This is a genomic window from Nocardioides sp. zg-DK7169 (assembly GCF_013155365.1).
Classification (GTDB): Bacteria; Actinomycetota; Actinomycetes; order Propionibacteriales; family Nocardioidaceae; genus Nocardioides.
This window is the reverse complement of the sequence record NZ_JABJRA010000006.1, coordinates 168141-280528: the sequence shown is the minus strand read 5'-3', so window position 1 is coordinate 280528 and position 112388 is coordinate 168141. Positions and strand designations below refer to the sequence as shown.

At 73.0% G+C, this 112388-nt stretch carries 110 protein-coding genes (2 of these 110 cut by a window edge); 47 read left to right on the top strand and 63 right to left on the bottom strand.

Annotated features, from left to right (window positions below; all coding sequences use genetic code 11):
• On the bottom strand, positions 1 to 463 hold the 5' portion of the coding sequence (locus HOQ23_RS12090) for a GNAT family N-acetyltransferase (RefSeq protein WP_172214833.1). The gene continues 455 nt to the left of window position 1, outside the view; 463 of the gene's 918 nt are visible here — the first part of the coding sequence; its start codon is at positions 461 to 463; its stop codon lies beyond the left edge, outside the window.
• Positions 464 to 576: 113 nt separating this feature from the next.
• Between HOQ23_RS12090 and HOQ23_RS12085 the strand changes: the two genes are divergently transcribed.
• Entirely contained in the window at positions 577 to 2187 is a 1611-nt protein-coding gene (locus HOQ23_RS12085) for a glycosyltransferase family 39 protein (RefSeq protein ID WP_172214832.1), read from the top strand.
• A gap of 76 nt (positions 2188 to 2263) precedes the next feature.
• Here the strand turns inward: HOQ23_RS12085 and groL are convergent, their stop codons facing one another.
• Together groL and groES are read right to left on the bottom strand one after the other, a co-directional pair.
• Positions 2264 to 3898, bottom strand: a complete 1635-nt coding sequence (gene groL, locus HOQ23_RS12080) for a chaperonin GroEL (protein WP_172214831.1) — start codon at positions 3896 to 3898, stop codon at positions 2264 to 2266.
• A gap of 91 nt (positions 3899 to 3989) precedes the next feature.
• On the bottom strand, positions 3990 to 4286 hold the full coding sequence (groES, locus tag HOQ23_RS12075; RefSeq protein ID WP_172214902.1) for a co-chaperone GroES: 297 nt from the start codon (positions 4284 to 4286) through the stop codon (positions 3990 to 3992).
• Positions 4287 to 4509: 223 nt separating this feature from the next.
• On the opposite strand from groES, the gene HOQ23_RS12070 reads away from it, so the two are divergent.
• Positions 4510 to 5679: a methyltransferase domain-containing protein gene (locus HOQ23_RS12070; RefSeq protein WP_172214830.1), complete on the top strand. Its 1170-nt coding sequence runs from the start codon at positions 4510 to 4512 to the stop codon at positions 5677 to 5679.
• A gap of 19 nt (positions 5680 to 5698) precedes the next feature.
• On the opposite strand, the gene HOQ23_RS12065 is transcribed toward HOQ23_RS12070, so the two are convergent.
• The 15 genes from HOQ23_RS12065 to glmS all read right to left on the bottom strand — a co-directional run bounded on the left by HOQ23_RS12065 (position 5699) and on the right by glmS (position 22929).
• On the bottom strand, positions 5699 to 6280 hold the full coding sequence (locus tag HOQ23_RS12065) for a hypothetical protein (protein WP_172214829.1): 582 nt from the start codon (positions 6278 to 6280) through the stop codon (positions 5699 to 5701).
• A gap of 148 nt (positions 6281 to 6428) precedes the next feature.
• Positions 6429 to 7058 carry an MBL fold metallo-hydrolase gene (locus tag HOQ23_RS12060; protein ID WP_172214828.1) on the bottom strand — a complete coding sequence of 210 codons (630 nt, stop codon included), beginning with the start codon at positions 7056 to 7058 and terminating at the stop codon, positions 6429 to 6431.
• On the bottom strand, positions 7055 to 8158 hold the full coding sequence (locus HOQ23_RS12055) for an S-(hydroxymethyl)mycothiol dehydrogenase (RefSeq protein ID WP_172214827.1): 1104 nt from the start codon (positions 8156 to 8158) through the stop codon (positions 7055 to 7057). The genes HOQ23_RS12060 and HOQ23_RS12055 overlap by 4 nt, the downstream gene beginning before the upstream one ends.
• 113 nt (positions 8159 to 8271) lie before the next feature.
• Positions 8272 to 9327, bottom strand: a complete 1056-nt coding sequence (gene tsaD, locus HOQ23_RS12050) for a tRNA (adenosine(37)-N6)-threonylcarbamoyltransferase complex transferase subunit TsaD (protein WP_172214826.1) — start codon at positions 9325 to 9327, stop codon at positions 8272 to 8274.
• On the bottom strand, positions 9324 to 9782 hold the full coding sequence (locus HOQ23_RS20920) for an N-acetyltransferase (RefSeq protein ID WP_172214825.1): 459 nt from the start codon (positions 9780 to 9782) through the stop codon (positions 9324 to 9326). Before HOQ23_RS20920 ends, tsaD begins: the two co-directional genes overlap by 4 nt.
• Positions 9779 to 10411: a tRNA (adenosine(37)-N6)-threonylcarbamoyltransferase complex dimerization subunit type 1 TsaB gene (gene tsaB / locus HOQ23_RS12040; protein WP_172214824.1), complete on the bottom strand. Its 633-nt coding sequence runs from the start codon at positions 10409 to 10411 to the stop codon at positions 9779 to 9781. Before tsaB ends, HOQ23_RS20920 begins: the two co-directional genes overlap by 4 nt.
• A 105-nt stretch (positions 10412 to 10516) precedes the next feature.
• A complete protein-coding gene (tsaE, locus tag HOQ23_RS12035) occupies positions 10517 to 11437 on the bottom strand; it encodes a tRNA (adenosine(37)-N6)-threonylcarbamoyltransferase complex ATPase subunit type 1 TsaE (RefSeq protein WP_172214823.1) in 921 nt (306 codons plus the stop codon).
• Positions 11434 to 12480 (bottom strand): alpha/beta fold hydrolase, encoded by a 1047-nt coding sequence (locus tag HOQ23_RS12030; protein WP_172214822.1) that lies wholly within the window; start codon positions 12478 to 12480, stop codon positions 11434 to 11436. The genes tsaE and HOQ23_RS12030 overlap by 4 nt, the downstream gene beginning before the upstream one ends.
• The gene (gene alr / locus HOQ23_RS12025; protein ID WP_172214821.1) at positions 12471 to 13616 is read right to left on the bottom strand and encodes an alanine racemase; all 1146 of its coding nucleotides are present in this window, start codon (positions 13614 to 13616) and stop codon (positions 12471 to 12473) included. Before alr ends, HOQ23_RS12030 begins: the two co-directional genes overlap by 10 nt.
• Before the next feature lie 62 nt (positions 13617 to 13678).
• Positions 13679 to 15094, bottom strand: a complete 1416-nt coding sequence (locus HOQ23_RS12020) for an NAD(P)H-hydrate dehydratase (protein WP_172214820.1) — start codon at positions 15092 to 15094, stop codon at positions 13679 to 13681.
• A 175-nt stretch (positions 15095 to 15269) separates the two neighbouring features.
• Positions 15270 to 16565, bottom strand: a complete 1296-nt coding sequence (locus tag HOQ23_RS12015) for an HNH endonuclease signature motif containing protein (RefSeq protein ID WP_172214819.1) — start codon at positions 16563 to 16565, stop codon at positions 15270 to 15272.
• 162 nt (positions 16566 to 16727) lie between these two features.
• Positions 16728 to 19550 carry an amidase family protein gene (locus tag HOQ23_RS20915; RefSeq protein ID WP_172214818.1) on the bottom strand — a complete coding sequence of 941 codons (2823 nt, stop codon included), beginning with the start codon at positions 19548 to 19550 and terminating at the stop codon, positions 16728 to 16730.
• Between the two features lie 154 nt (positions 19551 to 19704).
• A complete protein-coding gene (locus HOQ23_RS12005) occupies positions 19705 to 20526 on the bottom strand; it encodes a glycerophosphodiester phosphodiesterase family protein (protein ID WP_172214817.1) in 822 nt (273 codons plus the stop codon).
• Positions 20527 to 20723: 197 nt separating this feature from the next.
• On the bottom strand, positions 20724 to 21077 hold the full coding sequence (locus HOQ23_RS12000; RefSeq protein WP_172214816.1) for a holo-ACP synthase: 354 nt from the start codon (positions 21075 to 21077) through the stop codon (positions 20724 to 20726).
• 7 nt (positions 21078 to 21084) lie between these two features.
• On the bottom strand, positions 21085 to 22929 hold the full coding sequence (glmS, locus tag HOQ23_RS11995) for a glutamine--fructose-6-phosphate transaminase (isomerizing) (RefSeq protein WP_172214815.1): 1845 nt from the start codon (positions 22927 to 22929) through the stop codon (positions 21085 to 21087).
• 105 nt (positions 22930 to 23034) lie between these two features.
• Here glmS and coaA point away from each other — a divergent pair, with 105 nt between their 5' ends.
• Positions 23035 to 24027, top strand: coding sequence for a type I pantothenate kinase (coaA, locus tag HOQ23_RS11990; protein WP_172214814.1), 993 nt, complete (start codon positions 23035 to 23037; stop codon positions 24025 to 24027).
• A gap of 18 nt (positions 24028 to 24045) precedes the next feature.
• On the opposite strand, the gene HOQ23_RS11985 is transcribed toward coaA, so the two are convergent.
• The 5 genes from HOQ23_RS11985 to rplM are packed head-to-tail and all read right to left on the bottom strand — an operon-like array spanning position 24046 to position 28135.
• Positions 24046 to 24846: an ABC transporter permease gene (locus HOQ23_RS11985; protein ID WP_172214813.1), complete on the bottom strand. Its 801-nt coding sequence runs from the start codon at positions 24844 to 24846 to the stop codon at positions 24046 to 24048.
• The gene (locus HOQ23_RS11980; RefSeq protein ID WP_172214812.1) at positions 24843 to 25772 is read right to left on the bottom strand and encodes an ATP-binding cassette domain-containing protein; all 930 of its coding nucleotides are present in this window, start codon (positions 25770 to 25772) and stop codon (positions 24843 to 24845) included. The genes HOQ23_RS11985 and HOQ23_RS11980 overlap by 4 nt, the downstream gene beginning before the upstream one ends.
• Positions 25773 to 25794: 22 nt before the next feature.
• Positions 25795 to 27141: a phosphoglucosamine mutase gene (glmM, locus tag HOQ23_RS11975; protein ID WP_172214811.1), complete on the bottom strand. Its 1347-nt coding sequence runs from the start codon at positions 27139 to 27141 to the stop codon at positions 25795 to 25797.
• Positions 27142 to 27158: 17 nt separating this feature from the next.
• Entirely contained in the window at positions 27159 to 27656 is a 498-nt protein-coding gene (gene rpsI, locus HOQ23_RS11970; protein WP_153324946.1) for a 30S ribosomal protein S9, read from the bottom strand.
• Positions 27657 to 27691: 35 nt separating this feature from the next.
• Entirely contained in the window at positions 27692 to 28135 is a 444-nt protein-coding gene (gene rplM, locus HOQ23_RS11965; RefSeq protein WP_172214810.1) for a 50S ribosomal protein L13, read from the bottom strand.
• A 316-nt stretch (positions 28136 to 28451) separates the two neighbouring features.
• On the opposite strand from rplM, the gene HOQ23_RS11960 reads away from it, so the two are divergent.
• Positions 28452 to 29741, top strand: a complete 1290-nt coding sequence (locus HOQ23_RS11960) for a citrate synthase (protein WP_367650473.1) — start codon at positions 28452 to 28454, stop codon at positions 29739 to 29741.
• Between the two features lie 148 nt (positions 29742 to 29889).
• On the opposite strand, the gene HOQ23_RS20545 is transcribed toward HOQ23_RS11960, so the two are convergent.
• The gene (locus tag HOQ23_RS20545; protein WP_216654126.1) at positions 29890 to 32445 is read right to left on the bottom strand and encodes a collagen-binding domain-containing protein; all 2556 of its coding nucleotides are present in this window, start codon (positions 32443 to 32445) and stop codon (positions 29890 to 29892) included.
• 317 nt (positions 32446 to 32762) lie between these two features.
• Here HOQ23_RS20545 and HOQ23_RS11950 point away from each other — a divergent pair, with 317 nt between their 5' ends.
• Positions 32763 to 33992, top strand: coding sequence for a S1C family serine protease (locus HOQ23_RS11950; RefSeq protein WP_367650472.1), 1230 nt, complete (start codon positions 32763 to 32765; stop codon positions 33990 to 33992).
• Positions 33993 to 34100: 108 nt separating this feature from the next.
• Here HOQ23_RS11950 and HOQ23_RS11945 read toward each other — a convergent pair whose 3' ends face one another.
• Positions 34101 to 35138 (bottom strand): GNAT family N-acetyltransferase, encoded by a 1038-nt coding sequence (locus tag HOQ23_RS11945; protein ID WP_172214808.1) that lies wholly within the window; start codon positions 35136 to 35138, stop codon positions 34101 to 34103.
• Positions 35135 to 36832, bottom strand: coding sequence for an ATP-binding cassette domain-containing protein (locus HOQ23_RS11940; protein ID WP_172214807.1), 1698 nt, complete (start codon positions 36830 to 36832; stop codon positions 35135 to 35137). Before HOQ23_RS11940 ends, HOQ23_RS11945 begins: the two co-directional genes overlap by 4 nt.
• A gap of 146 nt (positions 36833 to 36978) precedes the next feature.
• On the opposite strand from HOQ23_RS11940, the gene HOQ23_RS11935 reads away from it, so the two are divergent.
• Positions 36979 to 38493: an FAD-dependent oxidoreductase gene (locus HOQ23_RS11935; protein ID WP_172214806.1), complete on the top strand. Its 1515-nt coding sequence runs from the start codon at positions 36979 to 36981 to the stop codon at positions 38491 to 38493.
• 78 nt (positions 38494 to 38571) lie between these two features.
• Here HOQ23_RS11935 and HOQ23_RS11930 read toward each other — a convergent pair whose 3' ends face one another.
• A complete protein-coding gene (locus HOQ23_RS11930) occupies positions 38572 to 39069 on the bottom strand; it encodes a hypothetical protein (RefSeq protein WP_172214805.1) in 498 nt (165 codons plus the stop codon).
• Positions 39070 to 39218: 149 nt separating this feature from the next.
• On the opposite strand from HOQ23_RS11930, the gene HOQ23_RS11925 reads away from it, so the two are divergent.
• The 5 genes from HOQ23_RS11925 to HOQ23_RS21580 all read left to right on the top strand — a co-directional run bounded on the left by HOQ23_RS11925 (position 39219) and on the right by HOQ23_RS21580 (position 44248).
• Positions 39219 to 39938, top strand: coding sequence for a response regulator transcription factor (locus tag HOQ23_RS11925; RefSeq protein WP_172214804.1), 720 nt, complete (start codon positions 39219 to 39221; stop codon positions 39936 to 39938).
• On the top strand, positions 39935 to 41326 hold the full coding sequence (locus tag HOQ23_RS11920) for a cell wall metabolism sensor histidine kinase WalK (protein WP_172214803.1): 1392 nt from the start codon (positions 39935 to 39937) through the stop codon (positions 41324 to 41326). Before HOQ23_RS11925 ends, HOQ23_RS11920 begins: the two co-directional genes overlap by 4 nt.
• A gap of 179 nt (positions 41327 to 41505) precedes the next feature.
• On the top strand, positions 41506 to 42765 hold the full coding sequence (gene rocD / locus HOQ23_RS11915; RefSeq protein WP_172214802.1) for an ornithine--oxo-acid transaminase: 1260 nt from the start codon (positions 41506 to 41508) through the stop codon (positions 42763 to 42765).
• An 86-nt stretch (positions 42766 to 42851) separates the two neighbouring features.
• Positions 42852 to 43694: an SDR family oxidoreductase gene (locus HOQ23_RS11910; protein ID WP_172214801.1), complete on the top strand. Its 843-nt coding sequence runs from the start codon at positions 42852 to 42854 to the stop codon at positions 43692 to 43694.
• 8 nt (positions 43695 to 43702) lie between these two features.
• Positions 43703 to 44248, top strand: a complete 546-nt coding sequence (locus HOQ23_RS21580; RefSeq protein ID WP_172214800.1) for a DUF402 domain-containing protein — start codon at positions 43703 to 43705, stop codon at positions 44246 to 44248.
• On the opposite strand, the gene HOQ23_RS11900 is transcribed toward HOQ23_RS21580, so the two are convergent.
• The gene (locus HOQ23_RS11900) at positions 44235 to 45614 is read right to left on the bottom strand and encodes a threonine/serine exporter ThrE family protein (protein ID WP_367650471.1); all 1380 of its coding nucleotides are present in this window, start codon (positions 45612 to 45614) and stop codon (positions 44235 to 44237) included. The two genes, HOQ23_RS21580 and HOQ23_RS11900, sit on opposite strands and share 14 nt — an antisense overlap.
• A 10-nt stretch (positions 45615 to 45624) precedes the next feature.
• On the opposite strand from HOQ23_RS11900, the gene HOQ23_RS11895 reads away from it, so the two are divergent.
• Positions 45625 to 46854 (top strand): glutamate--cysteine ligase, encoded by a 1230-nt coding sequence (locus HOQ23_RS11895; protein ID WP_367650470.1) that lies wholly within the window; start codon positions 45625 to 45627, stop codon positions 46852 to 46854.
• A gap of 59 nt (positions 46855 to 46913) precedes the next feature.
• Here HOQ23_RS11895 and HOQ23_RS11890 read toward each other — a convergent pair whose 3' ends face one another.
• Positions 46914 to 48068 carry a hypothetical protein gene (locus HOQ23_RS11890; protein WP_172214798.1) on the bottom strand — a complete coding sequence of 385 codons (1155 nt, stop codon included), beginning with the start codon at positions 48066 to 48068 and terminating at the stop codon, positions 46914 to 46916.
• Between the two features lie 181 nt (positions 48069 to 48249).
• Here HOQ23_RS11890 and HOQ23_RS11885 point away from each other — a divergent pair, with 181 nt between their 5' ends.
• On the top strand, positions 48250 to 48681 hold the full coding sequence (locus tag HOQ23_RS11885) for a hypothetical protein (RefSeq protein ID WP_172214797.1): 432 nt from the start codon (positions 48250 to 48252) through the stop codon (positions 48679 to 48681).
• Here HOQ23_RS11885 and HOQ23_RS11880 read toward each other — a convergent pair.
• Genes HOQ23_RS11880 through HOQ23_RS11870 form a run of 3 tightly spaced genes read right to left on the bottom strand, consistent with a single transcriptional unit; the run spans position 48669 to position 51232 of the window.
• Positions 48669 to 49742, bottom strand: coding sequence for a DNA polymerase IV (locus HOQ23_RS11880; RefSeq protein WP_216654124.1), 1074 nt, complete (start codon positions 49740 to 49742; stop codon positions 48669 to 48671). The two genes, HOQ23_RS11885 and HOQ23_RS11880, sit on opposite strands and share 13 nt — an antisense overlap.
• 9 nt (positions 49743 to 49751) lie before the next feature.
• Complete coding sequence (locus HOQ23_RS11875) at positions 49752 to 50852, bottom strand: aromatic acid exporter family protein (protein ID WP_172214795.1); 1101 nt, start codon at positions 50850 to 50852, stop codon at positions 49752 to 49754.
• 50 nt (positions 50853 to 50902) lie between these two features.
• The gene (locus HOQ23_RS11870) at positions 50903 to 51232 is read right to left on the bottom strand and encodes a hypothetical protein (protein WP_216654123.1); all 330 of its coding nucleotides are present in this window, start codon (positions 51230 to 51232) and stop codon (positions 50903 to 50905) included.
• 238 nt (positions 51233 to 51470) lie between these two features.
• Here HOQ23_RS11870 and HOQ23_RS11865 point away from each other — a divergent pair, with 238 nt between their 5' ends.
• Positions 51471 to 52913, top strand: a complete 1443-nt coding sequence (locus tag HOQ23_RS11865) for a wax ester/triacylglycerol synthase family O-acyltransferase (protein WP_367650469.1) — start codon at positions 51471 to 51473, stop codon at positions 52911 to 52913.
• 3 nt (positions 52914 to 52916) lie between these two features.
• Here the strand turns inward: HOQ23_RS11865 and HOQ23_RS11860 are convergent, their stop codons facing one another.
• The 3 genes from HOQ23_RS11860 to HOQ23_RS11850 form a co-directional block, all read right to left on the bottom strand.
• The gene (locus tag HOQ23_RS11860) at positions 52917 to 54089 is read right to left on the bottom strand and encodes a DNA methyltransferase (RefSeq protein WP_172214794.1); all 1173 of its coding nucleotides are present in this window, start codon (positions 54087 to 54089) and stop codon (positions 52917 to 52919) included.
• Positions 54090 to 54119: 30 nt separating this feature from the next.
• Entirely contained in the window at positions 54120 to 54662 is a 543-nt protein-coding gene (locus HOQ23_RS11855; RefSeq protein WP_172214793.1) for a hypothetical protein, read from the bottom strand.
• Between the two features lie 281 nt (positions 54663 to 54943).
• Positions 54944 to 55492, bottom strand: a complete 549-nt coding sequence (locus HOQ23_RS11850; protein ID WP_172214792.1) for a DUF6318 family protein — start codon at positions 55490 to 55492, stop codon at positions 54944 to 54946.
• Positions 55493 to 55634: 142 nt separating this feature from the next.
• Here HOQ23_RS11850 and HOQ23_RS11845 point away from each other — a divergent pair, with 142 nt between their 5' ends.
• The 4 genes from HOQ23_RS11845 (at position 55635) to HOQ23_RS11830 (ending at position 58940) form a co-directional block, all read left to right on the top strand.
• The gene (locus HOQ23_RS11845) at positions 55635 to 56564 is read left to right on the top strand and encodes a matrixin family metalloprotease (protein WP_172214791.1); all 930 of its coding nucleotides are present in this window, start codon (positions 55635 to 55637) and stop codon (positions 56562 to 56564) included.
• A complete protein-coding gene (locus HOQ23_RS11840; RefSeq protein ID WP_172214790.1) occupies positions 56561 to 57844 on the top strand; it encodes a phosphodiester glycosidase family protein in 1284 nt (427 codons plus the stop codon). Before HOQ23_RS11845 ends, HOQ23_RS11840 begins: the two co-directional genes overlap by 4 nt.
• 51 nt (positions 57845 to 57895) lie before the next feature.
• A complete protein-coding gene (locus tag HOQ23_RS11835) occupies positions 57896 to 58501 on the top strand; it encodes a mismatch-specific DNA-glycosylase (RefSeq protein ID WP_367650468.1) in 606 nt (201 codons plus the stop codon).
• 91 nt (positions 58502 to 58592) lie between these two features.
• Positions 58593 to 58940, top strand: a complete 348-nt coding sequence (locus HOQ23_RS11830; RefSeq protein WP_216654122.1) for a TfoX/Sxy family protein — start codon at positions 58593 to 58595, stop codon at positions 58938 to 58940.
• Between the two features lie 31 nt (positions 58941 to 58971).
• On the opposite strand, the gene HOQ23_RS11825 is transcribed toward HOQ23_RS11830, so the two are convergent.
• The gene (locus HOQ23_RS11825; protein WP_172214789.1) at positions 58972 to 59499 is read right to left on the bottom strand and encodes a hypothetical protein; all 528 of its coding nucleotides are present in this window, start codon (positions 59497 to 59499) and stop codon (positions 58972 to 58974) included.
• 133 nt (positions 59500 to 59632) lie between these two features.
• Here HOQ23_RS11825 and HOQ23_RS11820 point away from each other — a divergent pair, with 133 nt between their 5' ends.
• The 4 genes from HOQ23_RS11820 (at position 59633) to HOQ23_RS11805 (ending at position 64006) form a co-directional block, all read left to right on the top strand.
• Positions 59633 to 60319 (top strand): hypothetical protein, encoded by a 687-nt coding sequence (locus tag HOQ23_RS11820; protein WP_172214788.1) that lies wholly within the window; start codon positions 59633 to 59635, stop codon positions 60317 to 60319.
• Positions 60320 to 60384: 65 nt separating this feature from the next.
• A complete protein-coding gene (locus HOQ23_RS11815) occupies positions 60385 to 60933 on the top strand; it encodes a Fur family transcriptional regulator (RefSeq protein ID WP_172214787.1) in 549 nt (182 codons plus the stop codon).
• On the top strand, positions 60930 to 62555 hold the full coding sequence (locus tag HOQ23_RS11810) for a catalase (RefSeq protein ID WP_172214786.1): 1626 nt from the start codon (positions 60930 to 60932) through the stop codon (positions 62553 to 62555). The genes HOQ23_RS11815 and HOQ23_RS11810 overlap by 4 nt, the downstream gene beginning before the upstream one ends.
• 179 nt (positions 62556 to 62734) lie before the next feature.
• Positions 62735 to 64006 (top strand): ScyD/ScyE family protein, encoded by a 1272-nt coding sequence (locus tag HOQ23_RS11805; RefSeq protein ID WP_172214785.1) that lies wholly within the window; start codon positions 62735 to 62737, stop codon positions 64004 to 64006.
• 63 nt (positions 64007 to 64069) lie between these two features.
• Here HOQ23_RS11805 and HOQ23_RS11800 read toward each other — a convergent pair whose 3' ends face one another.
• Positions 64070 to 64492, bottom strand: a complete 423-nt coding sequence (locus tag HOQ23_RS11800; protein ID WP_172214784.1) for a hypothetical protein — start codon at positions 64490 to 64492, stop codon at positions 64070 to 64072.
• A gap of 88 nt (positions 64493 to 64580) precedes the next feature.
• Between HOQ23_RS11800 and HOQ23_RS11795 the strand changes: the two genes are divergently transcribed.
• Together HOQ23_RS11795 and HOQ23_RS11790 are read left to right on the top strand one after the other, a co-directional pair.
• A complete protein-coding gene (locus tag HOQ23_RS11795) occupies positions 64581 to 65048 on the top strand; it encodes a hypothetical protein (protein ID WP_172214783.1) in 468 nt (155 codons plus the stop codon).
• A complete protein-coding gene (locus tag HOQ23_RS11790) occupies positions 65045 to 65341 on the top strand; it encodes a transcriptional regulator (protein ID WP_172214782.1) in 297 nt (98 codons plus the stop codon). The genes HOQ23_RS11795 and HOQ23_RS11790 overlap by 4 nt, the downstream gene beginning before the upstream one ends.
• Before the next feature lie 35 nt (positions 65342 to 65376).
• Here HOQ23_RS11790 and HOQ23_RS11785 read toward each other — a convergent pair whose 3' ends face one another.
• The 4 genes from HOQ23_RS11785 to HOQ23_RS11770 form a co-directional block, all read right to left on the bottom strand.
• Positions 65377 to 65526, bottom strand: a complete 150-nt coding sequence (locus tag HOQ23_RS11785) for a hypothetical protein (protein WP_172214781.1) — start codon at positions 65524 to 65526, stop codon at positions 65377 to 65379.
• Positions 65527 to 65635: 109 nt separating this feature from the next.
• Positions 65636 to 66763, bottom strand: coding sequence for a 23S rRNA (uracil(747)-C(5))-methyltransferase RlmC (gene rlmC, locus HOQ23_RS11780; RefSeq protein ID WP_172214780.1), 1128 nt, complete (start codon positions 66761 to 66763; stop codon positions 65636 to 65638).
• A gap of 138 nt (positions 66764 to 66901) precedes the next feature.
• Positions 66902 to 68128, bottom strand: a complete 1227-nt coding sequence (locus HOQ23_RS11775) for a TerC family protein (protein ID WP_172214779.1) — start codon at positions 68126 to 68128, stop codon at positions 66902 to 66904.
• Positions 68129 to 68348: 220 nt separating this feature from the next.
• Entirely contained in the window at positions 68349 to 69635 is a 1287-nt protein-coding gene (locus HOQ23_RS11770) for a hypothetical protein (RefSeq protein ID WP_172214778.1), read from the bottom strand.
• 314 nt (positions 69636 to 69949) lie between these two features.
• Here HOQ23_RS11770 and HOQ23_RS11765 point away from each other — a divergent pair, with 314 nt between their 5' ends.
• Positions 69950 to 71527: an FAD-dependent oxidoreductase gene (locus HOQ23_RS11765; RefSeq protein ID WP_172214896.1), complete on the top strand. Its 1578-nt coding sequence runs from the start codon at positions 69950 to 69952 to the stop codon at positions 71525 to 71527.
• Here the strand turns inward: HOQ23_RS11765 and HOQ23_RS11760 are convergent.
• The 3 genes from HOQ23_RS11760 to HOQ23_RS11750 all read right to left on the bottom strand — a co-directional run bounded on the left by HOQ23_RS11760 (position 71470) and on the right by HOQ23_RS11750 (position 73672).
• Positions 71470 to 71973, bottom strand: coding sequence for a hypothetical protein (locus HOQ23_RS11760; RefSeq protein ID WP_172214777.1), 504 nt, complete (start codon positions 71971 to 71973; stop codon positions 71470 to 71472). The genes HOQ23_RS11765 and HOQ23_RS11760 overlap by 58 nt on opposite strands.
• A gap of 116 nt (positions 71974 to 72089) precedes the next feature.
• On the bottom strand, positions 72090 to 72578 hold the full coding sequence (locus HOQ23_RS11755) for an aminoacyl-tRNA deacylase (protein ID WP_172214776.1): 489 nt from the start codon (positions 72576 to 72578) through the stop codon (positions 72090 to 72092).
• Positions 72579 to 72598: 20 nt separating this feature from the next.
• Positions 72599 to 73672: an alkene reductase gene (locus HOQ23_RS11750; protein ID WP_172214775.1), complete on the bottom strand. Its 1074-nt coding sequence runs from the start codon at positions 73670 to 73672 to the stop codon at positions 72599 to 72601.
• Between HOQ23_RS11750 and HOQ23_RS11745 the strand changes: the two genes are divergently transcribed.
• The 4 genes from HOQ23_RS11745 to HOQ23_RS11730 all read left to right on the top strand — a co-directional run bounded on the left by HOQ23_RS11745 (position 73671) and on the right by HOQ23_RS11730 (position 77207).
• On the top strand, positions 73671 to 73820 hold the full coding sequence (locus HOQ23_RS11745) for a hypothetical protein (RefSeq protein ID WP_172214774.1): 150 nt from the start codon (positions 73671 to 73673) through the stop codon (positions 73818 to 73820). The two genes, HOQ23_RS11750 and HOQ23_RS11745, sit on opposite strands and share 2 nt — an antisense overlap.
• Positions 73821 to 73841: 21 nt before the next feature.
• A complete protein-coding gene (locus tag HOQ23_RS11740; protein WP_172214773.1) occupies positions 73842 to 75410 on the top strand; it encodes an MDR family MFS transporter in 1569 nt (522 codons plus the stop codon).
• Between the two features lie 94 nt (positions 75411 to 75504).
• Positions 75505 to 76173 (top strand): Type 1 glutamine amidotransferase-like domain-containing protein, encoded by a 669-nt coding sequence (locus tag HOQ23_RS11735; RefSeq protein WP_172214772.1) that lies wholly within the window; start codon positions 75505 to 75507, stop codon positions 76171 to 76173.
• 113 nt (positions 76174 to 76286) lie between these two features.
• A complete protein-coding gene (locus HOQ23_RS11730; RefSeq protein WP_172214771.1) occupies positions 76287 to 77207 on the top strand; it encodes an SDR family NAD(P)-dependent oxidoreductase in 921 nt (306 codons plus the stop codon).
• A 17-nt stretch (positions 77208 to 77224) separates the two neighbouring features.
• On the opposite strand, the gene HOQ23_RS11725 is transcribed toward HOQ23_RS11730, so the two are convergent.
• The 4 genes from HOQ23_RS11725 to nrdR form a co-directional block, all read right to left on the bottom strand.
• On the bottom strand, positions 77225 to 78481 hold the full coding sequence (locus HOQ23_RS11725; protein WP_172214770.1) for an HNH endonuclease signature motif containing protein: 1257 nt from the start codon (positions 78479 to 78481) through the stop codon (positions 77225 to 77227).
• Between the two features lie 147 nt (positions 78482 to 78628).
• Positions 78629 to 79150, bottom strand: a complete 522-nt coding sequence (locus HOQ23_RS11720) for a hypothetical protein (protein ID WP_172214769.1) — start codon at positions 79148 to 79150, stop codon at positions 78629 to 78631.
• Between the two features lie 91 nt (positions 79151 to 79241).
• Positions 79242 to 82082, bottom strand: coding sequence for a vitamin B12-dependent ribonucleotide reductase (locus HOQ23_RS11715; RefSeq protein ID WP_172214895.1), 2841 nt, complete (start codon positions 82080 to 82082; stop codon positions 79242 to 79244).
• Positions 82083 to 82259: 177 nt separating this feature from the next.
• Complete coding sequence (gene nrdR, locus HOQ23_RS11710; protein ID WP_172214768.1) at positions 82260 to 82736, bottom strand: transcriptional regulator NrdR; 477 nt, start codon at positions 82734 to 82736, stop codon at positions 82260 to 82262.
• A 415-nt stretch (positions 82737 to 83151) separates the two neighbouring features.
• On the opposite strand from nrdR, the gene HOQ23_RS11705 reads away from it, so the two are divergent.
• Complete coding sequence (locus HOQ23_RS11705) at positions 83152 to 83454, top strand: hypothetical protein (RefSeq protein WP_172214767.1); 303 nt, start codon at positions 83152 to 83154, stop codon at positions 83452 to 83454.
• 118 nt (positions 83455 to 83572) lie between these two features.
• Here the strand turns inward: HOQ23_RS11705 and HOQ23_RS11700 are convergent, their stop codons facing one another.
• Complete coding sequence (locus HOQ23_RS11700; protein WP_172214766.1) at positions 83573 to 83929, bottom strand: LysM peptidoglycan-binding domain-containing protein; 357 nt, start codon at positions 83927 to 83929, stop codon at positions 83573 to 83575.
• Between the two features lie 358 nt (positions 83930 to 84287).
• Between HOQ23_RS11700 and lexA the strand changes: the two genes are divergently transcribed.
• On the top strand, positions 84288 to 85010 hold the full coding sequence (lexA, locus tag HOQ23_RS11695) for a transcriptional repressor LexA (protein WP_172214765.1): 723 nt from the start codon (positions 84288 to 84290) through the stop codon (positions 85008 to 85010).
• Positions 85011 to 85084: 74 nt separating this feature from the next.
• Here lexA and HOQ23_RS11690 read toward each other — a convergent pair whose 3' ends face one another.
• From HOQ23_RS11690 to miaA, 11 genes are all read right to left on the bottom strand, one after another.
• Entirely contained in the window at positions 85085 to 87079 is a 1995-nt protein-coding gene (locus HOQ23_RS11690) for an ATP-dependent DNA helicase (RefSeq protein WP_172214764.1), read from the bottom strand.
• A gap of 43 nt (positions 87080 to 87122) precedes the next feature.
• Positions 87123 to 87869 carry an SGNH/GDSL hydrolase family protein gene (locus tag HOQ23_RS20905; RefSeq protein WP_172214763.1) on the bottom strand — a complete coding sequence of 249 codons (747 nt, stop codon included), beginning with the start codon at positions 87867 to 87869 and terminating at the stop codon, positions 87123 to 87125.
• 133 nt (positions 87870 to 88002) lie between these two features.
• Complete coding sequence (gene hflX, locus HOQ23_RS11680) at positions 88003 to 89574, bottom strand: GTPase HflX (RefSeq protein WP_216654121.1); 1572 nt, start codon at positions 89572 to 89574, stop codon at positions 88003 to 88005.
• Positions 89575 to 89747: 173 nt separating this feature from the next.
• Entirely contained in the window at positions 89748 to 90524 is a 777-nt protein-coding gene (locus HOQ23_RS11675; RefSeq protein ID WP_172214762.1) for an SDR family oxidoreductase, read from the bottom strand.
• 198 nt (positions 90525 to 90722) lie between these two features.
• Positions 90723 to 91583, bottom strand: coding sequence for a diaminopimelate epimerase (dapF, locus tag HOQ23_RS11670; protein WP_172214761.1), 861 nt, complete (start codon positions 91581 to 91583; stop codon positions 90723 to 90725).
• Positions 91583 to 92236 carry a pyridoxamine 5'-phosphate oxidase family protein gene (locus HOQ23_RS11665; protein WP_367650467.1) on the bottom strand — a complete coding sequence of 218 codons (654 nt, stop codon included), beginning with the start codon at positions 92234 to 92236 and terminating at the stop codon, positions 91583 to 91585. Before HOQ23_RS11665 ends, dapF begins: the two co-directional genes overlap by 1 nt.
• A gap of 25 nt (positions 92237 to 92261) precedes the next feature.
• Entirely contained in the window at positions 92262 to 94124 is a 1863-nt protein-coding gene (ggt, locus tag HOQ23_RS11660) for a gamma-glutamyltransferase (protein WP_172214760.1), read from the bottom strand.
• Between the two features lie 79 nt (positions 94125 to 94203).
• Positions 94204 to 94743, bottom strand: a complete 540-nt coding sequence (locus tag HOQ23_RS11655; protein ID WP_172214759.1) for a dihydrofolate reductase family protein — start codon at positions 94741 to 94743, stop codon at positions 94204 to 94206.
• Entirely contained in the window at positions 94740 to 95666 is a 927-nt protein-coding gene (locus tag HOQ23_RS11650) for a helix-turn-helix domain-containing protein (RefSeq protein WP_172214758.1), read from the bottom strand. The genes HOQ23_RS11655 and HOQ23_RS11650 overlap by 4 nt, the downstream gene beginning before the upstream one ends.
• Positions 95667 to 95714: 48 nt before the next feature.
• On the bottom strand, positions 95715 to 96779 hold the full coding sequence (locus HOQ23_RS11645; protein WP_172214757.1) for a serine hydrolase domain-containing protein: 1065 nt from the start codon (positions 96777 to 96779) through the stop codon (positions 95715 to 95717).
• Positions 96760 to 97701 (bottom strand): tRNA (adenosine(37)-N6)-dimethylallyltransferase MiaA, encoded by a 942-nt coding sequence (gene miaA, locus HOQ23_RS11640; protein ID WP_172214756.1) that lies wholly within the window; start codon positions 97699 to 97701, stop codon positions 96760 to 96762. Before miaA ends, HOQ23_RS11645 begins: the two co-directional genes overlap by 20 nt.
• Before the next feature lie 72 nt (positions 97702 to 97773).
• Here miaA and HOQ23_RS11635 point away from each other — a divergent pair, with 72 nt between their 5' ends.
• The 9 genes from HOQ23_RS11635 (at position 97774) to HOQ23_RS11595 (ending at position 104219) form a co-directional block, all read left to right on the top strand.
• A complete protein-coding gene (locus tag HOQ23_RS11635; RefSeq protein ID WP_172214755.1) occupies positions 97774 to 98301 on the top strand; it encodes an NUDIX domain-containing protein in 528 nt (175 codons plus the stop codon).
• Positions 98302 to 98377: 76 nt separating this feature from the next.
• Entirely contained in the window at positions 98378 to 98812 is a 435-nt protein-coding gene (locus HOQ23_RS11630; protein ID WP_172214754.1) for a universal stress protein, read from the top strand.
• A gap of 98 nt (positions 98813 to 98910) precedes the next feature.
• On the top strand, positions 98911 to 99081 hold the full coding sequence (locus tag HOQ23_RS11625; protein ID WP_172214753.1) for a hypothetical protein: 171 nt from the start codon (positions 98911 to 98913) through the stop codon (positions 99079 to 99081).
• Positions 99082 to 99134: 53 nt separating this feature from the next.
• A complete protein-coding gene (locus tag HOQ23_RS11620; protein ID WP_172214752.1) occupies positions 99135 to 99350 on the top strand; it encodes an antitoxin in 216 nt (71 codons plus the stop codon).
• Positions 99347 to 99544, top strand: a complete 198-nt coding sequence (locus HOQ23_RS11615) for a hypothetical protein (RefSeq protein WP_172214751.1) — start codon at positions 99347 to 99349, stop codon at positions 99542 to 99544. Before HOQ23_RS11620 ends, HOQ23_RS11615 begins: the two co-directional genes overlap by 4 nt.
• On the top strand, positions 99541 to 100026 hold the full coding sequence (locus HOQ23_RS11610; protein ID WP_172214750.1) for an NUDIX domain-containing protein: 486 nt from the start codon (positions 99541 to 99543) through the stop codon (positions 100024 to 100026). The genes HOQ23_RS11615 and HOQ23_RS11610 overlap by 4 nt, the downstream gene beginning before the upstream one ends.
• Positions 100023 to 100271, top strand: coding sequence for a hypothetical protein (locus HOQ23_RS11605; RefSeq protein ID WP_172214749.1), 249 nt, complete (start codon positions 100023 to 100025; stop codon positions 100269 to 100271). The genes HOQ23_RS11610 and HOQ23_RS11605 overlap by 4 nt, the downstream gene beginning before the upstream one ends.
• A complete protein-coding gene (locus HOQ23_RS11600; protein ID WP_172214748.1) occupies positions 100268 to 100603 on the top strand; it encodes a hypothetical protein in 336 nt (111 codons plus the stop codon). Before HOQ23_RS11605 ends, HOQ23_RS11600 begins: the two co-directional genes overlap by 4 nt.
• Before the next feature lie 136 nt (positions 100604 to 100739).
• Complete coding sequence (locus HOQ23_RS11595) at positions 100740 to 104219, top strand: Ig-like domain repeat protein (protein ID WP_172214747.1); 3480 nt, start codon at positions 100740 to 100742, stop codon at positions 104217 to 104219.
• Between the two features lie 115 nt (positions 104220 to 104334).
• Here HOQ23_RS11595 and miaB read toward each other — a convergent pair whose 3' ends face one another.
• Positions 104335 to 105825: a tRNA (N6-isopentenyl adenosine(37)-C2)-methylthiotransferase MiaB gene (miaB, locus tag HOQ23_RS11590; RefSeq protein ID WP_172214746.1), complete on the bottom strand. Its 1491-nt coding sequence runs from the start codon at positions 105823 to 105825 to the stop codon at positions 104335 to 104337.
• 216 nt (positions 105826 to 106041) lie between these two features.
• On the opposite strand from miaB, the gene HOQ23_RS11585 reads away from it, so the two are divergent.
• Positions 106042 to 106524, top strand: coding sequence for a DUF4829 domain-containing protein (locus tag HOQ23_RS11585; protein WP_172214745.1), 483 nt, complete (start codon positions 106042 to 106044; stop codon positions 106522 to 106524).
• Between the two features lie 185 nt (positions 106525 to 106709).
• On the opposite strand, the gene HOQ23_RS11580 is transcribed toward HOQ23_RS11585, so the two are convergent.
• Positions 106710 to 107009 (bottom strand): hypothetical protein, encoded by a 300-nt coding sequence (locus HOQ23_RS11580; protein WP_172214744.1) that lies wholly within the window; start codon positions 107007 to 107009, stop codon positions 106710 to 106712.
• Positions 107010 to 107173: 164 nt separating this feature from the next.
• On the opposite strand from HOQ23_RS11580, the gene HOQ23_RS11575 reads away from it, so the two are divergent.
• From HOQ23_RS11575 to HOQ23_RS11560, 4 genes are all read left to right on the top strand, one after another.
• The gene (locus HOQ23_RS11575) at positions 107174 to 107902 is read left to right on the top strand and encodes an amino acid ABC transporter ATP-binding protein (RefSeq protein ID WP_172214892.1); all 729 of its coding nucleotides are present in this window, start codon (positions 107174 to 107176) and stop codon (positions 107900 to 107902) included.
• Between the two features lie 10 nt (positions 107903 to 107912).
• On the top strand, positions 107913 to 108815 hold the full coding sequence (locus tag HOQ23_RS11570) for a glutamate ABC transporter substrate-binding protein (RefSeq protein ID WP_172214743.1): 903 nt from the start codon (positions 107913 to 107915) through the stop codon (positions 108813 to 108815).
• A gap of 71 nt (positions 108816 to 108886) precedes the next feature.
• Entirely contained in the window at positions 108887 to 109573 is a 687-nt protein-coding gene (locus tag HOQ23_RS11565) for an amino acid ABC transporter permease (protein ID WP_172214742.1), read from the top strand.
• A 1-nt stretch (position 109574) separates the two neighbouring features.
• The gene (locus HOQ23_RS11560) at positions 109575 to 110429 is read left to right on the top strand and encodes an amino acid ABC transporter permease (RefSeq protein ID WP_172214741.1); all 855 of its coding nucleotides are present in this window, start codon (positions 109575 to 109577) and stop codon (positions 110427 to 110429) included.
• Here HOQ23_RS11560 and HOQ23_RS11555 read toward each other — a convergent pair.
• Complete coding sequence (locus HOQ23_RS11555; RefSeq protein WP_172214740.1) at positions 110426 to 110893, bottom strand: hotdog fold domain-containing protein; 468 nt, start codon at positions 110891 to 110893, stop codon at positions 110426 to 110428. The two genes, HOQ23_RS11560 and HOQ23_RS11555, sit on opposite strands and share 4 nt — an antisense overlap.
• A gap of 107 nt (positions 110894 to 111000) precedes the next feature.
• On the opposite strand from HOQ23_RS11555, the gene HOQ23_RS11550 reads away from it, so the two are divergent.
• Both HOQ23_RS11550 and HOQ23_RS11545 read left to right on the top strand, forming a co-directional pair.
• The gene (locus HOQ23_RS11550; protein WP_216654119.1) at positions 111001 to 112107 is read left to right on the top strand and encodes a TIGR03857 family LLM class F420-dependent oxidoreductase; all 1107 of its coding nucleotides are present in this window, start codon (positions 111001 to 111003) and stop codon (positions 112105 to 112107) included.
• Positions 112104 to 112388, top strand: partial view of a phosphotransferase gene (locus HOQ23_RS11545; RefSeq protein WP_216654117.1) — the beginning only. 780 nt of this gene lie beyond the right edge of the window; only the first 285 of its 1065 coding nucleotides appear in the window; its start codon is at positions 112104 to 112106; its stop codon lies off the right edge, out of view. Before HOQ23_RS11550 ends, HOQ23_RS11545 begins: the two co-directional genes overlap by 4 nt.

Below are 112388 nucleotides of genomic sequence, written 5' to 3'. Positions count from 1 at the left end.
CCCGCGCGTGCTCGGTGGCGGTGAACGGCGCGCTGCGGCGCAGCTGCACCTGGACCTCGCCGACGCTCACCTCCATGACGTCGCCCTGGCTCGCGCCCTCCGCGCCGCCCACGGCCGGCTCGGCCTCGGCGTCGAAGAGGCGCGCCAGCACCTCGGGGAACGACGCCGGCTCCTCCAGCACCGTCCGGGCAGCCCGCACGTAGCGGGTCGGCTGGTCCACCAGCGCCGCCTCCCCGCACGGCGCGCAGCTCAGCACCCGGCCGCCGGCCTGCTCGACCAACCCGGCGATCCGGTCGGGCGCCCAGCCCGCGGGCGTGCGCAGCACCAGCTCGTCGATGACGCTGCCGAGGTCGGGGAAGATCTGCAGGCCGAGGATGTTCACCTCGGCCTCGCCGCAGGCGCGCGCGAGGGCGGCGAGGGATCCGGGACGGTCGGGCAGGCGGGTCCGCACTCTCCACAGCATGGCCCCGACCCTGCCCCGGGCGCGTTGCCGGACGGGGACACCGAGGTTTCGCGCGCGCAACAACCCGCGGGGCGATCCTGCACGCGGAGGGCCGACCTGCAAGGGTGGCGGACGTGACGAAGCGGCTCCCCGACCGGACCGCGCCCGGTCCCGCGCCGAGCGCCGGCACCGTGCCCGGACCCGTACGACGGGTGGCGCAGGGCATCACCCGCGCCGTCGAGTCGCGCTGGACGATCCCGCTGGCCGCGCTCGCCGCCTTCGTCCTGCGGCTGTCCGGGCTGACCCGCCCGATCCGGCCCGACGAGGCCGGTTTCACCCTGGTCGCGCGCAGCTGGGCGCCGGAGGCCGACAGCCTCTACGGCCACTACTTCGTGGACCGCCCGCCGCTGCTGATCGCGGTCTTCCGGGCCTCCGACGCGATCGGCGGCCCGCACTTCATCCGCATCCTCGGCGCCCTCGCCTGCGCGGCCCTGGTGCTGCTCGCCGCCCGCACCGCCCGCCTCGTCGCCGGCGAGACCTCCGCCCGCTGGACGGCGCTCTGCGTCGCCGCGATCACCTCCAGCACGCTGATCAACCTGGTCGCGGTGAAGGGCGAGCTGCTCGGGCTGCCCTTCGTGATGGCCGGCTGCCTGCTCTCGATCCTGGCGCTGCGGCGCGGCTCGGTGCCGCTGGCCGCCCTCGCCGGGCTGAGCGCGGCCACAGCAGTCGGCTTCAAGCAGAACCTGCTCGGCGGACTTGTCTTCGCCGGGGCCCTGCTGCTGGTCTCGCTGCTCACCCGGCGCATCGACGCCCGGGCGTTCCTGCGCCTGGCCGCCGCCGGCCTCGCCGGGGCCGCCGTACCGGTCCTCGCGACGCTGGGCTGGGCGGTCGCGGCCGGCGTCCGACCGGGGACGCTGTGGTACGCGATCTACGGCTTCCGCGCCGATGCCTCGGCGGTGCTCGCCTCCCACAGCTCGAAGGCCGCCGACGAACGCGCCGTCCAGCTGGTGGTGATCGCGCTGATGGCCGGCCTGCTGCTGGTGCTCGGCGGCTTCGTGGTGCACCTGCGCAGCGAGTGGCGCGAGGACGCGCCGCTGGCGGCGGCCACCGCCCTGATGCTGGCCTACGACGCCCTCGGGATGGTGCTGGGCGGCAGCTACTGGCCCGACTACCTGTTCGCGCTGGTGCCCTCCGCCGCCCTCGCCGCCGCGCTGCTGACCCGGCACCGCACCGGGCGGGGCCTCGCGATGCGCGGGGTGATCGTGCTGGCGGTCGTGTCCTGCACGGTGTCGCTGGTCTCCTGGGCGGCGTACAACCTCACCGGCAACCAGGAGACCGACGAGGTCCAGCTCGGCGCCGCGATCGGCGAGGCCGCCGAGCCGGGAGACACCCTCACCGTCTTCGGCGGGCGCGCGGACCTGCAGATCAGCAGCGGCCTGGACTCGCCGTACGAGCAGCTGTGGAGCCTGCCGATGCGCACCCTGGACCCCGACCTGGCCGAGCTGCGCGCCCTGGTCAACGGACCGGACGCCCCGACCTGGCTGGTCGAGTGGTTCCCCTTCACCGCCTGGACCCGCGAGGGCGGGGAGCTGCTGCGCCAGGCGGTCGAGGAGCGCTACGTCCCCGAGACCACCGACTGCGGGGACGGCGAGGCCACCATCTGGCGGCTGCGCGAGGCCGAGCGCCCGGCGGTGCGCCCGGACTGCCGCACCGTGGGCGGCGCCGCCGGCACCTCCCTGCCCTGACGCTCCTGCCCCGGTACGCCGACGGCGCCGGCCCCCTCGCGGGGACCGGCGCCGTCGTTTGCTGGTGCAGGAGCGGTCAGTGACCGTGTCCGTGGCCGTGTCCAGCGGCCGCGGGCTCCTCCTCCTCGGCGGGCTTCTCGACGATGAGGGTCTCGGTCGTCAGCAGCATCGCGGCGATGGAGGTCGCGTTGACGAGCGCCGAGCGGGTGACCTTGACCGGGTCCAGGACGCCCTGGGCGACCAGGTCGCCGTACTCGCCGGTCGCGGCGTTGAAGCCGAACGCGAAGCCGTTGGCCTCGAAGCCCTCGCGGACCTTGGTGGTCACGACGTAGCCGTTCTCGCCACCGTTCTCGGCGATCCAGCGCAGCGGCTCGACGCCGGAGCGGCGCACGACCCGCACGCCGACGGCCTCGTCGCCGGTGAGGCCGAGGTCGTCGTCGAGGACGGAGACCGCGTGGATGAGGGCGGAGCCGCCACCGGCGACGATGCCCTCCTCGATCGCGGCGCGCGTCGCGGAGACGGCGTCCTCGATGCGGTGCTTCTTCTCCTTCAGCTCCACCTCGGTGGCGGCGCCGACCTTGATCACGCACACGCCGCCGGCGAGCTTGGCGAGACGCTCCTGGAGCTTCTCACGGTCCCAGTCGGAGTCGGTGGCCTCGATCTCGGCCTTGATCTGGGCGACGCGGCCCTCGACGGCAGCGGCCTCGCCGGCGCCCTCGACGATCGTGGTGTCGTCCTTGGTGGTGACGACGCGGCGCGCCTGACCCAGGACCTCGAGGCCCACCTGGTCGAGCTTGAGGCCGATCTCGGGGGCGACGACCTGACCACCGGTCAGGACGGCGATGTCCTCGAGCATGGCCTTGCGGCGGTCACCGAAGGCCGGGGCCTTCACCGCGACGGCGTTGAAGATGCCGCGGATCTTGTTGACCACCAGGGTCGACAGCGCCTCGCCGTCGACGTCCTCGGCGATGATGAACAGCGGCTTGCCGGCCTGGATGACCTTCTCCAGCAGCGGCAGCAGGTCGGTGATCGCGGAGATCTTGCCCTGGTGCAGAAGGATGTAGGGGTCGTCGAGGACGGCCTCCATGCGCTCCTGGTCGGTCACGAAGTACGCCGAGATGTAGCCCTTGTCGAACTGCATGCCCTCGGTGAACTCGAGCTCGGTGCCCATGGTGTTGGACTCCTCAACGGTGATGACACCGTCCTTGCCGACCTTGTCGAAGGCCTCGGCGAGGAGCGAGCCGATGTGGGCGTCGCGGCTGGAGATCGTGGCGACCGAGGCCATGTCCTCCTTGGAGTCGACGTCGCGCGCGGCCTCGAGCAGCGCGTTGCTGACGGCCTCGGCGGCGGCGTCCATGCCGCGCTTGACGCCCATCGGGTTGGCGCCGGCGGCGACGGCGCGCAGGCCCTCGTGCACCATCGCCTGGGCGAGCACCGTGGCGGTGGTCGTGCCGTCACCGGCGATGTCGTTGGTCTTGGTGGCCACCTCCTTGGCGAGCTGGGCACCGAGGTTCTCGAACGGGTCGTCCAGCTCGATCTCGCGAGCGACGGAGACACCGTCGTTCGTGATCGTCGGGGCGCCCCACTTCTTGTCCAGGACGACGTAGCGGCCCTTGGGGCCGAGGGTCACCTTGACGGCGTTGGCGAGCGCGTCGACGCCGCGCTCGAGCGAGCGACGGGCGTGCTCGTCGAACTCCAGGATCTTGGGCATTGCTCTCCTCAGGAAAGGCGGAAAGAACGAAGGTCCGGCACGTCGGCCGGCCCGGACGAGCCGGCCGGGACGTGCCGGACCATCGGGGAAATCAGGAAACGATCGCCAGCACGTCGCGGGCGGAGAGGATCAGGAACTCCTGGCCGGAGTACTTGACCTCGGTGCCGCCGTACTTGCTGTAGATGACCTTGTCGCCCACGGAGATGTCCATGGGGATGCGCTCGTCGCCGTCCTCGTTGAAGCGGCCGGGACCGATGGCCACGACCTCGCCCTCCTGGGGCTTCTCCTTGGCGGTGTCCGGGATGACCAGGCCCGAGGCCGTGGTCTGCTCCGCTTCGAGCGGCTTGACGACGATCCGGTCCTCGAGGGGCTTGATGCTGACCGACACGATGTCGACCTCCACTTTCTGGCACTTCGTAGCGATGTGTGATGCACGTGGTGGTGCCTTGAGGACGCGGTACGCCGTCGCGGGTGCCGCACCGGTCTGTCAGGCGCTGGCACACTCCTAGGGAGAGTGCCAGTCAGAAAACTAGCACTCCCCCGGGCTGAGTGCCAGAGCCCCCCGGCCGCCAGGTGCACGGCGCGCGGTCGCGACCTGACAGGATCGGCGCGTGGACCTCGACGCATTCCGCTGGTTGCTCACCGACGAGGGGCAGCGGCTGCTGGCCTGCGCCGAGGAGCTCGCCGACCTGGACCCGCTGCGCGCCCAGACGCCGCTGCGCCGCGTCGCGAGCGCCGAGCACGCCGCCGCGGCGGTCACCCAGGCGACCCTGCGCCGCCGCGCGGTCGCGAAGTTCGGCGACGACGCGCGCCGCATGTACTTCACCCCCGACGGCCTGGAGCAGGCCACCCGCGCCCCGGTCGCCGCGCACCGGGCCGCCCGGCTCACGGCCTTCGGGGCGCGCACGCTGATCGACCTCGGGTGCGGCATCGGCGGCGACCTGCTCGCCTCCGCCCGGGCCGGGATCACCGCCGCCGGCGTCGACCTGGACCTGCTGCGGGTCGAGGTGGCGCGCGCCAACCTCGCCGCGCTCGGCCTGGAGGGAGCGGCGATGGTCGCCGACGCCACCGAGCTCGACACCTCCCCCTTCGACGTGGCGTACGCCGACCCGGCGCGCCGCAGCGCCCGCGGCCGCTCCTTCGACGTCGACGACTGGACGCCGCCGTGGTCCTTCGTGGAGCGGCTGCTGGCCCGGGACTCCTGCGTGAAGGTCGCGCCGGGGATCCCGCACGCGCTGGTGCCCGCCGGGGTGGAGGCGGAGTGGGTCAGCGACCACGGGGACGTCAAGGAGGCCGCGCTCTGGTCGGGCCGCCTGGCCACCGTCGCGCGGCGCGCCACCGTGATCGCCGAGCACGGCCTGGCGACCCTCACCGACGAGGACGACCCCGGCGCCGCCGCGGTCGGTGTCGGTGCGGTGCAGCGCTACCTCCACGAGCCCGACGGGGCGGTCGTGCGCGCCGGGCTGGTGACCGCGGTCGCCGCGCTCACCGGCGGCACGCTGCTCGACGAGCACATCGCCTACGTGACCTCGCCGAGCGCCTCCCCCACGCCGTACGCCCGCTCCTACGAGGTGCTCGAGGAGCTGCCCTACCGCGAGAAGCAGCTGCGCGCCGCGCTGCGAGCGCGCGGCATCGGCACCCTGACGATCAAGAAGCGCGGCGTCGACGTCGTGCCCGAGCAGCTGCGCAAGCGGCTGGCCCTGGACGGCGACACGCCGGCGACCCTGGTGATGACGAGGGTCGCCGGTGCGGGGACGGCGCTGCTGGTGCGCCCGCTCTGAGCGGACGCGCCGGCAGGGGTCAGACGGCTGCGGGCTCCGGGGCGCGCTGCGCCGACGAGCGGCGCGCGTGCACCAGGCCGAGCGCGGCGAGGACCAGCAGCACGGCCGCCCCGACGAACGCGGCGATGGCGGCATAGCCCGCGATGGTGCCGATCGTGGCGAAGGCGTAGCCGTAGAGCAGCAGCCCGCGCAGCGTGCTGCCCATGAACAGACTCTCGCGCAGCCCGGCCATCGCCTGCCCGGCCTCGGAGGCCTTCTCCTCCTCGCTCATCGCGAGGTACTCCCCGCTGACCGCCTCGTAGCTGCGGCCGTCGCTGGAGGCGTTCATGTGGGCGAGGATGTAGTGGTCGGCGAAGGCCTTCGCCTTCGGACCGCTGTCCAGCGGCGTCCCGGCGTACTCCTCGAGGGCCTCGCGGTCCTCCGCGGCGAGGCTGTCCAGCGCCGCCCCTTCCGGCATGGTGATGTCCTGCATCGTCAGCTGTTGCTCGACCTGGTCGTCGATGAAGACGTTGGCCCAGGTGAGCAGGCCTCCCGCCACCAGCAGGACGACCGCGAGCGCGAGCCCGGTCCAGGAGATGAGCTTGTCGAGCACGGTGCGCATGGGCGCTCCTTCGCGTAGCTGTCCGGGGCGAGGGCCCGCCCCGTCCGGCGCACGCTACAAAGGCCGCCCCCGCTCCGCGAGGACCCCGCCGCGGACCCGGGCGTGTCCCGGGTCCGCCGCGGGCTGCACCCCGTGGGGTGAGGACCGCTCAGGCGCCGAGCGCGGCCTTCTCGGCACCGATCGTGGTGTCGTCGCCGTGACCGGTGTGCACCACCGTCTCGTCGGGCAGCGCGAAGAGCCGCGCACGGATCGAGGCGACGATCACGTCGGCGTCGGAGAACGAGCGGCCGGTCGCGCCGGGGCCGCCCTGGAACAGGGTGTCGCCGGTGAAGACGGCACCGAGGTCCTCGGCGTACAGGCAGACCGCGCCGGGCGCGTGACCCGGCGTGTGCAGCACCCGCAGCGTGGTGCCGGCGACCTCGATGGTGAGGCCGTCGGCGAGGTCGAGGTCCCACAGCTGGGCGTCGACGTCGTCGGGCCCTCCGTGGGTCAGCTCCCAGACCGGGCGGTCGTCGGGGTGCAGCATGATCGGCGCCCCGACGCGCTCGCGCAGCGCCGGCGCGACCCGCACGTGGTCGTCGTGGGCGTGGGTGCAGATGATCGCCTTGACCGTGCGGTCCCCGACGACGGCGAGGATGTCGTCCACCGAGTGCGGGGCGTCGATGACCACGCACTCGCGGTCATCGCCGATCACCCAGATGTTGTTGTCGACCTCGAAGGTCTGCCCGTCCAGGCTGAAGGTGCCGCTGGAGACGGCGTGGTCCACGCGGGCGGTCACGGCAGGACCACCACGGAGCGCAGCACCTCGCCGTGGTGCATCTTCTCGAACGCGGCCTCGATGTCGTCGATGCCGATCTCCTCGGTCACGAACGCGTCGAGGTCGAGGCGGCCCTGGCGGTAGAGGTCGACCAGCATCGGGAAGTCGCGGCTGGGCAGGCAGTCGCCGTACCAGCTGGACTTGAGCGCACCGCCGCGGCCGAAGACGTCGATGAGCGGCAGCTCAGGGACCTGCATGTCCGGCGTCGGGACGCCGACCAGGACGACGGTGCCGGCCAGGTCGCGGGCGTAGAAGGCCTGCTTCCAGGTCTCGGGACGCCCGACGGCCTCGATGACGACGTCGGCGCCCTCGGCGCCCTCGTAGGTCTCCGCGCAGATCCGCTTGATCTCCTCGACCGGGTCGACCTTCGAGGAGTCCACGACGTGGGTGGCGCCCAGCTCGCGGGCCTTCTCGAGCTTGGCGGCGTCGATGTCGACGGCGATGATCGGGCTCGCACCGGCCAGCGCGGAGCCGGCGATCGCGGCCACGCCCACGCCGCCACAGCCGATCACGGCGACCGACTTGCCGCGGGTCACCGCGCCGGTGTTGATGGCGGCACCGATGCCGGCCATCACGCCGCAGCCGAGCAGACCGACGGCCGCGGGGCGCGCGTCGGCGTCGACCTTGGTGCACTGGCCGGCGGCGACCAGGGTCTTCTCGGCGAACGCGCCGATGCCCAGGGCCGGGCTGAGCTCGGTGCCGTCCTCCAGCGTCATCTTCTGTGTCGCGTTGTGGGTGTTGAAGCAGTACTGCAGGTCCCCGCGCTTGCAGGCGCGGCACTCACCGCACACCGCGCGCCAGTTGAGCACCACGAAGTCGCCCGGGGCGACCTCGGTGACGTCGGGGCCGACGGCCTCCACGATGCCCGCGGCCTCGTGGCCGAGCAGGAACGGGAACTCGTCGTTGATGCCGCCCTCGCGGTAGTGCAGGTCGGTGTGGCAGACCCCGCAGGCCTGGATCTTCACGACGGCCTCGCCCGGGCCGGGGTCGGGGACGTTGATGGTGACCACCTCGACGGGGGCCCCCTTGGCCAGTGCGACGACGGCCTTCACCTGCTGCATGCGTTTCCTCCTGCTGTTCGACGGGGTCTGGGGCAACCGTACGGAACCGCCACAGCCGGCTCCGCCGGGGAGCCCCGCCCCTCCCGCAGGGAGCGGCGTGCGCCGCGCGGCGCTCAGCCCGCGAGCACCTCGGTGACCGGGAGGCTGGAGTCGGCGGGCAGGTCGAGGGAGGACGGCGTACGGCCGCGGGCGACCATCTCGGCGCCGAGCGCGGCCACCATCGCGCCGTTGTCGGTGCACAGCCCCGGGCGCGGGACGCGTACCCGGATGCCGAGCGCGGAGGCGCGCTCCTCGGCCAGGGCCCGGAGGCGGGAGTTGGCCGCGACGCCGCCGCCGATGAGCAGGTCCTCGATGCCCTCGCTGCGCGCGGCGTCCAGGGCCTTGCGGACGAGCACGTCGCAGACCGCCTCCTGGAAGCTCGCGGCCACGTCGGCGACCGGCACCGGCTCACCGGAGCGCTCGCGGGCCTCGACCCAGCGGGCCACGGCCGTCTTGAGCCCGGAGAAGGAGAAGTCGAAGCGGTGCCGCTCCAGGTCGCGGCGCGAGGTCAGTCCGCGGGGGAAGTCGATGACGACCTGGCCGTCCTCGCGGGCGATCCGGTCGATGTGCGGGCCGCCGGGGAACGGCAGCCCGAGGCGGCGCGCGACCTTGTCGAAGGCCTCGCCCGCGGCGTCGTCGATGGTCTGGCCCATCGGCTGCACGCCGCTGGTGACGTCCTCGACGCGCAGCAGGCTGGAGTGCCCCCCGCTGACCAGCATCGCGATGCACGGCTCGGGCAGCGGGCCGTGCTCGAGCTGGTCGACGGCGACGTGGGAGGCGAGGTGGTTCACGCCGTACAGCGGCTTGCCCAGGCCGAGCGCGAGCGCCTTCGCCGAGGCCACGCCGACCAGCAGCGCGCCGGCGAGCCCGGGGCCGCTGGTCACCGCGATCGCGTCGACGTCGCCGAGCGAGACGCCTGCGGTCTCGCAGGCCCGCTCGATGGTCGGCACCATCGCCTCGAGGTGGGCGCGGCTGGCGACCTCGGGCACGACGCCGCCGAAGCGGGCGTGCTCGTCGACGCTGCTCGCGACCGCGTCGGCGAGCAGGGTGTGCCCGCGCACGATGCCGACGCCGGTCTCGTCGCAGGAGGTCTCGATGCCGAGGACGAGCGGTTCGCTGCTGGTGCTCACGAGGCCATTGTCCCCGTCAGGTCCCGCGCGAGCACGATCGCGGTGGTGCCGTCGCGGTAGTAGCCGCGCCGACGCGCCAGCTCGACGAAGCCGTGGGCACGGTAGAAGGCCAGGGCGCCGGCGTTGTCCTCGCGGACCTCCAGCACCACCCGCTCGACCCCGGCCCGCTCGGCGGTGCGCACGACCTCGGCGAGCAGCGCGCTGGCCAGGCCGGTACGGCGGTGGGTGCCGGCGACCGAGATGCGCTGGAGCTCGGTCACGTCGACCACGGCCGCCACGGCGTGCCCGACGACCTCGCCGGTGTCGTCGTCCTCGGCGACCCAGACGTGCAGCGAGGCGTGCTCGTCGGTGATCGCCTGCTCGACCAGCCCCGGCGACCAGGCATCGACGCCGAGGTTGTCGACCTCGAGGTCGGCCACGGCGTCGAGGTCGGCGAGGGTCGCCACGCGGATCACGAGACCTGCTTGCGCGCGCCCGGCGTCTCGGCGTCGGGGCGGCGCAGGTAGAGCGGCTCGGGGTCGAGCAGCTCGGCGAGCTCCTCGGCCACCGCACGGGCCAGCCAGCCGGCGCTCGGGCGCTGCGGCCCGGTCGCGCGTGGGAACGCCTCGGGGTAGAGCGCGCCGCCCTCACCGACGACCGGGAGGTCGCTGGCGACGGCAACGGGCTTCTCCACCACCGGGCCCTCGACCCGGCTGCCGTCGGCGTCGTAGGAGGCCAGGTAGACCTCCTTGCGGCGCGCGTCGGTCGCCACCAGGAACGGCGTGCCCAGCGCCGGGGCCGCCTCGAGCGCCAGCACGTCCAGCGAGCACACGCCGTACACCGGGATGTCGAGGACCAGGCCCAGGGTGCGGGCGGTGACCAGGCCGACGCGCAGGCCGGTGAACGGGCCCGGGCCGACACCCACCGCGACGGCGGTGAGGTCGTGGCGGGTGATGCCCGCGCGCTCCAGGCCGGCCGCGATCAGCGGGGCGAGCTGCTCGCCGTGCTTCATCGGCCGCTCGGAGGTCAGCTCGACGACCACGTCGGCGCCGTCGTGCAGGGCGAGGCTCACCTGGGGGGTCGCGGTGTCGAAGGCCAGCAGCACGTCCCCGAGGCTAACCCGCGCCCCTCCCCCTCCCCCGAGTCGGCCCTCGTGGTGGCGCGAGTCGGGGCTTGTGGCGTGCCGAGTCGGCGCTCGTGGTTGGGCGCCTCAGCCCAGGCCGCGGAAGGACAGCGCGTGCCAGCGCGGCCCGACCGGGGTGATCTCGACCCGGCGCGGGTCGATCTCGTCCTCCGGGTCGGTCGCGGTGCTGCGCACGATCCGGATCTCCAGGCGCGACTCGGTGAGCCCCTCCGCGAGCCCCTCGCCCCACTCGACGACCGTGACCGCGTGGTCGAGGTCGGTGTCGAGGTCGAGGTCGTCGAGCTCCTCGATGCCGCCGAGGCGGTAGGCGTCCACGTGCACGAGGTCCGGCCCGCCGACCAGCGAGGGGTGCACCCGGGCGATCACGAACGTCGGCGAGGTGACGTCACCGCGCACGTGCAGGCCGGCGCCGATGCCCTGGGTGAGCGTGGTCTTCCCCGCGCCCAGCTCCCCCGACAGCACGATCAGGTCGCCGGGCTGGAGCTGGCCGGCCAGCGAACGCCCGAGCGCCTGCATCGCGTCCGCGTCGTCGGCGTCGTAGACGCAGGTGCGCAGCGGGCGGCGCATCTCCACCAGCGGCGAGCTGCGCGCGATCTCGCGGAACCCCTGGCGCTCCCAGAAGCGCAGGGTGCGCGGCAGCTCCTCGCGGGCCACGACCGTCGCGTCGTCGTACCCCTCGGCGGCGTCGACGACGGCGTCGACGAGCATGCGGGCGATGCCGTGCCCCTGCGCGTCGGGGTGTACGCCGAAGCGCCGCAGGTACATCGTGCTGCCCACCGGGTCCAGCACGAGCGCCCCGACCGGGCGGCCCTCGAGCAGCGCGAGCAGCCCGCCGTAGCGCCCGAGCATCTCCGCGATCGACTCCTCGGTCTCCGCGAGCGCATCGGCGGGCGGGTCGAGCGGCGGTCGCGCGGCGAAGGCCGCCCGCACCACCGCGAGCACGTCCGCGGCCGCCTCCGGGCCGACCCGCCGGACCTCGACGCTCATCGCGTCCCTTCCTGGTCGAGGACGACGTCGATGAGGTCGTCCAGCTCGTCGTTGATCTGTTGGTGGCGCTCGAGGATCACCATGTGCCCGGCCCCGTCGAGCTCGACGAGGCGGGAGTCGCGGATCCGCGAGTGCAGCTTGCGACTGTGCCCGATCGAGGTCACCCGGTCGGCGGTGCCGCACATGATGAGCGTGGGGACGTCGGAGAGGACGTCGACGGCGTGGAACTTGTCCAGCGCCCCGAAGCTCGGGAAGAACCCCGCGACCACCTCGAACGGCGTCGCCGACAGCATCTGGTCCACGAACTCCACGTAGGAGGTCGGCACCTTGTCGCCGAACGCGAACAGGTCGGTGGCGACGGTGGCGACCGAGCGACCGGCCCGGCGCAGCCCGTCGACGGCGCCGGCGCGCCGCGCGAGCGTGGCGATCGTCCCCCGGGCGAGCGGGAGGCCGATCTTCGCGGGGACCACCGGCAGCAGCAGCCGGCCGACGTCGAGGCCGCCGGCGGTCGTGGAGATGAGGCAGGCGCCGGTGATCCGGTCGTGGAAGAGGTGGGGGTGCTGCTCGGCGAACGCGACGACGCTCATCCCGCCCATCGAGTGCCCCACGAGGAGCACCGGGCCCTCGGGCACGACCTCCTCGAGCACGCGCCGCAGGTCCTCGCCGAGCTGGTCGATGGTGGCGTTCTCGCGCGAGGAGCGCCCCGAGCGACCGTGGGAGCGCTGGTCGTAGAGCACCGTGCGGACCCGGCCGCGCAGCGCCGCGCGCTGGAAGTGCCAGCAGTCCAGGTTGAGCGCGTAGCCGTGGACGAGCACCACGGTGAGCGGCAGGGCGCCGGCGTCCGGCTCGTCGATCTCGACGTGCAGCGGCACCCCGTCGTCGGCCACGACCGTCAGCGGGTCCGAGCGCAGGCTGCCGAACGCGACGTCCTCGCCGGCGCGTCCGTCGAGGCGTCGGCGCCGCCACGCCACGCCGTACGCCGTGCCGGCGAGCGCCAGTCCGGCGGCGCCACCGGCGCCGAGGATCCGCGTCCTCAGCCCCACCGGCTCGCCTCGGTGTCGACGTGGCGGCGGGTCAGGCGCCCGCCGATGCGGGTGACGACCTCGTAGCTGATCGTGTCGGCGGCCTCGGCCCAGTCCTGTGCCGTCGGCGCGCCGTCGAGGCCGGTGCCCCACAGCACGACCTCCGCGCCCGGCTCGGGCCGGTCGCCCTCGAGGTCGACGACGAACTGGTCCATGCAGATCCGTCCGCGGACGGGACGCCGCTTGCCGTCGATCCACACCTCGGCGCGGCTGCTGGCGTGGCGCGGGACGCCGTCGCCGTACCCGCCGGGCACCAGGCCGAGCGTGGTGGCAGCGGGGGCGACCCAGGTGCGGCCGTAGGAGACCGCGTCGCCGGCCGCGACGTCCTTGACCAGCAGCAGGCTGGCCCGCACGGTCATCGCGGGCACGAGGCCCAGGTCGGGCAGGTGCCCCGGGGCGGGGTCCAGGCCGTAGGAGGCCAGCCCGCAGCGCACCAGGTCGAAGCGCGAGGAGGGTCGTAGCACCGCCGCCGCGGAGTTCGCGATGTGGCGCACCTCCGGGCGCAGGCCCGCCTGCTCGGCCACCTCGACGGCCCAGCGCAGGACGTCCTCCTGGGCGGCGTTGGCGGGGTCGTCGGGCTCGTCGCTGGAGGAGAAGTGCGACCAGATGCCGGTGACGCGCCACAGGCCGTCGTCCTCGCCGCGCCGGGCCCGCTCGACGACTGCGGGCCAGTCGGCGCGGGTGGCGCCGCCGCGGGACAGGCCGGTGTCGATCTTGAGCTGCACCCGCGCGGGGCGACCGGCGCCGGCGACACCGGCGGCGATCTCGTCGAGCTGGGCGACGGAGTACGCCGTGACGTCGACGTCCGCGCCGATGACGGCGCCGTAGTTCTCCCCCGGCGCGGCCAGCCAGCACAGCACCCGTCCGACGTCGCCGGACTCGCGCAGCGCGAGGGCCTCCTCGGGGGTGGCCACGCCGAGCCAGTCGGCGCCTGCCTCGCGGGCCGCACGGGCCACCTCGACCATGCCGTGGCCGTAGCCGTCGGCCTTGACGACGGTCATCATCTGCACGTCGTCGCCGACGAGCTCGCGCAGCCGCCTGACGTTGTGCCGCACCGCCGCGAGGTCGACGACGATCTCGGCTCGCGCGGCGGTCATGGCTCCGATTCTCCCATCCCGGCCCTCGACGGGAGAGATGGCCCCTGCGGACCCGCGGTGGACTAGAGGACCGGGCGGCCCGGGAGGCCACGCACCGCGTCCGGGATCGCCCGTGCGACGTCGCCCGCCACGAGCGGGCCACCGTCCGAGGCGAGGGTGGCCGCGGCGCCGTGCAGCCAGGACCCGACGGAGGCCGCGTCGTACGGCTCCAGGCCGGCCGCGAGCAGCGCACCGATCAGCCCGCCGAGGACGTCGCCGGCGCCGGCGGTGGCCAGCCACGGGGTCCCGGTGGTGGTGACCCGGCCGCGTCCGTCGGGCCGGACGACCAGGGTGTGGCGGCCCTTCAGCAGCACGACCGTGTCGTACGTCCAGGCGGCGCGGCGGGCGTGGGCGAGCGGGGCCGCCTCGACCTCGGCGCGCTCGACGCCGAGCATCGCGGCCAGCTCGCCGGCGTGCGGGGTGAGCACGGCGGGCGCCGGCAGCCGGCCGGTGACGTGGGCCAGGGCATCGGCGTCGACGACGACCGGGACCCCCTCGCCGGTCGCGGTGGCGAGCGCCTCGGCGGCGTGCTCGTCGCCGCCGGAGCCGACCACCCAGGCCTGCACGCGCCCCTCGCCCACCACCTCGGGGTGGGACTCGCGCACGCGGGCGGTGACGGCGGGGTCCCCCACGACGCGCACCATCCCGCACAGCCCGCTCGCGGCGCCGGCGACGCTCAGCACCGCCGCGCCCGGGTAGCGCGCGGACCCGGCCCGGACGCCGACGACGCCGCGGATGTACTTGTGCGCGTCGGGCGCCGGCCGCGGCAGCAGCCGGGCGACGTCGTACGGCTGGAGCGCCTCGAGCGGCGCGTCGGGCAGGTCGAGGCCGATGTCGACGAGGTGCAGCACGCCGCAGGCCGCGGCGGCGGGGTCGACGAGGTGGGCGATCTTGTGGGTGCCGAAGGTGACGGTGAGCGCGGCCCGCACGTGCGGCCCGTCGAGCTCGCCGGTGTCGACGCCGACGCCGGACGGCACGTCGACCGCGACCACCGGTACGCCGGCGAGCGCGTCCAGCGCCGCGACCGCCTCGGGCCGCAACCCCGGCTGCCCGCCGATCCCGACGATGCCGTCGAGCACGACGTCGGGCCGCTCGGCGCGCTCGGTGTGCGACGCCGTGTCGGGGACGCCACGGACCACCCGCCCGCCGGCCGCACGGAGCGCGGCGACGCCGCCCTCGTGGGCGCGCGGGGACAGCAGCCACGCCTCGACCCGGCAGCCGCGCCGGGCGAGCAGCGCGCCGGCGTACAGCGCGTCGCCGCCGTTGTCGCCCGACCCGACCAGCAGCACGGCCCGGCGCCCGTACCCGCCGTCGAGCAGGTCGAGCACCGCATGGGCGAGCCCGTGGGCCGCGCGCTGCATCAGCGTCCCCGCGGGGAGCCGCGCCATCAGCTCCGCCTCGGCGGCCCGGACCTGCTCGACGGTGTGCGCATGCCTCACCCCGCCGAGGCTAGCGCCCGCGGGTCACCCACCGGCGTGGGTCGACGCCCGCCGGCCCCCGTTGACACCCGTTCGTCGAGCCTGTCGAGACCCACGGCCAGACCTCGGGCAGGGGTCTGCCCCGCCAGTGGGGTGCTGGCGGGGTGGTGACCGACTGTGAGCGGGCGGAGCTCTCCTACGCGTCGGGTGGGTGTGCCGTCAGGAGGCGGGTGGTGCCGCGGTCCTTGACCAGGTGCAGGCCGTGGGGTGATCGCCAGAGGTGCGTCGCCGGATCGGTCCGCTCGCAGGTCCAGCCCGTGTGGGTCTTGGCCCGGTGATGTCGCCGGCACAGCGGCGCGATGTTGCAGCTGCACGTGGGGCCGCCCTCGCCGTGGGCGACGACGTGGTCGGCGTCGCAGCGTCTCGCCGGCCTCTCGCACCACGGGAACGCGCAGGTCGGGTCGGTCAGACGGGTCTGCTCGGCCAAGCGGTCGGGGACCGCGTAGGCGTCGGTGTGGTGATGCTCGTCGAGGTCGATGGCGGGCTTGATCACGACCTGGGCGTCACCGCTGCACCAGTCGCGGACCTGCTCGGTCGACACGATCGACCGGGTCTCCTCGACCCTTGCGATGCCGGGCTCGCCGCCGAGCGCCGCCTCGGAGAGATGGACGTGGATCACGACCTGCCGCGGCTTCACCACCGACCCTGCTCCCTCGCCCGCCTCAGCCATCAGGTCCAAGGTGAGCTGGCGCCGGGCGAGCTCACCGACGGCCATGGAGCGCCGGACGTCGAGGGACTCCTCCGAGCCCAGCGCGGCGAGCTCCGCCGCGCCTTGGCGGATCGCGGCGTCCAGGTCGAGCGCGTCGGCGAGGTCGAGGGTGCCCTCGACCTGCACGGTGCCGTCGAAGTCCGCCGCCTCGGTGTGCACGTCGAAACGGCGCCCGTCGGCCGCCTCGCGCCGCTGCTTCTCCGCACCCTCGGGGTCGAAGGTCACCCGGGCATGCTCCACCAGCCGCCCGATCGCCGCGAAGCCGACCTTCCCCACGACCGGAGCCAGCTGACGGTCGACGTACTCCGCGGCGACCAATGGCAACGTGGTGGTCAGCTGCGCGACCCGGCGGGCCTTCCACGCCGGCACCTTCCCGGCCTGCACGAGCGCCCACGTGCGCTTCAACCGGTGGGCCAGCTCGAGCGCATCCCCGATCAACGACTTCGCCGAATCCGTCGACACCCCGAGGGCAGCACCCAGCTCCATCGGCGCGAACTCCGCGACCAGCGGGGTCCCTTCGCCCGCGAGCGGGACCGCTATCTCGGCGAAGATCAGACCGGTCGTCGGAGCCGTCGAGACCGACTCCTCCGGATGCATCGCCGCCCACGCCAGCGCCCCCTGAAGGACCTTGACCTCCGCAGCCTGGGCGACAGCCCGCTGCGCCTCCACGAACGCCAGCACGGCGGCTGGAGTGTCGCAGTCGGGGACATCCGGTGAGGCCATGCCTCAGTCTACTCGAACGCACGTTCGAGAGCAAGGAGTTCTCCCGAGGCCGTTGCTCTCCTGCTGAGGCCTCGACACGCTCGACCGACGGACCCGAGGAAACGCCGACGGGCGCCACCCGGACCGATCGGTCCGGGCGACGCCCGTCGGGGGTGGAGAGGATCAGCGGCGCACGGTCACCTTGGCGGTGCCGGTGGCCTTGGTGAAGCCCTGGTCCGGGGTGAGGACCACGCGCACCACGCGGGTGCCGGGGCGCTTGGCCGGCAGGGTCAAGGTGGCCCGACCCGCCTTCACTCGGAGCGCCTTGGCGACGACCTTGCCGCCATAGGTGACCCGGAGGGTGCCGGTCGGCTTCACGCCGGAGGCGGAGAGCTGCACCCGGAGCACCGGGCGGGCCGAGGGGCGCACCTTCGCCGGCGCCGTCACCGTGAGGCGGGTGCGGGCGGCGGCGACCTTGGCGGTGCGCTGCGAGACGGCGGTGCCGGCGGCGTGACCGGCGCGGGACGCGGTCACCCGGACGGCGAGGCGACGACCGGCGTCGGCGGGGGCCACCGCGTAGGTGCGGGAGGTCGCGCCGGGGATCGGCGTGCCGGCCCGCAGCCACTGGTAGGAGAACCTGGCGCCCTTGACGTCCCAGGCGCCGGGGGCGGCGACCAGTCGCTTGCCGACGGTCGGCGTCCCACTGACCGACGGGGCGGTGGTGGCGACAGGTGCCGCGCCCTCGACCGTGAGGTCCGCGGAGCCGATGTCGGTCGCCGTGGTCTCGGCGAGGTCGGTGGAGACCTGCTCGACCGCGGAGGCCAGCACCTTGGTCGAGCCGGAGCCGACCGCGGTGAAGGTGGCCTCGGCCAGCACGACCGTGCCGTCGCTGGCCGGGGACTCGCCCAGCTCGGTGTGGACGACGTTCAGCGTGCCGTCGCTCGCCACGCCGTACGTCGCGCCGGTGTTCGGGGTGCTCGCGCTGCCCTCGACGTAGGCCAGGACCTCGGGGTCGAAGTCGAGCGCCAGGTCGTAGGCGTAGAGGTCGCTCGCCGCGTCGGCCGTGACCGTCACGGTGACCGTCTCACCCGCCGCGACCTCGTCGGTCGAGGTGGTCACGGTCCAGCCGGGCTCACCGGAGGACGCCGCCACGGGGGTCGCGGGGGCCTTCTCCTCCAGCGGGCCGTACAGCTTCGGGGCGGTGCGGTGCTGGGTGGCCTGCTCGTAGGCGTAGGCCATCGCGAGCAGCTCGCCCTCGCTGAAGTCGCGGCCGAGCAGCTCGAGGTTGACGCCGGCGCCGGTGAGTGAGTTGTCGGCCTCGATCGCCTGGCCCATCGGCACCGTCACCGCGGGCAGGCCGGTGTTGGGGCTGAGGCGCATGTTGGTGCTGTGGGTGCCGTACGGCGTGCCGCTGGGGTAGATCAGCGCGTCCAGCTCGTTCGCGTCGAGCGCCCCGGTGACCAGCGTGCCGCCCTCGTCGAGGACCGCGGTGTGGCGCTCCATCCAGGCGTCGTACTGCTCGGGGGTCACGGCGTTGCGGCTGGTGAAGGTGCTGCGCCGCGACGGCACGAACCGGCCGGAAGCGATGATGTCGTCCAGCGTGCGGATCGTGACCGCGTCGCTGAGGTGGTGCTCGACGTACTCCGCGAGGTCGCGCTTGAACTCGTTGGTGCTGCCGCTGCCCTCGCTCAGGATCGGGGCGATGCCGTCGATGGAGATCTCCTCGACGACCGCGCCCTGGGCGCGCAGGTCGGCGACCGCCTGGTTGAACAGCCGCTTCGCGGCCGCGTTGCTCGGGACCATCGAGGCCAGGTAGCCCAGCCGCTTGCCGGCGAGCGCCTCGGGGTCCAGCCCCTCGGTGTAGGACTCCGGGACCTTGCCGACCTGCGTGGCCGTCACCGGGTCGGCGGGGTCGACGCCGACGACGGCGTCCAGGGCGATCGCGGCGTCGGAGACGGTGCGGGCCATCGGGCCGCCGGTGTCCTGGCTGAGCGCGAGCGGCACGATGCCGTCGCGGCTGGCCAGCCCGACGGTCGGGCGCACGCCGACCAGCTGGTTGTAGCTGGAGGGCACCCGGATCGAGCCGCCGGTGTCGGTGCCGAAGCCGATCGCGCCGAGGTTGGCCGCGATGGAGGCGCCGGTGCCGCCGCTGGAGCCGCCGGCGGTGCGCGAGAGCAGGTAGGGGCTGGCGACGAGCTTGGAGGAGCCCACCGGCTGGCCGGCGCTGAACTCCGAGGCGAAGCCGTAGGCGAACTCGTCGAGGCTGGCCTTGCCGAGCACGATCGCGCCGGCCTCGCGCAGGCCCTTCACCATGAACGCGTCGTCCTCGGTGAGGTTGTCCTCCCAGCACGAGCAGCCGGCCGTGGTCGCCATGTCGCGGGTGTCGTAGTTGTCCTTGAGCAGCACCGGGATCCCGTCGAGCATGCTGCGCGGGCCGCCGTTCTCGGCGCGCGCGGCGTCGCTGGCGGCCGCCGCCTCGAGGGCGACGTCGCTGGTGGCGATGATCGAGTTCAGCGCGCGCCCGGGGGCCGAGGGGTCGGTCTCCTTGGCGTCGTAGGCGGCGATGCGCTCGAGGTAGGAGCGGGTGAGCTCCACGGAGGTGATCACGCCGGCGTTCATCGCGGCCTGCATCTCCAGCGCCGTCGCCTCGACCAGCTCGAACGCGCCGTCGTCGTACACCATCCGCTGGGCGAGGTCGGCGACGTCGCTCAGCTCCACGACGCCGTCGGCGTCGAGGTCGCCCTTCGCGACCTCGTCCCAGCCGGCGTCGCCGGTCTCGGTGCCGAGGGCCGCGACCAGCAGGTCGACGTCCGCACGGGTGACCTGGCGGTCGCCGGTCAGGTCGGCCTCGGTCCAGTACGGCGCGAGGTAGGCGGCGGCTGCGTCGTCCGTGGCGGACGACGGCGCGGCCTGGGCGGGGGCGCCGAGCGCTCCTCCGCCGAGCACGCTCGCTCCGATGACCGCCGCTGCGGCCAGCGAGGTGAGGGTCCTGGTCTGCTTCTTCACGCGCGTCCCTTCCGTCGGTGCTGCTGTGATGGTCCAGACGTTAGGAACGCGTTGTTTCGCGTCCGTTTCGAGTGGGAAACAGAAGGGGTCGCGCGTTCCACTCAGTGGAAAGCGGGCCGTGACGGCGCTCTCACCCGGGGCGGCGGGCGGTGCGTCAGCGCCCGGGCGGCGCGATCCGCAGGGCGCCGGGGACCGCGTCCGTGACCAGCCCGTCGGCACCGCTGCGCCGGATCCTGCGCCAGTCCGCGGGCTCGTCGGAGTCCCGGCCGAGCACGTAGAGCCCGTCGGCGTGCAGCCTCTCGACCCGCGCGGCGTTCAGGTGGCGGGCCCACACGTTCACCCCGTCCGCCCAGGCCCGCACGGGAGCCACGGCAGCCCACCGCTGGGTGATGACCTGGACGTGCAGGGAGGGGGCCGCCTCCTTGGCCAGCCGCAGGCGCCGGGCGCTGAAGGAGTGCAGGATGACCTCGTCCTGCAGGCCGTGCTCGGTGATCATCCGGTCCAGCGTCACGAACATGCCCGGCGTCCAGGCGTCCTTGACCGGCGCGTCCACCTTGACCTCGAGGATGACTCGCATCCGGTGCCGCGCCGCCCACTCCAGGACCTGCTTGAGGGTCGGCACCCGCTCCTTGCCCAGCTTCGTGCGGCACCGGTGTCGGATGCTGGCCGCCGTGTGCCTGCGCACCGGCCCCCGGCAGGTCGTCGTCCGGTCCAGCGTCCGGTCGTGCATCAGCACGATCCGGTCGTCGCGGGTGACGCGCATGTCCACCTCGACGGCACGCGCCCGGTGGCGGCGCGCGTGCTCCAGGGCCGCGAGGGTGTTCTCGGGGTGGGCCTTCTCGGTGTAGCCGCGGTGGGCGTAGACCGTGAACTCCCCCGCGCTCTCCAGCGATGCGGCAGCGGGTACCGCCGCGAGGAAACCGGCGGAGACGACTGCGGCGAGGACGAGCAGCAGCCGGACGAGGTGGTGCTTCACCGGCGTGCGGACTCCCTGACCTACGCCCGCCCCCCGGCGAGGTGCCGCACCCTGCGGCCGCGCAGGCACCTGCCGACCACGACGCGACGGCGGCGGTCCTGGCTCGTACCTGAGCCCCGAGAGGCTCGATCCTCACCCGGCGCGCGTCGGCTGTCCGGCGAACGGGCGGGAGTGCCGGACCTGTCCGGACCGGTCGGTCAGGACTCGAGCACGACCATCGCCGAGGCGACCCCGGCGTCGTGGGAGAGCGAGAGGTGCACGTGGGTGGCCCCGGCGGCCGCGACCGCCGCCGCGACCGTGCCGCGCAGCGCGAACACCGGGCGACCCGAGGACTCGCTGACGACCTCGCAGTCGTGCCATGCCATCCCCCGCGGCGCGCCGAGCGCCTTGGCGAGCGCCTCCTTGGCCGCGAAGCGGGCGGCGAGCGAGGCGACGGCGCGGGTGCGCTCGGCCTCGGTGAACAGCCGGACCAGCAGCCCGGGGGTGCGCTCGAGCGAGGCGCCGAAGCGCTCGATGTCGCAGACGTCGATGCCGACGCCGATCACCGCCATCGCCGCTCTACTCGACGGTGACGGACTTGGCGAGGTTGCGGGGCTGGTCGACGTCGTGGCCCATCGCGGTGGCCAGCTCGCAGGCGAAGAGCTGGAGGGGGACGACCGCGACGAGCGGCTGGAGCAGCACCGGGACGCTGGGCAGGCGCACCAGCTCGTCGGCGTACGCCGTGATCGCCTCGTCGCCCTCCTCGACCAGGCAGATGGTGCGGGCGCCGCGCGCCCGGACCTCCTGGATGCCGCTGATCATCTTGTCGCGCAGCTGGTCACGACCCCGGGGCGGTACGACGCACAGCACCGGCAGCCCGTCCTCGACCAGCGCGATCGGGCCGTGCTTGAGCTCGCCGGCGGCGAAGCCCTCGGCGTGGATGTAGGCCAGCTCCTTGAGCTTGAGCGCACCCTCGAGCGCCACCGGGTAGCCGGCGTGGCGGCCCAGGAACAGCACCGAGCTGGTGCCGACGTGGGCGCGGGCGAGCTCGTAGATCTGCTCGGCGCCGTCCAGCACCTGCTGCACCTGGTCGGGGATCGCCTCGAGCTGCTCCATCACCTGGGAGATCTCGTCGCCGTACCGGGTGCCCTTGACCTGGGCCAGGTAGAGCGCGAGCAGGTAGCAGGCGATCAGCTGGGTCAGGAAGCCCTTGGTGGAGGCCACCCCGATCTCGGGACCGGCGTGGGTGTAGATGACCGCGTCGGACTCGCGCGGGATCGTCGAGCCGTTGGTGTTGCAGATCGCGAGCACCTTCGAGCGCTGGAGCCGCGCGTGGCGGATCGCCTGGAGGGTGTCCGCGGTCTCGCCGGACTGGCTGATCGCGACGACCAGCGTGGAGTAGTCGAGGATCGGGTCGCGGTAGCGGAACTCGGAGGCCAGCTCGACCTCGACGGGGATCCGGCACCAGTGCTCGATGGCGTACTTCGCGACCATGCCGGCGTAGAAGGACGTGCCGCACGCGATGATGATGATCTTGTCGATGTCGCGCAGCTCCTGGTCGGAGAGGCGCATCTCGTCGAGCTGGAGCTGCCCGGTGCGGGTGTGGCGCCCGAGCAGCGAGTCCGCGACCGCGCGGGGCTGCTCGAAGATCTCCTTGCGCATGAACCAGTCGTGGCCGTCCTTCTCCGCGGCGGAGAGGTCCCAGTCGACGTGGAAGCGGCGGCCCTCGGCCGGCGAGCCGTCGAAGTCGGTGACCTCGACCGCGTCGGCGGTGATCGTGACGACCTGGTCCTGGCCGAGCTCGAGGGCCTCGCGGGTGTGCTGGATGAACGCCGCGACGTCGGAGCCCAGGAAGTTCTCGCCCTCGCCGATCCCCACGACGAGCGGGGAGTTGCGGCGGGCGGCGACCACCCGGTCGGGGTCCTGGCCGTCGACGGCCACGAGGGTGAACGCGCCCTCGAGCTGCTGGCAGACGCGCTGCATCGCCAGGGTCAGGTCGACGCCCGACTCGACCTGGAGCTCCAGCAGGTGCGCCGCGACCTCGGTGTCGGTCTCGGAGACCAGCTCGTGACCGTCGGCCTCGAGGCGGGCACGCAGGTCGTCGAAGTTCTCGATGATGCCGTTGTGCACCAGCGCCACCCGGCGCCGCGCGCCGAGGTGGGGGTGGGCGTTGACGTCGTTCGGCGCGCCGTGGGTGGCCCAGCGGGTGTGGCCGATCCCGGTGCGCGACGCGGGCAGCGGCGTCGTGGCGATCGCCTTCTCGAGGTTGGCCAGCTTGCCGGCGCGCTTGTCGCTGGCGACCGCGCCGTCGGCGACCAGGGCGATGCCGGCCGAGTCGTAGCCGCGGTACTCCAGTCGTCGCAGTCCCTCGATGACCACGTCCTGGGCCTGCTGGTGGCCGACGTAGCCAACGATGCCGCACATGGGCCCCACTCTAGATCGCCTCCCACCCCGTCCCGTGCACCCACGTCGACGCGATGAGGCGGACGCCACAACGCCGAGGCGCCCAGGGCTGCAACAATCGGGACCATGTCTTCTGGCGGTCTCCGGGCCTCGATCACCGATCCAGGCCGTGACCTCACTCGGGAGGCCTCGCCGTACGTCGAGCTCGACCGCGCCGCCTGGGCCGCGCTCGCGGAGGAGACCGCGAACCCGCTGCGCGAGGACGAGCTGCGCGCGCTGCGCGGCTTCGGCGACGCCCTGGACCTCGACGAGGTGCAGGAGGTCTACCTCCCGCTCAGCCGGCTGCTGAGCCTGTACGTCAGCGCCGCCGGCGACCTGCACCGCGCTCAGGAGGCCTTCCTGCACCAGCGCACTCCCCCGCGCACGCCGTTCGTCATCGGCGTCGCCGGCTCGGTCGCGGTCGGGAAGTCCACCACCGCCCGGGTGCTGCAGCAGATGCTGGCGCACTGGCCCGAGCACCCCAACGTCGAGCTGGTCACCACCGACGGCTTCCTCTACCCCAACGCCGAGCTCGCGCGGCGCGGCCTGATGCACCGCAAGGGCTTCCCGGAGTCCTACGACCGCCGCGCGCTGCTGCGCTTCGTGGTCGACATCAAGTCCGGCAAGGACGAGGTGGAGGCGCCGGTCTACTCCCACCTCACCTACGACGTGGTCCCCGGCGAGCGGGTGGTCGTGAAGCGCCCCGACATCGTCATCGTCGAGGGCCTCAACGTCCTGCAGCCGGCGCGGGCCCGCGAGGACGGCCGCACCGGCCTGGGCCTCAGCGACTTCTTCGACTTCAGCGTCTACGTCGACGCCGGCACCCACCACATCCGCGAGTGGTACGTCGACCGCTTCCTCAGCCTGCGCAAGACCGCGTTCCGCGACCCCGACTCCTACTTCGCGAAGTACGCCGCCCTCAGCCACGAGGAGGCGGTCGCCGAGGCCGAGCGGATCTGGGACACCATCAACGGCCCCAACCTGGTCGACAACGTGCTGCCGACCCGCTCGCGCGCCACCCTGGTGCTGCGCAAGGACGCCGACCACTCGGTGCGCTACGTCCGCCTGCGCAAGGTCTGAGCGGCGCCCAGCCCGGCCTCAGACGAGGTCGCGGCGCAGGGTCGTGGCCCGCCCGATCGCCGCGAGCACGAGGGCGTAGGTCAGCAGCACGGCCAGGCCGGCGGGACGCGAGAGCAGCGAGCCCTCCCCGATCTCGTTGAACAGGCTGGCGCCCACCACCGCGTCGGCGGCCGAGCCGGGCAGGAAGCGGGCCACCTGCTCCAGGCCGTCCACCGCGGACAGCGCGAGCCGGGCGACCGGCTCCACGAACTGGGTGAAGGCCAGGATCACCACGATGGCGGCGACCTGGTTGGTCACCACGCTGCCGAACGCGGCGCCGATCACCGCCCACAGCGCCATCACCACGACGCCCAGCGCGAGGATCGCGAGGACCTCCGGGTCGCCCAGGAACGCTCCGTCGCCCTGCCAGGCCAGCAGCGGCGCGGACGCCCCGACCAGCGAGGCGACGCCGACGACGCCGAACAGCAGCCCGAGCGGCACGGTCGCGATCAGCTTGGCGGCCAGCACCACCCCGCGCCGCGGCTCGACCAGCAGCGTCTGCCCGATCGTGCGGTGGCGGAACTCGGTGGTGACCGCGAGGCTGCCGATCACCAGCGGGAAGACGTAGCCGATCGCGTTGACCAGCGAGTACGTCGCGGTCGCCGCGTCCATCCCGGACAGCGCCGGGCCGCTGGAGGTCCCCTCGGGCATCTCCACGGTGAAGGAGAAGGCCATCACCAGCCCGATGAAGCCCAGGTAGCCGGCCTGGGCGAGGAGCAGCACCCACCACAGCCGGGTGGAGGTGATCTTGCGCAGCTCGGCGCGGATCGCGGCGCTCATCGGGCCACCACCGCCTCCGGCTCGCGGGCCGGCCGGCCGGGCGCGGTCAGGCGCAGGAAGACCTGCTCGAGGTCGGTGCCGCGCGGGGTGAGCTGGTGCAGCTCGACCCCGGCGGCGAAGGCGGCCGCCCCGAGCTCGGCGGCGGACACGTCGGAGACGAGCAGGCCGGCGCCCTCGGGCGCCACCGCCCACCCGCGCTCGCGGCACAGCGCGGCCAGGCGCGCGGCGTCCGGCGACACCGCGAGGGTCTCCTGCACGGCGAGGTCCGCCAGGGCGGCCAGCGACGAGGCGTGCGCGAGGCGACCGCCGGCGATGATGACGACGTCGTCCACGGTGTGCTGGACCTCCCCCAGGACGTGGCTGGAGACCAGCACGGTGCGGCCCTCGGCGGCGAAGGCGCGCAGCAGGCCGCGCAGCCAGACGATCCCCTCGGGGTCCAGACCGTTCGCGGGCTCGTCGAGCACGACGGCGGGCGGGTCGCCGAGCAGCGTGGTGGCCAGCGCAAGGCGCTGGCGCATGCCCATCGAGTAGCCGCCGACCTTGCGGTCCGCGGCGGCCGTGAGCCCGACCAGGTCGAGCAGGTCGCGGCAGCGCTGGCGCGACACCCCGACCTGCGGCGCGTAGACCTCCAGGTGGCCCAGCCCGGTACGCCCGGGGTGGAACCCCGCCTCCAGGGACGCCCCCACCACCCGTGCCGGGCGGCGCAGGGCGGCGTACGGCGTGCCGTCGACGAGGGCGCGGCCCGCGGTGGGGGCGGTCAGCCCGAGGAGCATCCGCAGCGTCGTCGTCTTGCCCGACCCGTTCGGCCCCAGGAAGCCGGTGACGGCGCCGGGGCGCACGGTGAAGGACAGGTCGTCGACGGCGCGCACGGGACCGAAGGACTTGCTCAGCCCCTCGACTCTCAGCTCGGGTCCGGAGTGGGTCATCCGGCGCAATCTAGGGCCTGGCTCAGGCCAGGGCCAATCGGTCGCGAACCACGTCGGCGAGGCGTCCCGCGACGCTCTCGGCGATCTCCGCGGTCGGGGCCTCGACCATCACCCGCACCAGCGGCTCGGTTCCGGAGGGGCGCAGCAGCACCCGTCCGTCCTCGCCCAGCGCGGCCTCCTCGGCCTCGACCGCGGCCCGCAGCACGGGGTCGCTGGCAGCACGGGTCTTGTCGACGCCCGGCACATTGACGAGCACCTGCGGGAAGCGCGTCATCACCGCCGCGAGATCGGCGAGCGAGCGGCCGGTCAGCACCATCCGCTCGAGCACGTGCAGCGCGGTGAGCACGCCGTCGCCGGTGGTGGCGTAGGCGCTCATGATGACGTGCCCGGACTGCTCCCCGCCCAGCGAGAAGCCGCCGCCGTTCATCTCCTCCAGCACGTAGCGGTCGCCGACCTGGGCCTGGCGCACCGCGATGCCGTGCTCGGTCATCGCGCGGACCAGGCCGAGGTTGCTCATCACCGTCGCGACGAGGGTGTCCTGCGCGAGCAGGCCGGCGTCGCGCATGCCCAGCGCGAGGATGGCCATGATCTGGTCGCCGTCGACGACGTGGCCCTCGGCGTCCACCGCCAGGCAGCGGTCGGCGTCGCCGTCCAGGGCGAAGCCGGCGTCCGCGCCGTGCTCGAGGACCGCCGCACGCAGCGGCTCGAGGTGGGTGGAGCCGCAGCCGTCGTTGATGTTGAGCCCGTCGGGCTGGTTGTTGATCGCGACGACCTCGGCGCCGGCGGCGCGCAGCGCCATCGGTCCGGCGACCGAGGCGGCACCGTGGGCGCAGTCGAGGACGACGCGCAGGCCGGCGAGCGGCTGCGTCGTGGCGACGAGGTGCTCGACGTACTCCTCGATCGGGGTGGCGTACGGCGTCACCCGCCCGACGTGGGCGCCGCGCGGCGGGTCCCACTCGGTGCCCATGACGGCCTCGATCTGGCGCTCCACGGCGTCGTCGAGCTTGACCCCGCCACGGGCCAGGAACTTGATGCCGTTGTCGGGCATCGGGTTGTGCGAGGCGCTGATGACGACCCCGAGGTCGGCGCCGAGGGCGCCGGTCAGGTAGGCGACACCGGGGGTCGGGACCACCCGGAGGCGCAGGACGTCGCACCCGGCGGACGCCAGGCCGGCGACCACCGCGTGCTCCAGGAACTGCCCCGAGATGCGTGTGTCACGACCGACGACGGCCAGCGGACGGGGTCCGCTGAAGTCACCGCGGTCGACGAGGACCCGGGCTGCTGCAACGGAAAGGTCCAGGGCGAGAGGAGCGGTGAGAACACCGTTCGCCTCGCCCCGGACCCCGTCCGTGCCGAAAAGGCGTGCCACGCGTGTCGCGGTGGCGATCAGCGCTTGCTGAACTGCGGCGCCTTGCGGGCCTTCTTGAGACCAGCCTTCTTGCGCTCGATGACGCGGGCGTCCCGCGTGAGCAGGCCGGCCTTCTTCAGCGTCGCGCGGTTCGCGTCGAGGTCGACGGCGTTCAGCGCGCGGGCCACGCCGAGACGCAGGGCGCCGGCCTGGCCGGTGATGCCGCCACCGTGGATGCGCGCGATGACGTCGAAGCGACCGTCGAGCTGCAGCGCGGTGAAGGGCTCCTTGACAACCTGCTGGTGCAGCTTGTTGGGGAAGTAGGAGTCGAGCTCACGGCCGTTGATCGTCCACTGGCCGGTGCCGGGGACGATGCGGACGCGGGCCACGGCCTCCTTGCGGCGGCCGGTGGCCGCTGCGGGGGCGATGGTCGCGGGACGCTCGGGGGCGTCGGCGGACGGGGCGCTCTCCGAGCTGTAGGCGATGCCCTGCTCGTCGGTCTCGAAGGTCTCCTCGACCTCGGTGGTGTCAGCCACTGTATTCCTCACTCAGACTTGGTCGGCGAAAACGATTACTGGGAGATCTGGGTGATCTCGAAGGGGACGGCCTGCTGGGCCTGGTGCGGGTGGGTGGGACCCGAGTAGACCTTCAGCTTCTTGAGGATCTGCCGACCGAGGCGGTTCTTCGGGAGCATGCCCCACACGGCCTTCTCGATGGCCTTGCGAGCGTCCTTCTCCAGCAGCTCGCCGATCGGGGTGGCCGAGAGGCCGCCCGGGTAGCCGGAGTGGCGGTAGGCCATCTTCGTCGTCTTCTTGGTGCCGGACAGCGCGACCTTCTCCGCGTTGACGATGATGACGAAGTCACCGGCGTCGACGTGCGGGGCGAAGATCGGCTTGTGCTTGCCGCGCAGGAGGTTGGCGGTCTGGACGGCGAGCTTGCCGAGGACGATGTCGGTGGCGTCGATGACAAGCCAGTCTCGCTGGATGTCACCGGGCTTCGGGCTGTACGTACGCACGATGTCGAGCCTTCTTCGTTCGTAGGACCCGACCAGGGAGATCCTGGCGGGTGGTGCTGCGGCGTCCTCTGACGAACAACTGCCCGAACGTTCCCGCGAGGTGGTTGCCCACCCGCGGAGCCCGGGGCTGCACCCCGACCGTGCGACAGGTCGAGAGCGCGGCAGGAGACGCGACCACTCACGATACGGGCACGCCGCGCGGAGGGTCAAAATGCTGCGGGTCGCCCCCTGCGCCGGACCACCGTGGGCGCACCGACCGCCCGCGACCCGGACACCGCCTACGCGGAGCGGGGCAGGGAGCGTTAGGTTGGGCGACGTGACCGAATCTCTCACCGTCCGCGACAACCGCACCGGACAGGAGTACGACGTCCCCATCGCCGACGGCGCCATCAAGGCCGCCGACCTGGGGAAGATCAAGGCCTCGGACGACAGTCCCGGCCTGGCCGTCTACGACCCCGGTTTCGTCAACACTGCCTCCTGCCGCAGTTCCGTCACCTACATCGACGGCGAGAAGGGCATCCTCGAGTACCGGGGCTACCCGATCGAGCAGCTGGCGGAGAAGTCGAACTTCCTGGAGGTGGCCTATCTCCTCATCAACGGCTCGCTCCCCACCAAGGCGGAGTACGAGGCGTGGGTGCACGAGATCACCTACCACACGTTCGTCCACGAGAACGTCAAGTCCCTGATGCAGGGCTTCCGCTACGACGCGCACCCGATGGGGATGCTGATGTCGTCGGTGGGGGCCCTGTCGACGTTCTACCCCGACGCCGCCAACATCGGCGACGCCGAGAACCGGCACATGCAGATCGTCCGCATGATCGCCAAGATGCCCACCCTGGGCGCCTGGTCCTTCCGGCACGCGCAGGGCAAGCCCTACGTCTACCCGGACAACGACCTGTCCTACACGGCCAACTTCCTCTCGATGCTCTTCAAGATGAGCGAGTCGAAGTACGAGGCCGACGAGCGCCTGGTCAAGGCCCTCGACGTGCTGCTGATCCTGCACGCCGACCACGAGCAGAACTGCTCCACCAACGCCGTGCGCTCGGTGGGCTCCTCGCAGGTCGACCCGTACTCGGCCGTCGCGGCCGGCATCGGCGCGCTCTACGGCCCGCTGCACGGTGGCGCCAACGAGGCCGTTCTCCGGATGCTCAAGCGCATCGGCACCAAGGAGAACATCCCCGCGTTCATCGAGGGTGTGAAGAACGGCGACGAGAAGCTGATGGGCTTCGGTCACCGCGTCTACAAGAACTACGACCCGCGCGCCAAGATCATCAAGAAGGCCTGCGACGACGTCTTCGAGGTCACCGGGGTCAACCCGCTCCTCGAGATCGCCCAGGAGCTCGAGAAGATCGCGCTCGAGGACGAGTACTTCGTCAAGCGCAAGCTCTACCCGAACGTCGACTTCTACTCCGGCCTGATCTACGAGGCCCTGCAGTTCCCGCCGGAGATGTTCACCGTCCTGTTCGCCATCGGTCGTACCCCGGGCTGGCTGGCCCAGTGGAACGAGCTGGTGCAGGACAAGGAGCAGAAGATCGCCCGTCCGAAGCAGATCTACACCGGCGACCGCACGCTCGACTTCGTGCCCGCCTCGGAGCGCTGGGCCTGACCTTCGCCCACGCACTCCCCCGCAACGACCCCGGACGGCCCTGAGCCGACCGGGGTCGCTGCGTCTGGCGACCCTGCGGCGCTCGCGCCGGGGGACGCGAGCGCGGCCTGCCCCGTCCGGGGCAGGCCGCGCTCGGCATGGTGGTGCGTCAGCGGCGCACGGTCACCGTGCGGGTCTGGTTGCGCCCGGCCCGCGGGCGGACGACGACCGTGACCTGCCGGGTCCGCTGACCGCGCAACGAGCCGAGCTGGCGCACGCCCGGTCGGGTCAGGCGCAGCGTCACGGTGGTGGGCGTGGCCGCCTTGAGGACGCGGGTGCCTCGGGCGAGCACCCGGCCGTTGGCGGCGCGCACGGCGACCCGGCCACGGGTCGGGACCGAGGACACCACGCGCAGCCGCACCTGGCGACCGACGACCTGGCCCGCGGGGAGCAGGGCGGCGGTGACGGCGCCGGGAGTGACCACGACGGTCGCGGTCGCGCTGTTGTTGCCCGGGTCGGCATCGACCGAGGAGCTGGTGACCGCGGCGGTGTTGTCCAGCGTCACGGGTGAGCCCGTGCCCGTTGCCTCGGTGCTGGTGCGGTCCCCCAGGCACAGCAGGTCCAGCACCGCGGTGCGGCTCGGCCCGGGAGCGGTGAGCAGCCGGAAGGCCCGCGCCTTGAGCCTCGGGTCGTGGCCCAGCGGGTGCACGCCGTCGGGCAGGTCGAAGGTCGCGACGATGCCCTTGGCGTCGTCGGGACAGGTCACCTGCTCCTCGGTGACGGTGTCGGGGCGCAGCACCACCTCGCGCACGACATGGGTGAGGTGCAGCTCGTGGGTGTGGCCCTGCACGGCACCGGTCGTGGTGCGCAGGCAGGAGACGCTGAACGTCACGGTCGCCGGGTCGTCGACGCGCACGCCGAAGGTCCAGGTGCGGCTCCTCCCGGTGCCGGTCGCGCTGGAGACCAGCGTGGCGCGCCCGCCGGCGACGGCGTGGCCGGGCGCGACGGGGCGGCTGCCCGTCGGGCAGGTCAGCGTCTGGAGGTGGGTGCCGGGGCCGTAGGCCACCGTCGCGGTCACCGGCTCGGCGTCGAGCTCCAGCGGGTGCCGGTGGCCGTCGCCGTGGCCGGTCTGGCGGTCCGCGACCTCGGTGTGCCCGGGCAGGCACACGGCGTACGCCTTGGCCTGGGCCCGGCCGGTCGCGTGGTTGCGCGCGACGACCTTCCAGGTCCGCGCGTCCACGGCGTGGGAGGTGAGGATGCGGACGTCGGCGAGCGTGCCGGTGCCCTGGTCGACGTGGTCGGTACGCAGCGCGCCGTCGCTCACCAGGTCACCGGGCCCGCAGTCCACACGCACGCTGCGCGTCTGGCCGGGCTCGAGGTCGACGTGCTGCTCGACCTTGTACGGCGTGAGCGAGTGGTAGGCCTGCGGGTGCGAGGGCCGGCCCGCACCGGCGATCGGGGCGACGAGGACGCGCACCTCGAGCTCGCGGGAGGCACTGGGCGCCAGGGTCCCGACGGCGCAGGTGACGGTGCCGCCGGCGTGGGTGCAGGGTGCGCTCGCGGACACGAACGTGACGCCGCCGGGCAGCCGGTCCGTGACGACCACCCCGGTGGCCGGCGCGGCGCCGAGGTTGGTGGCCCGCAGCCGGTAGACGAGGGTGCTCCCGCCCGGCACGCTGGCCGCGGAGGCGGTCTTGGTGACGGTGACGTCGGAACGCTTCGGGGGCTCGGGGACCTCCGGGTCCTCGGGGTCCAGGGGCGGGGCGGGCAGGCAGACGCTGGCCGGCACGAACGCGGCGTGGGTCTCGTTGTCGGAGTGGAACGACGCGGCGACGACCTGCCCCACGATCACCCCGAGGTCCACCCGGACCGCGGCGCGCGGCGCGATCAGGTGGCCGCCGAAGTCGCTGCCCACCCGGATCCGCAGGCTGGTGGCCTCCGGGAAGTTCCACAGGAACGGACCCCGGGCGCGGACGCCGGCGGTCGTCGGCTGCGCCCCGTCCGGCGTCAGCGTCATCTTCTTGTCCCCGTCGATGCGCACGCTGGTGCCGGCGACGTTGACCAGGACGGCGGCGCCGGGCGGGACGTCGTAGGAGATCGTGCGCGCCTCGTCGAGGAGCGCCTGGTCGAGGTGGAACACGTTGAGCGCGGTGTCGGTGCCGCGCAGCACGAGGACCCTGTTCTGCGTGTCGCCATCGCGCACGAGCGTGCCGCTCTGCGGGGCCGCGCCCCAGGCGGTCGAGGTCGCCCGCAGGTGCGTGAACGCGGCGGCGAAGTCGACCGGGTTGGCACTCAGGTAGGAGCCGCCCCCGTTGAGGTTCACGCCGCTGCGCGGGGTGACGAAGGCGCTGCCGCGCTGGAGGTTGAACCACTCACCATGCCGGCCGGCCACCACGAGGGTCGGCGTGCTCGGCGAGACGGTCAGGTCGCCGCCGACGGTCATCGGGGTGAGCAGGTCACCGCCGTAGGCGACCGATCCCTCGGACTCCGAGGTGCGGTGCCCGTTGCCCTCCACGAACTCGGTCCAGCCGGTGGCCAGGCCCAGCGGGTGGGTCACCGGCGCGCACGGGGTCGTGGCGGCCGCGGCTCCCCCGCTCGCCGCCACGGACAGCGTGGCGGCGCCCAGGACCAGCGCGACGGCGGCGCCGAGCGCGCGCCGCCCGGTGCGGGCGCGGACCCTCGGGCGAGGTACGGACGAGATGCTCTCGGACAGGTGCAGGCTCATGACGACTCCCCCGGGTGTGCGGTCCGGGCCAGCCAAGCAGCGGCGGCGGCCCCCGCACCGGGCTGTCGCCGACCCGTGGGCGAGGAGTTCCCGGCCTGTGGGGGCGGTGTTACCCGCGACCGACACTGGTCTGGTCGCGCACCCGCCGACGCAGGTCCTTCCACGCGCCGGCCACGCACCGTTTCTTCAGCGCTCCCCAGCCGGGTCTCAGGAATGTCACAGACAGGGTGGGCACTCTTGTGTACATGACCGACCAGCCTCCCTTCCCGCCCCCCGCCGGAGCTCCGCGTGGACCGGAGCCCGGTGACACCCAGCCGGTGACCCCGACGACCGGTCACCCGTTCGGTCAGCCGCTCGGCCCCCCGCCGCCGCCGCTGACCTCCCCGATGCCGGCGGCCGGACCCGCAACCGGGTCGGCCGTCTCCGGGCGGCGCCGCTTCGCGGCGATGGTCGTGACTGCCTCCCTGCTCGTGGGAGGTGCCGCCGGTGTGGGCGGCGCCGCCGCCTGGAACGCCTTCGACGACGACGGCGCGGACTCCTCCCCCATGGGCGAGACCTTCTCCCCCACCGTGACCAGCGACGACGGGGACGAGCCTGCCGCCGCCGGCTCGGTCCAGGCCGTGGCCGACAAGGTGCTCCCGTCGGTGGTCAAGATCGACGTCTCCGGAAGCTCGGGCGCCGGTTCCGGCTCCGGCGTCGTGATCAGCTCCGACGGCAAGATCCTCACCAACGACCACGTCGTCGAGGTCGCCGGCGAGGGCGGCAGCATCTCGGTGTCCTTCAGCGACGGGCGCCGGGCCAAGGCCCGGATCCTCGGCACCGACAGCCTCACCGACCTCGCGGTGATCCAGGCCGAGGACGTCAAGGACCTGACCCCGGCGACCATCGGCAACTCCAACGACCTCAAGGTCGGCGAGCCCGTGGTCGCGATCGGCTCCCCGTTCGGTCTCGACGCCACCGTCACGAGCGGCATCGTGAGCGCCCTGAACCGCCCGGTCGGCGTCGGCAGCGACCAGACCGGCAGCACCACCGCCTACCCCGCGATCCAGACCGACGCGGCCATCAACCCCGGCAACTCCGGCGGCCCGCTGGTCGACGTCCAGGGCCGGGTCGTGGGCATCAACTCCTCGATCCAGACCACCGGCTCCTCCTCGCCGTTCGGGCAGAGCGAGGGCGGCTCGATCGGGCTGGGCTTCGCGATCCCGATCGACGCGGCGATGCCGATCGTCGAGCAGATCATCGACGGCGAGGAGCCGACGCACGCCCGCCTGGGCATCACGGTCTCCGACGTCACCCGCGACAGCGCCGACGGCAGCGAGGGCGCCCTGGTCCGTGAGGTGGGCAAGGGCTCCGCCGCCGCCGAGGCCGGCCTGGAGTCCGGCGACGTCATCGTGAAGATCGACGACAGCCAGGTCACCAGCGCCGACTCGCTCATCGCGACGATCCGGTCCTACCGCCCGGGCGACGTCGTCTCGGTGACCTACCGCCGCGACGGCGACGAGCGCACCACCGACCTCGAGCTGGGCTCGGACGCCGCCCAGAGCTGATCCCGGGCTGATCCCGGGCTGATCCCGGGCTGATCCCCTGCCGGTCGACACCGGCTCCCGCAGGCCCCGCTGCCACCGGCGGCGGGGCCTGTCCCGTCCTCGGACGGGTCAGGCCAGCCGCTTCTGGAACTCCCCGAGCCGCGCGGTCACCCGATAGCCCAGCGCGTCGTTGACGGCCACCATGTGGGCGTTGACCTCCGCGTTGTAGGTGACGACGTGGTCCAGGTCGGGGCACTCGGCCTGGAGCAGGCGCAGGTTGGCGACCTTCACCGCGAGGCCGAGACGGTGGCCGCGGTGCTCGCGGCGCACCAGGGTCCCCCACTGGTAGGCGCGGCCCGGCTCGTGCACCGTGGTCGCGAGGTCGGTGTAGGCGACCACCGTCCCCTCGGCGTCCAGCGCCACGGTGTTGTACTTCGTGCGGCCCTGCTTGGCCACGAGCGCCTCCGCGTCGCGCACCGCCTCGGTGCTGGCGGACTCGCGCTCGACGTCCAGCTCCCCCATCGGCGCCTCGGTCATCAGCGAGGAGGTCAGGTCGGCCCAGCCGACCAGCAGCTCCTCGGGCACGGGGCCCACCCACGAGCGCAGCGTGTACGCCGTGTGGTGCGGCGCGGCCTCGGCGGCGAGGCGGTCGAGGACCTCGTCGGGCACCGGCAGGTCCAGGATCCGCTGCACGTCGCCGAGCACCAGGTCGAAGCCACGGGCGCGGGCGAACTCCGGCCCGCTCTCGCCGGCGCCGTCCGGGCCGGCGTCGTAGTCGTAGGTCGCCTCGGCGCCCAGCACGGTGCGTCCCTCCTCGCGGGCCACCTGCTCGAGGTGGGCGAGCATGGCGGTGCCGTGGCCGCGGCGCCGGGCGGCGGGGACCACCTGCACCGACAGCTCGGCGCGCTCGAGGTTGTCCAGGAGCGGCAGCTGGACCCAGCCCGCGGCGACCGTCCGCCCGTCCACGCGCCCGGCCCACGCCGTGCTGCGGCGCCGGATCGAGGGCTCGGCGAGCATCACCTGGAGCTCGCGCAGCTGCCAGACGGTGGCGGTGCGGCCGCGCCCGTGGCGCTCGGCCTCGGCGTACGCGTCGTACCAGGCGGTGAGGGCCTGCTCGTCGTGCGGGTCGACCGCGACGATCTCCAGGCCCGGGCACGTCCGGCTCATCGCGCGCGCACGACCCGTCCCTCGTCCCACACCGGCTCGTCGGACTCGTAGACCTCGCCGTCGGAGCCGAAGACCAGGAACCGGTCGAAGCCGCGGGCGAACCACCGGTCGTGGGTCACCGCGAGGACGGTCCCCTCGAAGGCGGCCAGGCCGGCCTCGAGCGCCTCGGCGGACTGCACGTCGAGGTTGTCGGTCGGCTCGTCGAGGAGCAGGACGGTCGCGCCGGAGAGCTCGAGCAGCAGGATCTGGAAGCGCGCCTGCTGGCCGCCGGAGAGCGACTCGAAGGTCTGCTCGCCGGCGTGCGCGAGCTCGTAGCGGTCCAGCACCCGGCTGGCCTGCTCACGGCCCATGCCCCGGCGCCCGTCGGGGTGCCCGTCGCCGCGGTGCAGGACCTCCAGCAGGGTGCGACCCACCAGCTCGGGGTGGTCGTGGGTCTGCACGAACCAGCCCGGGCGCACCCGCGCGCCCAGGCGGGCGCGGCCGGTGTGCGCGACCGGGGCGACGGCGAGGTCGCCGACCGGGCGGTGCTCCACGTCGGGGTCGGTCCCGCCCGCGGCCAGCAGCCGCAGGAAGTGCGACTTGCCCGATCCGTTGGAGCCCAGGACGGCCACGCGCTCGCCGTACCAGACCTCGAGGTCGAAGGGGCGCATCAGCCCGGTCAGCTCCAGGCCCTCGCAGACCACCGCCCGCTTGCCGGTGCGGCCGCCGGTGAGGCGCATCGTCACCTGCTGCTCGCGGGGCTGCTCGGTCGGCGGGCCGGCCTCCTCGAACTTGCGCAGCCGGGTCTGGGCGGCGCGGTACTGGCTGGACATGCCGTCGTTGAACTCCGACTTCACCTTCAGCCGCAGCACCAGCGCCTTGATCTTGGCGTGCTCCTCGTCCCAGCGGCGGCGCAGCTCCTCGAAGCGCGCGAACCGGTCGGTGCGCGCCTCGTGGTAGGAGGTGAAGCCGCCCGGGTGGGTCCACACCGAGTTGCCCACGCCGGGGCCGCCGCTGGCCAGCTCGACGGTGACCACCCGGGTCGCGGTGTTGTTGAGCAGCTCGCGGTCGTGGCTGACCATCAGGATCGTCTTGTCGGACTCGCGCACCCGCTCCTCGAGCCAGATCTTGCCGGGCACGTCGAGGTAGTTGTCCGGCTCGTCGAGCAGCAGCACCTGGTCGGGCCCGCGCAGCAGGAACTCCAGCACCAGGCGCTTCTGCTCACCGCCCGACAGGGTCGTCAGGTCGCGGTACTTCACCCGGTCGTACGGCGCGCCGAGCGCCGCGGTCGTGCACACGTCCCAGACGACCTCGAGGTCGTAGCCGCCGGCGTCGGCGTACTCGCCCAGCGCCTCGGCGTACTTCATCTGGGTGCGCTCGTCGTCGGTGTCCATCAGCGCGGCCTCGAGGCGGTCCACCTCGGCGGCCGCGTCGCGCACGCGTTGGGGCGAGACCGAGAGCAGCAGCTCGGCGACGGTCGTGGAGCCGGCGGCAACGTGCTGGCGCATCACGCCCAGGCCGCCGGAGCGGGTGACCGATCCGGCGTGCGGGGCCAGCTCGCCGGTGACGATGCGCAGCAGCGTGGTCTTCCCGGCGCCGTTGGCCCCGACCAGCGCCACCTTGGCGCCCTCCCCGACCCGGAAGGAGACCTCGTCGAGGAGCACCCGCCCGTCCGGCAGCTCGTAGCGCACCCCTGCCACATCCACGTGTCCCACGAGGTCGATCATCCGCCGCCAGCACCCGGGGAGGCGAATCCTTTAGCGCCGGTCCCACCCGTCGGTGCGTCGCACCCCGGCAAGACCCCGACCGTCCACCGGGAACACGCGTGGACGGGCGGTGTGACGTGTTCTACCTTCGCGCCATGACCCAGGCAGAGCAGTACGACGTGGTGGTGGTCGGTTCCGGTGGCGGCGCGCTGACGGGGGCGCTCCTCGCGGCCCGGGCGGGCCTGCGCACCGTGGTCGTGGAGAAGACGGAGTACATCGGCGGCACCTCGGCGTACTCCGGTGGCGCCTGCTGGCTGCCGGGGACCGACGTGCAGCAGCGCGCCGGCCTCCCGGACTCCACCGACGCGGCGCGCACCTACCTCAACGCGGTGCTGAGCGACCCCGACCAGGACAAGCTCGAGGCCTTCGTGGGCCATGCGCCCGCGCTCGTCGCCGAGCTCGAGGCGATGGGCATCGACTTCGTGCCGGTGCCGTTCGCGGAGTACTTCGACGCGCCCGGCCGGGTGCCCAACGGGCGCTCGATCCAGGTCAGCGCCGTGGACCGCGCCGACCTGCCGGCCGAGGTGGCGCCGCTGGTGCGCCCGCCGGTCGAGCTCGACCGGGTCGGACAGGGCGGGCGCTCCTCGCTCACCGGCGGCCAGGCCCTGATCGCGCGCCTCGCGGCGGCGTACGTCGAGGCGGGCGGCGAGATCCGCACGAACCTCCCGGTCACCGGCTACGTGACCGACGACGCCGGCCGCGTGGTCGGCGCGGCAGCGATGACCCCCGAGGGCCCCGTGGAGCTGCGCGCGGAGCGCGGCGTCCTCGTGGCGGCCGGCGGCTTCGAGCGCAACCCGGAGATGCGCGCCGCGCACGGCGTTCCCGGCGACGCCGCCTGGACGATGGCGCCCGCGGGCACCAACACCGGCGAGCCGATCGAGGCCGCGATCGCGATCGGCGCGGCGGCCGACTTCGGTGGCGTCGGCTGGTTCTGCCCCGGCCTGGAGCAGCCCTCCGGCGCCGGCTCCTTCACCCTCGGCTTCCGCAGCGGCCTGATGGTCGACAGCACAGGGCGCCGCTACGCCAACGAGTCCCTGCCCTACGACCGGTTCGGCCGGGAGATGGCCAAGGCTCCCGAGCGGATCCCCTCCTGGTACATCTTCGACGACCGCGAGGGCGGGCAGCTGCCGGCCATCGCCATCCCCCAGGGTGACGCCGACGAGCACCTCGCCGCGGGCACCTGGGTCAAGGCCGACACGATCGCGGAGCTCGCCGAGGCCACGGGGCTGCCCGTCGACGCCCTCGTCGAGCAGGTCGAGCGTTTCAACTCCCACGCCGAGCAGGGCGTCGACCCGGACTTCGGCCGCGGCCAGGACGAGTACGACACCTTCTTCGCCGTCGGCACCGGGCCCAACAAGGCCCTCACCCCGTGCGACAAGGCGCCGTTCTACGCCGCGCGGTTCGTGCTCTCCGACCTCGGCACCAAGGGCGGGCTGGTCACCGACGCCGTCGGCCGGGTGCTGCGCGAGGACGGCTCGACGCTGCCGGGGCTCTACGCCTCCAGCAACTCCACCGCCTCGATGTTCGGCGGGGTCTACCCCGCGCCGGGCGCGCCGCTGGGCAGCGCGATGGTCTTCGCCTCGCTCGCGGTGCGCGACCTGATCGGCTGACCCAGCCGCGTCCTCGCCACTGACGACGCAGGCCCGATGACCGCGGGGTCATCGGGCCTGCGTGTCGTCCGGGCCGGCTCACCCGTCCTGGGCCTGGTCCTCCGAGAGGTCCGGGCGGTCCTCGCCGTCGGGGCGGTCCTGTCCGTCGTACCGCTCGGGACCGTGCTCGTGGCCGTCCGGCATGCCCTCGCCACCGTCCGGCATGCCCTGATCATCGTCGGGCATCCCCGGGCCGCCGTCGGGCATGCCGGGGCCGCCGTAGGGCATCTGCTGGCCGTCGCCCTGCTGGTCGCCCTCGGGCCCGCCCCGCCACTCGCCCTGGGCGGGCACGTCGTCGGGGCCCTGCGAGCCGTCGTCGTCGGCCGCCGCGACGCCGATGCCGGCGCCGGCGAAGCCGCCGAGCAGCAGCCCGGCCGCGCCGACGGCGGCCAGGGAGCGGAGCGGGAAGGTCCGCTCGCGCCAGGACTTCCGCTCCGAGGCGGCCGGCTGGCCGGTCGGCGGGGTGGTCGGCTGGTTCGCCAGCGGAGCCGAGGGACGCGGGCCCTGCGGCTGGGGGTTCTGAGGGGTCTGGGTCATCTCTCCTCCTTCGGTTGCGACGTCGCCATCGTGGCGCCGGGAGCTGTGCGTTCCCTGTGTGTCACCTCGGAGTCCGGCAGGGATCCGGCTCGCCGGAAACCACCCGGGACGCACAGGACACGCACAGGGTTCGCGAGGACGATGAGGGCATGGCCAGGTCCGATCTCACCCGCCCGGACGGCACTCCGGTACGCGTCCTCGTCGTCGACGACGAGGCCAACATCGCCGAGCTCATCTCGATGGCCCTGCGCTACGAGGGTTGGACCGTCGAGACGGCCCTCACCGGGCTGGACGCGGTCCGCGTCGCCCGCGACCTGCGCCCGGACGCGGTCGTGCTCGACATGATGCTGCCCGACCTCGACGGGCTGGAGGTGCTGCGCCGCATGCGCGCGCACGACCCCGACGTACCGGTGGTGTTCCTGACCGCCAAGGACGCCGTCGAGGACCGGATCACCGGGCTCACCGCCGGTGGCGACGACTACGTGACCAAGCCGTTCTCGCTGGAGGAGCTGGTGGCCCGGCTCCGCGCGCTGATGCGGCGGGCGGGGGCGCAGCAGGCGCAGGCCGGCTCGGTGCTGGTGGTCGGCGACCTGGTCCTCGACGAGGACAGCCACGAGGTCACTCGCGGCGGCGACGAGGTGCACCTGACCGCCACCGAGTTCGAGCTGCTGCGCTACCTGATGCGCAACCCGCGCCGGGTGCTCAGCAAGGCCCAGATCCTGGACCGGGTGTGGAACTACGACTTCGGCGGGCAGGCCAACGTGGTGGAGCTCTACATCTCCTACCTGCGCAAGAAGATCGACGCCGGGCGCGCTCCGATGATCCACACGATGCGCGGCGCGGGCTACGTGCTCAAGCCGGCAACATGAGCCGCTGGCGCTCCCTCACCGCCCGCCTGGTCCTCACGGCCGTGGCGCTGGTCGCGGTGGTCACCGCGCTCGTGGCCACGGTCACCACGCTGGCGATGAGCGACCGGCTCCACGACCAGGTCGACACGGAGGTCCGCGAGGCGCTCAGCAGCGCCACCCGGGTCCCGCCCGGCGCCCCGCTGGCGATCGACCCGCGCAACCAGGCGCCGGGCACCGTCGTGCTCGCGATCTCCAGCGACGGCCGGGACGACAGCGCCGTGCTCGGCGACGGGCCGGGGAGCCGCCGCGAGCTCGACGACGACCAGGTCGCGGCGCTCGAGGACATGCCCACCGACGGACGCCCGCGCGAGGTCGACCTCGGCGCGCTCGGGAGCTACCGCGCGGCCGCGCTCGAGCTCGACCGTGGGGTCCTGGTGCTGGGGCTCCCGACGGCCGACGTCGACGACGCGGTCCGCACGCTGATCGGCTGGGAGGTCGTGCTGGTGCTCCTCGGCGTCGCGGCCGCGGCCGTCGTCGGCTCGGTCGTCGTACGCCGCCAGCTGCGTCCCCTCACCGAGGTGGCCCGCACCGCGCACGAGGTCGCCGCGCTGCCGCTCGCCTCCGGCGACGTCGACCTGAGCACCCGGGTGCCGGCCCGCCTCACCGACGACCGCACCGAGGTCGGGCAGGTGGGCGCGGCGCTCAACACCCTGCTCGCGCACGTGGGCTCCGCGCTGGCCGCCCGGCACCGCAGCGAGCAGCAGGTGCGCCAGTTCGTCGCCGACGCCTCCCACGAGCTGCGGACGCCGTTGGCCACGATCGCCGGCTACACCGAGCTCGCCCGGCGCCGGCCCGACGACCCCGAGGCGACCCGGACCGCCCTGGCGAAGGTCGAGGAGGAGTCCGGGCGGATGACCTCGCTGGTCGAGGACCTGCTGCTGCTCGCCCGTCTCGACGCCGGCCGGCCGCTGGAGAGCGAGCCGGTCGACCTCACGCTCCTGCTGCTCGAGGCGGTGTCCGACGCCCGGGTGCTCGCCCCGGACCACCACTGGCGCCTGGACCTGCCCGAGGAGTCCGTGATGGTGCTCGGCGACGCCCAGCGCCTGCACCAGGTGGTGAGCAACCTGCTCAGCAACGCCCGCAGGCACACCCCGGCCGGCACCACGGTGGCCGTGTCCGCGCGCCCCGGCGGCTTCAGCGTCCACGACGACGGCCCCGGCTTCCCGCCCGACCTCGCCGAGCACGCCTTCGAGCGCTTCGTGCGCGGCGACGCCTCGCGGCAGCGCAGCGGTGGCGCCGGGCTCGGCCTGGCGCTGGTGCGCGCGATCCTGGAGGCACAGGGAGGACGGGTCGAGCTGCGCAGCGCCCCGGGCGACACCACGCTCCGCGTCACCCTCCGGCCCGCCTGACACCCGCCGCCACCCGGGACGACGCGCCGCGGCGAAACCCCGGCGAAAGGGGTCGCCGGGCGACGCCGCTGCGGTTACGCTGACGCCAAGATTGTCTGACAATCTCGTCAGACTCGACCGGGCTCGCCGGATCCGCCGGCCGGGCCACCAGGCACGTAGACGCGAGGAGGCGACATCCGATGACGACCGTCACGACCGGGATCACCACCACCGACCAGGCCCGCCGGGCGGACCTGGAGACGCCCTCGAGCCGCCAGCTCGCGCGCGCCGACGCCCGTACCGCCCACAACTACCACCCGCTGCCGGTCGTTGTGGAGCACGCCGAGGGCGCCTGGATGACCGACCTCGAGGGGGCCCGCTACCTCGACCTGCTCGCCGGCTACTCCGCGCTCAACTTCGGCCACGGCCACCCCACGCTGCTGCGCGCCGCCCACGAGCAGCTCGACCGGCTCACCCTCACCAGCCGGGCCTTCGTGCACGACCAGTTCGCCGACTTCTGCGGCGCGCTCGGCGACCTGTGCGGCAAGGACCTCGTGCTCCCCATGAACACCGGGGCGGAGGCCGTGGAGACCGCGATCAAGGTCGCGCGCAAGTGGGGCTACGAGGTCAAGGGCGTCGCGCCCGACGCCGCCGAGATCATCGTGATGAGCGGCAACTTCCACGGCCGCACCACCACGATCGTGGGGTTCTCCGACGACCCCGAGGCGCGCGACGGCTTCGGGCCCTTCACCCCGGGCTTCCGCACGGTGACCTACGGCGACCTCGCCGCCCTCCAGGCCGCGATCACCCCCGCCACGGTCGCCGTGCTCCTCGAGCCGATCCAGGGCGAGAGCGGCGTGGTCATCCCGCCGCTCGGCTACCTGAGCGGCGTACGCGAGCTCTGCACCCGCCACGGGGTGCTGCTCGCCGCCGACGAGATCCAGGCGGGCCTCGGGCGCACCGGGCGCACCTTCGCCTGCGACCACGAAGGCGTCGTCCCCGACCTCTACGTCCTCGGCAAGGCGCTGGGCGGCGGGATCGTGCCGGTCTCCGCGGTGGTGGCCGACCGCGACGTGCTCGGCGTCCTGCGTCCCGGCCAGCACGGCTCGACCTTCGGCGGCAACCCGCTCGCGTGCGCGGTCGGGCGCACGGTGGTGGAGATGCTGTCCACCGGCGAGCACCAGGCGCGCGCCCGCGACCTCGGCGAGGTGCTGCGCGAACGCCTCGACGCGATGCTCGGGCGCGGCGTGGTCGGCGTACGCACCCGCGGGCTGTGGGCCGGCGTCGACGTGGACCCGCGCGTCGGCACCGGGCGTGAGGTGTGCGAGCGGCTGATGGAGCGCGGGGTGCTGGCCAAGGACACCCACGGCTCGACGATCCGCCTCGCTCCCCCGCTGGTGATCGCCGAGGACGACCTGCTCTGGGGCCTCGACCAGCTCGCGGACCTGGTCGGCGCCTGAGGGCGCGGCGCGCGCTCGTTGACCCTGTCGCGCGGGCGTCACTACGGTCTGCCCATGAGCGCTGCCGCCCCGGACCCCGTGACCGCATGAGGACCCTCGACGACAAGGTGGTCGTGATCACCGGCGCCGCCTCCGGGATCGGACGGGCCCTGGCCGCGGAGTGCGCGCGGCACGGGTCGCTGCTCGCGCTCTCCGACGTCGACGAGGCGGGCCTGGCCGAGACGGTCCGGCTGGCCGGGTCCGCGGGGGCCCGGCAGGTGCGCGCGGACCGCCTCGACGTGGCCGACCGGGCTGCGTTCGCCGCGTACGCCTCGGCCGTCGCGGAGCACTTCGGCCGGGTCAACGTGATGGTCAACAACGCCGGGGTGGCCCTCGCCGGGGACTTCACCGACCTCGAGTACGACGACATCGACTGGATCATGGGCATCAACCTCGGCGGGATGCTGACCGGGAGCAAGGAGTTCCTGCCGCACCTGATCGCCTCGGGCGACGGGCACCTGGTGAACCTCTCCTCGCTCTTCGGCCTGGTGCCGATGCCGGGGCAGAGCATCTACAACGCGACGAAGTTCGCGGTGCGGGGCATGACCGAGGCGATCCGCTCCGAGATGCTCCGCGCGGGGCACCCGGTCGGGGTGACCTCGGTGCATCCCGGCGGGATCCGCACCGCGATCGCCCGCAGCGCCCGGGTCTCCGCGAAGGAGGACGCCGCCGCGACCGCGGAGCTCTTCGACACCCGGCTGGCGCGCACCACCCCGGAGAAGGCGGCGCGGGTGATCGTCTCCGGGGTGCTGCGCGGGCGCGGGCGGGTGCTCGTCGGCCCGGACGCCCACGCGGTGCACCACCTCGGCCAGCTGCTGGGCTCGCGGTTCCAGGACGTCGCGGCGCGGGTGGCCCGCAAGACGCTGCCCGAGCACGTCGAGATCGTCTAGGCGCGGCTGTGCCGACCGGAGCCGGGAGCCCCGGCAGCCCGATCCGGGTCGTCATCACCAAGTGGGGCGGCGGCGCGCACTGGGAGTTCGACGGGCTGCTGCTCGGCAGCGACGAGCACGGCGACTGGCTGGGCTTCCCCGCCGGCACCCGGCACGCGCGTCCCGGCGCTGCCTACGTCTCCGAGGTCGACTCGGTGACGCTGGTGAGCCCCAGCGCGTGGAGCCTGCCCACGTTCTACGGACCGGGCAACTGGTGCACGCTCTACGTCGACATCGCCTCCCCACCCCGGTGGGACCGCGAGGGCGAGGTGCCCGTCCTGCGCAGCGTCGACCTGGACCTCGACGTGATCCGGGGCGACACCGGGCGGGTCTGGGTCGACGACGAGGACGAGTTCGCCGCGCACCGGGTCGACCTCGACTACCCCGCCGGCGTGGTCGCGGCCGCCCTGGACAGCTGCGAGCGGGTGCGCCGCGCGGTCGCCGCCGCCTCCCCGCCGTACGACGGGAGCGCGGGGGCGTGGCTGGAACGGGTGCGCGGGCTCAGTCCCCGTTGACCGCGGTCGCCTCCCCGTTGCCGTTGCCGTTCTCGGAGCGGCGGCGGCGCGTGCGGGTGCTGCGGTCGCGGATCGGGCCGACCAGGCGCGGCCCGGCCAGGCGGGTCTCGAGGCGGCGCGCCTCGCGCTTGAGCGGCTGGGCGATGTACTCGCCCAGGATCACGCCGGCCGACAGCGCGATCGCCACCGAGGCAGCGGTGACCATCGCCAGCAGCCCGGCCGAGGTGTCTCCGGGACGTCCCTCGGCGAGCAGGGTGAGGCCGCGGTAGATCGAGAGCCCCGGCAGCATCGGCACGACGGCGGACACGACGACGACCAGCGGTGGCACGCGCATGCGCCCGGCGACCGAGAAGGCGACCAGACCGACGAAGAGGGCGGCCATCGCGACCGACCAGGTACGCCCGATGCCGGGCAGCGCGATGGATTGCGCGATCGCGATCGCGACCGCGGCGACGCCGGCGATCGGCGCGATGATGCGGCCCGGCGCGTAGGAGGCGTAGGAGAAGGAGGCCGCGCAGACCGCGGCGCCGACCACGAGCATGCCGAAGGTCTGCAGGTCCCCGCGGCCGGGGTCGAGCGGCGGGATGTCGACCCCGATCATCTGGGCGACGCTGAGGCCGCCGCTGACGCCGCCGATGATGCCGGCGGTGGCCAGGATCGCCTCGGTGAGGCGGGCGCCGGCGGTGACGTAGAAGCCGCTGAGCGCGTCCTGGAGGGCGCCCATGAACCCGATACCGGCCAGCAGCATGACGATGTTCGCGGTGATGACGAGCGAGATGTCGACCTCGACGGGCGCGAGGCCCGCGGAGACGCCGACCGCCGTGGCCAGGCCGCCGCCGGCGACCTGCTGGTAGAAGAACGGCAGCCGGGCGCGCGACATCCGCAGCTGGAGCCGGTCGATCAGCATGGCCGCGACGCAGGCGACCAGGACGACGTACAGGTCGCCGCCGAGCTGGATCGCGACACCGGCGCACATCGCTCCCCAGGCCAAGGTGACCCGCCAGCGGGCGCGGATGTGGCCCGAGGAGACGATCCGGGCCAGCGAGGTCCGGGCCTCCTTGAGGTCGATCTGGTCGTGGAGGATCGCGCGGACCAGGTGGTCGACACGGGTGAGGTGCTCGTAGTCGATGGTGCGCTGCTTGACCGTGCGGGTCGCGACGATCGGCTGTTCCTCGGGGTCGGCGTGGTGGCTCATCGAGACCGAGGTGAAGGTGACGTCGGTGTCGGCGCCCCGCAGGCCGAGGTGCTGGGCCACGCTCTGCATCGTCGCGGTGACGTCCGCCGCGCCGGCACCGGAGGCCAGCAGGAGCTCTCCGACGCGGAGGCAGAAGTCGAGGACCTGATTCACCTGGCGGGGGTCGAGCACGACTGCGATGGTGCCAGAGACCCCCCACGTGACCGGCGCCGCAGTACGCCCGGGCCCGCTCGTCGCCGACATGGAGCCGTTGGGTGCGCTGTGGTTCGCTGTGCGCGTGCGGATCGACTTCCACGCCTCCCCGGCCCCCACCATCGGCGTGGAGTGGGAGCTCGCGCTCGTCGACCGCCGCACCCGCGACCTGCGCAACGACGCCTCGCACCTCTTCGCCCGTGCCCGGCCGCGGCTCCCGCACCCGGACCGGCTGCACAAGGAGCTGCTGAAGAACACCGTCGAGATCGTGACCGGCATCTGCGGCACCGTGGGCGAGGCGATGGACGACCTGCGCGCGACCCTCGAGCCCACGATGGCGGCCGCCGACGACCTCGACCTCGACCTGTACGGCGGGGGCACGCACCCGTTCGCGTCCTGGACCGGGCAGCAGCTCAGCGAGGGGCACCGCTACGAGGAGCTGATCAACCGCACCCAGTGGTGGGGTCGCCAGATGCTGATCTGGGGCCTGCACGTCCACGTCGGCCTGCCCGCGCAGGACCGCGTGATGCCGGTGCTGTCCTCGCTGCTCAACCACTATCCGCACCTGCTCGCGCTGTCGTCGTCCTCCCCGATCTGGGCGGGCGTGGACACCGGCTACGCCTCCAACCGGGCGCTGATGTTCCAGCAGCTCCCCACCGCCGGACTGCCCTTCCAGTTCCAGACGTGGTCGGAGTTCGAGTCCTTCGCCGGCGACCAGGTGACCACCGGCGTCATCGACGACCTCTCCGAGATCCGCTGGGACCTGCGGCCCTCCTCCCACCTGGGCACGATCGAGAACCGGGTCTGCGACGGCGTCTCCACCTTCGAGGACCTCTCCGCGCTGGTCGCGCTCATGCAGTGCCTGGTCGTCGACCTCGACACCCGCCTCGCCACCGGCGAGACCCTCCCCACGATGCAGCCCTGGCACGTGCAGGAGAACAAGTGGCGGGCCGCCCGCTACGGCCTCGACGCCATCGTGATCCTCGACTCCGAGCCGCGCGAGCGGCTGATCACCGACGACCTCACCGACCTGCTCACACGTCTCGAGCCGGTCGCCGCCCGCCTCGGCTGCTCCGCCGAGCTCGCCTCCGTCGCCGAGATCCCCGCTCGCGGCGCGTCGTACCAGCGCCAGCGCGCCGTCGCCGACCGCACCGGTGGCGACCTGGTCGCCGTGGTCGACTCCGTCGTCCGCGAGCTCCGCGAGAGCCTGGGCTCCTGACCGCAGCCGCTACTCGTCGGGCGGGTGCGCGCTGACGAGCCGGGTGGTGCCCTGATCCTTCACGAGGTGCAACCCGTGGGGCGATCGCCAGAGGTACGTCGCGGCGTCGGTCTTGTCGTAGGTCCACGCGGTGTGGGTCTTGACCCGATGGTGACGCCGACAGAGCGGCGCCAGGTTGCAGCTGCACGTCGGCCCGCCTGATCCGTGCGCGGTGACGTGGTCGGTGTCGCAACGCCTCGCGGGCCTCTCGCACCACTACCTAGAACTCGCCCCGGCTGGGTGAGCCGGGTCTGCTCGACGTGTCGGTCGGGGACGACGTAGGCGTCGGTGTGGTGGTGGGCCTCGAGGTCGATGACCGGCTTGATCACGACCTGCGCCTGGCCGCTGCACCACTGGCGCACCTGCTCGGTGGAGACGATCGACCGGGTCTCCTCGACCGTGGCGAAGCCGGCCTCGTCGCGGCTGATCGCGGCGTCGCCAAGGTGGACATGGATGACCACCTGCCGCGCCTTCACCACCGAGGCTGCACCTTCACCGGCGCTTCCGGCCTCGGCACGGAGGTCGAAGGCGAGCTGGCGCCGGGCGAGCTCACCGGCCGCCATCGAGCGGCGCACGTCGAGGGACTCGGTGGATCCGAGCGAGGCGAGCTCTTCGGCGCCCTGCGAGATCGCGGCATTGAGATCGAGCCCGTCGGCGAGGTCGAGGACTCCCTCCACATGGACGATGCCGTGGTGGTTGGCCTCATCGGTGCGCACGTCGAACCGGCGCCCGTCGGCTGCGGCGAGCCGGTCCTTCTCCGCACCCTCCAGCGGCAGGGCGGACGTCAGCTGCGCCAGCCGCCGCGCCTTCCACATCGGCACCTCGCCAGCGCGCAGCAGCTTCCAGGTCCGCTTCAACCGATGGGCCAGCTCGAGGGCGTCACCGACCAGGCACCGCGCGGCGTCGGTGGACATGCCGAGAGCGGCACCGAGCTCCATCGGCGCGAACTCCGCCACCAGCGGCGTCCCCTCACCCGCGAGCGGGACAGCCAGCTCCCCGAACACCAGCCCCGAGGCGGGGGCATCGGCCACCGACTCCTCCGGGTGCATCGACGCCCACACCAGGGCCGCCTCCAGCACGTCGACCTCGGCCCGCTGGGCCGCAGCCCGACGGGACTGCGCGAACGCCAGCACGGCGGCTGGAGTGTCGCAGTCGGGGAGCTCGGGGTCGGCCATGCCTCATCATACTCGAACAGAGGTTCGATGAAAAGGGGTCGGTGAGAGCTGCAGGGTAAAGACGTCTGGCCGACGCAGACCGCCCCCGGGGGCTCGACAAGCTCGGCCGACGCCGCGGCTGATCCCTCCGCCGGACCTGCCTCTGTCGGGGTTCCCTCGATCGGTGCGAGATGCTGCGCGCATGGGATACGAGCGCATCTGGGAGCGCCTCATCGAGTACCTCGCCGAGCTGGGAAGCGCCCGAGAGGTGCCAGATGGCGTCGAGGTGACCATCGAGCGCCCTCCAGGCCGCTCGCGCACCGTCGAGGTGGTGATGAGCCCCGAGGACTGGGACGACTACCTCAGCATCATGTACGGCGACGGGGACCCGGCAGCGACCACCATCAAGGACTGCGTGCTTGCGACCCCGGACGGCGTCCGCTTCCTCGTCTACGACGGGACCTACGACTGGACGCCGTCCGAGACACGGGAGCTTCCCCCCGAGGAGCCCGAGGACCTCGGACCCGGGCAGGGACAGTGGGTGACCATCGATGACGCCGGCAACGTCACCAGCCGGTTCGCCGACTGGGACGAGCAGGACGGCGACCGCCCGGGGCCGTCTCAGCGGGGGTAGCCGTCGGGCGGGGGCACCATCTCCAGCCTCACCCCGAGCAGGCGGACCGCGCGGGTCCGGTCGACGCGGGCCAGGAGACTGACGGCGGCGTCGGCGAGGGCGGCCGGGTCGGCGGTGGGGACGGGGAGGGTGAGGCTCCTGGTCACGGTGGTGAAGGGGACGAAGCGCACCTTCAGACCCACCCGCGCGGCCGGCCGGCCCTCCGCGTCGATGTCGGCGGCGACCCGCCGGGTGAGGGTGCGCACCTCCTCGGCGATCCGTTCCCAGTCGTCGAGGTCGACCTGGAAGGTGGTCTCCCGGCCGTGGGCGCGCGGCACCCACGGTGTGGCGTCGACCGGGCTAGCGTCCACCCCACGGCCCAGCCTGCCCAGCCACGGCCCGGTCCTGGGGCCGAAGGCAGCGGCGAGCTCGTCGGGGTCGGCCGCCGCGAGCTCGGCGACGGTGGTCAGCCCGAGGTCGCCGAGACGGGCGGCGGTCTTGCGCCCGACGCCCCACAGCGCGTCGGTGGGCCGCTCCCCCATCACCGGCAGCCAGGTGTCGGCGGTGAGGCGGAACGTCCCCCGCGGCTTGCCCAGGTCGGTGGCGATCTTGGCGCGCAGCTTGTTGTCGCCGATCCCCACCGAGCTGTGCAGGCCGGTGGCCTCGAGCACCGCGGCCCGGGCCCGGTCGGCGACCGGCTGGGGATCGCTGCCCAGGGCGGCGGGCGGGTCCGCGGCGACGAACGCCTCGTCCCAGCCCAGCACCTCCACCACGACCGGGGCCCCGCCCCACGTCAGCTCGCGCAGGGTCGCCATCACGCGGGCCGATGCGGCGTCGTACGCCGGGTGGTCGACCGGCAGGAACACCGCGTCGGGACAACGCCGGGCGGCCACCCGCAGCGGCATCCCCGAGCCGACGCCGAAGGCGCGGGCCTCGTACGACGCGGTGGCGACGACCCCCCGCTCGGTCGGGTCGCCCCGGCCTCCGACGACCACCGGGCGTCCCGCGAGCTCGGGACGGCGCAGCACCTCGACCGCGGCGATGAACTGGTCGAGATCGACGTGCAGCACCCATCCGGTCATCGGCATCCCTCAGCGTGGCGGCGGCGGGAGTGCGTCGGTGGACTCGGTCTGGTCCAGGCCGGAGAGCAGCAGCAGGTCCACGATGATCGAGCGCAGCTGGGCGAGCACCACGTCCGCGGCGAGGTCGTCGTTGCGTTCGACGTGGGCGGTGCCGTTGCCGACCGCGAGCAGCGTGGGGCGGGCTGCGGTGGCCATCCGGTCGGCCTGGAGCTCGGCGGCGACCTCGAGCGCGGCGTCGGCCAGGTCCAGCGCGATCCGGGAGTAGGACTGCGGGATCGGCTGGCGGCGGTAGGCGGCCACCGCGACCTGGCGCACCAGCACGCGGGTGCTGCGCAGCGCCCGGTCGAGCGGGCCGACCAGGTCGGCCACCCGGCGTACGCCCTCACGGTGCCGGAACCGGAACGGCGAGGAGGCCACCACCGACATGCCCTCGTCGGCGGCGTCCTGGAGCTCGCGGATCAGGTGGTCGGTGGAGCGGGCATCGGCGAGCAGCGCGAAGGCGCGCTCGACCTCTCCGTCGACCATCACCTCGCCCGCGGTGCGCAGCAGGGTGGCGAGCTTGCGCATCACGGCGGCGGCCTGCTCCCGCGGACGGCGCAACGGCGCCGCAGGGACGACAGTGGCCGCGACCAGGGCGACCGACCCGCCGATCAGCGCGTCGGTCCAACGGGTGAACGCCTGCCCCGGCTCAGGCACCAGCGCGCAGACGATGATGCCCTGGATCGCGGCCTGGTTGACGAAGAGCTGGCCGCCGTCGAGCAGGAAGGCCACCGACATCGAGATCGCCACGATGAGCGCGATCTGCCAGCCGCCGGTGCCGAACTCGAGCACGAACAGGTCGGCGACGAAGACCCCGATCGCCACCCCGATCATCACCTCGGCGACCCGGCGCAGCCGCTGGCCGTAGGAGGTGCCGAGGCACAGCATCGCCGAGGTCGCCGCCAGGAACGGCAGCTCGTGGTGGAACACGTCCGCGGCGATGAACCACGCGATCCCGGCGGCGGCCGAGGCCTGGGCGATCTGCCAGCGCTTGGAGGAGAGCCGCTTGCGGCGAAAGCGCAGGGATGTCCGGCTCTTGATCAGTACCTCGTCGAACGGCCGCGCCTCCATGCCCCGATCGTGCCAGAGCGCCGCCCCTCGCCCGGCACGACCGGTGTGCCTCAGGAGGCGTGCGCCCAGGCCAGCGCCTGCTTGAGGTCGCCGAGGTCGCGGTACCAGGTGCGGACCTCGACCCGGCAGCGCACCCGCTGCACGCGCTTGTCGTACTCGTTGCACTCCGCACGTGCCTCGGAGTCGGTGGGCGGGAACAGCGAGGTGCCGTCGTAGTGGTGGATCTCGAAGCCGTTGGCGGCGTCGCCGGTGACCTCGACGATCGTGTCGCCGGCCGGCGCGTACGGCGCACTGTTGGCCGGGCCGACGGCGACGGTGCCGATGACGGCGACCAGCGCGGCGGCGGGGACGGCGATCATGAGGGCGAGACGTTGGTGCATGGGGACTCCCGTGGGTCGGTGGTTCCCGGAGGGTTCCGGGTGCGAAGGACGCTAGGTACCGGCGGGGGCGCCAGGCGGGGGCCGACCACGGACCTGGGGAGGGTGCGCACCGGGGGTGGCCTGTGGACACCACGCGGCCCGCGAAGGGCGCGCGCGACCCACCCCCCTTGTGGCGCTCGTCACCGCGAGCCATAGTTCGGGTCCCGCCGCTTGGTGGACGACGAATCAGGGGGACCTCGTGGCCGCTGCTCCCATCGACCCGACGTCGATCGCGTTCCTGACCGTCGAGAGCCGACGGCAGCCCATGCACGTCGGGTCCCTGCAGCTCTTCGAGAACCCCGCGGACGCCGGGCCCGGCTACACCCGCGAGATGTACGACGCGATGCGGCACTCGGACCGCACCCGGCCGCTCTTCCTGCAGCACCCCCACCGGTCCCTGTCCACCGCCGGGCAGCTGGTCTGGCGCCCCGACGAGCAGTTCGACATCGACTACCACGTGCGGCACAGCGCGCTGCCCGCGCCGGGGCGGGCCCGCGACCTGCTCGACCTGTGCGGGCGCCTGCACAGCTCCCGGCTGCCCCGCGAGCGACCGCTGTGGGAGGCCCACGTGATCGAGGGCCTCGCCGATGGCCGGGTCGCGCTCTACACCAAGATCCACCACGCCCTGCTCGACGGCGTCGCCGCGTCACGGCTGATGCAGAGCGTGCTGACCACCGATCCGGACGAGCGTGGCATGCCGGCGCCGTGGGACGCCGGTGCGCCGCCGGTCGAGCCTGACGCGCTCGAGACCGAGGTCGAGGTGGAGGTCGAGGTCCCCCGCTCCACGCTCGCGACCCCGCTCACGGAGGTCCCGATCGAGGCGCTGCGCACCGGCCTGGCGCTCACCGCGGAGGCCGCCGGGATGCCCGCGGCGCTGCTGCGGACGCTGACGCGTGCAGCACGCAACGAGACCTCGGCGATCTCGCTGCACGCGCCGAAGACGATCTTCAACCAACCGATCACCGGGTCTCGTCGCATCGCCGCCCAGGGGTGGCCGGTCGAGCGGCTGCGCCGGGTCGGAAAGGCGGGTGACGCGACGATCAACGACGTGGTGCTCGCGATGTGTGCCGGCGCGGTGCGCCGCTACCTGCTGGACCTGGACGCACTGCCGTCGGCACCGCTGGTCGCGATGGTGCCCGTGGGCCTGCGCGCGCGGGAGTCCCAGCTCGGGTCGGTGGAGGGCGGCAACGCGGTGGGGTCGGTGATGTGCCGCCTCGGCACCGACCTCGCCGACCCCGCGGACCGGCTCGAGACGATCCACCGCTCGATGCGCGCCGGCAAGGAGTCGCTCGCCTCGATGACGCCGCTGCAGGTGGTCGCGATGAGCGCCCTCGGGCAGATCCCGGCCATCCTGCCGCCGCTGCTGCGGATGCAGGGCATCGTGCGCTCGCCGTACAACCTGATCATCAGCAACGTCCCGGGCCCGCGCACCACCCACTACTGGAACGGCGCCCGCCTGGACAGCACCTATCCGCTGTCGATCCCGATCAACGGCATGGCGCTGAACATCACCTGCACGTCGTACGCCGAGACCATGTGCTTCGGGCTGACCGGCTGCCGTCGCACCGTGCCGAGCCTCCAGTCGATCCTGGGCCACCTCGACGCCGAGCTGGACGCCCTCGAGCTGGCGGTCGGGGTCTGAGGCTCAGCGCTCCGCGAACCCGCCCCCGACGGTGTCCGCCACGGCCCGCAGCCGGGCGCGGGTGATGTCGGCGACGGTCGCGTAGCCGGCGAGCCGGGCGTTGGACCCGGCGCGGGTCGGCTCGGCGCTGTTGATGCTCAGGCAGGTGCGGGTGCCGCCGTCGGCGACGTTCTGCAGCGCCACGGCGTGCCCCGTGGTGCCGCTGCCGGCGAAGAAGTCCAGGACCCGCCCGTCGGAAGGCATCGTCTGCAGCACCCGGCGCAGCAGCGCGGTGGGCTTGGGCGACTCGAAGACGTGGCCGAGCACGGCCTTGAGCTCTGCCACCGCGGTGTCGGTGCTGCCGACCTCCTCGGCGAGCCAGATCGTGCGCAGCTTCTTGCGGCGCCCCTCGTGCAGCCAGTCGCGTTGGAAGATGTCGGCGCGCTCCCCCAGCCGACCCTTGATCCGGCGACACACGAGGTCGTCGGGACGGGCGTCGACCAGCGGTCGGCTCCACCGCCACACGGCCGGCCGGGCGTCGCCGAAGACCGGCTCGATGCGACTCGCGCCCTCGAACTCCTCCGTGCGCACCCGGCCGCTCTCGGGGTCCCCCCACAGCGGGTAGTGCAGCGTCGGGGTGGTGGCCGGGTTGAACTTCTTGTTGGTGTTGCGCAGCGGCAGGTGCCGGTAGTGCCGCCCGTCCGGCGTCACCAGCGGGAAGTCGTCGGGGTCGACCGCGTCCGGGCTGCTCGCGTCGAGCACGCAGGTGCGCGCGTCCTTGGCGTAGACGAGGAGGTACTCGTGGTTGGTCGCGAACCCCTTGCCGAGCTGGCGGCCCTTGGGGTTGAGGTTGACCACGACCTGGGCGAGGAACTGCCGCTCGCCGAACACCTCGTCGAGCAGGAGGCGCAGGTGCGCGACCTCGTTGTCGTCGATGCTGACGAAGATCGCCGCGGTCGCGCTCATCAGCTCGCGCGCCTGCTCGAGCCGCGGGCGCATCATCGCCACCCAGGCCTGGTGCCGCGTCGTCGTCCGGTCGCCCTTGATCCGGTCGCTGTAGGCGAAGTCGTTGCCGGTGTTGTACGGCGGGTCGATGTAGACCAGGTCGTACGCCGCACCCTCGTCACGCAGCCGCTGCAGCACCTCGAGGTTGTCCCCCTCGGCGAAGGTGTTCCAGGGCTCGCCGGGCGCGGTCACGCCGCGAGACTAGGCCATGGGGCCGCCCGGTCAGCGATAGCCCATCAGCGTCGGCGTCGCCGTCACCACCTCGAGCCCCACCGCGGGACCCGTCATCGTGACCGTCCCGGCGACCGGCGCCCAAGGCCCACCGTTGACCCGGAAGTCCGCCTCGTAGGTCGTGTCCACGGCCGCGGCGACCGCGCCCTTGCGCAGGTAGGAGTGGGTGACCCGCAGGTCGGGGTACGGCGCCCCCGCCTCGCGCGTGCGCAGCGTGCTCCCGTCACCGAAGCGCCACTCGAAGGACGCCGGCCGGATCCGCAGGTCGACCCGCTGCCCGAGCAGCCGGACGGTGCGGTCCAAGGCGTCGGCGCTGGTGAAGAAGTTGGTCTCGAAGTTGACCAGCGTCCGCCCACCCGGCGGCTGCACCTGCAGCTCGGAAGCCGGCAGGTCCACCTGCCGCAGCGCCTGCGCCGCCATCCCCGCCGTGATCACCACGGGCTCGGCGACGTCCTCGGCTTCCTCGGCCTGAGGACAACTTGAGTAGGGGGGCCCAAGCGTGCCGTCGGAGTACTCGAACCAGATCGTCTGCATTGTTGATCCGTCCGGGCAGAGAACGACCTCGTAACAGGTCGCCGAACCTCCTATCGCACAGGTCGGGGCCGAATGCCACGTCCCTTGGGGACCCTCGTTGGATGATCCGGAAGTTGGCTGCGGATTCCCACCTAGCGGGCCCGAACTCGTCTGAGCTGCCACGTTGATGCCCGTCGTATGTGTCTTGACGTCGACGTCAACTGGGTCGCTCCTCATCGCGGGTCCATTGCCAACCGTGGGAGGCGCGCTCAAGGCGAGTACGGCCGCGAGGAGTAAGGGGTTCACAGCACTTCCCACCGATCCATGAGCCACTGCCCGTCGTGCTTGATCACGATGAATCGGTTTCGCACGGTCCCGGCGGGAAACACTTGCTCTTCTCGATCAGAAGCGTAAGAAACAACCTGGCGAGTGCTGGTGATATCAACCCGAACCTCATGCAGAATGGCGGGCCCGCTTCGCAGTTCCGTAGTTTCGAAACGGGAAAGCACGACGTCTCCCCCTTCGATGCGGCCACCATCCCGAAACACTTCGCGAAGAAATCTAATCCCGCCACCGCAACCTTCACAATGCTCGGACATCAGCCGGCGAAGCGCGTGGATGTCTTGGCCGGATTCGGCGTACTTCACCATCGCCCAGAAGTACTCCACGAACGCCTCCGCAGCCGCGGCGTCGTCCCCTTCCGCCTCCGGGGGCAGCGTCGGCTCGACCGGGCCGGCGGCGGCCGGGGTGGTGGTGGCCGTGGGGGTGGGCGCCGGGGCAGGGTCGGCCTTCTCCTCGGGATCCTCCGAGCAGGCCGAGGAGCTCGCCACCAGGACGGCGGCCGCGACCACCAGACACGCACGTCTCATGTCAGCCTCCGAGAGCCGGTGGGGACCCGGACCGGGACGCCCACCGGCAAACTACCGGCGGATCGGGCGTACGGAACCCCCCATCCTGACCACCTGTGGACACAGACCCGGCATCATGGGCGAGGTGGGATTCCGGGAGCGGCGCGAGCAGCGGCGATGGGCGCGCGAGCTCGATCGCGAGCTGGAGGCGCTGGCACGTGAGGACCGCGGCGTCGACGACGCCATCCGCTCCCTCGGCGAGCACCCGCAGACGCACGCGCCGATCCCGCTGCCGGTCCACGGGCGCCGGCACCGCTCCCGCGCGCGCAAGACCGCACGCGCGGAGCGCAAGGAGCGCGGACCTGTGCTCCCCGGCCTCGTGATCGTCGCGATGATCATCCTCGGGGTCTTCCTGCTGGACCCCTCCGGCGCGGGACAGCGCCTGCGCGAGGTCGTCGGCCTCGACGGGGCGCTCGCCGAGAGCGTCGGGATCACGACCGACGGGGAGTACTCCTTCGCCGCCACCCAGCCCGGCAGCGACGACCCGGTCGCCTGGAACCGGTGCCGCCCGATCCGCTACGTCGTGAACCCCGAGGGCGCCCCCGAGGACTGGGAGCGCCTGGTGGAGGAGTCCGTCGAGCGGGTCAGCACCGCGAGCGGCTTCGTCTTCGAGGACGAGGGCACCACCGACGACCGCGACTTCACCGGCCGCATCAACGGCTTCGGGCGTCCCTCCCCCGTCCTGATCGGCTGGGCCTCGCCCGAGGAGGTGCCCCAGCTGGCCGGTGAGGTCGCCGGCCTCGGCGGCAGCACCTACGTCGAGCAGAGCGGCAAGCGCCGCTACATCACCGGCTCGGTCACCCTCGACGTCGGCCTGTACGACGAGCTCGACGCACGCCGCGGCGGCGAGGACACGATGCGTGCCATCCTCATGCACGAGCTCGCGCACGTGCTCGGGCTGGGACACGTGGACGACCGGAGCGAGCTGATGTACGAGGACAGCGTGGGGCAGGACGACTTCGGTCCCGGCGACCTCGAGGGCCTCGCCCGGCTGGGCGCGGTGGGCTGCGGATGAGCCGACGCCACCGGCGCGGCGCTCACCCCCGACAGCACCGTCTCCGCACGCTGCTGCCTGCGCTCGTCGCCTCCGCCTGCCTGGTCCTCACCACGCTGCCCGGCTCGGCGACTGCCGGCGCGACACCCACGGCGACCGCGACTGCGTCCGCCGGCGACACCCACGCGCTCCCGCGCCACTCCTCCGACGGGGTCGTCGGCCCGCGCGCCCCGCAGGTCCCGCGATCGCTGCGCACCGAACCGGTCCGCTCCGAGCCGGTGGTCGAGCGGCTCGCCCCCGGCGTACGCCTCACCACCTGGTCCCAGACCGACGCCCGCGGCCGGGTGGCCGCGTCGCTGCTGTCGGTGAAGTGGCGCAACCCGCGGGTCCGGCTCGACTACGCGGGCCCCGGACCGGTCGCGTCGACCTCTCCGGTCTCCGAGCTGCTCGCCCGCCGCGGCGCGCTCGCCGGGGTCAACGGCGACTTCTTCGACATCGGGCGCACCGGCGCTCCGCTCGGCGTGGGCCGGCCCGCGGACGCCGGCGTGCGCCACGCGCCGCGGTCGGGCTGGAACAGCGCCTTCTACCTCGACGCCCGGGGCGTCCCCCGGATCGGCACCGTGCCACTGCGCGCGCGCATCCCCCAACGCCCGGCCTGGGCGGTCACCAACGTCAACTCGCCCCGGGTCGCGGCCGGCGGGATCGGCGTCTACACCCCCGCCTGGGGCCCGACCTCGGGCCACCGCGTCACCGGCGGCCAGCGCCGCAACGTGCGCGTCGTGGAGCTCCGTCAGGGCCGCGTCGTCGCCAACCGCACGGTGCTGAGCGCGAACCAGCCGATCCGCGGTCGCCTGCTCGTCGGCCGCGGCGCCGGCGCCAAGCGGCTCGCGACCCTGCGTCCCGGGCAGCGCATCGATGTGCGCTGGCACCTCGCCGGACGCCCGCGCCTGGCCATCGGGGGCAACAAGGTGCTCCTGCAGGGCGGCCGGACGCAGGTGGTCGACGACGTCGAGATGCACCCCCGCACCGCCGTCGGCATCGACCGCGACACCCGCGAGCTGCTCCTGCTGGTCGTCGACGGGCGCCAGGACGGCCACAGCCGCGGCCTGACGATGGTCGAGCTCGCCGCGATGATGACCGAGCTCGGTGCCGAGGCGGCGCTCAACCTCGACGGCGGCGGCTCCTCGACCCTCGCGGTCACGCGGACCCCCGGTCTGTACGACGTGGCGAACCGGCCCTCCGACGGCGCCGAGCGCCGGGTGGCGAACGCCCTCGCGGTGCTGAGCGTCCCGGCCCCCTGACCGCGTCGACCCGCCCCGGGCCGGCCCCGGCCCGCGTGGCAGGCTGCCGGCGTGAGCGACCGACCCGCCCGCCCTGCCCGGACCACGTTCACCCGCGCGGAGCTGGAGTCCTTCCGCGACGCCGAGGTGCCCGACCTGATGCCGGATCCCGGCGGGCTGCGCCTGCTGTTCGTCGGCATCAACCCCGGCCTGTGGACCGCCGCCACCCGCACCCACTTCGCCCACCCCGGCAACCGCTTCTACCCCGCCCTGCTGCGCGCCGGGATCATCGAGCACCCCATCGATCCGGCGAACGGCATGGACGAGGAGGACCGCGACCGGCTCCGGGAGCGCGGCATCGGGATCACCAACGTCGTGCGGCGGGCCACGGCGAAGGCCTCCGAGCTGAGCCGGGAGGAGCTGCGCGAGGGCGGCGAGCTGCTGGTCGAGACGATCCGCCAGCATCGGCCGGCCGTGGTGGCGATCGCCGGGATCACGGCGTACCGCGCCGCGTTCGGGCTGCCCAAGGCGGTGCTCGGCAAGCAGCCGGAGCCGCTCGCGGGCGCAGAGCTGTGGGTGGTGCCGAACCCCAGCGGCCTCAACGCCCACGAGACCGTGGCCTCCCTCGCCGAGGCGTACGCCGCCCCGGCCCGCGCCGCCGGCGTGCTCCGCGACTGAGCCAGACCGCCACATCCCCCGAATCCGGGTGGCGCAGCTCCCCGTCGGCGCGGAGGATCGACCTCACCGAACCCGCCGGAAGGAGACCGCCGTGGCCCACGACGCCGAGCTCGCCGCGCGGGTCCGCGACGCCGTGGCCGGGGCGGGGGACGTCCGCGAGGTGAAGATGTTCGGGGGTCTCGCGTTCATGGTCGACGACGCGATGGTCGCCTGCGTCTCGGCCGGCGGCGGCGCGCTGCTCGTGCGGGTGTCGCCCGGCCGGGACGCCGACTACCTCGGGGCACCCGGCGCGCGCCGGGCCGAGATGGGCGCGGGCCGCTCGATGGGCGAGGGGTGGATCGCCGTCGACCGGGAGGCGCTCGGCAAGGACCACGAGCTGCGCTTCTGGATGGACGCCGTCCTGGCGCACCGCGCCGAGAGAGGGACCGACCTCCGCTGATCCGGCCGGGCGGCCGGCTGGGCGACGCGGCTCAGTCCGGCTCCTCCCCCACCCGGTGGCGCCCCAGGTCGACGACCTCGGCCCGGCCGGCCGGGCGACGGCGCTCGTCGAGCGCCACGAGCTCGTCGTCGAGCGCCAGCTCACGCACCCGGCTGTCGGCGACCCGGATCAGCCGCGGCGGACCCGCGCCCGCGGCGCCCCGCGGCTCCCCTGCCTCCCCGGGCTCGCCTTGGTCGCGGGCGACGAGCACCCGACCGTCCACCCGGTGCGGCACCAGGCCGGCGGCCTCGGCGCGTCGACGCGCCGCCTCCGAGCGCGGGGCGACGAGCTCGCGCAGCAGGAAGCGCAGCCAGAGCGCCGCTGTGTCCGGCCCGACCCGGTCGCTCAGCATCAGGCAACAGCCGTCCGCGCAGACCGTCCACGGGGAGCGCGCACCGGGCTGACCGGGCCAGACCCTCCGGACGGCACCGGTGGCGAACCCCGCCAGCACCGCGCGCTCGCGGGCGTCGAAGGCGGGCGTGAGGCACAGGCGCTGCGGGAGGTCGAACGGATGGGGCACGGCGACTCCTGGGTCCGGCGTCGTCCGAGAGGACGCTGTCCCCCACCCTTCCCGGCGTCGGTGCCCGTCGAACCGTCCGCCGTCCTGCGCTGTGGAGCCACGCCGACGCCCGCGAGACGCTACGGTCACCGCCATGACCAAGCTGATGTACGCCGTGCGGGGCCGCGACCTGTCCTCGGTGCTGCGCGCCCCGCGGCTGCACGACCGGCTCCGCGACGCCGGCGCCGAGCGGCTCCAGCTCAACCTCGACGACGAGGAGGTCACCGACGCCATGCGGATCGCCTCGGGCGGCGCCCACGTCGGCGCGGTCGTGAGCGTGTGGGGCGAGGACCCCGATGCCGACCTGCTCACCGCCGCGCTCTGCGGCGTGGCCGGGGTCGACCGGGTCGACGGTTGGCGCGTCGAGGAGCGCCGTCGTCTGGACCCGCCCGAGACGTGGGACGGGAGCCGGGCCGACGCGCTGGCCCAGGTGGCGCTGCTGCGCCGTCCCGAGGAGCTGCCCTACGAGGAGTGGCTGCGGATCTGGCAGGTCGACCACACCGGCGTCGCGATCCGCACCCAGGCGACGTTCGGTTACGTGCAGAACATCGTGCGGGGCTGCCTCACCCCCGAGGGGACCGACGTGGCCGCCGTGGTGGAGGAGCTGTTCGTCCCGGAGGCGGTCCACGACCGGCACGCCTTCCACGGCAGCGAGGGCGACGACGCGGAGCTCGCGCGCCGGGTCCGCGCGCTGATGGCCTCGGTGCGGCGGATGGGCGCCGACCGCGACATCGACGTGGTCCCCAGCGGGCGCCGCCTCTACGAGCTGCGCGACACCTGACCCCTCGGACAGCCTCCAGCGCGGCCGCCTTGTTTGGAGTGGTTCCAGACGGGTACCGCCAAATGATGATCCGCCCCGAAGACCGGCTGCGCGCAGCCGGACTCCGCGTCACCCGCCCCCGGGTGGCGGTCCTGTCCGTGCTCGACGACGCCCAGCGCACCCACGAGCACCTGGTGGTCGCGCAGGTGGCCGACCGGGTGCGGGCGCGGATCGGCAAGGTCTCCACCCAGGGTGTGTACGACTGCCTGGAGGCGCTGACCCGGATCGGGGCGGTACGCCGCCTCGACCTGCCGGGCTCGGGGTCGCGCTACGAGAGCCGCGTGGGCGACAACCACCACCACGTCACCTGCCGCTCCTGCGGGGTCGTCAGCGACCTCGACTGCGCGACCGGTTCCGCGCCCTGCCTGACCCCGGACGACACCCACGGCTTCGTCCTCGACGAGGCCGAGATCGTGTTCTGGGGCCTGTGCGCGGCGTGCGCGTCCGCGCCCGACGACCACCCCCTCGGCCAGTCCCACGGCCAGTCCCACGGCCAGTCCCACGGCCGGCCCAGCGACCTCCGCACAGACTCGGACAGGACATCCACGACCAGCACCGGAAGGACGACGCCATGAGCGACGAGCGCAAGCTCACGACCCGCCAGGGTCACCCCGTCTACGACAACCAGAACCAGCGCACCGTCGGGGCCCGCGGGCCCGCGACGCTGGAGAACTACCACTTCTTGGAAAAGGTCTCCCACTTCGACCGCGAGCGGATCCCCGAGCGGGTGGTCCACGCCCGCGGCGCGGTCGCCTTCGGCCACTTCGAGGCGACCGGCACCGTCAACGGGGAGCCGATCGAGCGCTACACCCGGGCCAAGGTGCTCCAGGCCGGGAAGCGCACCGACCTCGCGATCCGCTTCTCCACCGTGATCGGGGGCCGCGACTCCTCCGAGGCGGCGCGCGACCCGCGCGGCTTCGCGGTGAAGTTCTACACCGAGGACGGCAACTGGGACCTCGTCGGCAACAACCTCGGCGTCTTCTTCATCCGCGACGCCATCAAGTTCCCCGACGTCATCCACTCCCTCAAGCCGGACCCGGTGACCTTCCGCCAGGAGCCGGCCCGGATCTTCGACTTCATGTCGCAGACCCCGGAGTCGATGCACATGCTGGTGAACCTCTTCAGCCCCCGCGGGATCCCGTCGGACTACCGCCACATGCAGGGCTTCGGCGTGAACACCTACAAGTGGGTCAACGCCGAGGGCGTCTCCCACCTGGTCAAGTACCACTGGTACCCCAAGCAGGGGGTGAAGTCCCTGACCGAGGCCGACGCCGCGAACATCCAGGCCGGCGACCTCGGGCACGCCTCGAAGGACCTCTACGAGGCGATCGAGCGCGGCGAGCACCCCCAGTGGGACCTCTACGTGCAGCTGATGGAGGACCACGAGCACCCCGAGCTCGACTTCGACCCGCTGGACGACACCAAGGTGTGGCCGGAGGAGCTCTTCGAGCCCTACCACGTGGGGACGATGACGCTGACCTCCAACGTCAGCGACCACCACAACCAGAACGAGCAGATCGCGTTCGGCACCGGCGTCCTCGTCGACGGCCTGGACTTCTCCGACGACAAGATGCTGGTCGGGCGGACCTTCTCCTACAGCGACACCCAGCGCTACCGGGTGGGCCCGAACTACCTCCAGCTGCCGGTCAACTCGCCCAAGAACGCCACGGTCCACACCAACCAGCGCGGCGGCGAGATGAGCTACCAGGTGGACCTGGCGCCCGGGCAGAACCCGCACGTCAACTACGAGCCCTCGACCATGGGCGGCCTGCAGGAGGCGGACAAGCCCGGGCCCGTGGAGAGCCATCACGAGATCAACGGCCCGCTCACCCGCGCCCGTCTCCCCCGCACCAACGACTACAAGCAGGCCGGTCAGCGCTACCAGCTGATGGAGCAGTGGGAGAAGGACGACCTGGTCGCCAACTTCGTCGCCAACGTCTCCGAGGCCACCCGTGAGGTCCAGGAGCGGATGGTCTGGCACTTCTTCATGTGCGACGACGAGCTGGGCCAGCGCGTCGGCGACGGCCTCGGCATCAGCGCCGACGACGTCCGGGGGCTGCCGCCGCTGGCGACCCAGACCCTCAGCGAGGAGGAGCAGGCCCGAGCCGCGAACCTCGGCAAGAACGGGCCGCGCGACGTCGAGGGCATCACCATGACGCACTGCGTCCCGAACGAGCACGTGGTGGTCGAGCGCTGAGCGCCGCACCCCGCTGAGCATCCCGGCGCGGCCCGTCCCCGAGGGGGCGGGCCGCGTCGGCGTTCGCGCGCCGACGGGGCCCAGGGACAACGACCAATGTTGGTGATGACGCTCCGGGCGGGGGTGGGCTTGCGTGGCAAAGGGGTCACCGAGGACCCCCGAGACCAGAGGACACCCCCATGCACCAGCACCGATCCCCCTCGACACGCACCGTCGTGGCGGCCCTCGCGGCCGCAGCTCTCGCCTCCACCACCCTGTTCTCCGGGCCCGCCGCCTCCGCCGGCGGAGGCCCGGGCCACGGACACCACGAGCACCACAGCCACCCCGGGCACAAGCACGGCCACGGGCACCACGGCCACAAGCATGGGCACGGGCACCACAAGCCCGCGCCGTACCTGCGCACCGTCGCCGACCTCGAGGGTCCCCGCGGCGTCGCGGGCCTGGGCCGGGGCCGCACCCTGGTCACCGAGGGCGACGGCACCTTCAGCATCGTCGTCACGAAGGGCAGGCGGACCCGGGTCACCGAGCTCGGGACCGTGCCCGGCGCCGCCGGCGTCGCACCGGCCGTGGCGGTCGGCACCGACGGCACCGTCTACCTGCTCAGCGGCGCCGGCGAGCCGGGCACCGGAGGGGCGACCCTCTACACCTGGCGACCCGGCGACGACGAGCCGACCGCGCTCGCCGACATCGCCGCCTACCAGGCCGAGGACCCCGACCCCTCGAACGTGGAGGGCGTCCCCGAGGAGTCCAACCCCTACGGCCTCGCCGCCCACCCCGACGGCGGTGTGCTGGTGGCCGACGCGGCCGGCAACGACGTCCTGCACGTGACCGACGAGGGCGACATCTCGACCGTCGCCGAGGTCCTGCCGCGCACGATCGCGGTGCCCGAGGGCTTCCCGGCGACCGACCCCGACGGCAACCCGCTCCCGCCCCCGGGCACCGAGATCCCCAGCGAGGCCGTGACCACCTCGGTCGACGTCGGCCCGGACGGCGCGATCTACATCGGCGAGCTGCGCGGCTTCCCGGCCACCCCCGGGACCTCCCAGGTGTGGCGCGTCGAGCCCGGAGCCACCGGCGTGACCTGCGACCCGATGAGCCCCGACACGGGCGACTGCACCGTGGAGGCCGACGGGCTCACCTCGATCGTCGACCTCGCGGTCGACCGACGCGGCACCATCTACGTCGCCACCTTGTCGAAGGCCAGCTGGCTGGCCTTCGAGCTGGGGCTCGAGGGTGCGGACGTCGGGGGGCTGTTCATGATCACCCACCCCCGCTCCGGCGGCACCCAGGTCCGCGAGCTCGTGCGTGACCAGCTGACGCTGACCTCCGGCGTGGACGTGGGCCCCGACGGGCGCGTCCTCGTCACCAGCCCGATCTTCGGGCCGGGCAGCCTCTCCGAGCTGGTGTGGGCCAAGGCGAAGAGGTCCACGAAGCACCACCACCGTCGCTGAGACGGCAACGAGCAGCACGCCGCGCGGCCGATCACCCGAGGGTGGCCGGCCGCGCGGTGCGTGTCAGGCCAGCTTCCAGACCCCGGGGCCCGCGGCGACCAGGACGCCGCTGTCGATGAGCTCCTTGCGCGCCTTGCGCGCGGCGGCGCGCCAGCGCAGCTCGCCCTGGGGGTTCTTCTCGCGGTCGCCGGGCTTGAGGTCGTCGACCAGGCGCTCCTCGAGGGCGGTGAACATGTCGTCGGCGCCGAGCTCGCCGCCGGCCTCGTCGAGCACCGCGATCACGTGCGGCACCAGCTCGTGGGGCTGGGTCCACTTGCGCGGGACGACGCGCGGCGGGGCCTCGCGGGTGCCGGGCACGCGGGTGCTCCGCACGCGGGGCGTGCTCACCTTCGGCGGCGGGTCGGGCAGTGGCGCCGGCTTCGGCATGCCGTGCACGCAGGTGCTGAGGGGGAGGTCACACAGGTCGCAGTAGTCCGCATCAGCCACGACACAGACGGTACGTCGTGCCCGAGGGAGAGCGTCACGCACCCCCGAACGCTTGCCAGTCCGGAAAGTGATCGCTACGGTTTCCAACATGGAAAGCATTGATCGTGCCGAGCTCGTCCGGGCCCAGCGGGCCGCCGAGCGCGCCGAGGCGGCGCCGTACACCGACTACCCGCCGACCCCGTGGTGGTACCCGCCCGCGATGGGCGTCTGGGTCACCGCCTACGTGCTGCTGCTGACGCTGCGCGAGGGCCACGGCGTGTGGCTGATCGTGGGCATGGTGGGACTCGCGGCCCTCGTCGGGCTGTTCCTGAGCTGGTACTCCCGCCACCACGGCGCGATGCCCAACCTGCGCCGCGCGCCGCGGGAGTTCCGCCCCGCGTTCGCCTGCTACGCCGGGGTGCTGGTGGGCATCGTCGGGTCGACCGCCCTGGCCTGGCGGCTGGTCGGCCCCGTCCTGGCCGCCCCCGTCGCCTTCGTCACGACCGTCGCGGGGATCGTCGTCTACGAGCGTGCGTACGCCGCCGCAGCGCGGCGCACCCGGGAGCGGCTCGCGTGATCGAGGACCTCGACCCCGTCATCCACGCGCCCAAGCGGCTCGCGGCGATGGCGATGCTGTCCTCCGCGAGCTCGGTGAGCTTCACGTTCCTGCGCGAGCACCTCGACATCAGCGACTCCGACCTGTCCAAGCAGATGGCGACGCTGGAGAAGGCCGGCTACGTCGAGACCACGAAGTCCGGACGCGGGCGCGGGGCGAGCACCACGTTCCGCATCACCGCGGTCGGGCGCCGGGCCTACGCGCGCCACCGCGCGGCGCTCGCCGCGATCCTGGCCGGGCCCGAGGGCGCCTGACCTCTCCGCCCGCGGCGGGTGTGGCGCCGGGACGCTCAGCGGCGCAGGCGCCGCGCCTCGACCTCGATCTGGGCCTGGTGCCGGGCGCGGAGCTCGGCGAGCCGGCGGGCCTTCTCCTCCGGCGGAAGGGCGCGCCAGGACCCGCGTCGTACGCCGCGGCGCCACTGTCTCCCGATCGACCTCACGGCACGGAGGCTAGCGAGGACCCGCACGCGGCCGCATCCGACTTTGGTCGGCGGTCTCGACAGGCTCGACCAACGGCTCAGCCCGGGCAACGAGCGCGGGCGACGGGCCTCACGGCCGGCGCTCGAGCAGGACGATCACCTCGTAGTGCGCGGTCTGCGGGAACATGTCGAGCACCCGCGCGCGCACCGGGCGCAGCGAGGGCATCGCGGCCAGGTCCTTGGCCAGGCTCACGGCGTTGCAGCTGGAGTAGACGACGTGGCGCACCCCGGAGGTCTCCAGCCAGCCGGCGAGCTCGGGGCCGATCCCCCGCCGGGGCGGGTTCACCACGACGAGGTCTGGCGTGCTCGGCGCCGCGAGGGCGTAGGCCGTCGCGTCGTCGGCGACGAAGCGGACGCCGTCCAGGCCGGACTCGGTCGCGGTGAGGCTCGCGCTCGCGACCGCCTCGGTGCTGGTCTCCACGCCGATGACCTCGCGCCCGGGGGCCGCGACGTGCAGCGCGAAGCCGCCGACCCCGCAGTAGAGGTCCCAGACGGTGCGCGGAGCCGCCTCCTCCACCCACTCGCGTCCCTGGCGGTAGAGCGCCGCGGCGACCTCGGTGTTGGTCTGGAAGAAGCTCTGCGGGCGCAGGTGCAGGACCAGGCCGTTGACCGCCATCGGCAGCGTCTCGCGCTCGGTGAGCGCGATCTCGTCGGCTCCCTCGAGGACCGCCTTGTGGTGCGGCTGGAGGTTGACCGACGCCGCGGCCAGGGCGGGCAGCCGCTCCAGGAGGCCGGGCAGGTGCTTGCGGATGCGTGCCAGCGACTCGGTGGAGCGCAGCACGAAGCGGACCATCAGCTCGCCGTCCGGCGAGGCGGTGACGAGCAGGTGCTTGAGCTCGCCGCGCCGCGCCCGCACGTCGTACGGCGTGAGCGCGGCGTGGGTGACGAAGTCCGCGAGCACCGGCAGCGCGGCCTGGATCAGGGGCGCGTGCAGTCCGCAGTCACGCAGGTCCACCCCGCCGCCGACGGGGTCGAGGATGCCGAGGGTCGGCTCGGGGAGGGTTCCGGCGACGACCATCTTCGCCTTGTTGCGGAACGCCGACTCGGCGCTGGCGACCGGCTCCAGCCAGGTGAGGCCGGTCATGGGGCCGAGGAGCTCACGGCAGTGCCGCTCCTTGTCCGCCAGCTGGGTCGCATAGGGCCGCTCGATCCACGTGCACGAGCGGCAGCGTCCGGCGTCGAAGTGATGGCACTGCATGGCTCCGCAAGGCTACGACCCGCACCGCCCGCGCGCGGCGGGACCCGCAGATTGGCGACGGGGCCGCACTCCGGAAGGAGTGCGGCCCCGTTCGAGGGTGCAGGCGCGTGGGCCCGGCCGGTGCGGCGAGCCCTGCGCTCAGACGTGGTCGTCGAGGCTCTGGGGCCGCTCGCGCCCCGCGGCGACGGCGGTGTCGTGGCTCTCGCGCGCCTGGGTGAGCAGGGTGAGCGCGTCGGGCCGCTCCTCGCGGACGAGCTCGCGGTACTTGTCGCCCAGCGCGATGATCTGCGCGCGCTCGCGGAGCAGGGCCTGGTAGATGCGCTGGCGCTCGGCGGGGTCCTGGGTGTACTCCGCGTCCAGGTAGGCCTGGGCGTGGCGGCGGGCGTTGTTGATGGCCGTGATCGCCTTGCCCTTCTTGCTGACCAGGGACGCGACGACGGTGACCGCGAGGACACCGATGATCACGGTCAGCGAGAGGCCGGTGGTGATCTCGAAGACCTTCACGTGCTCGCCGTCGTTGATGAGCGGCACGTTGTTCTCGTGCAGCGCGTGCAGGATCAGCTTGACGCCGATGAAGGCCAGGATCGCCGAGAGGCCGTAGGACAGGTAGATGAGGCGGTCGAGCAGCCCGTCGATGAGGAAGAAGAGCTGGCGCAGGCCCATCAGGCTGAAGGCGGTGGCCGTGAACACGATGAACGCGCTCTGGGTCAGGCCGAAGATCGCCGGGATCGAGTCCAGGGCGAACAGGATGTCGGTGCCGCCGATGGCCACCATGACCAGGAGCATCGGCGTCATGACCTTCTTGCCGTTCTCCATCGTGAACAGCTTGTCGCCGTCGTAGTGGTCGCTGGTGTGCAGGAAGCGACGCGCCAGCTTGACGATGAAGTTGTCGGCCCCTTCCTCACCGCCCTCGTCGTGCTTGAGCATGTTGCCCGCGGTCAGCAGCAGGATCAGGCCGAAGAGGTAGAAGATCCAGGCGAACTGGTTGATCAGCGCCGCGCCCACGAAGATGAACGCCGAGCGCGCGATGAGGGCGAACACGATGCCGAAGAGCAGCACCTTCTGCTGGTCCTCACGCGGGACCCGGAAGCTGCCCATGATCACGAGGAACACGAACAGGTTGTCGACCGACAGGGCCTTCTCGGTGATGTAGCCGGCGAAGTACTCCCCGCCCATGGTGGTGCCGCCGAAGACGAGCACCAGCAACCCGAACACGAGGGCGAGACCGACATAGATCGCCGACCAGATCGAGGCTTCCTTGAGCGTCGGCACGTGTGCCTTGCGCACATGGAAGAAGAAATCGAAGGCGAGCAGCCCCACGATGGATGCCATCGTGATGCCCCAGACCCAGGTGGGGACGTCCATGCGTCATTTGCTCCTTGCAAGCTGTGCCGTGACTCGGCTGCGTTGGTGAACCTCAAGGTATCAACGCACGGCAACGCGCCTGAGTGCCGCGGTGCGGCGGCGAATCCGAGGCGAGGACCGCGGACCGCCGGCCGGTCGCCCCGGCGGAGCCGGATGCACTGCTGCAGAAATGGAGCGACCCCGCTGGCGTCTCGGGTCACCAGCGGGGTCGAGAGAAACTCTACGTCGTCTCCGGCCCGATCCGAACCGAGATGCTCGTTCTTGAGGGTTTCTTGAGGGAACCTTCAGACTCCTCCGCGGGGCCCGGCGGCGGTGCAGCGACCGCCCCGGCCGGCGGCTCGTGGGACGCCGGGCCGGGCCCGGGCGACGGCGCGGGGACCCCGGCCTCCCGGTCGGCGACCAGGCGCAGCGCGCGGCGCAGGTGGGCGAGCAACGGGGCCAGGTCGGCCTCCGGCAGCGGGGGCTCGGCGCGGCGCAGCGCGACGAGCTGGCGCACGAGCTCGTGGCGGTCGTGGCCGAAGAGGTGGGCGACGGTCTCCACCGAGAGGTCCGGGTCGTCCTGGAGCAGCTCGGCCACGGTGGCCACGGCGGGGTGCAGCGGGGCCGGGGCCCGCCGCGGCGCGCTCACCTCACGCTCGAGCGGCAGCCGGCCGCCGACACGGGCGTGCAGGTCGGCCGCGACCCGTTCCACCTCGTCGACCAGCACCGCGACGGTCCCGCGCAGCGCCACCGGGGCGAGCGGCATCGCGACCACCCGGTGGGTGATCACCACCGAGCCGTCCCAGAACAGGTAGCGCCCGAGGGTGGCGTCGCGGTTGAGCAGCTCCAGCTCGAGCGGGAGCCGGTCGGTGTCGACCACGTCGCAGACCACCTCCATGAGCAGGTCGAGGGCGGGCTCGTCGTGCAGGACCCGGACCACGACCGCGTTGTCGTCGGAGATCGGGACCACCAGGTCGCCGTCGTCGGTGTGCACCGGCTCGGTGGTCATCGGGCGCAGCGCGTCGTGGACGAGGTTGCGCAGGTGCTCGTCGTCGAGGGGCACCGTCGCGAGCGGCTCGTCGACGCTCGGCGCCTCGGCGGGCTCGGGGGCGGCGGTCCAGGAGTCCAGGCCCTCGACCTCGAGCAGCGCGGGATGCAGGCACCCGTGGACGGCGCGCAGGGTGTCGATGCTGCGGGCGGCGACGCGGTCGACCTCACGCACCGCCACCACCAGCTCGTGCACGGCCTCGCCGGCAGGCTGGAAGGCGGGCAGGCCCCAGCCCAGGTCGTGCATCTCCTGGGGGTCCGGCTCGCCTCCCCCGGCCTCCACGCGGAGCCGGTCGCCGGCCTCGCGCACGAACACGACGTACGCCGGGTCGTCGGCTGCGGCACCCGTCTGGGCCTCGCGGAGCCCGACGTGCACCGCCTGGCCGACCTCCAGGGCCGCGAGGTCGTCGGCCAGGCCGCGGCGGAACCGGCGCCAGGCGTCGTCGACCTCCCGGTCGAACCCGTCGCGCTGCTCGTCCATCCGCCGCCTCTCCTCAGACCGTGCCGGCGCCGCGCCGACACCGGAGACGCTACGCCAGAGCGCCGACGGCGCCGTGGCGGCCGCGCGGGTCAGCGCGGGGCGCCGTCGCTCTCCTCGCGCGACACCCGGTGGGTCAGGTCACGACTAGCGCGGGCGGTGAGGGTCCCGGACATGGAGGAGGAGAGGCCCTCGCCTCTCCCTCTTCAACGTATAGCGGCTCCGGGGGCTTGCGGCAAGACCCCCGTGCCGTCGAAGAATCGCCGGCCGAGGGCGTCGTCTCCGGCGCCCGGGGCGAGGGACGGGACGTGGTGGGAATGGATGCCGACGTGATCGTGGTGGGCGCCGGGCCGACCGGCCTGCTGCTGGCGGTGGAGCTGCGCCGGGCGGGCGTGGACGTGGTGGTGCTGGAGCGGCACCCGCGGATCCGGGAGGTGGCGAAGGCGGGCGGGCTCAGCGGGCAGGTCCTCGACCTGCTGGAGCTGCGGGGCGACCTGCCGCGCTTCGAGGCGGCGAGCACGGCACCGCGGCCGGCTCCGCACTTCCCGTGGGGCGGGATGCACGTGGACCTCAGCCGCCTGCCGGACCCGCCGATGGCCGCGTTGCCGCTGCCGCAGCCGCTGCTCGAGGAGGTGCTCGAGGGGTTCGCCCGCGAGCTCGGCGCGCAGGTGCGCCGCGGGCACGAGGTGGTCGACCTGCGCCAGGACGAGGCGGGCGTGGAGGTCGAGGTCCGCGGCCCGGAGGGGACCAGCCGCCTGCGGGCGTCGTACGTCGTGGGGTGCGACGGGGCGCGCAGCCGGGTGCGCGAGCTGGTCGGCATCGGTTTCCCGGGCACGACGTACCCGGAGGTGCACCGCCTCGCCTCCACCACGATGCCCGCGTCGGTGCGGCTGCTCGAGTCCGGGGACCTGGAGGTGGACGGCGTCGGCCGGATCGCCTTCGGCTTCACCCGCACCGAGCGCGGGGAGTTCGCCGCCGGGTCGGCGCAGCCCGGGGTGCTCGGGGTGTTCACCAGCGAGCCCGACACCGGCACCCACGACGACGACGAGCCGATGGACGTCGAGGAGGTGCGGGCCAGCGTGCGGCGGGTGCTGGGGGTCGACCTGCCGTTGGGCGAGCCGATCCGGCTGACCCGCTTCACCTTCCACGCCCGTCAGGCCGAGCGGTACCGCGAGGGGCGGGTGCTGCTGGCCGGGGACGCCGCGCACCTGTTCCCGGCCCCGGGGGCGGCGCTCAACGTCGACCTGCTCGACGCCGTCGCCCTGGCCTGGCGGCTGGGCGCCGAGGTCGGCGGATGGGCACCGCCCGGGCTGCTGGAGGGGTACGGCGAGGAGCGTCGCCTCGCCGCCGAGCGGACCATGCTGCACACCCAGGCGCAGGTCGCGCTGCGGCGCGGCCACGACGCGGCCGCGCAGGCGCTGCGCGGGCTCCTGGGCGAGCTGTTGACCGACGAGCAGCCGCTGCGCCGACTGGGGTCGCTGATGGCCGGCACCGACGTCCGCTACCCGCTGCCCGGCCACGAGCGGCACCCGCTCGTGGGGGCGTTCGTGCCGGTAGCGCTCGATCGGGACATGGCCGCGGGGACGGACGCCGCGCTCCGGGTCGGCGCCCGGCCGGTGCTGCTCCTGCTCGCCGACCGCCCCGAGCTGCTCGACGCCGCCGAGGGGTGGCGGCACCGGGTCGAGGTCCGCCGCACGCACGTCGAGGACCGGCCAGCCGATGCCCTGCTGGTGCGCCCGGACGCCCACGTGGCGTGGGCCGCAGGCATCGACGAGCCGGCCGACGCCGCGGTGGCGGAGCTGCGCGAGGCGCTGGCGCGGTGGTGCGGAGCACCGGGTCAGGACCCGTCGATGCCCGCCGCCGCCAGGCCGGCTCCCCACTCGCGTGCCCGCTGAAGCTCGCCGTCCTCGAGGGGCCCGGCGACGTCGTGGACGTAGAAGCTCACCGCGTCCACCACCGTGCCGTGGTGGTGGCGCTCGACCTCCCGCTTCGCGGCCTTCGCCGCGGACCCGGGCAGGTGCCGCACGGTGCGGACCCGGGTGTCGAAGGTGGCGATCGGCACCGCGAAGTCGCCGGGCAGACCGGCCAGCCACTCGCGCAGGCCGGGGGCCGAGGAATCCGCACCGGCGCCGCGCTGTCCGGCGTCCTCCCGGGTGCTGGGCCGCGACATCGAGAACGCATGGGTCGGACCACCGACCACGAGCAGGTCGAGGCCGTCGGGCAGCGCGGGGGCCGTGGCGACCTCGATCACGGGGGTGCCCTCGCCGAGGCCCTGCGCCACGGCTTCGGCGATCTCGCGGGTGTTGCCCCACATGCTCTCGTAGACCACCACTGCGTGCATGCCGTCCTCCGGTTCGTCGTCGGCGCGCGTCGTGGGACGATAGGGACGCCGCTGCGCCCCGGCGCGGTCTCCCCGCCGCTATGCCCGAAGTGCGGTACGGCGCCGAGGGCGCACCCTCAGGCCGGCTCGGTCACGTCGGCCACCTGCGCCCCGAGGTGGGCGATCACGTCGTCGGCGGCGAGCGTGGCGGCGACGCCGTGGGCGCCGCCGCCGAGGGAGATCGTCCGTCCCACGATCCGCTCGTCGGCGACCACCGGCAGCGTGGTCGCGGCACCGAACGGCGTGATGGTGCCGCGCTCGTAGCCGCTCACCTCCCGGGCGGTCTCCGCGTCGGGCATCGACATCCGCTTCACGCCGAGCAGCGCGCGCAGCTTGGGCCACGAGATCGCCCGGTCGCCGGGGACCAGGACGAACAGGTGGTCACCCGCTCCCCGGCGTACGACCATCGTCTTGACGATCGCGCCGGGCTCGACGCCGCGCCGCTCGGCCGCCTCCGCGAGGGAGCCGACCGGGCCGTGGCGGGTCACCGTGTGCGCGATGCCCGCCGCGGTCAGGGCGCGCAGGGCGGGGGTGTCGCCCGGCGTCTCCGCGATCTCCTCGTCCATGCGCTCAGGCCCTCAGGTGCTCACGCGGTGAGGAACGGGTAGTCGGTGTAGCCGGCCGCGCCGGGGCCGTAGAAGGTCGCCGGGTCCGGGGCGTTCTCGGGGTGCTCGCCGCGCCAGCGCTCGGCCAGGTCGGGGTTGGCGATCGCGGCGCGCCCGACCGCCACCACGTCGGCGTGCGCGGCCTCGATCAGCTGCACCGCCTCCTCGCGGGTGGTGACCGTCCCGAAGCCGCTGTTGGCCATGAACGGGCCGGCGAAGCGGCGGCGCAGCTCCTGGGCGAGGTCGCCGGCGGGCTCGGCGTGCAGCAGCGAGAGGTAGGCCAGGCCGAGCGGGCGCAGCTGGTCGAGCAGGGCACCGTACGTCGCCAGGACGTCGTCACGGTCGGTCTCCAGCGCGTCCTGGATGTTGTGCTCGGGCGAGAGCCGCAGGCCGACGCGGCCGGGGCCGACGGCCTCGGCGACGGCGGTGACGACCTCGACGACGAAGCGGGCGCGGGCCTCGGGCGAGCCGCCGTACTGGTCGGTGCGCTGGTTGGAGGCCGGCGAGAGGAACTCGTGGAGCAGGTAGCCGTTGGCGCCGTGCACCTCGACGCCGTCCAGACCGGCGGCGATCGCGCGCCGGGAGGCGGCGACGAAGTCGGCCTTGACCTCCTGGGCCTCCTCGAGGGTGAGCGCGTGCGGGACCGGGTAGGACTGCTTGCCCTTCTCGGTGTGCCCCTCGCCCTGGATGGCGATGGCGCTCGGCGCCTCGACCCGGCGCCCGCCGTTGACGTCGGGGTGGGTGACCCGGCCGGCGTGCATCACCTGCAGGACGATCCGCCCGCCGCGGGCGTGCACCGCCTCGGCGACCCGCGCCCAGCCGGCCTGCTGCTCGTCGTTCACGATGCCGGGCTGGCCGACGAACCCCTGGGACTCGTGGCGGGGGTAGGTCCCCTCGGTGACGATCAGCCCGAGGCCGGCGCGCTGGGCATAGTGCTCGACGAGCAGGTCGTTCGGTACGCCGCTCGCGCCCGCGCGCATCCGGGTCAGGGGCGCCATCGCGAGACGGTTGGTCAGCTCGAGGTCGCCGAGGGTCACGGGGGTGAAGAGATCCATGCCCGTGCACAACACCGGTGCGGCCCAGGTGTTCCGCGTCGAGCGCAAGTGCGTGATTGCCCACTCCGCAGCGCCGTTCTGCCGTGACCAAGGTCACTTCACGGTCGTACCGTGGCAGGTGGCCGGGTGCGCCCGGGTCATCCCCTGAACCCCAGTGGCTGGAGCCTCCATGGCAACCACCTCCGACGAGACGGGCAGGATCCCGCGGGCGGTCCTCGTCACCGGTCTGGTGGTCGTCGCCGGCATGCTGATGCCGGTGCTCGACAGCACGATCGTGAACGTCGCGCTCGACACGCTGAGCTCCGACCTCGACGCCTCGCTGAACAAGACGCAGTGGGTCGTCACCGGCTACCTGCTCGCCGTCGCCATGGTCATCCCCATCACCGGCTGGGCGATGGACCGGTTCGGGTCGAAGACGATCTGGATCATGGCGGTGACCTTGTTCATGCTCGGCTCCGCACTGTGCGCGGCCGCCTGGAACATCGAGAGCCTGATCGGCTTCCGCATTCTCCAGGGCCTCGGCGGCGGCATGCTCCTGCCCGCCGGGCAGGCGATGATCGCCAAGGCCGCGGGGCAGGACCGGATGGGCAGTGCCATGTCCATCCTGGGCATCCCCATGCTGCTGGGCCCGGTCTTCGGGCCCGTGCTCGGCGGCCTGCTGGTCGAGTACACGACCTGGCACTGGATCTTCGTCGTCAACGTCCCCGTCGGACTCATCGCGATCGCGCTGGCGGTCTGGAAGCTGCCCGGCGGCCGGCCCGAGGACGACGCGGGCGCGCTCGACGTCATCGGCCTCGTGCTGCTCTCCGGCAGCCTCGCCAGCCTGCTCTACGGTCTCTCCGAGGCGAGCTCCCAGGGCGGCTTCGACAAGGCGGGGGTGCTCGGCTGGCTCATCGGCGGTGGGGTCGGGCTGGTCGCCTACACCGCGTGGAGCCTGATCCGCGGGCCGGCGTCGATCATCGACGTCCGGCTGCTCACCAACCGGGTCTTCGCGAGCAGCACGGTCGCGATCTTCCTGGTCGGCATCGGCATGTTCGGCGGGATGCTGCTGCTGCCGCTGTACTACCAGACCGTGCGCGGCCAGGGGGCGCTCGACGCGGGCCTGCTGCTGGCGCCCCAGGGCCTCGGCGCGGTCGTGGCCGTCATCCTCACCGGCCGGCTCACCGACCGGATCGGCGCGGGGTACGTCGTCCCCGTCGGCGTCGTGCTCGCGCTCATCGGCACCCTGCCGTTCACGCAGGTCGGCACGGACACCTCCTACTGGTGGCTCTCGCTCGCCCTGTTCGTGCGCGGCATCGGGTTGGGCGCGGTCATGATGCCGACCATCTCCTCGGCGTACAGCACGCTGACGAAGGACAGGGCGTCCCGCGCCGCACCCACCCTCTCGGCCACCCAGCAGGTGGGCGCGTCGCTCGGCAGCGCGCTGCTGGTCACCGCGCTGACGCACCACTTCACCCACGAGCTCATCAAGCGCGGCGTGGACTCCGCGAGCCGCGGCAGTGGTGGCGGCAGCACCGAGCTCTCCTCGATCCCGCGCCAGGAGATGCCGGTGGTCGGACCGCTCCTCGCCGACTCCTACGGGTTCGCCTTCTGGGTGGCGTGGGCGCTGATGGCCCTCATCATCCTCCCGGCCATGGGGCTCCCCCGGCACTGGCACGGCAAGGACACCGACGACACCCCGCCGGACGCGGCTCCCGACGCGGCCGCCGACGTGACGCCGGTCCGTCCGGCCGGCTAGCGCTCGGGCGCGGACGCCCTCGACCGGCGCCGCTGAGTTCCTGCGCCGTCCCGGGTCTCCACGCACGTCCCCTCCCAGGTCCCAGGAGTCATCCGTGAAGCTGTTGCTCACCTCCGGCGGTGTCACCAACCCGAGCATCCACGCCGAGCTCGAGAAGATGCTCGGCAACCCCGTCGCCGAGTCGCACGCGCTGGTCATCCCCACCGCGCAGTGGGGGCACCCGATGTGTCGCCCCTCCTCGGTGCAGGGGCTGGTGGCCGCGGCCCCCGACTCGCGCTTCGGCCACCTCACCGGTCTCGGGTGGGCCTCGCTCGGGGTCCTCGAGCTGACCGCGTTGCCCACGATCGGCGCAGACCGCTGGGTGCCGTGGGTGCGCGACGCCGACGTGCTGCTCGTCGACGGCGGCGACGCCACCTACCTGTGCCACTGGATGCGGGAGTCCGGGCTCGCCGACCTGCTCCCCTCGCTCCCCGACACCGTCTGGGTCGGCGTGAGCGCCGGCAGCATGGTGCTCACCCCGCGGATCGGCGACGACTTCGTCGAGTGGCCCGACGCCCCGGACGACCGCACCCTGGGGATTGTCGACTTCTCGATCTTCCCCCACCTCGACCTCTTCCCGACCAACACCATGGAGGCGGCCGAGCGATGGGCCGCCGAGCTCGGCGCCCCGGCGTACGTCATCGACGAGCAGACGGCGATCAAGGTCGTCGACGGGGTGGTCGAGGTGGTCTCCGAGGGGCGGTGGGTGAAGCTGGGCTCGTGAGGGGCGGACCCGCGCGCACCTCAAGCCCGCGTCCAGCACACGACCTGCGGACAACCGCAGCCGGGGCCACTGAGCGGGCCGCGGCCGGCATCTTGGGTCGGAGGAGCATGAGGATGGGCGGCATGTCGTCGAACCGCCCGCCCGAGCCCGCCGTACACGTGGTGACCGGTGCAACCGCCGGTCTGGGCCTGGAGACCGCGGCTCGCCTGGCCGAACAGGGTCACCATGTCGTGTTGTGCGGTCGAGGCCAAGAGCGACTCGAGGCCGCTCGGGCCACGATCCTCGAACGGCAGTCGGACGCGTCACTCGATCTGCTCGAGCTGGACCTCGCGTCCCTCGAGCAGGTCCGCCGCGCCGCCGGGCAGGTCCGGCACCGGTATGAGTCGGTCGACGTGCTGATCAGCAACGCCGGGGTCATGTACACACCGCTGGAACGGACCAGCGACGGGTTCGAGTGGCAGTTCGGGGTCAACCATCTCGGGCACTTCGAGTGGACCAAGCAGCTCATGCCCCTGCTGCTGGCTGGATCGGGCGCACGCGTCGTGAACCTCTCCAGCGCCGGCCACCGCGCCCACGGCGTCGACCTGGCTGACGCCAACTGGGAGCGGCGGCCCTATGACAAGTTCGCCGCGTACGCGGCGTCCAAGACGGCGAACATCCTGTTCACCGTCGAGCTCGAGCGCCGGTCCGGCAGGTACGGCGTGCACGCGTTCGCCGTACACCCGGGCACCGTGAACACCACGCTCGGGCGCTACATGACCCGTGAGGACATGCGCCATCTGAAGCAGCTGGTCGCGGAGCGCGCGGGGGCGCCCAGCGGCGAGAAGCCCCCGCCGCTGGTGTATTCGACCGTGCAGGACGGAGCGGCCACCTCCGTCTGGGCGGCGACCAGCCACGAGCTTGACGGCCGCGGTGGTCTCTATCTCTCCGACTGCGCGGAGAACACCCCCGCGCCCCACGCAGTCGCTGCCGACCAGGCGGAGGAGCTGTGGCGGCTCTCCGAAGCACTGTGTGGCACCTGGGACAAACGGTAGGACAGATCGGGCGGTCGTTAGGTTCGCCGAGTGAATCGCAGGTCCCCGTTCGGCATGCGTTGATGCAGATATCGATCGTCGTGGATCAGGTGATGGTGATGGTTGCAGAGCAGGATTCCATTGTCGAGATCGGTCTTTCCACCTGCTGACCACGGATTCAGATGATGTGCCTCGCACCAGGTCGAGGGAATCGTGCACCCGTCCGCGCGGCAATTCTTGTCGCGAATAGCGAGGGCTTTTCTCTGACCGGGACTGAAGAGGCGATTCGCGTGGCCGAGGTCGAGCGGGACCGACTTGGTGCCGAGTACTGCCGGGACGAGGTGGGCGGTGCAGGCGAGGCGCCGGGCCTCGCCGGCGGTGATACGTGAGCCGTCGGCGAGGGTGGCGGATCCCAGTCCCTCGACGAGCGCAGTCAGGTCCATCGTGATCACCAAGGTCGTGGCGTCCCCACCGTGCAGCGGCAGCCGGGACGGATCGATGGCCTCCAACAACGAGCAGAACGCCTCGCCCAACCGACGCTCGTAGGGCACCCGCCGCCCGTCCGCCGCCGGCTCATCCGCTCGGCGGGGGTTGGTGAACGACTCCAGCATCGTGGTCAGGCGCAGCGCGACACTCTCCGGCACCTGGGCGCGGATGATCGCGGAGCCGTCGCCGAGGTGCCGCACGCCCAGCGTCGTACGCCGCCGAGCGCGGCGTTCCGCGGCGCGCAGCTGCTCCTCCTCGACCTTCTCCGCCCACTCGGGAGCGACGACCTCCAGCAGCCGCTCGGCCAGACGGCCCAGCTCGCGCGGCCCGAAGTCGGCGGCCTGCTCGACGAGGTAGGTCTCGGCGCGGGCCAGCATCGCCGACCACTCCTCCGCGCTCGCCTCGACGAGGTCGAACGCATCAGTGAGGTCGTCGAGCGCAGCGACCATCACGTGGCCCTGGTCGACGCTCACGTGCCCACCGGCGAGTGCTGTGCCGACGCGGTGCCAACGCAGCTCGCACGCGACCCCGAGCCGCTGCAACCGTCGGGCGGCCGCCCCTGAGGTGTGGGTGCGGTGCGCCACCCACGCGGCCACGTCGCGACACCCGTCCGCGTCGGCCACGTCATCGGCGCACGCGATCACCCGCGCGTGCATCGCCTGCGCGCGCGAGGCCAGGTGGGCCGTCATCCGCAACGCCTGACGCTTCTCGGGCACCGACAGGAAGGTCGGGTCCCGGTCCGCGATCTTGTCGAGGAACGCTTCTGCGCACCCCACGTCGGCGAGGTAGGGATGAGCCGTGTCGGCCATCGTCGCCTCCCGAGAGGACGTGGTGGATAAGTGGTTGCCAAGCACTATTCTATCCGTGTTCGAAAGTGTTCGAAATAGCCAAGAAGGTAAAGTCTGAATCTGTGGATAAAGGCGCCCGAGCTGCGACCATCCGGATGGTGACGACGACTATCCGCTCGTCACCTCGAGGTCCACGAGAACGCCCGTCCACACGGCGCGCGTCGCTGGGTCGAGGGACCCAGCGTGCGGCAGGTAGCTCGACTGAAGGTCCTCGTAGCGGGCCGTGCCCGGGACGGGGTACCAGGCAGTGTCGTCACCGGGTCGGCACTCCTGCCACTCCATGCGGACCCGCGTCACCAGGCCTTCCGTCGTCGGAAAGCCGTCAGGGACATCGACGTTGTTCGCCGAGACGACGCCGAGGAGGTCGACGGGGCCGGTGACCGACTGGGGCGCATCCCAGTAGATGCTTGCGCCGTCCGCGTCGATGATCGTCGGATGCCTGCCACCCTCCGCTCCGGCCCACGGAGGAATGGCCCGGGCGAGACCGGTCAGCCGGTGGTGCTGATCGGGAGCCTGGTCCCCTCGACTGCTCTCGCGGAACTCCAGCCACGCACCGAACTGGTCACCCACGACGATGACGGCGCCGTCTTCCTCGAGGCGCCAAGCGGGGACATGCACGGTCAGGCCCACGTCGACAGTCTCCCGTACAACGTGCAACGAACCCGACCCCCCCCACACGGAGGGGCCGGGTTCGCCGCGTGTCGATCGTGGGCTGGCTACCTCAGCTGCAGCCCGAGGTGCTGCCGCAGCCCTCGCACACGTGGCAGGAGCCGGCGGGGCGCATCTTGGTGCCGCAGGTGAAGCAGAGCGGGGAGTCGACCGCGGAGCCGGTGATCTTCTCCATGAGCTCGGCCGAGGTGTGGGCGTCGGCCGGGGCCGGCTTCGCCACGGGAACGACCGGGGTGGTCGCGGCGGGCGCGTCCTCGATGAGCTCGGCGGCGGCGCCGGTCTCCTCGACCGACTCATACGAGCCGGTCTCGAGGTGGCGCTGACGCTCGTCGGCGGAGTAGATGCCCAGCGCCGCGCGCTGCTCGAAAGGCAGGTAGTCCAGGGCCAGGCGACGGAAGATGTAGTCCATGATCGACTGCGACATCCGCACGTCCGGGTCGTCGGTGAGGCCGGCAGGCTCGAAGCGCAGGTTGGTGAACTTCGAGACGTAGGTCTCCAGCGGGACGCCGTACTGCAGGCCGATCGAGACCGCGATCGAGAACGCGTCCATCACGCCGGACAGGGTCGAGCCCTGCTTGCCCAGCTTGAGGAAGACCTCGCCGAGCTCGCCGTCGTCGTGGGCGCCGGAGGTCATGTACCCCTCGGCACCGCCGACGGTGAACGACGTGGTGCGCGAGACGCGCGACTTCGGCAGGCGCTTGCGGGTCGGGGCGTAGACGACCTTCTCGACGACCTTGGTCTCCACCTCGGCCGGCTTCGCCTCGGTGCCCTTGTTGTCGCCCTTGCCGCCGGAGAGCGGCTGGCCGACCTTGCAGTTGTCGCGGTAGATCGCGGTGGCCTTGAGGCCGAGCTTCCAGGACTGCATGTAGACGTCCTCGATCTCCTCCACGGTCGCCGTCTCCGGCAGGTTGACCGTCTTGGAGATCGCGCCGGACAGGAACGGCTGCGCCGCGGCCATCATCCGCACGTGGCCCATGGCCTTGAGCGAGCGGGCGCCCATGGCGCAGTCGAAGACCTCGTAGTGCTCGGTCTTCAGGCCGGGGGCGTCGATGACGTGGCCGTGCTCGGCGATGTACTCGACGATCGCCTCGATCTGCTCGGGCTGGTAGCCGAGCTTCTTCAGCGCGCGCGGCACCGTCTGGTTGACGATCTGCATCGAGCCGCCACCGACGAGCTTCTTGAACTTGACCAGCGAGAAGTCCGGCTCGATGCCGGTGGTGTCGCAGTCCATCATGAAGCCGATGGTGCCGGTGGGCGCGAGCACCGAGGCCTGCGCGTTGCGGAAGCCGTTGGTCTCGCCGAGCGCGATCACGTCGGCCCAGGCCTGGGTGGCGAGCTTGTGGACCTGCTCGTCGGCGACGTGCAGCGGGCGCACGGTGTCGTTGGCGGCCTGGTGCTTGCGCATGACCCGCTTGTGCGCGTCGGCGTTGCGGGCGTAGCCGGCGTACGGGCCGACGATCGCGGCCAGCTCGGCGGAGCGCTTGTAGGAGGTGCCGGTCATCAGCGAGGTGATGGTCGCGGCCATCGCGCGGCCACCGTCGGAGTCGTAGCCCAGGCCCATCGCCATCAGCAGCGCGCCGAGGTTGGCGTAGCCGATGCCGAGCTGGCGGTAGTCACGGGTGGTCTCGCCGATCGACTCGGTCGGGAAGTCCGCGAAGCAGATGGAGATGTCCATCGCGGTGATGATGAACTCCACGGCCTTCGCGAAGAGCTCGCCGTCGAACGTGTCGTCGTCCTTGAGGAACTTGAGCAGGTTCAGCGAGGCGAGGTTGCACGAGGAGTTGTCCAGCGACATGTACTCCGAGCACGGGTTGGACGCGGTGATGCGGCCGGTCTCGGGGTTGGTGTGCCAGTCGTTGATCGTGTCGTCGTACTGCAGACCCGGGTCGGCGCACTCCCACGCGGCCTTGGAGATCTTGCGGAACAGCTCGCGGGCGTCGACGCGCTCGATGATCTCTCCGGTGGTGCGCGAGCGCAGACCGAAGTCGGTGCCCTCCTCCACGGCGCGCATGAACTCGTCGGAGACGCGGACGGAGTTGTTGGCGTTCTGGTACTGGACCGAGGTGATGTCCTTGCCACCGAGGTCCATGTCGAACCCGGCGTCGCGCAGCGCGCGGATCTTGTCCTCCTCGCGCGCCTTGGTCTCGACGAACTCCTCGATGTCGGGGTGGTCCACGTCGAGCACGACCATCTTGGCGGCGCGACGGGTGGCACCACCGGACTTGATCGTGCCGGCCGAGGCGTCGGCACCGCGCATGAAGGAGACCGGGCCGGAGGCGGTGCCGCCGGAGGAGCGCAGCAGCTCCTTGGAGGAGCGGATGCGGGAGATGTTCAGGCCGGCGCCGGAGCCGCCCTTGAAGATGAAGCCCTCCTCCTTGTACCAGTTCAGGATCGAGTCCATCGAGTCGTCGACCGAGAGGATGAAGCAGGCGGAGACCTGCTGGGGCGACTCGGTGCCGACGTTGAACCAGACGGGGCTGTTGAAGGAGAAGTACTGGTGCACGAGCAGCCAGGTGAGCTCGTGCTCGAAGACCTCGGCGTCCGCGGCGCTGGCGAAGTAGCCGTGCTCGAGGCCCGCCTTGGTGTAGGTGTGCACCACGCGGTCGATGAGCTGCTTGAGGCCGGTCTCGCGGGAGTCGGTGCCGACGGCGCCACGGAAGTACTTGGTGGTCACGATCGTCGAGGCGTTGACCGACCAGAAGTCGGGGAACTCCACGTCGCGCTGCTCGAAGACGGTCTCGCCGGTGCGCCAGTTGGTCTGGACGACGTCGCGACGCTCCCAGTTGATCTCGTCGTAGGGGTGCACGCCCGCGGTGCTGAACACCCGCTCGACCTTCAGGCCCTTCTTCGCGGCCTTGCGCCCCCTGGTTGCGCTGGTGACCGTCTCCGTCATGCCCGTCTCCTCTGATGCGTCGTGGCTGGTGTTGCTGGCTGTGGTGCTCATGCTCGGTGGTGCTCCGGTCGGTGCTCTCACTGTCGATGGTCTCTCCGAGCACCGACAAGTGGTGGAGGAAGCTGGTGGAAGGCCCGGTGCGCAGCTTCCCCACTACGCACCGGGCTGTTCGTGGGGTCAGCCCGTCGTGGCGGTGGGCTGACCGGGGCTCCGCTCGGCGCGGAGCGTGGCGATCTCGGCGGCGAAGTCGTCCGCCGACTCGAAGGCGCGATAGACGCTGGCGAAGCGGAGGTAGGCCACCTCGTCGAGCTCGCGCAGCGGACCGAGGATGGCCAGGCCCACCTCGTGGGCCGGGATCTCCGCCTGACCGGCGAGACGCAGGGCGTCCTCCACCGCCTGACCCAGGCACGCGAGCTGGTCCTCGCTCACCGGACGGCCCTTGCACGCCTTGCGCACGCCCGAGACCGCCTTGTCCCGCGTGAACGGCTCGCTCGCGCCGGAGCGCTTGAGGACCATGAGCTGCATGAGCTCGACGGTCGAGAAGCGCTTGGCGCAGGACCCACAGGTCCGCCGGCGCCGGATCGAGCCGCCGTCGTCCGCGACCCGGGAGTCGATGACCCGAGTGTCGGTGTTCCGGCAGTAGGGACAGTGCATCCGGGGCTCCTCTCAGGCGCGCCACAAACGCCCGGGGCGAAGGAGCCTCAGGGTGTGGATAACGGGGGGTCTTCTGTGTAGAACTCGCTCACATCTGTGAGTCTTGAGCCGCCGAGCTGTGCACTAGATGTGGATAACTACAGCGCTGTAAGTACTAGATGTAGGGGTAACCGTACGCGCGCGGCGGATCGTCTGCAAGCCCGCGCAGAGCAAATCCCTCCTCCGGTACGGACCGCCTCGTCTGTGCAGGTCAGCGGCCTGCGAGCCGCGACGCTCGGACCGAGAGGCGGCCCACACGCACGGCACCGAACGCGCGGGTCGCCGCCCGGACGTGGCGCCGATCGGCAACAATGACGCCGTGGCGAGCAAGGGCAAGCGGGCGGGTTCCAGGCGGGGGACGAAGAGGACGCCGACGGTGCAGCCACGCCTGCTCGGCCTGGCCGGCGGCGTCACCCTCGCAGTGGTCGCGTGGGGCTACCTGGTGTTCGCCGCGATCGACTTCGGCGCCAGCGCCCGCGGCGGCGACTCCCAGGGCTGGTGGTTCCTCGCACTGGCCTCGACCGGCGCGGTCGCCTGCCTGTTCGTCGGGCTGATGCTCATCGCGCGCCTGCTGCGCGAGCTCGGCATCACCTCCGCGCCGACCACCCCGGACTCCCCCGAGCCGACGATCGCCGCCTCCGCCCCCGTCACGCCGGGCGGGCGGCGCGCCGCCCGCTGACCCGACGACCCTGACGCGACCAGGGACGCGACAGGGGGCGGGACCTGATGGTCCCGCCCCCTGGCTTCCCCTGCTCACCGATCGGGGTCGAGGCGACCGGTGATGTCTGAGCGCCCGCTCAGCCGATCGGCACCGCGAGGCGCTGGCCGGCGACGAGCATCGTGGAGTCGAGGGCATTGATCTTCTCGATGTGGCGCATCGCGTCGCGCACGTCGCCGCTGTCGCCGACCTCGGAGGCGATGTCCCACAGCGTCTGCCCGGTGCCGACCGTGATGATCTCCGTCGGCTCGGCCTCGCCCTTCTCGGCGGTGGCCATCGAGCCGCCGGCCAGGGCGAAACCGATGCCGAGCAGGATCGCCACACTGAGCACGAAGACCGCGACACGGCCACGCCGGGTCAGGCGCAGCGACCCGCGCACCGCACCGGCGGTCGCGGACGGCTGGGACAGGGAGGTCGTGGGGTTCAGCGTGCTCATCGGGGCTCCTGGGGAAGTGGTGGTCAGCCTCGGTCGTGGCGTCAAGAAGATGTCTAACGGCCACCACCGACAGTCCCGTCGAGCCGGGACCGGATCAGCTGCTCGATCAGAGGTTCGATCGAACACATGCTCGACGTTAGAGCAGGTGTTCGAACTTCGCAAGCACCCTGGCGAACAAATGTTCGAGAGATGGGGCTCCAGTGGGGGGCGATCCCGCTGCGACACGCCCTCTTCGAACAGATGTTTGAACTCTGGGGGTGCCAGTCGCTAGCGTGGGCACACGCCGCCGGCCCCGGGCCTCCCCCGGGCCCACCGAGGGCGCGGACAGCCCGGACGAGCACACCGAGGGAAGGCACAGATGGCCAAGAAGAAGAGCGACGGGGTCGCCGAGCTCCCCGACGGTCCTGCCGACGCGACCGGGCTCACCCCGCGTCAGGTGCGGGTCCTGACCCACATCACCGAGTGCATCGAGAAGCGCGGCTACCCGCCGAGCATGCGCGAGATCGGCCAGGCCGTCGGCCTGACCAGCTCCTCGAGCGTCGCCCACCAGCTGAAGGTCCTCGAGCAGAAGGGCTTCATCAAGCGCGACCCGCACCGCCCGCGCGCCCTGGAGGTGTTCCTCCCCGAGGTGATGGCCGCGCGACGGGCCATGTCCTCCAGCGAGGAGTCCTCGATCGACGAGACCGGCATCGGCGACAGCCTGCCGGCCGCGTCGTACGTCCCCGTCGTCGGGCGCATCGCCGCCGGTGGGCCGATCCTCGCCGAGGAGCGCGTCGAGGACATCTTCCCGCTGCCGCGCCAGCTCGTCGGCGACGGCCAGCTCTTCCTCCTCGAGGTCGCCGGTGACTCGATGATCGACGCCGCGATCTGCAACGGCGACTACGTGGTGATCCGTCAGCAGTCCACCGCCGACAACGGCGACATGGTGGCCGCCCTCATCGACGGCGAGGCCACCGTGAAGACCTTCCAGCGCAAGGGAGGCCAGGTCTGGCTGCTCCCCCACAACGACGCCTACGACCCGATCGACGGCACCCACGCCTCGATCCTCGGCAAGGTCACCGCGGTCCTGCGCCGCGTCTGAGCCGTCCCGGCACGGGGTGCGCGACCCGCGCCCCGTGCCGCACCATCTGATGCGCGGCCGGGGCACGGCCCGGCTCAGGTCGTGGGCTTGCCCGCGAGCCGGGTGAGCGCCTGACGCACGATGCCCGGGTCGGTCGTCGTCCACATCGAGGGCAGGCTCGCCTTGAGGAACCCGCCGTAGCGCGCCGTGGCCAGCCGCGGGTCGAGCACCGCGACGACCCCGCGGTCCGAGGTGGTGCGGATCAGCCGACCCGCCCCCTGCGCCATCAGCAGCGCCGCGTGGGTGGCCGCGACCTGCATGAAGCCGTTGCCGCCGGCCTTGTCGGCCGCCTTCTGCCGCGCCGACATCAGCGGGTCGTCCGGGCGCGGGAACGGGATCCGGTCGATGAGCACGAGCTGGCAGGTCTCACCGGGGACGTCGAGGCCCTGCCACAGGGTCAAGGTGCCGAACAGGCAGGTGTGCGGGTCGGCGACGAACTGCTTGGCCAGCTCGGGCAGCTGCGCGTCGCCCTGCGCGAGCGTGGTGAGGTGCGGTAGCCGCTTGCGGACCTCCTCTGCGGCCGCCTCCGCGGCCCGGCGCGAGGAGAACAGCCCGAGCGCACGACCGTCGGCGGCGTCGATCAGCTCGACGATCTCGTCGAGCTGGGCCTGCACGAGGCCGTCGCGTCCCGGCGGGGGGAGGTGGCGCGCGACGTAGAGGATGCCCTGCTGGCCGTAGTCGAACGGCGAGCCGACGTCGAGGCCGCGCCACGGCTGGCCCTCCCCCGGAGCGGCCGCGGTCGGCGACCCGTCGATGACGCGCTCGGAGGGCTTGAGACCGACGCTGGTCGCCACCGAGCTGAAGTCGCCACCGAGCATGAGGGTGGCCGAGGTGAACACGACCGTCTTCTCGTTGAGCAGCTTGTCGCGCATCTGGCCCCACACCTGCAGCGGTGCGACGCACAGGCGCGGGGGCATCCGCTCGGAGCCCTCGGTCATCCACAGCACGTCGGAGTCCAGCTGCGCGGCCATCCGCTCCGCGGTGGTGAAGACCTCCTGGACCGTGCCGCGCGCCTGGGTGCGGCCGGCGTCGGCCTCGCCGTCGCGGTCCTTGTCCTTGGGGAAGGCAGAGATGACTGCGCGGGCGCTGTCGCGGACCAGGACGAGCGCGTCGCCGAGGTCGAGAGGCAGCTGCTCGAGGCGGCCGGGACGGGCCTCGCCCATCGCGGCGCGCAGGGCGTCCGCGGCATCGGAGAGGTCGTCGGCCTCGCTGCCGTCGACGTAGCGCTGCGCGCGCCGCGCGGCGCGCTCCACCTCCGCGGCCCACAGCTCGTCGGTGGCCGCCTGGGTGACCCGCTGGGTCAGCTCGTGCGCCTCGTCGATGACCACGACGTCGTAGTCGGGGATCATCGGGACGCCCTCGACGGCGTCGATCGCCAGCAGCGAGTGGTTGGTGATGATCAGGTGGGACTGCTGGGCCTTCTCCTTGGCCAGCTCGGCGAAGCACTCCTGGCCGAACGGGCACTTGGCTGCGCCGAGGCACTCGCGGTGGCTGACGCTGACCTGGCGCCATTCCTTGTCGGTGTGGCGCGGGGCGTTGTCGCGCTCGCCGCTGCCGCCCTCCTCGGCCTCCTTGTCGGCCCAGGCCCGCAGCTCGAGGATCTTCGCGCCCATCGAGCCCTCGGGCAGCTGCACCAGCGCGCCCTGGTCGTCCGGCACACCCTCACGGACGCGGTGGAGGCAGGCGTAGTTGGAACGGCCCTTGAGCACGGCGTACGACGTGTCGACGCCGGGCTGGCCCTTCAGCGCGGTGGTCAGGCGCGGGATGTCGCGCTCGACCAGCTGGTGCTGGAGCGCGAGGGTGGCCGTGGCGACCACGACCCGCTCGCGGTGCAGCAGGCTGGGCACAAGGTAGGCCAGCGACTTGCCGGTGCCGGTGCCGGCCTGGACCAGGAGGTGCTGCTCCTCCTCCATGGCGCGCCCGACGGCCTCGGCCATCTGCACCTGGCCCTCGCGCTCGGCGCCGCCGAGCGCACGCACGGCCGTCGCCAGGACGTCGCGGACGGAGGTCTGCTCGGCAGTGGTGGGCACCGGAGAACCCTAACCGCGACCACCGACGGCCCCCACGGCGTCCTCACAACCGCGTGAGCGCCGTCGCCACCCGGTCGCCGAAGGCCGTGTGGCCCTCGGGGGTCAGGTGCAGGTCGTCGGGCAGGAAGGGCAGCGTGAGCCCCTTCATCGAGACGTACGTCGTGCCGTGGCGGGCGCTGAGCCGGGTCAGCAGGGCGTCGACGCGCCGGGCCTGCTCGGCCCGCGACGGCGCCGCGGGCGGGCCGACCACCACGAGGTGCCTGTCCCCAACGGCCGCCACCACCCGCTCGAAGCCGCGCACGATCGCCGCGCGGGTCTGGTCGTGGTCGTTCAGGCCGCCCTCGACCACCACGACCTCGGCGGCGGGGTGGGCGCGCAGCGCGGCGGACGTGCGGGTGGCGAAGGAGACCTCGCCGCAGCCGCTCGCCCCGCGGCTGAAGCCGGAGCCGGAGAACCCGGCCACGCGGACCCGGCCGTCCAGGCGCGCGGGCCAGGCCCGCAGCGGGTCGTCGAGCAGCAGGCCGACGGCGTAGGAGTCCCCGACCACGAGCGCCGGGCGCCCGATCCCGGTCACGACGCCGGCGCGGTCGCTCGAGGCGGCCGCGAACCGCTCACAGCGACCGGCGGCCTCACCGGTCGCCTGCCCGGCGACCCACACCGACACCGCGGCCGCCGTCACCACCGCGGCCAGCACGGCAGCGGCACGCCGGCGCCAGCGCGAAGGACGCGCGACGGTCTCGGCGCCCGCAGGCGTCTCCGGACGGGCGACCTGGGCCCCACGACGTACCACGTCACCATTGTCGGCCGCAGGCGCTCGCGCGGCAGCCGTTCGCGCCGACGCGTCCGACCTGTGACCTGCTCGTCACCGGACCGGAGCGCCGCGGTGCGTGACCGCTGCGCCCCGGCCCGACGAGGCGGGGCCGTCAGGCGGGAGCCGGGACGGCGTACTCCTCGAGCTCTCCGGCGAGGTCGGCGTTGGCGCGACCACGGACCAGGGAGCCCTCGGCGGTGTGCTCGAGCGACTCGATCTCGCCCTGCTGGTGGATCCGGTTGACCAGGTCGCCGCGCTCGTAGGGCAGCAGCACCCGGAACTCGACGTCGGGCCGGGGCAGCTCGCTCTCGATGACGGCGAGCGCCTCGGCGATGCCCTGGCCGGTCTTGGCGGAGACCACCACGCAGTGCGGCTCGCGCTGCTGGAGCCGCGCGATCACCATCGGGTCGGCCTGGTCGGCCTTGTTGATGACGATCAGCTCCGGGACGTCCGCGGCCTCGATGTCGGCCAGCACCGCGCGGACCGCGGAGATCTGGCCCTCGGGGTCGGGGTGCGAGCCGTCGACGACGTGCAGGATCAGGTCGGCGTCGGCGACCTCCTCCAGCGTGGAGCGGAACGCCTCCACGAGCTGGTGGGGCAGGTGGCGCACGAAGCCGACGGTGTCGCTCATCGTGTAGACGCGACCGTCCTCGGTCGTGGTGCGCCGCGTGGTCGGGTCGAGGGTCGCGAACAGCGAGTCCTCGACCAGCACCCCGGCGTTGGTGAGCCGGTTGAGCAGCGAGGACTTGCCGGCGTTGGTGTAGCCCGCGATCGCGACGCTCGGGATCTGGTGGCGACGACGCTCGGACCGCTTGGTGTCGCGGGTCCCCTTCATCTCCTTGAGCTCGCGGCGCAGCTTGGCGATCTTGGTGTTGATCCGGCGCCGGTCGGTCTCGATCTTGGTCTCACCCGGACCACGACCACCGATGCCGGCACCGCCGGCGACCCGGCCACCGACCTGGCGCGACAGGTTGCCGCCCCAGCCGCGCAGGCGCTGCTTCATGTAGCTGAGCTGGGCCAGCTCGACCTGCGCCTGGCCCTCCTTGGACTTCGCGTGCTGGGCGAAGATGTCGAGGATCAGCGCGGTGCGGTCGACGACCTTCACCTTGAGCCGGTCCTCGAGGTTGCGCAGCTGGCTCGGCGCGAGCTCGCCGTCGCAGATCACGGTGTCGGCGCCGGTGGCGGCGACGATCTCCTTCAGCCCGTCGACCTTGCCGCGGCCGATGTACGTCGCGGGGTCGGGGGTCTGGCGACGCTGGTAGATCGCCTCCAGCACCTCCGAGCCGGCCGTCTCGGCGAGCAGGGCGAGCTCGGCCATGGAGTTCTCGGCGTCCTGGACCGAGCCCTCGGTCCAGACCCCGACCAGCACGACGCGCTCGAGGCGCAGCTGGCGGTACTCGACCTCGGTGATGTCCTCGAGGTCGGTGCGCAGCGTGGCGACACGGCGCAGGGCGTGCCGCTCGGCCAGCTCCATCGCGCCGACCGTGGGCTCCTCCTCGGGGTCGGGCTCGTCGGCCCATCCCGAGTGGTCCTCCACCTGCTGGTCGTCGAGGTCGTCGTCCGGCTCGTCGGGGCCGTCCGCGCGCTCGCCGGCGTGCGCGGCGCTCGGGTCGGAGTCGTCCCAGCCGGTGGTCTCCTCGAGCTCGTCGTCGAGGCTGAAGTGAGATGCAGAAGAGTTCGTCATACGCCTTCCAGAGTAGGTCCCCGGGTGAACGTCCGCGACCGGTTAACTATGCCCGCTCGCCGGCGTGCCCGCCGCACGCCGAACCGGTACCCCCGATCCGGGCCGCCGAGCACGGTCCCGGCGACGCGGTCACGCTGCACGGACGCAGCACCCGGGGCGCTACTGCCGGGGGCTCACTTCGGGGGCATCCGGATGCCGCCGTCGACGCGCACGACCTCGCCGTTCATGTAGGAGTTGGTCAGGCACTCGAGCACCATCGAGGCGAGCTCGTCGGGGGTGCCGAGGCGGCGCGGGAACAGCACCGACTCCCCGAGCTTGGCCTTGAACGCCTCCGACTCCGGTCCCTCGCCGTAGATCGGGGTGTCGATCAGGCCGGGGGCGACGGTGTTGAGCCGGATGCCGGCGGCCGCGAGGTCGCGGGCGACCGGGAGGGTCATGCCGACCACGCCGCCCTTCGAGGCGGAGTACGACGCCTGGCCGATCTGGCCGTCGAAGGCCGCCACGCTGGCGAGGTTGACGATCGCACCCCGGCAGCCGTCCGCGTCGGCCTCGTTGCGGCTCATCGCGGTCGCGGCCTGGCGCACCATGTCGAAGGTGCCGATCAGGTTGATGCCGACGACCTTGGTGAAGGCCTCCAGGGAGTGCGCGGACTCCAGCGTGCCGTCGCGGCCGATGGTGCGCTGGGCCCAGCCGATGCCGGCGGAGTTGACCACCGCGCGCAGCGGCGCGACCTCGCCGGCCAGCGCGACGGCCGCGGTGATCTCCTCGGTCCGGGTCACGTCGACGTGGGCGAACACGCCCCCGATCTCGTCGGCGAGGGCCTGGCCCCGCTCGTCCTGCAGGTCGGCGACCACGACGCGGGCCCCGCGGGCGGCCAGCTGGCGGGCCGCCGCGGCCCCGATCCCCGAGGCGCCGCCGGTGACGATCGCGCTTGCTCCGTTGATGTCCATGCGCCGGAGCATAGGGGCCGCGGTGCGACCCCCGTCACGTGGGCCGCGTCACAGGTGCCGCGCCGTGCCCGGCGTACGGTCTCGAGGCTCGACTCGACCGGTCCAAGGGCTCGACTCGACGGTCCGAGGGCTCGACTCGACCGGTCCAAGCGCTCGACTCGACGGTCCGAGGTCTCGATTCAACCGGCGGGCCAGGGGTCAGAGGGCGGTGGTGCCGCGGGCGACGACGAGGGCGGGACCGGTGAGCAGGACGCGGCCCTCGGTGGTCCAGGTGATCGAGAGCGAGCCGCCGGGGACGTCGACGCGGTAGGTCGCGTCGGCCGCGGGGGGCGAGCCGATCGTGCCGTGGTGCTCGTGGATCGCGGTGGCGACCATGACCGCGCAGGCGCCGGTGCCGCACGAGCGGGTCTCCCCCGAGCCGCGCTCGTGGACGCGCATCTCCACGTGGTGCGGGCCGCGCGGGAGGACGAACTCGACGTTGACGCCGTGCGGGTAGACCTCCGGGTCGTACGCCGGGGACTCCAGCAGCGACCCCACCGGGCCAGCCGCCTCGAGCGACTCCACCCGGGCCACGGCGTGCGGGTTGCCCATGTCGACGTTGAGCGCCGGCCAGGTGTGCGCGCCGACCGAGACCACGGTCCCGCCGAGCACGCGCGCGACGCCCATGTCGACGGTGATCGCGTCGCCGTCGACGGTCACGGTCTTGACCCCGTCGCGGGTGCCGACCGGGACCGGCTTGCCGGCGTCGACCAGGCCCTCCTCGACCAGGTGGCGGGCGAAGACCCGCACGCCGTTGCCGCACATCTCCGAGACCGAGCCGTCGGCGTTGCGGTAGTCCATGAACCAGGTCGCCTCGGCGGGGTCCACGTGCTCGCGGGCCGCGTCGTACGCCGCGGTCCGCACGACGCGCAGCACGCCGTCGCCGCCGATCCCGGCGCGCCGGTCGCACAGCGCGCGGACGCGGGCGGGGTCCAGCTCGCCGTGCACGGCGGCGTCGTGGTCGGGCAGGATCACGAAGTCGTTCTCGGTGCCGTGACCCTTGAGGAACTCGTAGTGCATCAGGCGTAGAGCCCCTTCGTGTAGTTCTCCGGGCGGTAGTGCTCGTCGAGCTCGGCCAGGCTCATCCCGGTCGGCTCGGTCTCGGCGGCCAGCGCCGCGCGGCGCGGGACCGCCCCCTCGGGGTCCCAGGTCGCGGGGTCCCACAGCCCCGAGCGCAGGAATGCCTTCGCGCAGTGGAAGAACAGCTCCTCGATCGCCACCACCACGGCGAGCACCGGGCGGTGGCCGCGCACGACGAGGTCGTCGAAGAACGGCGCGTCGCGGACCAGCCGGGCGCGCCCGTTGATCCGCAACGTGTCGCCGCGACCGGGGATCAGGAAGGTGAGCCCGACGTGCGGGTTCTCCACGATGTTGCGGTAGCCGTCGGCGCGCCGGTTGCCCGGGCGCTCGGCCAGGGCGATGGTCCGCTCGTCGATGACGTGGACCAGCGACCCGGCCGGGTCTCCCTTGGGCGAGGCGTCGCACTCCCCGGCTGCGGAGGCCGTCGCCATCACGCAGAACGGCGAGGCGGCGAGCCAGGCCCGGTCGACGTCGAGCAGCGCGTGCCGGGCCTTGTCACGGGACCGCGGCGCGGGCTCCCCGAGCAGCTCGACGAGCTCCTCGGCGGTGGCCACCGTCGGCCACTGCGCGGGGTCGTCGGTCTGCTCGGTCACCCGCCAAACCTACGCCGTGGGCCGCTCAGCGCGCGGGACGGACCACTCCCGCGCTGCCGCCGCCGCGTCGCTCCGGCTCGGCCACCGCGGTCAGGCGACCCCGCGGGCCGAAGCCGATCGCGGTCGCCGCGCCGATCTGCGCGGCGCTGGTGAAGGCGTCACCCGAGGGCGTCAGGGTGTGGCCGAGCGCCTCCAGGTCGGTGCCGAACCGGTCGATGAACGCCGGCTCGGCGGTGACCGCCGCGGTGTTGCGCTGGGAGGCACGCGGGGCGGCGATCGCCTCGGGCAGGCTGAGCCCGCGGTCCACGACGCCGACGATCATCTGGAGCACGGTGGTGATGATCGTGGAGCCGCCGGGCGAGCCGAGCGCGAGGACCGGCTTGCCGTCGCGGGTGATGATCGTCGGCGACATCGAGCTGCGCGGGCGCTTGCCGGGCTGGATGCGGTTGGGGTCCTGCGGGTCGTAGACGGTGCTGAAGTCGGTCAGCTCGTTGTTGAGCAGGAAGCCGCGACCGGGCACGACGATGCCGGAGCCGCCGGTCTGCTCGATGGTGAGGGTGTACTCCACGACGTTGCCCCAGCGGTCGGCCACGGTGAGGTTGGTGGTGGAGATGTTCTCGGTGTCCTCCGCGACCTCCCCGGCCGGCGCCGGGGCGTCGCAGCGCCCGTCGTACGACGTGACGTCGCCGGCGGCCACCGGCTTGGTGGCGGCCTGCGCCGGGTCGAGCTCGCAGGCGCGCTCGGCGGCGAAGCGGTCGCTCAGCAGGTCGGAGACCGGGACGTCGACGAAGGCGGGGTCACCGACGTACTTGCCCCGGTCGGCGAAGGCCAGGGCGCTGGCCTCCAGGTAGTGGTGCATCGCGGCGGTGTCGTCGAGGTCCTCGAGGTCGAAGCGCTCGAGGATGTTGAGCGCCTCGCCGATGGTGGTGCCGCCGCTGGAGGACGGCGCCATGCCGTGCACGACCACGTCGCGGTAGCGGCTGCGGGTCGCGGCCTGCTTGGCGGTGCGGTAGTCACGCAGGTCGGAGAGCCGCATCCGCCCGGGCGGCACCGGGAGGTCGGTGGTGCGGGTCTTCGGGGGCGTCCGCACGGTGCGGACCACGTCGCGGGCGAGCGGGCCGCGGTAGAACGCCTGGGCCCCGCGGCGGGCGAGCAGGTCGTAGGTCCGGGCGAGGTCGCGGTTGCGCAGCACGCTGCCGACGCGGGGCGCCTTGCCGCCCCGCAGGAACAGCTTGCGGGTGGAGGTGAAGGCGCCGAACCGCTCGGCGTTGTCCTCGGTCTGGTCGTGGAAGGTCTGATCGACCACGAAGCCGCGGTCCGCGATCCGGGTCGCGGGCCGCAGCGCGTCGGCGAGGTCGAGGGTGCCCCAGCGCGCGAGCGCGTCCTGCCAGGTGGCCGGGGTCCCGGGCACGCCGACCGAGACGCCGCTGGTGACCAGGTCGGGGGTGAACGGGTAGGGCTCGCCGGTGGCGGGGTCGACGAAGGAGTCGTTGCGCATCCTCGCCGGCGCCGTCTCACGGCCGTCGATGGTGCGCACCCGCCCGGTCTTGGCGTCGTAGTGCACGAAGTAGCCGCCACCGCCGATGCCGGCGCTGTAGGGCTCGGTGACGCCCAGGGTCGCGGCCGCGGCGACCGCGGCGTCCACGGCGTTGCCGCCGCGGCGCAGCACCCGCAGGCCCACCCGGGTGGCATAGGGGTCGACGGTGGAGACGGCGCCGCCCGCGCCCACCGCGGTGGCGACCTTGCGCGGCTCCGGGACCGCACCGTTGCCGGGCTTCGCGCTGCTCCCGCCCGCTCCCGGTGGCGCCGCGGCGGCGCCGGGGGCGGTGACGGGCACCGCCACGGCGGCGAGGCTGAGGGCGAGCAGGGCGGTGGCGGTACGGCGCATGGCGGTCCTCCCGAGTCGACGGTCCCCGCACGAGTACCCCCTTTGCGAGATCCTGCTCACCCGATCTCCCGGGGCGTCCTCAGCGCGGGCCGACGACCTCGTAGCGCGCGCAGAGGAAGGCGCGGTTGCGGTCGTGCTCGACCAGGCGCAGGTCCAGGGCGCGCGGGAGCAGCAGGCGCCCGAAGCCCAGCGTCACCGGGGCGATCGAGACCACGACCTCGTCGAGCAGCCCCCGGTCGGCGAACTGCCCCGCGAGGTCGCCCCCGCCGACGATCCACAGGTCCCGGTCCCCGGCGGCCTCGAGCATCGCCGCGTGCACCTGTTCCACCGGCGCGCTGGTGAGCCGGGTCCGCTCCCCCACCACCGGGAGGTCGCGGTGGGTGAAGACCCACGAGGGCACGTCGTACGCCCACTGCTCGCCGGTGGACGCGAGGTGCTCGCGGACCCACTCGTAGGTCGTGGCGCCCATCGCCAGTGCGCCGATCCCGGCGTAGAAGTCCTCGTAGTTCATCGCGCCGCGCTCGTCGATGTCCTGGCTCAGCAGCCAGTCCAGGGAGTCGTGCTCGTCGGCGAGGAAGCCGTCGAGGGTGGTGGCGGTGTAGTAGACGGTGCGGCTCATGCGAGACCTCCGGTGCTGCGGCGCAGCCAGGTGATCGGGTCGCCCTCGGGCCAGCCCGGGGCCGCGGACCCGAGCAGCCAGCGCGCGAGCACGCGCCGGTGGGCGGAGTAGGTGAGGACGTGGGCGACCACGCTGCCCAGCACGAAGCTCTCCGGCGGCTCGCAGAGCGCGTCGACGAGCCGGTCGCCCCAGGCGCCGCGCCGCTCGATGTCGCGCAGCGCCGCCAGCCAGCGCGGCGCGACCGCGTCGTGGCGGGCGAGCAGGCCAGCCGGGTCGTCCGGCCCGGCCGGGGGCTCGTCGGCGCCGGTGATCGAGGCCAGCCAGACCTCCTTGGTGCGGACCAGGTGCTGCAGCACCGCGCCCAGCGAGGCCTCCTCGCCGTCGAACGGCAGCGGTGCGTGCCCCGGCAGCCGTGCAGCGCGCCACTCGGTGTCGGGCACCCCCTTGGCCGCCTCGAGCAGGTCGCGGGTGTCGTCGAGGTCGTGGTGCACCAGCAGCAGCGTCACCTCCCCGCCCGGCTGCGCGCCCGGCTCCTCCACCCACAGCGAGGTGGGCGGGTGGAAGTGGATGCCGTTCGGGGCAGGCAGCCAGTGGGTGCCGGACTCCGCGGTGACCGCGCTCGGCGGCTGGCCGAACGCGCGGGAGTAGGCCCGGCTGAACCCCTCCACCGACTCATAGCCCGCCGCCCACGCCGCGTCGGTCACCGAGGTGCCCTGCCGCAGCTGCCAGGCCGCGCGCTCCAGCATCACCCGCCGGCGCATCGTCACCGGCGGCTCGCCGGCGCCGCGGGAGAGCTGGCGGGTGAAGTGGTACGGCGAGGCGTAGGCGTCCTGCGCCATCTGCGCGAGCGTCGTGTTGTCCTCGTCGAGGACCGCGTCCAGCAGCTCGCGCAGCCGGTCGCGGCCGGGAGTGGTGTCGGCCATGCGACAAGTGTGCGGCGCGGTGGGCCCCGGCCGCCCGACCGAGGTTGCTCAGTCCCCCGCCGCGGCCGCGAGCACCCGTAGGCCCGTCCCGGTGACGCCGCGGGCCCGGGCGGAGAGCACGACCACCGCCGTACCGGTCGCGGGCACCAGCGCCGCGAAGGAGCGGAACCCGCCGGTGCCGCCGTCGTGGAAGAGCACCGGCTCGCGCACCCCGAGGCGCCCGGAGGCCCGGCCCGTGGGGGTCGTCCGCAACCAGCCGAGCCCGACCTCGAGCTCGCCGACCCGGTGTCGCGGGCGGCGGGCCTCCGCGGCCGCCGCCGCGAGTGGTCCGGTCGCGCCCTCGGCGAACACCGCGAGGTAGGCGAGCAGGTCCGCCGCGGTCGAGCGCAGCCCACCCGCCCCGACCAGCCCGGCGAGGTCCCACGGGTGCGCCTCGCGCCCCCACCAGCCGTGCCCGGTCGCGACCCGCCAGGCGGCTCCGGTCGGCGGGTCGATCCAGGTGTCGGCCAGCCCGAGGGGGCCCGTCACCCGCTGCGCCACCAGTGCGGCGTACGTCGTGGAGAGCCGGCGCGCCAGCGCCCAGCCCAGCAGCCCGGCGCCGAGGTTGGAGTAGCCGAACCGCTCCCCGGGCGGGCGTGTGGGAGAAGTACGGCGTATCGCGTCGACCAGCGCGTCCTCGTCGAGGTGGGCGTAGGGGTCGCGTCGGTCGACGCTGCGCGCCGTGCCGCTCAGCGACGGGCCGGTCATGCCGGCCGGGAGCCGGGGCAGCCCGGAGTGGTGGGTGGCCAGGTCGGCCAGCGTGATCGGTCGCCCGAGGACCGGCGGCGCGACCGGGAGGTACGCCGCGACCGGGTCGTCCAGCCCGACGATCCCCTCCCGGGCGAGGTCGGCCAGCAGCAGCGCGGTGAACGTCTTGGTCACCGAGCCGATCTCGAACACCGACGCGGCGCCGTCGGGCAGCGGGCCGCGGTGCCAGACCCGGCTGCGCCCGGCGGCCGTGACACCGACGACCGCGCCGTCGCGCAGTCCGCGCGTGGAGGCGAGCAGCTCGTCCACCCGGCCCAGCTCCTGCGGATCCGGGTCGGTCTCCCGCTCACGCGCCGGCCCGGACACCGGCCACCGCCTCCAGCGCCCGCTCGACCCGGTCGGGGTCGTCGTACCGCACCCACCGGATGCGGGGGTCCTTGCGGAACCAGCCGTCCTGGCGCCGCGCGAAGCGGCGGGTGGCGATCACGGTGCGCTCGCGGGCCTCGTCCTCGGACAGCTCGCCGGCGAGGTGGGCCGCGACCTCGCGGTAGCCGATCGCCCGGGCGGCGGTGCGTCCCTCGGCCAGGCCCTCGGCCAGCAGCCGCTCCACCTCGGCGACGAACCCGTCGGCGAACATCTGCGCGACCCGCTGCTCGATCCGGGCGTCCAGGGTGGGCCGGTCGATGTCGACGCCGACCTGCACGGTGTGCGGGTCGACGTACTCCAGCACCGGCAGGGACGCCGAGAACGGGCGTCCGGTGATCTCGACGACCTCCAGCGCCCGGACGACCCGGCGGCCGTTCTCGACCAGGATCGAGGCGGCGGCCTCGGGGTCGACCTGGCGCAGCCGGGCGTGCAGCGCGGCCGGGCCGACCGTGTCGAGCTCGGCCTCCAGCCGGGCCCGCACCTCCGGGTCGGTGCCGGGGAACTCGAAGCGGTCCAGGACCGCGCGGGTGTAGAGCGCCGAGCCGCCGACCAGCACCGGCACCTTCGCCGCGGAGCGCAGCCGGGCGATCACCCCGCGCGCCAGGCCCTGGAACTCCGCCACGCTGGCGGCCTCGCGCACGCTCAGGGTGTCCAGCAGGTGGTGCGGGATCCCGCGCCGCTCCGCCGCCGGCAGCTTCGCGGTCCCGATGTCCATGCCTCGGTAGAGCTGCATGGCGTCGGTGTTGACGATCTCGCCGCCCAGCCGCTCGGCGAGGTCCAGGGAGAGCGCGGTCTTGCCGGACGCGGTCGCGCCGACGACGGCGACGACCGGCACGCGCGACGCGGGGGGCTGCTCGGACACGGGAGAAGTGTCGCAAGGCCGCTACGGTGACCGATCGCCCCCTCGCCGCCCGCACCGCCCCAGGAGCACCCCATGGGATCCCCCGACCCCCACGCCGCCCCCCGCACCGATGCGCAGCCCGACCCGCACCAGGGCCGCTTCGTGGTGGTCCCCGCGTCCTACGTGTACCTGCTGCGCGAGGGCCCGCAGGGCACCGAGGTGCTGCTCCAACTGCGGAGCAACACCCCCTACATGGACGGGTTCTGGGCGGCCGCGGCCGCCGGCCACGTCGAGCGCGGCGAGACGGCGTACGACGCGGCGCGGCGCGAGGCGCTGGAGGAGACCGGCGTCGACGGCCTGGAGCTGGCGTTCCTGACCACGATGCAGCGCACCCTGCACGCCGACCCGATCGACGAGCGGGTGGACTTCTTCTTCACCGCGCGCACGTGGCGCGGCGAGCCCCGGGTGGTGGAGCCGGAGAAGTGCGCGGACCTGCGCTGGTTCCCGCTCGTCGCGCTGCCCGAGCCGGTCGTGCCGCACGAGCGGGTCGTGCTCGAGCTGCTCGCCGCGGGTGAGGTGCCGGCCTACACCAGTGTCGGATTCCACGACGACGTTCGCTGACTGCGACGAGACCTCGGGACCCGCGTGCGGTCCCCCTAGGATCCAGGCAAGTTCGCCGACCCCCTCAGGAGTGCAGATGACGACCAGGATCGTGACCGGCGTGGACGCCAGCGAGACCGCGGCCGAGGCCGCCCGGACGGCGGCCCGCCTGGCCATGTCGCTGGGCGCCGAGCTGCACGTGCTCTCGGCGTACGGCAAGTTCGAGGTGGAGCGCTTCAAGGCCGGAAGCGACGAGTTCGTGTACAGCTCCGAGGGCGACGCCCTCTCGGTGGCCAACGAGGTCACCGACGCGCTGCGCACCGAGTTCCCCGACCTCAAGGTGCACACCGCCGCCGCCGTCGGGCAGCCCGCCGAGGCGATCGTGCGCGCCGCGGACGAGCTCGACGCCGACCTGATCGTGGTCGGCAACAAGCGCGTGCAGGGGCTCGCCCGGGTGCTGGGCAGCATCGCCAGCGAGATCGCGCACAAGGCGCACTGCGACGTCTACATCGCGCACACGCACCGCCGCTGACCCACGGCTCCCGCCCGACCGGCGCCCGCCCGCGCGATCCCTCGCGTGAGCGGGCGCCGGTTGCGGGTACGGGCGCCGGTTGCGGGTACGGGCACCTCATGACCGAGTCCCGACCCGAGCAGCCCACCGGCGCCGACCCCGAGCCCGACGAGATCAGCGACGACCGCGACGTCCCCACGCCGCACGGCGACCGACCGCAGCAGGACGCCGTCGACGCCGCGGTGCAGCAGGAGAACGCCGCCACCTCCCTCGACCAGCCGTCGCAGTAGCGGGCGCGGCTACCGTGGAAGATCGACCCCGACCCCAGCGGCAGGAGACACCCATGGGATTCCTCGACGACGCCAGGGCCAAGCTCGGCGACGCGGTGAACAAGCACGGCGACAAGATCTCCGGCGGCATCGACAAGGCCGCCCACACCATCGACCAGCGCACCGGCGGCAAGCACGCCGACAGGATCGGCTCCGGCGTGGCGAAGGCCAAGGACGCGCTCACGAAGCTCGACCGCCCCCGGCGCGACGGCGAGGGCGGGGCCCGATGAGCGACCTCTCCCCGGAGGTGCCCGAGGACGTGGTGGCCGAGGAGGTCGCCCCGACCGAGGCCCCCGACGCCGAGGAGTACCTCCCCGAGGCGGACGAGGGCGACCAGGTCTCCCCCGACACCGGCACCGTGTACGAGCCGGACGGCGAGCCCGCCGAGACCCCGCAGGACCTCGTGGAGACGGACGAGGAGTGACCGCACCGCCCCACGGGCGGTTCGTCGTGGTGCCGGCGGCCTACGTGTTCCCGGTCCGCGACGGGCCGCACGGGCGGGAGGTCCTGCTCCAGCTGCGCCGCGGCACCGGCTTCATGGACGAGCACTGGGCCGCGGGCGCCGCCGGGCACGTGGAGCGCGGCGAGACGGCGTACGACGCGGCGCGCCGGGAGGCCGCCGAGGAGATCGGCGTGCACGACCTCGCGCTGGACTTCCTCACCACGCTGCAGCGCACCGGCGGCGGTGAGCCGATCGGCGAACGCGTCGACTTCTTCTTCACCGCGCGCTCGTGGCGCGGCACGCCGCGAGTGGTGGAGCCGCACCGCTGTGCCGCGCTGCGCTGGTTCCCGCTGGCGGCCCTGCCCGACCCGGTGGTCCCCCACGAGCGGGTGGTGTTGGAGGCGATCGCGGCGGGTACCGCCCCTCCCTACCTGACCCTCGGCTTCGAAGGGAGCATTGAATGAGCAAGGACGAGGTCGACCTCGGCCCCAAGCCCGACCCGGTGATCGAGCCCGGCGAGCCCAACCCCGGGGGCGCCGACGCCCTGCCGGAGGAGCGCAGCGCCGTCCCCGCGGACCTCACCTTGGAGGCCAACCCCGCGGTGGACACCGATTCCGCCCCGGACACGCTGCAGGAGGGCGAGGACACCAGCACCGAGGCGACCCGCGACGAGGAGCCCACTCCCGCCGAGGAGGAGTCGCCCGCATGAGCGAGCCCGGCCCGCCGCCGGACGTCGAGCCCGGGCCCGAGACCAGTCCCGACCCCACGCACGACCGCGACGGCGACATGGGGGTGAGCAGCGAGCGGGTCGGCCCCACCGGCCCCGGGCAGACCGCCCGCACCGGCGAGCGCGACGTGACCACGGGCGCGGGGCCCGGGGGCGTCGCGGCGGCCGGGCCCGAGGACGAGCCGGACCCCGCAGAGGACAATCCCCCAGAGAAGTCACCCGGCGGCCGCGAGGAGAACCCGGCCGGGTTGCCCCCCAAGGCCGGCTACCCCAGCGCCGACCCGCGCTCGGCGGACAAGCCCTACCAACCCTGATCCGGGCCGCCGGCCCCCACTAACACGACACTCCGTAAGACGGAGTACTAAATGCACGCAGCCTCCGTTTAAAGTCGTCTCTTCAAACGACCCTGCGCGCGCTCTCGGGAGTGCGCCCGTTCACGGAGGACTGCACGTGCACTCCCTGTTCCATTCCCGGCGTCGGCGCGCCCTCAGACTGGGCGCGACCTTCGCGCTCGGTAGCGCGCTGGTGCTCAGCACCCTCGGCGCCACGCCCAGCGCCCAGGCCGTCCCTTCTCCGAGCACACCTGCCCCCCAGGGCGGCACGGGCGCCGGCGAGGGACCCGACCTGTCCGACCTGCTCGCCGAACCGACCCCCGGCCCGGAGGCGCTCGAGCTGCTCGAGCGCGCCGACCTGCGCGACGTCGCCGAGCACAACGACCTCTCCGTCGCCGAGCTGCGTCACGACCTGGACTCGCAGGACACCCTGCACGTCACTCCCGACGGCGACCTGCTCTTCGTCGACCCCGCCGCGCCGGCCCACCTGCGCGACGCGTCCACGAGCCCGGACGACCACGACCACGGCATCGACGGCGACCAGGACCAGGCCCCCGGGGTCGCGGCCATCGCCCGCGACATCGATGTCAAGGACGCGTTCAACCTCAACTCGCTGCCCGGGGCGAGCGCGACGATCTACCTCGACTTCGACGGCGTCGAGATCTCCTCCTCCTACGGCTCGGCGTGGCAGCAGAGCTACGGGCTCTCCGGGAGCGTCCCCGGATGGGACCCGAAGAACAACGGCGCGGCGTTCAACGACGACGAGAAGCGCGCCGTGATCGAGGTCTGGCAGCGCGTCGCCGAGGACTTCCACCCCTTCAACGTCAACGTCACCACGGTCGCCCCCGCCAACCTGCTCACCTTCCGCGGCTACCACGCGGTGATCACCGGCGACAAGGCCGCGCACAAGGCGCTGTGCGACGAGAGCTGCGGCGGCGTCGCCTACGTGGGGATCGACCCGTACTGGCACCAGTACAAGCCGGCCTGGTCCTTCACCCGCGGGTCGGGGAACTCCGCGGCCAACGTGGCCGAGGTGACCAGCCACGAGATCGGCCACAACCTCGGCCTGCGCCACCACGGCAAGGGCAGCACGGAGTACTACGCCGGCCACAGCGGCTGGGCACCCATCATGGGCAACAGCTACGGCAAGGAACACACCCGGTGGGCGAACGGCGCCTGGCCGGACGCCACCCGGCCCGACCAGGAGGACCTGTCGATCATCCGCGGCCGGCTCGGCTCGCGCGCGGACGGCGGGCCGGACAACTGGCAGGACGCGCGATGGACGCGTACCGCCGCGACCAGCGGCGAGGACGGTCACCACGAGACCCGGGACATCGACGCCTTCCAGCTGGGGACCTGTCAGGGCGATGTGAAGGTCCGCGTCAACATCGCCCCCAAGGGCTCGAACACCGACACCCGGATCAAGGTGAACAACTCCGTCGGAGACGACGTCTTCGAGCACGCCCCGTCGAGCCGCGAGGACATCGACACCACCATCAAGGGCCTGCCGAGAGACACGTACTACCTGCAGATCATGACCGACGCCAGGGGCGAGTACCAGAACGACTACGGCGTGCTGGGCTACTACGACTGGAGCGTCACCGGGTGTGACGGCGTACCGGTCACGACCCCGCCGCTGCAGCCGACCGCGTTCACGCACAGCTTCGACCCCGCGACCCGCAACCTGACGGTCACCTGGCAGCCGCCCGCCGAGGACGGCGGGCACCCCGTCACCGGCTACACCGTCGGCGAACAGCTCGGCAAGATGCCGACGATCCGGCTCGACGCCTCGGCGCGGCGACACACCTTCACCGACGTCCCGGCCGGGGACCTGCAGGTCTACGTCAACGCCAACAACGCCCTCGGCGACGGCCAGGTGGCCGGGACGACCTTCAGGTCCCCGGCGCCGGCCACGACCACCACGGCACTCACGGCCACCTACGCCGACGCCGCCAGGACGGTGAGCCTGCGCACCCGGGTCACCTCCAGCACGACGACGGCCGAGGGCACCGTGCGGGTGACGGCCGGTGATCGCGAGCTCGTGGCGCCCGTCGCGCTGGTGCGGGGCGAGGCGACCGTGACGGTGCCCTACGAGGACGTCGTCGGCACTGAGCTGACGGCGGAGTACGTCCCCGCGGACAAGCGCTGGAGCCCGTCCCGCACCGCCACCGCGACGACGCCGCAGACCGCCCCGTCGACGGTGCGCGACCTCGCCCTGAGCCTAGACCAGGACACCCGTGAGGTCACCGTGACCTGGCGCGCGCCCGAGCACACCGGCGGCTCGGCCGTCACGGCGTACCGCGTGACCGCGGGCGGTGCCACCCACACCGTCGCGGCGTCGGCCACCTCGCACACCCTCCCGGCCGGGACCGGCACGTTCGGCCTCCAGGTCCAGGCCGTGAACGCGCGGGGCGCCTCCACGCCCGCCCGCGCCGAGCTCGAGGTCCCCGCTCCCACGGCGAGCCGCACGGCGATGACCGCCGACACCAGCGGGCGCACGGTGACCCTGCGGGTCACCACCCGGTCGAGCACGGACGACGCGCTGGTCGACGGCCGGGTCACCGTGCGGCGCGCGAACGACCTCGCGCTGGTCGCCGACGCGACGACGACCCGCGGCGTCGCGGAGCTCACGCTCACCGACCAGCCACTGGGCCGGCAGACCTACGTCGCGGTCGTCGTGCCCACGAGCAAGCGGTGGAGCCAGTCGTCCGCCGAGGCCTCGGCCGACGTCATGGTCCAGCCCGGCGCCCCGCGCGCGCTGGCGGCGGACTTCGAGCCTCGCGACCGCTCGGCCCGCGTCGCCTGGGAGGCGCCCGCCTCCGACGGGGGCACGCCTGTGACCGGCTACCGGGTGAGCGTCGGCGAGCTCACCGAGGAGGTCGCGGCCGACGCGACCGAGTCCGTGCTCGACGTCGCCGACCTCGCACCGGGCGAGCACGAGGTCTCGGTGGTGGCGCTCAACGCCGTCGGCACCTCCGGCGCGGCCACGGCCACGCTGGTCCTCGCGCCCGTCGCCGAGGCCGGGCTCTCCCTCACGGTGACCACGCTCGGCCGGGCGGCGACGCTCACCGCCGAGGTGGCCGGCGACCCCGCCCCCGAGGGCAGCGTCGAGTTCCGTGACGGCGCCACCGTCCTGGGCACGGTCGCCGTGACGGACGGCGTCGCGACGCTGCAGGTCGACCGGGCGCCCCTGGGCAGGCGGAGCTACACCGCCGCGTTCGTCCCGGCCGACCGCCGGTGGGACCCCGCCACCAGCGAGGCGGTCAGCGCCACCAGCGCCAAGCTGGCGGCGAGCCTCAAGGTCGCCGTCACCGCGAAGACGGTCCGGCTCGGCAAGCGACCGACGGTCACCGCGACCCTCGCCGCCCGCGGACTGACCGGCGCGGCCACGAACGGCCGGTTGACCGTCAAGCTCGGCAAGAAGACCGTCCAGGCCCGCCTGGTCGACGGCCGCGCCGTCGTACGGCTGCCGAAGCTGAAGAAGGCGTTCTTCACCGCCAAGCAGCTGCGGACCAAGGCACCGCTCGTGGTGACCTACCAGGGCAACGACGACGTCGCCCGCGCGGTCCTCACCCGGAAGGTGAAGGTGAAGCGCTGACGCGCTGAGCCCCGACGCAGCGAACCCCTCTCGACCGCGGTCGAGAGGGGTTCGCTGCTGGGTGGGGCTGGGCTCGGTCGGCGTCAGGTGGCGCGGCCCGAGGCGGCCACGTGCCTCAGACGCCGCAGGCGGGGGCGGCGTCCGGCAGCGGCGCCGGTACGCCGATCGCGGGCATCCCCAGCGAGACGCCGGAGGCCTGCGGCGCGGCGGTGCGCGCCTCCCAGGCGTCGCCCGAGCGCGTGCGTCGTACGCCGAGGACGGGGCCGTCGGCGACCAGGTGGTGCGGCGCGGCATAGGTGACCTCGACGGTGACCATGTCCCCGGGGCGCACGGAGTCGGCGTCCACGCGGGAGAAGTCGGCCTCGAAGTGCACCAGGCGGTTGTCCGGCGCCCGGCCGGACAGCCGCGCGGTGGCGGCGTCCTTGCGGCCCTCGCCCTCGGCGACCATCAGCTCGACGGTGCGCCCGACGATCCTCTTGTTCTCCTCCCAGGCGATCTCGGAGACCAGGTCGGCCAGGCGCAGGTAGCGGTCCTTGACCACGTCGGCCGGCACCTGGTCGGGCAGGTCGGCGGCGGGGGTGCCGGGGCGCTTGGAGTACTGGAAGGTGAAGGCGCTGGAGAAGCGCGACTCGCGCACCACCCGCATCGTCTCGAGGAAGTCCTCCTCGGTCTCGCCGGGGAAGCCGACGATGATGTCGGTGGTGATCGCGGCGTCCGGCATCGCGGCGCGGACCCGCTCGATGATGCCGAGGAACTTCGAGGAGCGGTAGGAGCGGCGCATCGCACGCAGCAGCCGGTCGGAGCCGGACTGCAGCGGCATGTGCAGGCTCGGCATCACGTTCGGCGTCTCGGCCATCGCCTCGATGACGTCGTCGGTGAACTCCGCCGGGTGCGGGCTGGTGAAGCGCACCCGATCCAGGCCCTCGATCTCGCCGCACGCCCGCAGCAGCTTGGAGAAGGCCTGACGGTCGCCGAACTCCACGCCGTACGCGTTGACGTTCTGGCCCAGCAGGGTGATCTCGCTGACGCCCTCGGCCACCAGCGCGCGGACCTCGGCGAGGATGTCGCCGGGGCGGCGGTCCTTCTCCTTGCCGCGCAGCGCCGGGACGATGCAGAAGGTGCAGGTGTTGTTGCAGCCGACCGAGATCGACACCCACGCGGCGTACGCCGACTCGCGCTTGGTGGGCAGCGTCGAGGGGAACACGTCGAGGCTCTCCAGGATCTCGACCTGGGCCTCCTCCTGCACCCGGGCCCGCTCCAGCAGCACCGGCAGCGAGCCGATGTTGTGGGTCCCGAAGACGACGTCGACGTACGGCGCCCGCTCGGTGATCGTCGAGCGGTCCTTCTGCGCCAGGCAGCCGCCGACGGCGATCTGCATGCCCGGGTTGGCGGCCTTGATCGGCGCGAGGTGGGAGAGGTTGCCGTAGAGCTTGTTGTCCGCGTTCTCGCGCACCGCGCAGGTGTTGAACACGACGACGTCGGCCTGTTCGCCGGCCGGGGAGGGCACGTAGCCCGAGTCCTCCAGCAGCCCGGTCAGGCGCTCGGAGTCGTGGACGTTCATCTGGCACCCGTAGGTGCGGACCTCGTACGTGCGCGCGTTGCTCATAACCGCTCAAGCCTACGAGCGCCGCCGCCGCTTCGGCGAACTCCGAGGCACCTGCTCGCGACGCGGCCCTCCGCCGAGCGGGCGACCACCTCTTCGCCGTTGCCAAGGAGAAGAGGCTCCGGCAATCGACCGCGCTGTCCTACGACCGACTGCTCGGCAGGCTCAGCATCGTGGACGAGGTCTCGCAAGGCGGGGATGGAATGTGAGGATGCACGGGTGTCGAAGGGTTCACGGCGCCTCGTCATGGGCGTGGTCCTGGGCGTGAGCGTGGTCATCGTCGTGGGCGTTGTCGCCTACCTACTGCTCCTCCCACGACAGTCCGATCACATCGCTGTTCCCGCGCACAACGCCACTCCGGAGCAGGTGGTGACGGCGTACCTCGACGCTCTGAACGCCCACGACTGCGATACCGCCGAGACCGTCATGGCAAGCGATGCCAAGGACAGCGCCCGATCGTGGTGCCGCCAGGTCGCGAGCCTGACGGACGTGGACGTGCGCGACCACTTCACCGAACGCCCTGAGCTCTCGGGCCGCTCGGCCCCCGAAGAGGTTGCCAACGTCCCGGTGACCTTCGACGTGGACTGGCGCCTCTTCCACGGCGACGTCTCGATGCCCGAGGGAACCACGACGTGGGGCTACCTGTTGGTGCGTGACTCGCCCGACTCTCCTTGGCGCATCTTTGGCCAGGGCACCGGCTGACCATTGCTGGCGCGCGCCAGTTCAGGATGCCGCGGACGGACAACGCGGCAGCGGGCGGGCAGAAGTCGCGCTGAGACCTCCGCCTCAGGCGGCCCCCAGGGCCGGCACCGCACTTCTGCCCGCCCGTCCACGACAGCAGCAGCCGGAGATCAGAGCGCCGCCGCCGAGGTCCGCGGACGCCCGGCTCAGCCGGCGTAGACGGTCCCGTCGAGGTTCAGCAGCCCGGCGGACTCCAGGGCGAGGCCGGTCTCGCTGTTGTCGTCGCTGTCCGGGTGGGTCTCGATGTCGACCGCGGCGACGTCGGCGAGGGCGAGCACGTGGGTCTGGGCGGTCTTGATGCCCATGCCCGCGCGGTCGGTCGGGACGCCGTCCTCGAGGAAGAGGTAGCCGTCGCGGATCCCGAGGAACCGGGCACATGCGTGGACCTCGCGGCTGCCGTCGGTGTGCCGCACGGAGATGGTGCTGAAGGCGTCGTGTGTGCTCACTGGGATATCCTCCCCGACGCCGCGACTCATCGCAGGCGACCACACCGATCCGTCGGGACCGTGCCTGAAGACAGGTCACAGTTCGGACACACCTACCCACCTACCCGATCTCCGGGGGTTCACGCCTCCCCCGAGTGGGCACGGAGGAGACCATGACTGAGCCCCTGGTGGTGCTGGACCACGTCGACAAGTGGTTCGGGAGCCTGCACGTCCTGCAGGACATCCAGCTGTCGATCGGCCGCGGCGAGGTGGTCGTGGTCATCGGTCCCTCGGGATCGGGCAAGTCCACGCTGTGCCGCGCCATCAACCGCCTCGAGACCATCGACAAGGGCACGATCAGCCTCGACGGCCAGCCGCTGCCCCAGGAGGGCAAGCAGCTCGCCGCGCTGCGTGCCGACGTCGGGATGGTGTTCCAGAGCTTCAACCTGTTCGCCCACAAGACGATCCTCGAGAACGTCACCCTCGGGCCGATCAAGGTCCGCAAGCAGTCCAAGGCGGACGCCGAGAAGCGCGCACGCGAGCTGCTCGACCGCGTCGGGGTCGGCCACCAGGCCGACAAGTACCCCGCCCAGCTCTCCGGCGGCCAGCAGCAGCGCGTCGCGATCGCCCGCGCGCTGGCGATGGAGCCGAAGGTGATGCTCTTCGACGAGCCGACCTCGGCCCTGGACCCGGAGATGATCTCGGAGGTCCTCGAGGTCATGGTCGACCTGGCCCGACGCGGCATGACCATGGTCGTGGTCACCCACGAGATGGGCTTCGCGCGCACCGCCGCCGACCGGGTGGTCTTCATGTCCGACGGCGCGATCGTCGAGGAGAACACCCCCGAAGAGTTCTTCACCAACCCGCAGAGCGATCGAGCCAAGGACTTCCTCGGCAAGATCCTCAAGCACTGAAGGAGACAGCATGCGACCTCGTCCGACCCTCCGCCGGTTCACGGCAGCGGCAGCCGCCGCCGTCCTGGCCACTTCCATCACCGCCTGCGGCAACGCCGGCAACGACGACAGCGAGACCCGTGACGTCGACGTCGCGGAGAACGCCGCAGACGAGTTCGAGGACGGGACTCGGATGAAGGAGCTCGCCGAGGACGGCAAGATCACCATCGGCGTGAAGTACGACCAGCCCGGCCTGGGCTTCAAGGGCGCCACCGACGACATGCCCCGCGGCTTCGACCCGGAGATCGGCAAGATCCTCGCCGGCTCGCTCGGCATCGCCCCCGAGGACATCACCTGGAAGGAGACGATCTCCGACAACCGCGAGCCGTTCCTCCAGGAGGGCGAGGTCGACCTGGTCATCGCGACGTACTCGATCACCGACGAGCGCCGCCAGGTCGTCGGCCAGGCCGGCCCGTACTACGTCACCGGCCAGCAGCTGCTGGTCCGCTCCGACAACGACGAGATCAACGGCGTCGAGGACATCAAGGGCAGCGAGGTCTGCTCGGTCACCGGCTCCACCTCCCTGGACAACGTCAAGAAGGAGGGTGCCAAGCCGCGCGGCTTCGACACCTACTCCGAGTGCGTCGACCAGGTCCTCGACGGCACCGTCGACGCGATGACCACCGACGGCACGATCCTGCTGGGGTACGCCGCGGAGCAGCCCGACGACCTCAAGGTCGTCGGCGAGCCGTTCTCCGAGGAGCTCTACGGCATCGGCTACTCCAAGGACCGTCCCGAGATGTGCCAGTGGATCAACGACACGCTGACCCAGGCCTTCGAGGACGGCTCGTGGGAGGAGGCGTTCGACGTCACCCTCGGCGAGTCGGGCGTGGACGCTCCCGAGAAGCCCGAGCTCCAGTCCTGCGACGCCTGACCTTCGCACGTCACTGACCGGCGGGAGTCCCGACAGGCTCCCGCCGGTCCCTCACGGAAGGGGACACGCCCGTGGAGGCGGTCTTCTCGAACTTCGACGAGTACCTCAAGGCATTCGGGGTGACCCTCGGGCTGTTCGTCGTCTCCGGCATCGGCTCGCTCGTGCTGGGCCTGTTCCTCGCGTCGCTGCGGGTCGGTCCGGTCGCGATCATGCGCCGCGCCGCAGCGCTCTACGTGATCATCTTCCGCAACACGCCGCTGCTGATGATCTTCATCTTCATGGCCGCGGCGATGCCCAAGCTCGGCTACAACTTCAAGTGGGTCGAGGACATCGAGATCGCCGGCTGGAGCGTCTCGGCGTTCTTCGTGCGCTCGACCCTCGCGCTGACGCTCTACACCTCCGCCTTCGTGTGCGAGGCCTTCCGCTCCGGCGTCAACTCCGTCGACCTCGGCCAGGCCGAGGCGGCCCGCGCCGTCGGGCTGACCTTCGCCCAGAGCATGCGCTACGTCGTGCTCCCCCAGGCGCTGCGTGCCGTCGTCCCTCCGCTGACCAGCGTGCAGGTCGCGCTGATCAAGAACACCTCCGTCGCCGCCGCGTTCGGCATGGCCGAGGCGACCGCCACCATGCGTGCCTTCACCAACAACAACGCCGACGAGCGCATCCAGATCTTCCTGCTCTTCGCCCTCGGCTACATCATCCTCGTCGAGATCGTGGCCCTCTCGTCCTACGTCCTCGAGCGCAAGTGGAAGGTGGCCTGAGATGAGCGGCAACGTCCTCTTCGACGCGCCCGGGCCGCGCACGATCGCGCGCCACCGCGTCTACACCGTCCTCACCCTGCTCGCCCTCGCCGGCATCATCGGGTTCTTCGCCTGGCGCCTGCAGGTCACCGGGCAGCTCGAGTACGAAAAGTGGGAGGTCTTCCTCACCCCGTCGTACGTCGAGGTGATCCTCCAGGGTCTCCTCGACACCCTGCAGATGGCCTTCGGCGCCATCGTCCTCGCCATCGTCTTCGGCCTCGTGTTCGGCATCGGCAAGGTCTCCGAGCACGCCTGGTTGCGCTGGCCGTCCTGGGTCGTCGTGGAGTTCTTCCGCGCCGTCCCGGTGCTGATGCTGATGATCTTCAGCTTCTACCTGTTCGCCATCGGCAACGGCCCGCTGTCCCCGATGTGGTGCGTGATCATCGCGCTGACCTGCTACAACGGCGCGGTCCTCGCCGAGGTCTTCCGCGCCGGCATCAACGCCGTCCCGCGCGGCCAGGTGGAGGCGGCCTACGCCCTCGGCATGCGCAAGACCCAGGTGATGGTGCAGATCCAGCTGCCGCAGGCGGTCAAGATCATGCTCCCCGCGCTGATCAGCCAGTGCATCGTCGCACTGAAGGACACCAGCCTCGGCGCCTACATCCTGGCTCCCGGCCTGACCTACGTCTACGACCAGATCTCGCAGGAGTTCAAGAACCAGGTCCCGGCCGCGCTGGTGATCGCCTCGATCTACATCGTCGTCAACCTGCTCCTCACCGCACTCGCGACGTGGGCGCAGAAGCGCTACGTCGGCGAGAAGGCCGCCCCGCTCGAGGTCGCTGCGACGGGCTTCGACGACGGCCGCGGCACGCTCTAGACCCGTCGCGGGGTCACCCACAGCCGGATGACGCCCTCGATCACCACGGTGCCGTCGGCCAGCCGGCCGTGCACACGCACCGGGAGGTCGGGGGCGTCCGCCGTCCACTGCTCGGGGTCGGTCTCGGCGATGCAGGTGACGTCGCCGGTGGCCTTCGCGGTGTAGGCGACCTCCATCCCCTTGGGGATCCAGCGCCGGTCCGCGGGGACGCTCGCCTCCGCCAACGCACCCATCGCCGCCTCGAGGCCGTTGCACAGCGCGATCGCGTGCACGGTCCCGAGGTGGTTGTGCACCCCGCGGCGGCTGCGGACCACCAGCTCGGCGCGGTTCGGCTCGAGCACGGTGAACCGGGGCCGCACGGTCGCGAAGTACGGCGCCTTCTGGGAGAACAGCACCGAGAAGACCCGGGTGCCGACGACGGGGATGCTGCTCGTCTTGCGCCACAGCGCGAGGACCTGACTCATGGCCCGGAGATTACCGATCAGTAACTTCGGCGTCCACCCACCCTGGGCGGCGCCCGGTGGGGCGCTGTGGGCTGACACGTGTCAACTGCGCTGCTAGCGTCCGCGACGTGACCCACGCCACAGCAGGACCCGAGGCGGCCATCGAGCCGCTGCCCGAGATCGGCTGCTACGGCCTGGCCGGGCACACCTCCTCCCCCGGCGACCTGCTCGACGAGGTCCGCCTCGCCGAGCGGCTGGGCATCGGCGCCGTCTTCCTCTCCGAGCGCTTCAACCTCAAGGACGCCGGCGTGCTGGCCGGCGCGGCCGTCGCGGCCTCCGAGCGGATCGGGATCGGCACCGCGGCCACCAACCACAACACCCGCCACCCGCTGGTCACCGCCACCATGGCGACGACGCTGCACCGGATGAGCCGGGGGCGCTACGCGCTCGGCCTGGGGCGCGGCTTCGACCTGCTCTTCGACGTGATGGGGCTGCCGCGCGTGACCAGCGCCCAGCTGGCCGACGCGGTCGGGATCTACCGGCGGCTGTGGCGCGGCGAGGCCTTCGGCCACGACGGCCCGGCCGGCAGCTACCCCTACCTGTCCCAGGACCCCTCCTTCGACGAGCACGTGCCGGTGCTGATGACCGCGATCGGACCGACGTCGCTCGCCCTCGCCGGGCGGGTCGCCGACGGCGTGGTCCTGCACACCTTCCTCACCGACGAGACCCTCGCCCGCTCGGTGGCCACCGTGCGCCGCGCCGCCGAGGAGGCCGGCCGCGACCCCGCGTCGGTGCGGGTCTGGGCGGTGCTGGCCACCGTGAGCGACGAGATCGAGGAGGAGCAGCGCCTGCGCCGCCTCGTCGGGCGCCTGGCCACCTACCTCCAGGGGTACGGCGAGGTGCTGGTGCGCGCCAACGGGTGGGACCCCGAGGACCTGCGCCGCTTCCGCGAGGACCCCGTGGTGAGCGGGTACGCCGGGGCGTTCGACGCCGTCGGCACCGTCGAGGAGCTCACCCGGCTCGCCGAGCTGCTGCCCGCCGACTGGCTCCCGGCGGCGACCGGCTCCCCCGCGCAGTGCGCCACCCGGGTGCGCGACCAGCTCGACGCGGGCGCGGACAGCGTCATCCTGCACGGCGCCACTCCTGCCGAGCTGGCCCCGGTGCTGGACGCCTGGCGAGCGGTCCGTCCCGACGGGCTGGACACGCTGCCGCGCAACCCGGGCTGGTCCCGGTGAGCGCCGCGCCGGTCGTCACCACCCCGGACGAGCTGACCGCGCCGTGGCTGGCCGCGGCCCTCGGCGTACGCATCGAGGCGGTGGCGGCCGAGCCGGTCGGCACCGGCCAGATGGGCACCTGCGTGCGGCTGCGGCTGGCCGGTCCCGACGTCGGCACCCGCGTGCCCGCCACCCTGCTCGCCAAGCTCCCCACCCCCGATCCCGGCGCCCGCGCGATGGTGGCCGGTGCCTACCGCTGCGAGCTGCGCTTCTACGACGAGATCGCGCCGACCGTCGCGGTG

What these genes read in the sequence shown, in the direction of transcription:
- HOQ23_RS11775 (WP_172214779.1), bottom strand. Translation starts at nt 68,128, where the DNA reads ATGGACGTCCCCACCTGGGTCTGGGGCATCACGATGGCATCCATCGTG.
- HOQ23_RS11630 (WP_172214754.1), top strand. Translation starts at nt 98,378, where the DNA reads ATGACGACCAGGATCGTGACCGGCGTGGACGCCAGCGAGACCGCGGCC.
- lexA (WP_172214765.1), top strand. Translation starts at nt 84,288, where the DNA reads ATGGCCAAGAAGAAGAGCGACGGGGTCGCCGAGCTCCCCGACGGTCCT.
- hflX (WP_216654121.1), bottom strand. Translation starts at nt 89,574, where the DNA reads ATGACGAACTCTTCTGCATCTCACTTCAGCCTCGACGACGAGCTCGAG.
- HOQ23_RS11555 (WP_172214740.1), bottom strand. Translation starts at nt 110,893, where the DNA reads ATGAGTCAGGTCCTCGCGCTGTGGCGCAAGACGAGCAGCATCCCCGTC.
- ggt (WP_172214760.1), bottom strand. Translation starts at nt 94,124, where the DNA reads ATGCGCCGTACCGCCACCGCCCTGCTCGCCCTCAGCCTCGCCGCCGTG.
- HOQ23_RS11605 (WP_172214749.1), top strand. Translation starts at nt 100,023, where the DNA reads ATGAGCAAGGACGAGGTCGACCTCGGCCCCAAGCCCGACCCGGTGATC.
- HOQ23_RS11765 (WP_172214896.1), top strand. Translation starts at nt 69,950, where the DNA reads ATGGATGCCGACGTGATCGTGGTGGGCGCCGGGCCGACCGGCCTGCTG.
- HOQ23_RS11625 (WP_172214753.1), top strand. Translation starts at nt 98,911, where the DNA reads ATGACCGAGTCCCGACCCGAGCAGCCCACCGGCGCCGACCCCGAGCCC.
- HOQ23_RS11700 (WP_172214766.1), bottom strand. Translation starts at nt 83,929, where the DNA reads ATGAGCACGCTGAACCCCACGACCTCCCTGTCCCAGCCGTCCGCGACC.
- HOQ23_RS11935 (WP_172214806.1), top strand. Translation starts at nt 36,979, where the DNA reads ATGACCCAGGCAGAGCAGTACGACGTGGTGGTGGTCGGTTCCGGTGGC.
- HOQ23_RS11760 (WP_172214777.1), bottom strand. Translation starts at nt 71,973, where the DNA reads ATGCACGCAGTGGTGGTCTACGAGAGCATGTGGGGCAACACCCGCGAG.
- HOQ23_RS11875 (WP_172214795.1), bottom strand. Translation starts at nt 50,852, where the DNA reads ATGGAGGCGCGGCCGTTCGACGAGGTACTGATCAAGAGCCGGACATCC.
- HOQ23_RS11560 (WP_172214741.1), top strand. Translation starts at nt 109,575, where the DNA reads ATGAGCGGCAACGTCCTCTTCGACGCGCCCGGGCCGCGCACGATCGCG.
- HOQ23_RS11745 (WP_172214774.1), top strand. Translation starts at nt 73,671, where the DNA reads ATGCCCGTGCACAACACCGGTGCGGCCCAGGTGTTCCGCGTCGAGCGC.
- glmS (WP_172214815.1), bottom strand. Translation starts at nt 22,929, where the DNA reads ATGTGCGGCATCGTTGGCTACGTCGGCCACCAGCAGGCCCAGGACGTG.
- HOQ23_RS11655 (WP_172214759.1), bottom strand. Translation starts at nt 94,743, where the DNA reads ATGAGCCGCACCGTCTACTACACCGCCACCACCCTCGACGGCTTCCTC.
- rlmC (WP_172214780.1), bottom strand. Translation starts at nt 66,763, where the DNA reads ATGCAGTGCCATCACTTCGACGCCGGACGCTGCCGCTCGTGCACGTGG.
- HOQ23_RS11945 (WP_172214808.1), bottom strand. Translation starts at nt 35,138, where the DNA reads ATGAGCCGGACGTGCCCGGGCCTGGAGATCGTCGCGGTCGACCCGCAC.
- HOQ23_RS11755 (WP_172214776.1), bottom strand. Translation starts at nt 72,578, where the DNA reads ATGGACGAGGAGATCGCGGAGACGCCGGGCGACACCCCCGCCCTGCGC.
- rocD (WP_172214802.1), top strand. Translation starts at nt 41,506, where the DNA reads ATGACGACCGTCACGACCGGGATCACCACCACCGACCAGGCCCGCCGG.
- HOQ23_RS12000 (WP_172214816.1), bottom strand. Translation starts at nt 21,077, where the DNA reads ATGGCGGTGATCGGCGTCGGCATCGACGTCTGCGACATCGAGCGCTTC.
- tsaE (WP_172214823.1), bottom strand. Translation starts at nt 11,437, where the DNA reads ATGAGCGTCGAGGTCCGGCGGGTCGGCCCGGAGGCGGCCGCGGACGTG.
- HOQ23_RS11930 (WP_172214805.1), bottom strand. Translation starts at nt 39,069, where the DNA reads ATGACCCAGACCCCTCAGAACCCCCAGCCGCAGGGCCCGCGTCCCTCG.
- HOQ23_RS11570 (WP_172214743.1), top strand. Translation starts at nt 107,913, where the DNA reads ATGCGACCTCGTCCGACCCTCCGCCGGTTCACGGCAGCGGCAGCCGCC.
- HOQ23_RS20545 (WP_216654126.1), bottom strand. Translation starts at nt 32,445, where the DNA reads ATGAGCCTGCACCTGTCCGAGAGCATCTCGTCCGTACCTCGCCCGAGG.
- HOQ23_RS11805 (WP_172214785.1), top strand. Translation starts at nt 62,735, where the DNA reads ATGCACCAGCACCGATCCCCCTCGACACGCACCGTCGTGGCGGCCCTC.
- HOQ23_RS11855 (WP_172214793.1), bottom strand. Translation starts at nt 54,662, where the DNA reads ATGCAGACGATCTGGTTCGAGTACTCCGACGGCACGCTTGGGCCCCCC.
- HOQ23_RS11650 (WP_172214758.1), bottom strand. Translation starts at nt 95,666, where the DNA reads ATGGCCGACACCACTCCCGGCCGCGACCGGCTGCGCGAGCTGCTGGAC.
- HOQ23_RS11985 (WP_172214813.1), bottom strand. Translation starts at nt 24,846, where the DNA reads ATGAGCGCCGCGATCCGCGCCGAGCTGCGCAAGATCACCTCCACCCGG.
- nrdR (WP_172214768.1), bottom strand. Translation starts at nt 82,736, where the DNA reads ATGCACTGTCCCTACTGCCGGAACACCGACACTCGGGTCATCGACTCC.
- HOQ23_RS11795 (WP_172214783.1), top strand. Translation starts at nt 64,581, where the DNA reads ATGGAAAGCATTGATCGTGCCGAGCTCGTCCGGGCCCAGCGGGCCGCC.
- HOQ23_RS12015 (WP_172214819.1), bottom strand. Translation starts at nt 16,565, where the DNA reads ATGGCCTCACCGGATGTCCCCGACTGCGACACTCCAGCCGCCGTGCTG.
- HOQ23_RS11815 (WP_172214787.1), top strand. Translation starts at nt 60,385, where the DNA reads ATGATCCGCCCCGAAGACCGGCTGCGCGCAGCCGGACTCCGCGTCACC.
- dapF (WP_172214761.1), bottom strand. Translation starts at nt 91,583, where the DNA reads ATGCACTACGAGTTCCTCAAGGGTCACGGCACCGAGAACGACTTCGTG.
- HOQ23_RS12055 (WP_172214827.1), bottom strand. Translation starts at nt 8,158, where the DNA reads ATGCAGCAGGTGAAGGCCGTCGTCGCACTGGCCAAGGGGGCCCCCGTC.
- HOQ23_RS11620 (WP_172214752.1), top strand. Translation starts at nt 99,135, where the DNA reads ATGGGATTCCTCGACGACGCCAGGGCCAAGCTCGGCGACGCGGTGAAC.
- HOQ23_RS11870 (WP_216654123.1), bottom strand. Translation starts at nt 51,232, where the DNA reads ATGCACCAACGTCTCGCCCTCATGATCGCCGTCCCCGCCGCCGCGCTG.
- HOQ23_RS12065 (WP_172214829.1), bottom strand. Translation starts at nt 6,280, where the DNA reads ATGCGCACCGTGCTCGACAAGCTCATCTCCTGGACCGGGCTCGCGCTC.
- HOQ23_RS11600 (WP_172214748.1), top strand. Translation starts at nt 100,268, where the DNA reads ATGAGCGAGCCCGGCCCGCCGCCGGACGTCGAGCCCGGGCCCGAGACC.
- HOQ23_RS11750 (WP_172214775.1), bottom strand. Translation starts at nt 73,672, where the DNA reads ATGGATCTCTTCACCCCCGTGACCCTCGGCGACCTCGAGCTGACCAAC.
- HOQ23_RS11925 (WP_172214804.1), top strand. Translation starts at nt 39,219, where the DNA reads ATGGCCAGGTCCGATCTCACCCGCCCGGACGGCACTCCGGTACGCGTC.
- coaA (WP_172214814.1), top strand. Translation starts at nt 23,035, where the DNA reads ATGTCTTCTGGCGGTCTCCGGGCCTCGATCACCGATCCAGGCCGTGAC.
- HOQ23_RS11910 (WP_172214801.1), top strand. Translation starts at nt 42,852, where the DNA reads ATGAGGACCCTCGACGACAAGGTGGTCGTGATCACCGGCGCCGCCTCC.
- HOQ23_RS11890 (WP_172214798.1), bottom strand. Translation starts at nt 48,068, where the DNA reads ATGGCCGACCCCGAGCTCCCCGACTGCGACACTCCAGCCGCCGTGCTG.
- alr (WP_172214821.1), bottom strand. Translation starts at nt 13,616, where the DNA reads ATGACCGCCGCGCGAGCCGAGATCGTCGTCGACCTCGCGGCGGTGCGG.
- HOQ23_RS11740 (WP_172214773.1), top strand. Translation starts at nt 73,842, where the DNA reads ATGGCAACCACCTCCGACGAGACGGGCAGGATCCCGCGGGCGGTCCTC.
- HOQ23_RS11810 (WP_172214786.1), top strand. Translation starts at nt 60,930, where the DNA reads ATGAGCGACGAGCGCAAGCTCACGACCCGCCAGGGTCACCCCGTCTAC.
- groL (WP_172214831.1), bottom strand. Translation starts at nt 3,898, where the DNA reads ATGCCCAAGATCCTGGAGTTCGACGAGCACGCCCGTCGCTCGCTCGAG.
- HOQ23_RS11980 (WP_172214812.1), bottom strand. Translation starts at nt 25,772, where the DNA reads ATGACCCACTCCGGACCCGAGCTGAGAGTCGAGGGGCTGAGCAAGTCC.
- HOQ23_RS11615 (WP_172214751.1), top strand. Translation starts at nt 99,347, where the DNA reads ATGAGCGACCTCTCCCCGGAGGTGCCCGAGGACGTGGTGGCCGAGGAG.
- HOQ23_RS11770 (WP_172214778.1), bottom strand. Translation starts at nt 69,635, where the DNA reads ATGGACGAGCAGCGCGACGGGTTCGACCGGGAGGTCGACGACGCCTGG.
- HOQ23_RS11635 (WP_172214755.1), top strand. Translation starts at nt 97,774, where the DNA reads ATGGGATCCCCCGACCCCCACGCCGCCCCCCGCACCGATGCGCAGCCC.
- HOQ23_RS11885 (WP_172214797.1), top strand. Translation starts at nt 48,250, where the DNA reads ATGGGATACGAGCGCATCTGGGAGCGCCTCATCGAGTACCTCGCCGAG.
- HOQ23_RS11880 (WP_216654124.1), bottom strand. Translation starts at nt 49,742, where the DNA reads ATGACCGGATGGGTGCTGCACGTCGATCTCGACCAGTTCATCGCCGCG.
- HOQ23_RS11920 (WP_172214803.1), top strand. Translation starts at nt 39,935, where the DNA reads ATGAGCCGCTGGCGCTCCCTCACCGCCCGCCTGGTCCTCACGGCCGTG.
- HOQ23_RS11675 (WP_172214762.1), bottom strand. Translation starts at nt 90,524, where the DNA reads ATGGACATCAACGGAGCAAGCGCGATCGTCACCGGCGGCGCCTCGGGG.
- HOQ23_RS11730 (WP_172214771.1), top strand. Translation starts at nt 76,287, where the DNA reads ATGGGCGGCATGTCGTCGAACCGCCCGCCCGAGCCCGCCGTACACGTG.
- HOQ23_RS11725 (WP_172214770.1), bottom strand. Translation starts at nt 78,481, where the DNA reads ATGGCCGACACGGCTCATCCCTACCTCGCCGACGTGGGGTGCGCAGAA.
- HOQ23_RS11715 (WP_172214895.1), bottom strand. Translation starts at nt 82,082, where the DNA reads ATGACGGAGACGGTCACCAGCGCAACCAGGGGGCGCAAGGCCGCGAAG.
- HOQ23_RS11820 (WP_172214788.1), top strand. Translation starts at nt 59,633, where the DNA reads ATGACCAAGCTGATGTACGCCGTGCGGGGCCGCGACCTGTCCTCGGTG.
- HOQ23_RS11840 (WP_172214790.1), top strand. Translation starts at nt 56,561, where the DNA reads ATGAGCCGACGCCACCGGCGCGGCGCTCACCCCCGACAGCACCGTCTC.
- miaB (WP_172214746.1), bottom strand. Translation starts at nt 105,825, where the DNA reads ATGAGCAACGCGCGCACGTACGAGGTCCGCACCTACGGGTGCCAGATG.